Annotated in this window: 106 protein-coding genes, 2 pseudogenes and 1 riboswitch (2 of these 109 cut by a window edge); of the genes and pseudogenes, 48 read left to right on the top strand and 60 right to left on the bottom strand. The window is 62.6% G+C overall.

The features are described 5' to 3' along the window. A protein-coding gene (locus SFY93_RS04875) for a flavin monoamine oxidase family protein (RefSeq protein ID WP_320446232.1) crosses the window boundary here: on the bottom strand, positions 1–473 show its 5' end (the start). 781 nt of this gene lie to the left of the window's left edge; the window shows 473 of its 1254 coding nt (coding positions 1–473); it begins with the start codon at positions 471–473; its stop codon lies beyond the left edge, outside the window. 93 nt (positions 474–566) lie between these two features. On the opposite strand from SFY93_RS04875, the gene maiA reads away from it, so the two are divergent. Then, a complete protein-coding gene (gene maiA / locus SFY93_RS04870) occupies positions 567–1232 on the top strand; it encodes a maleylacetoacetate isomerase (protein WP_320446231.1) in 666 nt (221 codons plus the stop codon). Between the two features lie 195 nt (positions 1233–1427). Here maiA and typA read toward each other — a convergent pair whose 3' ends face one another. Together typA and SFY93_RS04860 are read right to left on the bottom strand one after the other, a co-directional pair. Further along, positions 1428–3251 carry a translational GTPase TypA gene (gene typA / locus SFY93_RS04865; protein ID WP_089266528.1) on the bottom strand — a complete coding sequence of 608 codons (1824 nt, stop codon included), beginning with the start codon at positions 3249–3251 and terminating at the stop codon, positions 1428–1430. 232 nt (positions 3252–3483) lie between these two features. Continuing rightward, positions 3484–5037 carry an alkaline phosphatase D family protein gene (locus SFY93_RS04860; RefSeq protein ID WP_320446230.1) on the bottom strand — a complete coding sequence of 518 codons (1554 nt, stop codon included), beginning with the start codon at positions 5035–5037 and terminating at the stop codon, positions 3484–3486. A gap of 143 nt (positions 5038–5180) precedes the next feature. After that, positions 5181–5370, top strand: a riboswitch (cobalamin riboswitch). A 106-nt stretch (positions 5371–5476) separates the two neighbouring features. Here SFY93_RS04860 and SFY93_RS04855 point away from each other — a divergent pair. Beyond that, a complete protein-coding gene (locus tag SFY93_RS04855; RefSeq protein WP_320446229.1) occupies positions 5477–7750 on the top strand; it encodes a TonB-dependent receptor in 2274 nt (757 codons plus the stop codon). A gap of 2 nt (positions 7751–7752) precedes the next feature. Next, positions 7753–9201 carry a PepSY-associated transmembrane domain-containing protein gene (locus tag SFY93_RS04850; RefSeq protein WP_320446228.1) on the top strand — a complete coding sequence of 483 codons (1449 nt, stop codon included), beginning with the start codon at positions 7753–7755 and terminating at the stop codon, positions 9199–9201. Positions 9202–9261: 60 nt separating this feature from the next. On the opposite strand, the gene SFY93_RS04845 is transcribed toward SFY93_RS04850, so the two are convergent. Then, positions 9262–10680: a TAXI family TRAP transporter solute-binding subunit gene (locus SFY93_RS04845; RefSeq protein WP_089266522.1), complete on the bottom strand. Its 1419-nt coding sequence runs from the start codon at positions 10678–10680 to the stop codon at positions 9262–9264. 200 nt (positions 10681–10880) lie between these two features. On the opposite strand from SFY93_RS04845, the gene SFY93_RS04840 reads away from it, so the two are divergent. Together SFY93_RS04840 and SFY93_RS04835 are read left to right on the top strand one after the other, a co-directional pair. After that, a complete protein-coding gene (locus SFY93_RS04840; RefSeq protein ID WP_320446227.1) occupies positions 10881–11204 on the top strand; it encodes a 4a-hydroxytetrahydrobiopterin dehydratase in 324 nt (107 codons plus the stop codon). Positions 11205–11285: 81 nt separating this feature from the next. Beyond that, complete coding sequence (locus SFY93_RS04835; RefSeq protein ID WP_120287796.1) at positions 11286–11669, top strand: YkvA family protein; 384 nt, start codon at positions 11286–11288, stop codon at positions 11667–11669. Between the two features lie 22 nt (positions 11670–11691). Here SFY93_RS04835 and SFY93_RS04830 read toward each other — a convergent pair whose 3' ends face one another. Then, positions 11692–12666: an NADPH:quinone oxidoreductase family protein gene (locus SFY93_RS04830; RefSeq protein WP_320446226.1), complete on the bottom strand. Its 975-nt coding sequence runs from the start codon at positions 12664–12666 to the stop codon at positions 11692–11694. A gap of 119 nt (positions 12667–12785) precedes the next feature. Here SFY93_RS04830 and SFY93_RS04825 point away from each other — a divergent pair, with 119 nt between their 5' ends. The 6 genes from SFY93_RS04825 to argG all read left to right on the top strand — a co-directional run bounded on the left by SFY93_RS04825 (position 12786) and on the right by argG (position 18489). Then, positions 12786–13625, top strand: a complete 840-nt coding sequence (locus SFY93_RS04825; protein ID WP_320446225.1) for an SDR family oxidoreductase — start codon at positions 12786–12788, stop codon at positions 13623–13625. A 202-nt stretch (positions 13626–13827) separates the two neighbouring features. Further along, on the top strand, positions 13828–14445 hold the full coding sequence (locus SFY93_RS04820) for an invasion associated locus B family protein (protein WP_170849636.1): 618 nt from the start codon (positions 13828–13830) through the stop codon (positions 14443–14445). Positions 14446–14648: 203 nt separating this feature from the next. After that, positions 14649–15827, top strand: a complete 1179-nt coding sequence (gene rlmN, locus SFY93_RS04815) for a dual-specificity RNA methyltransferase RlmN (protein WP_320447696.1) — start codon at positions 14649–14651, stop codon at positions 15825–15827. 2 nt (positions 15828–15829) lie between these two features. Continuing rightward, positions 15830–16306 (top strand): hypothetical protein, encoded by a 477-nt coding sequence (locus SFY93_RS04810; RefSeq protein WP_120287792.1) that lies wholly within the window; start codon positions 15830–15832, stop codon positions 16304–16306. Positions 16307–16351: 45 nt separating this feature from the next. Then, on the top strand, positions 16352–17155 hold the full coding sequence (locus SFY93_RS04805; RefSeq protein WP_320446224.1) for a phosphatase PAP2 family protein: 804 nt from the start codon (positions 16352–16354) through the stop codon (positions 17153–17155). Beyond that, a complete protein-coding gene (gene argG / locus SFY93_RS04800; protein WP_320446223.1) occupies positions 17152–18489 on the top strand; it encodes an argininosuccinate synthase in 1338 nt (445 codons plus the stop codon). The genes SFY93_RS04805 and argG overlap by 4 nt, the downstream gene beginning before the upstream one ends. Before the next feature lie 83 nt (positions 18490–18572). Here argG and SFY93_RS04795 read toward each other — a convergent pair whose 3' ends face one another. Then, entirely contained in the window at positions 18573–19235 is a 663-nt protein-coding gene (locus SFY93_RS04795) for an O-methyltransferase (RefSeq protein ID WP_320446222.1), read from the bottom strand. 90 nt (positions 19236–19325) lie between these two features. Here SFY93_RS04795 and SFY93_RS04790 point away from each other — a divergent pair, with 90 nt between their 5' ends. Together SFY93_RS04790 and SFY93_RS04785 are read left to right on the top strand one after the other, a co-directional pair. Next, positions 19326–19964, top strand: a complete 639-nt coding sequence (locus SFY93_RS04790) for a TetR/AcrR family transcriptional regulator (RefSeq protein ID WP_320447695.1) — start codon at positions 19326–19328, stop codon at positions 19962–19964. A gap of 109 nt (positions 19965–20073) precedes the next feature. Continuing rightward, positions 20074–21831, top strand: a complete 1758-nt coding sequence (locus SFY93_RS04785; protein ID WP_320446221.1) for an alkaline phosphatase — start codon at positions 20074–20076, stop codon at positions 21829–21831. Positions 21832–22099: 268 nt separating this feature from the next. Here the strand turns inward: SFY93_RS04785 and SFY93_RS04780 are convergent, their stop codons facing one another. Both SFY93_RS04780 and SFY93_RS04775 read right to left on the bottom strand, forming a co-directional pair. Then, positions 22100–24139 carry an OmpA family protein gene (locus SFY93_RS04780; protein WP_320446220.1) on the bottom strand — a complete coding sequence of 680 codons (2040 nt, stop codon included), beginning with the start codon at positions 24137–24139 and terminating at the stop codon, positions 22100–22102. A 198-nt stretch (positions 24140–24337) separates the two neighbouring features. Then, positions 24338–24583 carry a hypothetical protein gene (locus SFY93_RS04775; protein WP_320446219.1) on the bottom strand — a complete coding sequence of 82 codons (246 nt, stop codon included), beginning with the start codon at positions 24581–24583 and terminating at the stop codon, positions 24338–24340. Between the two features lie 227 nt (positions 24584–24810). Here SFY93_RS04775 and SFY93_RS04770 point away from each other — a divergent pair, with 227 nt between their 5' ends. Then, positions 24811–25197, top strand: a complete 387-nt coding sequence (locus SFY93_RS04770) for an MAPEG family protein (protein WP_320446218.1) — start codon at positions 24811–24813, stop codon at positions 25195–25197. A 37-nt stretch (positions 25198–25234) separates the two neighbouring features. Here SFY93_RS04770 and SFY93_RS04765 read toward each other — a convergent pair. From SFY93_RS04765 to sdhC, 9 genes and pseudogenes are all read right to left on the bottom strand, one after another. Beyond that, positions 25235–27207 (bottom strand): annotated as a pseudogene (locus tag SFY93_RS04765) (ABC transporter ATP-binding protein/permease). Positions 27208–27258: 51 nt separating this feature from the next. Continuing rightward, a complete protein-coding gene (locus tag SFY93_RS04760; RefSeq protein ID WP_320446217.1) occupies positions 27259–29388 on the bottom strand; it encodes an ATP-binding protein in 2130 nt (709 codons plus the stop codon). A gap of 98 nt (positions 29389–29486) precedes the next feature. Next, positions 29487–30260 carry an ABC transporter permease gene (locus SFY93_RS04755; RefSeq protein ID WP_093757930.1) on the bottom strand — a complete coding sequence of 258 codons (774 nt, stop codon included), beginning with the start codon at positions 30258–30260 and terminating at the stop codon, positions 29487–29489. Then, positions 30257–31045, bottom strand: coding sequence for an ABC transporter ATP-binding protein (locus SFY93_RS04750; RefSeq protein ID WP_320446216.1), 789 nt, complete (start codon positions 31043–31045; stop codon positions 30257–30259). The genes SFY93_RS04755 and SFY93_RS04750 overlap by 4 nt, the downstream gene beginning before the upstream one ends. 30 nt (positions 31046–31075) lie before the next feature. After that, on the bottom strand, positions 31076–32092 hold the full coding sequence (locus SFY93_RS04745) for an ABC transporter substrate-binding protein (protein ID WP_244558484.1): 1017 nt from the start codon (positions 32090–32092) through the stop codon (positions 31076–31078). A 205-nt stretch (positions 32093–32297) separates the two neighbouring features. Next, positions 32298–33080 (bottom strand): succinate dehydrogenase iron-sulfur subunit, encoded by a 783-nt coding sequence (locus SFY93_RS04740; protein ID WP_068737894.1) that lies wholly within the window; start codon positions 33078–33080, stop codon positions 32298–32300. 24 nt (positions 33081–33104) lie between these two features. Then, positions 33105–34943 carry a succinate dehydrogenase flavoprotein subunit gene (sdhA, locus tag SFY93_RS04735; RefSeq protein ID WP_089266499.1) on the bottom strand — a complete coding sequence of 613 codons (1839 nt, stop codon included), beginning with the start codon at positions 34941–34943 and terminating at the stop codon, positions 33105–33107. 3 nt (positions 34944–34946) lie between these two features. Further along, positions 34947–35348 (bottom strand): succinate dehydrogenase, hydrophobic membrane anchor protein, encoded by a 402-nt coding sequence (gene sdhD, locus SFY93_RS04730; RefSeq protein WP_089266497.1) that lies wholly within the window; start codon positions 35346–35348, stop codon positions 34947–34949. Further along, positions 35345–35743, bottom strand: coding sequence for a succinate dehydrogenase, cytochrome b556 subunit (sdhC, locus tag SFY93_RS04725; protein ID WP_068737900.1), 399 nt, complete (start codon positions 35741–35743; stop codon positions 35345–35347). Before sdhC ends, sdhD begins: the two co-directional genes overlap by 4 nt. 246 nt (positions 35744–35989) lie before the next feature. Here sdhC and SFY93_RS04720 point away from each other — a divergent pair, with 246 nt between their 5' ends. Then, entirely contained in the window at positions 35990–36838 is an 849-nt protein-coding gene (locus SFY93_RS04720) for a sulfite exporter TauE/SafE family protein (RefSeq protein WP_184512669.1), read from the top strand. Positions 36839–37070: 232 nt separating this feature from the next. Continuing rightward, a complete protein-coding gene (locus SFY93_RS04715; protein ID WP_414717062.1) occupies positions 37071–37931 on the top strand; it encodes a cation diffusion facilitator family transporter in 861 nt (286 codons plus the stop codon). Positions 37932–38005: 74 nt separating this feature from the next. On the opposite strand, the gene SFY93_RS04710 is transcribed toward SFY93_RS04715, so the two are convergent. Further along, a complete protein-coding gene (locus tag SFY93_RS04710; RefSeq protein ID WP_320446214.1) occupies positions 38006–39520 on the bottom strand; it encodes a malonate--CoA ligase in 1515 nt (504 codons plus the stop codon). Between the two features lie 409 nt (positions 39521–39929). Between SFY93_RS04710 and SFY93_RS04705 the strand changes: the two genes are divergently transcribed. The 3 genes from SFY93_RS04705 (at position 39930) to SFY93_RS04695 (ending at position 42202) form a co-directional block, all read left to right on the top strand. Next, positions 39930–40517, top strand: a complete 588-nt coding sequence (locus SFY93_RS04705) for a fasciclin domain-containing protein (protein WP_068737906.1) — start codon at positions 39930–39932, stop codon at positions 40515–40517. Positions 40518–40772: 255 nt separating this feature from the next. Then, entirely contained in the window at positions 40773–41408 is a 636-nt protein-coding gene (locus SFY93_RS04700; RefSeq protein ID WP_320446213.1) for a cytochrome b/b6 domain-containing protein, read from the top strand. 11 nt (positions 41409–41419) lie between these two features. Beyond that, positions 41420–42202, top strand: coding sequence for a molybdopterin-dependent oxidoreductase (locus SFY93_RS04695; protein ID WP_320446212.1), 783 nt, complete (start codon positions 41420–41422; stop codon positions 42200–42202). Here SFY93_RS04695 and SFY93_RS04690 read toward each other — a convergent pair. Beyond that, positions 42189–43376, bottom strand: coding sequence for a YbfB/YjiJ family MFS transporter (locus SFY93_RS04690; RefSeq protein WP_244628364.1), 1188 nt, complete (start codon positions 43374–43376; stop codon positions 42189–42191). The two genes, SFY93_RS04695 and SFY93_RS04690, sit on opposite strands and share 14 nt — an antisense overlap. 138 nt (positions 43377–43514) lie before the next feature. Here SFY93_RS04690 and leuB point away from each other — a divergent pair, with 138 nt between their 5' ends. After that, a complete protein-coding gene (gene leuB, locus SFY93_RS04685; RefSeq protein ID WP_320446211.1) occupies positions 43515–44627 on the top strand; it encodes a 3-isopropylmalate dehydrogenase in 1113 nt (370 codons plus the stop codon). A 75-nt stretch (positions 44628–44702) separates the two neighbouring features. On the opposite strand, the gene SFY93_RS04680 is transcribed toward leuB, so the two are convergent. Further along, positions 44703–45080, bottom strand: a complete 378-nt coding sequence (locus SFY93_RS04680) for a hypothetical protein (protein WP_089266485.1) — start codon at positions 45078–45080, stop codon at positions 44703–44705. A 186-nt stretch (positions 45081–45266) separates the two neighbouring features. Further along, positions 45267–46070, bottom strand: coding sequence for a hypothetical protein (locus tag SFY93_RS04675; RefSeq protein ID WP_320446210.1), 804 nt, complete (start codon positions 46068–46070; stop codon positions 45267–45269). Between the two features lie 115 nt (positions 46071–46185). Between SFY93_RS04675 and SFY93_RS04670 the strand changes: the two genes are divergently transcribed. Continuing rightward, positions 46186–47220 carry an aspartate-semialdehyde dehydrogenase gene (locus SFY93_RS04670; RefSeq protein WP_068737914.1) on the top strand — a complete coding sequence of 345 codons (1035 nt, stop codon included), beginning with the start codon at positions 46186–46188 and terminating at the stop codon, positions 47218–47220. 59 nt (positions 47221–47279) lie between these two features. On the opposite strand, the gene SFY93_RS04665 is transcribed toward SFY93_RS04670, so the two are convergent. Beyond that, the gene (locus SFY93_RS04665) at positions 47280–47915 is read right to left on the bottom strand and encodes a carbonic anhydrase (RefSeq protein WP_320446209.1); all 636 of its coding nucleotides are present in this window, start codon (positions 47913–47915) and stop codon (positions 47280–47282) included. 209 nt (positions 47916–48124) lie between these two features. Here SFY93_RS04665 and SFY93_RS04660 point away from each other — a divergent pair, with 209 nt between their 5' ends. Then, positions 48125–49003 (top strand): HpcH/HpaI aldolase/citrate lyase family protein, encoded by an 879-nt coding sequence (locus tag SFY93_RS04660; RefSeq protein WP_320446208.1) that lies wholly within the window; start codon positions 48125–48127, stop codon positions 49001–49003. A 239-nt stretch (positions 49004–49242) separates the two neighbouring features. On the opposite strand, the gene SFY93_RS04655 is transcribed toward SFY93_RS04660, so the two are convergent. The 3 genes from SFY93_RS04655 to SFY93_RS04645 form a co-directional block, all read right to left on the bottom strand. Then, positions 49243–50034, bottom strand: a complete 792-nt coding sequence (locus tag SFY93_RS04655; protein WP_320446207.1) for a glycosyltransferase family 32 protein — start codon at positions 50032–50034, stop codon at positions 49243–49245. A gap of 21 nt (positions 50035–50055) precedes the next feature. Beyond that, positions 50056–50661, bottom strand: a complete 606-nt coding sequence (leuD, locus tag SFY93_RS04650; protein WP_320446206.1) for a 3-isopropylmalate dehydratase small subunit — start codon at positions 50659–50661, stop codon at positions 50056–50058. A 71-nt stretch (positions 50662–50732) separates the two neighbouring features. Next, complete coding sequence (locus SFY93_RS04645) at positions 50733–51134, bottom strand: metallopeptidase family protein (RefSeq protein ID WP_089266478.1); 402 nt, start codon at positions 51132–51134, stop codon at positions 50733–50735. 183 nt (positions 51135–51317) lie between these two features. Between SFY93_RS04645 and SFY93_RS04640 the strand changes: the two genes are divergently transcribed. From SFY93_RS04640 to SFY93_RS04625, 4 genes are all read left to right on the top strand, one after another. Further along, positions 51318–51605, top strand: a complete 288-nt coding sequence (locus SFY93_RS04640; RefSeq protein ID WP_414717061.1) for a hypothetical protein — start codon at positions 51318–51320, stop codon at positions 51603–51605. 237 nt (positions 51606–51842) lie between these two features. After that, entirely contained in the window at positions 51843–52133 is a 291-nt protein-coding gene (locus SFY93_RS04635) for a hypothetical protein (protein ID WP_120287769.1), read from the top strand. Between the two features lie 163 nt (positions 52134–52296). Beyond that, positions 52297–52740, top strand: a complete 444-nt coding sequence (locus tag SFY93_RS04630; protein WP_320446205.1) for a hypothetical protein — start codon at positions 52297–52299, stop codon at positions 52738–52740. A 311-nt stretch (positions 52741–53051) separates the two neighbouring features. After that, positions 53052–53714 (top strand): hypothetical protein, encoded by a 663-nt coding sequence (locus SFY93_RS04625; RefSeq protein ID WP_320446204.1) that lies wholly within the window; start codon positions 53052–53054, stop codon positions 53712–53714. A gap of 152 nt (positions 53715–53866) precedes the next feature. Here SFY93_RS04625 and SFY93_RS04620 read toward each other — a convergent pair whose 3' ends face one another. The 6 genes from SFY93_RS04620 to SFY93_RS04595 form a co-directional block, all read right to left on the bottom strand. Then, a complete protein-coding gene (locus SFY93_RS04620; protein ID WP_320446203.1) occupies positions 53867–55036 on the bottom strand; it encodes a winged helix-turn-helix domain-containing protein in 1170 nt (389 codons plus the stop codon). Between the two features lie 88 nt (positions 55037–55124). Next, a complete protein-coding gene (leuC, locus tag SFY93_RS04615; protein ID WP_320446202.1) occupies positions 55125–56540 on the bottom strand; it encodes a 3-isopropylmalate dehydratase large subunit in 1416 nt (471 codons plus the stop codon). A 112-nt stretch (positions 56541–56652) separates the two neighbouring features. Beyond that, on the bottom strand, positions 56653–56781 hold the full coding sequence (locus SFY93_RS04610) for a hypothetical protein (protein WP_256438178.1): 129 nt from the start codon (positions 56779–56781) through the stop codon (positions 56653–56655). Positions 56782–56893: 112 nt separating this feature from the next. Continuing rightward, positions 56894–57292, bottom strand: a complete 399-nt coding sequence (gene rplS, locus SFY93_RS04605; protein WP_089266471.1) for a 50S ribosomal protein L19 — start codon at positions 57290–57292, stop codon at positions 56894–56896. Between the two features lie 123 nt (positions 57293–57415). Beyond that, positions 57416–58168, bottom strand: coding sequence for a tRNA (guanosine(37)-N1)-methyltransferase TrmD (gene trmD, locus SFY93_RS04600; protein WP_320446201.1), 753 nt, complete (start codon positions 58166–58168; stop codon positions 57416–57418). A gap of 173 nt (positions 58169–58341) precedes the next feature. Next, positions 58342–58776: a winged helix-turn-helix transcriptional regulator gene (locus SFY93_RS04595; RefSeq protein ID WP_320446200.1), complete on the bottom strand. Its 435-nt coding sequence runs from the start codon at positions 58774–58776 to the stop codon at positions 58342–58344. A gap of 131 nt (positions 58777–58907) precedes the next feature. Here SFY93_RS04595 and SFY93_RS04590 point away from each other — a divergent pair, with 131 nt between their 5' ends. Further along, positions 58908–59774 (top strand): SDR family oxidoreductase, encoded by an 867-nt coding sequence (locus SFY93_RS04590; RefSeq protein WP_320446199.1) that lies wholly within the window; start codon positions 58908–58910, stop codon positions 59772–59774. A 3-nt stretch (positions 59775–59777) separates the two neighbouring features. Here SFY93_RS04590 and rimM read toward each other — a convergent pair whose 3' ends face one another. From rimM to ffh, 3 genes are read right to left on the bottom strand one after another with little or no spacing between them, the layout of a single operon-like run. Then, positions 59778–60302 (bottom strand): ribosome maturation factor RimM, encoded by a 525-nt coding sequence (gene rimM / locus SFY93_RS04585; protein ID WP_320446198.1) that lies wholly within the window; start codon positions 60300–60302, stop codon positions 59778–59780. A gap of 6 nt (positions 60303–60308) precedes the next feature. Then, positions 60309–60641 (bottom strand): 30S ribosomal protein S16, encoded by a 333-nt coding sequence (gene rpsP, locus SFY93_RS04580; protein WP_089266465.1) that lies wholly within the window; start codon positions 60639–60641, stop codon positions 60309–60311. Positions 60642–60688: 47 nt separating this feature from the next. Beyond that, positions 60689–62206 carry a signal recognition particle protein gene (ffh, locus tag SFY93_RS04575; RefSeq protein WP_320446197.1) on the bottom strand — a complete coding sequence of 506 codons (1518 nt, stop codon included), beginning with the start codon at positions 62204–62206 and terminating at the stop codon, positions 60689–60691. Between the two features lie 344 nt (positions 62207–62550). Here ffh and SFY93_RS04570 point away from each other — a divergent pair, with 344 nt between their 5' ends. Beyond that, positions 62551–63615: an MBL fold metallo-hydrolase gene (locus SFY93_RS04570; RefSeq protein ID WP_320446196.1), complete on the top strand. Its 1065-nt coding sequence runs from the start codon at positions 62551–62553 to the stop codon at positions 63613–63615. 44 nt (positions 63616–63659) lie between these two features. Here the strand turns inward: SFY93_RS04570 and SFY93_RS04565 are convergent, their stop codons facing one another. Further along, positions 63660–64373 carry an SIMPL domain-containing protein gene (locus SFY93_RS04565; RefSeq protein WP_320446195.1) on the bottom strand — a complete coding sequence of 238 codons (714 nt, stop codon included), beginning with the start codon at positions 64371–64373 and terminating at the stop codon, positions 63660–63662. A gap of 66 nt (positions 64374–64439) precedes the next feature. Beyond that, positions 64440–65195 carry a GyrI-like domain-containing protein gene (locus tag SFY93_RS04560; protein ID WP_320446194.1) on the bottom strand — a complete coding sequence of 252 codons (756 nt, stop codon included), beginning with the start codon at positions 65193–65195 and terminating at the stop codon, positions 64440–64442. 194 nt (positions 65196–65389) lie between these two features. On the opposite strand from SFY93_RS04560, the gene dapF reads away from it, so the two are divergent. Then, the gene (gene dapF, locus SFY93_RS04555) at positions 65390–66262 is read left to right on the top strand and encodes a diaminopimelate epimerase (RefSeq protein WP_320446193.1); all 873 of its coding nucleotides are present in this window, start codon (positions 65390–65392) and stop codon (positions 66260–66262) included. A gap of 3 nt (positions 66263–66265) precedes the next feature. Here the strand turns inward: dapF and SFY93_RS04550 are convergent, their stop codons facing one another. Further along, positions 66266–66901, bottom strand: a complete 636-nt coding sequence (locus SFY93_RS04550) for an RluA family pseudouridine synthase (protein ID WP_320447693.1) — start codon at positions 66899–66901, stop codon at positions 66266–66268. Between the two features lie 163 nt (positions 66902–67064). On the opposite strand from SFY93_RS04550, the gene ftsY reads away from it, so the two are divergent. Together ftsY and SFY93_RS04540 are read left to right on the top strand one after the other, a co-directional pair. After that, complete coding sequence (gene ftsY / locus SFY93_RS04545; RefSeq protein ID WP_231078564.1) at positions 67065–68009, top strand: signal recognition particle-docking protein FtsY; 945 nt, start codon at positions 67065–67067, stop codon at positions 68007–68009. 13 nt (positions 68010–68022) lie between these two features. Beyond that, a complete protein-coding gene (locus SFY93_RS04540) occupies positions 68023–68622 on the top strand; it encodes a septation protein A (RefSeq protein ID WP_120288098.1) in 600 nt (199 codons plus the stop codon). Between the two features lie 166 nt (positions 68623–68788). Here the strand turns inward: SFY93_RS04540 and SFY93_RS04535 are convergent, their stop codons facing one another. The 9 genes from SFY93_RS04535 to rimP form a co-directional block, all read right to left on the bottom strand. After that, on the bottom strand, positions 68789–69544 hold the full coding sequence (locus tag SFY93_RS04535; RefSeq protein WP_231078565.1) for a superoxide dismutase: 756 nt from the start codon (positions 69542–69544) through the stop codon (positions 68789–68791). A 256-nt stretch (positions 69545–69800) separates the two neighbouring features. Then, positions 69801–71948 carry a polyribonucleotide nucleotidyltransferase gene (gene pnp, locus SFY93_RS04530; protein WP_089266441.1) on the bottom strand — a complete coding sequence of 716 codons (2148 nt, stop codon included), beginning with the start codon at positions 71946–71948 and terminating at the stop codon, positions 69801–69803. A gap of 324 nt (positions 71949–72272) precedes the next feature. Next, positions 72273–72542: a 30S ribosomal protein S15 gene (rpsO, locus tag SFY93_RS04525; RefSeq protein ID WP_068734145.1), complete on the bottom strand. Its 270-nt coding sequence runs from the start codon at positions 72540–72542 to the stop codon at positions 72273–72275. Positions 72543–72544: 2 nt separating this feature from the next. Next, complete coding sequence (gene truB, locus SFY93_RS04520; protein ID WP_320446192.1) at positions 72545–73705, bottom strand: tRNA pseudouridine(55) synthase TruB; 1161 nt, start codon at positions 73703–73705, stop codon at positions 72545–72547. Beyond that, complete coding sequence (gene rbfA, locus SFY93_RS04515; RefSeq protein WP_320446191.1) at positions 73702–74118, bottom strand: 30S ribosome-binding factor RbfA; 417 nt, start codon at positions 74116–74118, stop codon at positions 73702–73704. The genes truB and rbfA overlap by 4 nt, the downstream gene beginning before the upstream one ends. Before the next feature lie 147 nt (positions 74119–74265). Further along, entirely contained in the window at positions 74266–77049 is a 2784-nt protein-coding gene (infB, locus tag SFY93_RS04510) for a translation initiation factor IF-2 (protein WP_320446190.1), read from the bottom strand. Between the two features lie 9 nt (positions 77050–77058). Continuing rightward, positions 77059–77847 carry an RNA-binding protein gene (locus SFY93_RS04505; RefSeq protein WP_175369427.1) on the bottom strand — a complete coding sequence of 263 codons (789 nt, stop codon included), beginning with the start codon at positions 77845–77847 and terminating at the stop codon, positions 77059–77061. A 16-nt stretch (positions 77848–77863) separates the two neighbouring features. After that, the gene (gene nusA, locus SFY93_RS04500; RefSeq protein ID WP_068734140.1) at positions 77864–79468 is read right to left on the bottom strand and encodes a transcription termination factor NusA; all 1605 of its coding nucleotides are present in this window, start codon (positions 79466–79468) and stop codon (positions 77864–77866) included. Between the two features lie 3 nt (positions 79469–79471). Then, positions 79472–80251, bottom strand: coding sequence for a ribosome maturation factor RimP (gene rimP, locus SFY93_RS04495; protein WP_120287753.1), 780 nt, complete (start codon positions 80249–80251; stop codon positions 79472–79474). Positions 80252–80614: 363 nt separating this feature from the next. Here rimP and SFY93_RS04490 point away from each other — a divergent pair, with 363 nt between their 5' ends. Next, a complete protein-coding gene (locus tag SFY93_RS04490; protein ID WP_089266433.1) occupies positions 80615–81718 on the top strand; it encodes a DUF2336 domain-containing protein in 1104 nt (367 codons plus the stop codon). On the opposite strand, the gene SFY93_RS04485 is transcribed toward SFY93_RS04490, so the two are convergent. Continuing rightward, positions 81695–82648, bottom strand: a complete 954-nt coding sequence (locus SFY93_RS04485) for a LysR family transcriptional regulator (protein WP_320446189.1) — start codon at positions 82646–82648, stop codon at positions 81695–81697. The genes SFY93_RS04490 and SFY93_RS04485 overlap by 24 nt on opposite strands. A gap of 118 nt (positions 82649–82766) precedes the next feature. On the opposite strand from SFY93_RS04485, the gene SFY93_RS04480 reads away from it, so the two are divergent. After that, positions 82767–83768 (top strand): aldo/keto reductase, encoded by a 1002-nt coding sequence (locus SFY93_RS04480; protein ID WP_320446188.1) that lies wholly within the window; start codon positions 82767–82769, stop codon positions 83766–83768. 58 nt (positions 83769–83826) lie between these two features. Here SFY93_RS04480 and SFY93_RS04475 read toward each other — a convergent pair whose 3' ends face one another. Continuing rightward, positions 83827–84627 (bottom strand): HesA/MoeB/ThiF family protein, encoded by an 801-nt coding sequence (locus SFY93_RS04475; RefSeq protein WP_320446187.1) that lies wholly within the window; start codon positions 84625–84627, stop codon positions 83827–83829. A gap of 234 nt (positions 84628–84861) precedes the next feature. On the opposite strand from SFY93_RS04475, the gene SFY93_RS04470 reads away from it, so the two are divergent. The 3 genes from SFY93_RS04470 to SFY93_RS04460 are packed head-to-tail and all read left to right on the top strand — an operon-like array spanning position 84862 to position 86927. Then, a complete protein-coding gene (locus tag SFY93_RS04470) occupies positions 84862–86223 on the top strand; it encodes a serine protease (RefSeq protein WP_320446186.1) in 1362 nt (453 codons plus the stop codon). A gap of 60 nt (positions 86224–86283) precedes the next feature. Beyond that, positions 86284–86523 carry an antitoxin gene (locus tag SFY93_RS04465; protein WP_175369421.1) on the top strand — a complete coding sequence of 80 codons (240 nt, stop codon included), beginning with the start codon at positions 86284–86286 and terminating at the stop codon, positions 86521–86523. Positions 86524–86537: 14 nt separating this feature from the next. Next, positions 86538–86927 carry a type II toxin-antitoxin system VapC family toxin gene (locus SFY93_RS04460; protein ID WP_120287747.1) on the top strand — a complete coding sequence of 130 codons (390 nt, stop codon included), beginning with the start codon at positions 86538–86540 and terminating at the stop codon, positions 86925–86927. Positions 86928–86947: 20 nt separating this feature from the next. On the opposite strand, the gene SFY93_RS04455 is transcribed toward SFY93_RS04460, so the two are convergent. Further along, positions 86948–87625 (bottom strand): PilZ domain-containing protein, encoded by a 678-nt coding sequence (locus tag SFY93_RS04455; RefSeq protein WP_089266426.1) that lies wholly within the window; start codon positions 87623–87625, stop codon positions 86948–86950. 165 nt (positions 87626–87790) lie between these two features. After that, positions 87791–88588 (bottom strand): class I SAM-dependent methyltransferase, encoded by a 798-nt coding sequence (locus SFY93_RS04450; RefSeq protein WP_320446185.1) that lies wholly within the window; start codon positions 88586–88588, stop codon positions 87791–87793. 182 nt (positions 88589–88770) lie between these two features. Here SFY93_RS04450 and rutA point away from each other — a divergent pair, with 182 nt between their 5' ends. Then, positions 88771–89871: a pyrimidine utilization protein A gene (gene rutA, locus SFY93_RS04445; protein ID WP_320446184.1), complete on the top strand. Its 1101-nt coding sequence runs from the start codon at positions 88771–88773 to the stop codon at positions 89869–89871. A 48-nt stretch (positions 89872–89919) separates the two neighbouring features. On the opposite strand, the gene mutM is transcribed toward rutA, so the two are convergent. Further along, positions 89920–90801, bottom strand: a complete 882-nt coding sequence (mutM, locus tag SFY93_RS04440) for a bifunctional DNA-formamidopyrimidine glycosylase/DNA-(apurinic or apyrimidinic site) lyase (protein ID WP_320446183.1) — start codon at positions 90799–90801, stop codon at positions 89920–89922. Positions 90802–90895: 94 nt separating this feature from the next. Here mutM and ubiE point away from each other — a divergent pair, with 94 nt between their 5' ends. The 11 genes and pseudogenes from ubiE to trxA all read left to right on the top strand — a co-directional run bounded on the left by ubiE (position 90896) and on the right by trxA (position 107881). Then, positions 90896–91657 carry a bifunctional demethylmenaquinone methyltransferase/2-methoxy-6-polyprenyl-1,4-benzoquinol methylase UbiE gene (gene ubiE / locus SFY93_RS04435; protein WP_320447692.1) on the top strand — a complete coding sequence of 254 codons (762 nt, stop codon included), beginning with the start codon at positions 90896–90898 and terminating at the stop codon, positions 91655–91657. Then, entirely contained in the window at positions 91654–93222 is a 1569-nt protein-coding gene (gene ubiB / locus SFY93_RS04430) for a 2-polyprenylphenol 6-hydroxylase (protein ID WP_320446182.1), read from the top strand. Before ubiE ends, ubiB begins: the two co-directional genes overlap by 4 nt. Positions 93223–93282: 60 nt before the next feature. Next, entirely contained in the window at positions 93283–94743 is a 1461-nt protein-coding gene (gene coaBC, locus SFY93_RS04425) for a bifunctional phosphopantothenoylcysteine decarboxylase/phosphopantothenate--cysteine ligase CoaBC (protein ID WP_320446181.1), read from the top strand. Further along, positions 94740–95204 (top strand): dUTP diphosphatase, encoded by a 465-nt coding sequence (dut, locus tag SFY93_RS04420; protein WP_120287740.1) that lies wholly within the window; start codon positions 94740–94742, stop codon positions 95202–95204. Before coaBC ends, dut begins: the two co-directional genes overlap by 4 nt. A gap of 173 nt (positions 95205–95377) precedes the next feature. Further along, complete coding sequence (locus SFY93_RS04415) at positions 95378–97900, top strand: sensor histidine kinase (RefSeq protein ID WP_320446180.1); 2523 nt, start codon at positions 95378–95380, stop codon at positions 97898–97900. Beyond that, on the top strand, positions 97897–99420 hold the full coding sequence (gene tsaE / locus SFY93_RS04410; RefSeq protein WP_320446179.1) for a tRNA (adenosine(37)-N6)-threonylcarbamoyltransferase complex ATPase subunit type 1 TsaE: 1524 nt from the start codon (positions 97897–97899) through the stop codon (positions 99418–99420). The genes SFY93_RS04415 and tsaE overlap by 4 nt, the downstream gene beginning before the upstream one ends. Before the next feature lie 92 nt (positions 99421–99512). Then, a pseudogene (locus tag SFY93_RS04405) lies at positions 99513–99818 on the top strand (PilZ domain-containing protein); the annotation flags it as partial. A 170-nt stretch (positions 99819–99988) separates the two neighbouring features. Continuing rightward, positions 99989–100711 carry a nucleotidyltransferase family protein gene (locus SFY93_RS04400; protein WP_320447691.1) on the top strand — a complete coding sequence of 241 codons (723 nt, stop codon included), beginning with the start codon at positions 99989–99991 and terminating at the stop codon, positions 100709–100711. A gap of 68 nt (positions 100712–100779) precedes the next feature. Beyond that, entirely contained in the window at positions 100780–103971 is a 3192-nt protein-coding gene (gene addB, locus SFY93_RS04395) for a double-strand break repair protein AddB (RefSeq protein WP_320446178.1), read from the top strand. Then, positions 103968–107459, top strand: a complete 3492-nt coding sequence (gene addA / locus SFY93_RS04390; RefSeq protein WP_320446177.1) for a double-strand break repair helicase AddA — start codon at positions 103968–103970, stop codon at positions 107457–107459. The genes addB and addA overlap by 4 nt, the downstream gene beginning before the upstream one ends. 101 nt (positions 107460–107560) lie before the next feature. After that, complete coding sequence (trxA, locus tag SFY93_RS04385; RefSeq protein ID WP_068734104.1) at positions 107561–107881, top strand: thioredoxin; 321 nt, start codon at positions 107561–107563, stop codon at positions 107879–107881. Between the two features lie 229 nt (positions 107882–108110). Here the strand turns inward: trxA and SFY93_RS04380 are convergent, their stop codons facing one another. From SFY93_RS04380 to sppA, 9 genes are all read right to left on the bottom strand, one after another. Then, positions 108111–108851, bottom strand: coding sequence for a metallophosphoesterase family protein (locus tag SFY93_RS04380; protein WP_320446176.1), 741 nt, complete (start codon positions 108849–108851; stop codon positions 108111–108113). A 57-nt stretch (positions 108852–108908) separates the two neighbouring features. Continuing rightward, on the bottom strand, positions 108909–110240 hold the full coding sequence (locus tag SFY93_RS04375) for a bifunctional folylpolyglutamate synthase/dihydrofolate synthase (protein ID WP_320446175.1): 1332 nt from the start codon (positions 110238–110240) through the stop codon (positions 108909–108911). Beyond that, positions 110237–111166, bottom strand: coding sequence for an acetyl-CoA carboxylase, carboxyltransferase subunit beta (gene accD, locus SFY93_RS04370; protein WP_320446174.1), 930 nt, complete (start codon positions 111164–111166; stop codon positions 110237–110239). Before accD ends, SFY93_RS04375 begins: the two co-directional genes overlap by 4 nt. Before the next feature lie 105 nt (positions 111167–111271). Then, positions 111272–112108 (bottom strand): tryptophan synthase subunit alpha, encoded by an 837-nt coding sequence (gene trpA, locus SFY93_RS04365; RefSeq protein ID WP_320446173.1) that lies wholly within the window; start codon positions 112106–112108, stop codon positions 111272–111274. Further along, a complete protein-coding gene (gene trpB, locus SFY93_RS04360; RefSeq protein ID WP_320446172.1) occupies positions 112105–113322 on the bottom strand; it encodes a tryptophan synthase subunit beta in 1218 nt (405 codons plus the stop codon). Before trpB ends, trpA begins: the two co-directional genes overlap by 4 nt. Next, positions 113322–113978 carry a phosphoribosylanthranilate isomerase gene (locus tag SFY93_RS04355; RefSeq protein WP_320446171.1) on the bottom strand — a complete coding sequence of 219 codons (657 nt, stop codon included), beginning with the start codon at positions 113976–113978 and terminating at the stop codon, positions 113322–113324. Before SFY93_RS04355 ends, trpB begins: the two co-directional genes overlap by 1 nt. Positions 113979–114035: 57 nt before the next feature. Continuing rightward, positions 114036–114425, bottom strand: coding sequence for a LapA family protein (locus SFY93_RS04350; protein ID WP_199711988.1), 390 nt, complete (start codon positions 114423–114425; stop codon positions 114036–114038). 87 nt (positions 114426–114512) lie between these two features. Next, complete coding sequence (locus SFY93_RS04345) at positions 114513–114824, bottom strand: integration host factor subunit beta (RefSeq protein WP_089266402.1); 312 nt, start codon at positions 114822–114824, stop codon at positions 114513–114515. 161 nt (positions 114825–114985) lie between these two features. Beyond that, a protein-coding gene (gene sppA / locus SFY93_RS04340) for a signal peptide peptidase SppA (RefSeq protein ID WP_120287731.1) crosses the window boundary here: on the bottom strand, positions 114986–115105 show its 3' portion. Its footprint extends 861 nt past the window's final position; 120 of the gene's 981 nt are visible here — the last part of the coding sequence; its start codon lies beyond the right edge, outside the window; the stop codon is at positions 114986–114988.

Below are 115105 nucleotides of genomic sequence, written 5' to 3'. Positions count from 1 at the left end.
TGTTTGAGCTCGAAACCGTTGATATAGGTCGAGACCGCATCGATCATCGGATTCCATGGATTGCCGGGCTCAAGGCATGTCGCCGCCGGCGCATCGATCTCGTTTTCTGCGGCCTCCTCGGCGCGCTCATAGAACGCGTCGATCGCGGCGAAGAACTCATCGCGCTTCGCCTTCGAGAAGGCGGCGTCATAGGCCTGATCCCGCCATGGCGGACGCGACTTGTCGACGGCGAAGCCGAGCTCTTTCGCGATGCCGACGAAGTCATTCTTGTCGGCGGAGTGCAGCCATTCACAGCCCAGATCGAACGGAATGCCGGGGGCCGCCATGATCGTATGGGCACGGCCGCCGATCCGGTCGCGCGCTTCCAGCACAATCACGGAGAGCCCGGAACCTTCCAGCATACGCGCGGCGCCGAGGCCGGCAGCGCCGGCTCCGATGATGGCGACATCTACTTCGGAAGGCAGTCTGGTCATCGCGTCGGTATTCACAGCGGATGGGAAACGGGTGACAACGGGATAAAGGCTTGCTTGAATTATTCAAGCCACCGCTGCCCTCGGAGAAGATGCATGACAGCCCCACACGATTTCGAACTCTACGGCTTCTGGCGGACGTCCGCGACCTATCGTGTCCGCGTAGCGCTCAACCTGAAGGGATTGGAAGCGCATGAGCGCGTGATCGACCTCGACAAGGGCGAGCAGCGCGGCGACGCGTTCCTCAAGATCAATCCGCTCGGCGCGATTCCGGCCCTGATCGAGCCCGGCCACCTGCCGCTGACGCAGTCGCTGGCGATCCTGGAATTCCTCGACGAGATCCATCCGACCCCGCCGCTGCTGCCAGCCGATCCGCATGGCCGCGCCCGGGTGCGTTCGATCGCCGCGATGCTGGCCGCCGATACCCATCCGCTCATTACGCCGCGTGTGCGCAAATATCTCGCCATCACCGCCGGCTTTGACGATGCTGCAGTTCGCGCCTGGCTGGTGCACTGGTTCACCACGGGCCTCGCCGCCGTGGAAGAGCGCCTCGCCAGCGAACCCGCCACCGGCCGCTTCTGTCATGGCGACGAGGTGACCATTGCCGACATCTGCCTGCTCAGCATCACCGCAACCATGAAGGTGCTGAAGATCGAAATTGCAGGCATTCCGACCATCGACCGCATCGTCGCCACCTGCGAGGCGATGGAGGCGTTTGCGAAGGCCGATCCGTTGAAGCAACAGGGGGCGCCGACAAATTGACGCCGCCCTCATCCTGAGGAGCCGCGCAGCGGCGTCTCGAAGGATGGCCACAAGCGTCGGCGCGACACCAACTCATGGTTCGAGACGGCGCTGCGCGCCTCCTCACCATGAGGGGCGGAGTGAAGGCATCGCACCATACAAAAAAATGCCCGGCTTTCGCCGGGCATTTCATAACCAGTCAAAGAAAGCTCCCGCTTACGCGATCACTTCCTTGGTCTTTTCGGCGCGCTTGCGGTCGTTGGCATCGAGATGCTTCTTGCGCAGGCGGATCGACTTCGGGGTGATCTCGACCAGCTCGTCGCTCTCGATATAGGCCAGCGCCTTTTCGAGGGTCATGCGGATCGGCGGCGTCAGACGCACCGCTTCGTCCTTCGACGTGGTGCGGATGTTGGAGAGCTGCTTGCCCTTGAGAACGTTGAGTTCGAGATCGTTCTCGCGGGTGTGCTCGCCGATGATCATGCCCTTGTAGACCTTCCAGCCGGGCTCGATCATCATCGGGCCGCGATCTTCCAGCTTGAACATGGCGTAGGCAACCGCTTCGCCCTGGTCGTTGGAGATCAGCACGCCGTTACGGCGGCCGGCGATCTCGCCCTTGTAGGGCAGGTAGTCGTGGAACAGGCGGTTCATGATCGCGGTACCCTTGGTATCGGTCATGAGTTCGCCCTGATAGCCGATCAGGCCGCGGGTCGGCGCGTAGAACACCAGACGGAGTCGGTTGCCGCCCGACGGACGCATCTCGATCATCTCGGCCTTGCGTTCGCTCATCTTTTGAACGACCACGCCGGAGAATTCCTCATCGACGTCGATGACGACTTCCTCGACCGGCTCCAGCGTGTTGCCGTTTTCGTCCTTGGTGAGAACCACGCGCGGACGCGACACCGACAGTTCGAAGCCTTCGCGGCGCATGTTCTCGATCAGGATCGCGAGCTGCAATTCGCCGCGGCCCGACACTTCCATCGCGTCACGATCGGCGGATTCGACGACCTTGAGCGCGACATTGCCTTCGGCTTCGCGCAACAGGCGGTCGCGGATCAGGCGGCTGGTGACCTTGTCGCCTTCGGTGCCGGCGAGCGGCGAGTTGTTGACGATGAAGGACATCGACACGGTCGGCGGATCGATCGGCTGCGCCTGGATCGGAATTTCAACCGACGGATCGCAGAAGGTGTCGGCGACCGTGCCCTTCGGCAGGCCGGCGATGGCAACGATGTCGCCGGCTTCGGCGAGTTCCACCGGCTGGCGCTCAAGGCCGCGGAAGGCCAGGATCTTGGTGATACGGCCGGTTTCGACGACCTTGCCGTCACGCGACAGCACCTTGACGGCCTGGTTCGGCTTCACCGAGCCCGCCGAGATACGGCCGGTGATAATACGGCCGAGATAGGGATTGGCTTCGAGGATGGTGCCGAGCATGCGGAACGCACCTTCTTCAACCACCGGCGGCGCGACATGCTTGATGACGAGATCGAACAGCGGCTTCATGCCGACATCATGCGACGCGTCCGGGCTGTCGGCCATCCAGCCGTTGCGGCCCGATCCGTACAGAATCGGGAAATCGAGCTGGTCGTCGGTGGCGTCGAGCGCTGCGAACAGGTCGAACACTTCGTTGACGACTTCGGTGATGCGGGCGTCCTGACGGTCGACCTTGTTGATCGCGACGATCGGCTTGAGGCCGAGCTTCAGCGCCTTGCCGACCACGAACTTGGTCTGCGGCATCGGGCCTTCAGCAGCGTCGACGAGCACGATCACGCCATCGACCATCGACAGGATGCGTTCGACTTCGCCGCCGAAGTCAGCGTGGCCCGGGGTGTCGACGATGTTGATCTGGACCTCATCCCACAGCACCGAGGTGCACTTGGCGAGAATGGTGATGCCGCGCTCTTTTTCGATGTCGTTCGAATCCATCGCGCGTTCCTGGACGCGCTGATTGTCGCGATACGTGCCCGACTGCTGCAGCAGCTTGTCCACGAGAGTGGTTTTGCCGTGGTCAACGTGGGCGATGATAGCAATGTTGCGAAGGTTCATAGGTCTTCTTCTGGTTACGGTCTGGGTGCCCTTGAGCGGGTTCAACAAGACATGCTCGACAACAAAAGGCTTATGCCTTGCGCTCGAGCGCGTTCGATAACTGCCTCGTCTGAAAACGCGCTGGGGCAATCCCTCCAAAAGCAAACCCGGCCAGAAGGGGCCGGGTACTCGGACGCGTTGCGGCGCAATATAGGGGGAAATCGCCGAAAAACAATGCGAATCTGCCAAATGGTTAGCCCAATTTCGGGTCCAGAACCGTGGCCCAAAGGGCCATATCGGCCCGATCCCGCAAGGTAACGGTCATTTGGCCGCTTTGGCCGTCGATTTTGACGTGACCGAAGAACTGCATGCCGGCCGACGGGGGCAAATTCTGCTTATCGGGCCCCGGCGCTTTCACGAAACGGACCTCGGGGCCGAAGGTATTGTCGAGCGCCGCCGGGCCGAAGGTTCCGGCGTGGAACGGCCCGGAGACGAACTCCCAGAACGGCTCGAAATCCTGAAACTGGGCCTTCTCCGGATTGTAGTAATGCGCCGCCGTGTAATGCACGTCGGCGGTCAGCCAGACCGTGTTGCGGATACCGGCCGATTTGATGAAGCGCAGGATGTCGGCGATTTCCAGCTCGCGGCCTCGCACTGGCCCGTCGCCCTGCGCGATGGCCTCAGACCCGGTTTTGTCGACAGCGTTGTCATAGACGACGAGGCCGATCGGCATGTCGGAGGCGATGACCTTCCAGGTCGCCTTCGAGGCCATCAGGGCGCGCTTCAGCCAAGCCATCTGCTCCGGGCCGATGAAATACGCATCGGGACCATAGCTCTCCTGCAGATTCGGGCCGTTGGGCCCGCGATAGCTGCGCTCGTCCAGCAGGAAAACATCGAGATGCGGGCCGTAATTCAGAGTACGATAGACGCGGCCAGGCTCGTTCGGATTGACCGAGATCGGATACATCTCGTGAAAGGCACGGGCGCCGCGCGCAGCCAGCAGCGTGATGTCGCGCTCCTTGTAAGACGACGGCAACTGCTTCGAGAGCGACCAGTTGTTGGTGACCTCGTGATCGTCCCACTGGCCGAAGATCGACACCTGCGCATTGAAGGCGCGAACGTTGTCGTCCAGCAGATTGTATTTGTGCGCAGCGCGGAATTCGTCGAGCGTCTCGGCGACCTTCGCCTTTTCCGGCACCGTGATGGTGTTCTTCCAGATCGTGCCGTCCGGCAATTTTGCTTCGGGCAGGATCGGCCCGTCGGCGTAAATCGTGTCGCCGGAGTGGATCAGGAAATCCGGATTATGCTTGCGCATGGTGGCGAAGGTGACCATTCCGCCGTCATCGGCATTGATGCCCCAGCCCTGCCCGGCGACATCGCCGCCCCAAACAAAGGACACATCACGGCGATCCGCCGGCGCGGTGCGAAAGCGACCGATCACCGGCTCGCCGACGATTGCGGTATGCGACAAATCACGGAATTTGACGCGGTAGAAGATATCCTGCCCGGCCGGCAGATTATCGAGCAGCAGCTTCGCCGTGAAATCGCTCTCGGGCAGCGCTGCAATCGGCGGCAAGGCGCGCGCATTGCTGAAGGATTCGGTGGTGGCGACTTCCACCATCATCTGCGCCGGACGATCGGCGCGCGACCAGATCATGCCGCTGCTCGTCCCGACATCGCCGGACTGAATGCCATGTGACACCACCGGGCGATCGGCGGCGCGGCTGAGATAGGGCATCGCAAGGAAGCTTGCGCCTGCTGCGGCTGAGTGCGCGAGGAAGCGACGACGGGATAAACGTAGTGCCATGGCGAACTCCTGATCCTGGCTCTGGCACCAGTGGCTCTAGGCAGATCGCTTGACGCTGCGATGACAGGTGATGCGCAATATCAACACCCGCCAAAGCAAGCTGCGAATGACTGGCAGCTTGATTGACACATTTGGAAATTTCACCTTAACGTGAACGTGACGGTTCCCTTCGGGGATCAAAAGGGAATGCGGTGAGGGGATCCCCGATTCCGCGGCTGCCCCCGCAACTGTAAGCGGCGAGCCTGCGCCAAGAGCCACTGGGTGTTTACCTGGGAAGGCGGCGACAGGCACTGACCCGCGAGCCAGGAGACCTGCCGCCAGTCGTGGTCACACGCGAGCACATTGGGCGGGGTGTCCTGGTGGAAGTCACACTGCCTGTTTGAAAGCGGCGGGGCGACTTGGTTTGCGGTGACGTGCCACGTAACCGCGAGTCCTGTTCATGACCTCCGTCTCCCATGCATCGAAGCAATGCAAAGCTCTTCTTTCCTCTGTCGCACTGTCCTGCTTCCTTGTGCCCGCCGAGGGCTCGCTGCGACCTGCGCAATCGCACCACGTACTCGACCCAGTGGTGGTGCAGCCGACGGTGACGCCAACGCGCGCGCGCCGCGCCACATCAGGCAAGGCCACGCGCGCCGCGCGCTTGCGTCAGCAGCGCAATGTCACCGCCAATACGGGCGCGCCGGTTGCCACGCTGACAGGCCCTGTCTTCGCAACGCCGACGCTCAACCTCACAGGCACGACATCCACCGGCAGCCGCCTCGGCCTCACGCGCCTGCAGACGCCGGCCAGCGTCGAAGTGATCTCGGCAGAAACCATGGCCGAACGCGGCCAGCAGAACCTGATTGACGCCGTGACACAGAACGCCACCGGCTTCACCGCAAGCCCGGCGCCGGGCAATGGCAGCATCGCCTTCAACACCCGCGGCTTCACCGGCAACGGCACCGTGATGACTCTGTATGACGGCACACGGCTCTATGTCGGCTCGGGCACGCTGACCTTCCCCTATGATACCTGGTCAGCTGAGCGCGTTGAGGTGCTACGCGGCCCGGCATCGGTGATGTATGGCGAAGGTGCCGTCGGCGGCGCCATCAACGTCATCTCGAAACTGCCGCTTTGGGTGCCGCGCAATCAGGCCGAAATCTCGCTCGACAGCAACATGACCCGGCGCATTGCAGTGGATAGCGGTGGACCGATCAACAAGGATGTCGCCTATCGCATCACCGCGACCGGCAACATGTCGGACGGCTGGGTCGATCGTGACAACACCTCCAATGTCGAAGTGCATGCCGCCGTCCAGATCAAGCAGACCGAAGACATCACCTGGACGATCTCCACGGATTACGGCGATCGCAGCCCGTCGCGCTATTTCGGCACACCGCTGATCAACGGCAAGCTCGATGAATCCCTGCGCTTCAGGAACTACAATGTCGGCGACAGCAGCATCCGCTATCAGGACAGCTGGAACCAGGTAAAGACCGAGTGGCAGGTGACAGACAGCATTACGCTGCGCAACACCCTGTACTACCTGAACAGCCAGCGGCACTGGAAAGACGTCGAGACCTACAACTTCAGCGCCGCAACGGGCCGCATCAATCGCAGCGACTATATCGAGATCTTCCACGACCAGCAGCAGATCGGCGACCGCTTCGACGCGACGTTCCGCGGCCATATCTTTGGCATGACTAACGAATTCGTCGCCGGCTTCGACGTCAACCAGATCGACTTCAAACACACCAACAACTCGCCCTATGGCGGCACGTCGTCGGTGTCGCTCACTGATTTTTTCCCTGGCTCCTTCGCTGCGACAACGACCCAGACGGTTCCAGGCTTCAGCACCACGACCAACCAGTATGGCCTATTCGCCGAGAACCGTCTGTCGATCACGGAACAACTCTCTCTGATCGGTGGCATCCGGCAGGACGAGCCGACCATCAATCGCACCGACTACGTCACCCCCGGTAACAGTTTCGAGAAATCCTTCTCGGCGACGAGCTGGCGCGCCGGAGCGGTCTATACGCCCATCAAGGACCTGGCCTTCTACGGCCAATACTCTACAGCCGTAGATCCGGTTGGCGGCCTAGTCTCGCTGGCAGCAACAAACAAGAACTTCGAACTAGCGACAGGCAAGCAGGTCGAGATCGGCGTCAAACAATCGTTCTGGGGTGGCCGCGGCGAGTGGACCTTAGCCGGCTATCAGATCGTCAAAAACAACCTGTTGGCGCGCGATCCGAACTTGCCGTCAATGGTCGTTCAGGTCGGTCAGCAGTCGTCGCGCGGCGTCGAGGCTTCGGTGGGCCTCGCCCTCGACCACGGCTGGCGCATCGATGCCAATACCGCTTTCCTGCGTGCGAAATATGATGACTTCGTGCAATCAGTTGGCGGCGTTGCGGTGAACTACGCCGGCAACGTGCCGGCCAACGTGCCGCAGAACGTCTCCAACATCTGGGCGACCTGGGCCTTTGCACAGGATTGGTCGGCAAATGTGGGCGTGCAATTCGTCGGCCGCATCTATGCAGACAACGCCAACACGCTCGTGCGTCCTGCCTATCAGGTTGTCAATGCCGGCGTGCAGTGGAAGGCCGACCGCAATACAACGGTGTCGTTCCGAGTCTACAATCTGCTCGACGAGGTCTATGCAACATCGGGCGGCACCAATCAGTGGCTGCTCGGCCTACCGCGCACGGCTCAGCTCGCCGTCAATGTGAAGTTCTGAGCTTGTCGCGCAAGCTGACACGCACACTCCGGCGGTGGCTGTATATCGGCCACCGCTGGGTCGGTATCGTCACCTGTCTCTTCTTCGCGATGTGGTTCATCTCGGGCGTGGTGATGATGTATGTCGCGTTTCCCGGCCTCTCCGATAAAGAGCGGCTGGCGGCATTGCCCGATATCGTCTGGGAGAAAGTGGCGCTCTCTCCCGACGAGGCGATGAAGGCTGCCGGTGCCACGCGCTATCCGCGCGAATTGCGATTGAACATGGTTGCCGACGAGCCGGTGTATCGGTTGACTGGCTGGGACGGCAACCGGCAAACCATCTCCGCCGTCGATGGCCGCACCATCACCGAGATCAACGAACTGCAGGCACTTGCAGTCGCGCGACATCATCCCGCAAGCCGATCACCGCAGCTCGAAGAGATTGTCGATCGCGATCAATGGAGTGTCACCGCACGCTACGATCCGCTGCGGCCGTTGTATCTGATCACACTCGGCGACGAAGCCGACACCAAACTCTACGTCTCCTCGCACTCCGGCGAAATCGCGCTCGATACCAATCGCACCGAACGCGTCTGGAACTGGCTCGGCTCGATCCCGCACTGGATCTATCCGACCGTGTTGCGCAAGGACGGCCCGCTGTGGCGGCTCGTGGTGCTTTGGACATCCGGCATCTGTTTGATCGTCGGCGTTACCGGAATCTGGATCGGCATTCTGCGCGTTCGTCTGAAGCGACGTTATGCGAACGGCAACATCACGCCCTATCGCGGCTGGATGGCATGGCATCACGTCACCGGACTGATCGCCGGCCTGTTCGTGCTGACCTGGATGTTCTCGGGCTGGCTGTCGCTCGATCCCGGCCGTGTTTTTGCCGACCGCAATACGCCACGCGAGGTATTGCAACGCTATGCCGGCCACGATGCGCCAACCATCGCTGTGGCCCTTCGCGCACCGGCGGACAAGGCCGCGGTCGAAGCACGGTTCGTATGGATCGACGGCATGCCGCTGATGATCGTCGCGTCACGCGACGGCACAAGGACGGTGATTGATCCGGCAAGCGGCGAAATCGCAAGACTGCCGCAAGAACGTCTCTGGAAAGCCGCAACAAAGCTGCTGCCAGACTCGCGCCTCGAAAACCAGATAACCCTCTGGAAATACGACGCTTATTGGTACGCGCACCACAATGACCGCGAATTGCCAGTGTTACGCGCAACATTCGATGATGACGCGCAAACCTGGTTTCACATCAGCCCGGTCACCGGCGACATCCTCGGCCGTATAGACTCAAGCCGGCGCACCTATCGCTGGCTGTTCAACGCGCTGCATAGTTTCGATTTTCAGTTGCTGCTGATGTATCGCCCGGCCTGGGACATCGTGGTGTGGCTGCTGTCGATTCTCGGCACCATCGTCTCGGTGAGCGGCGTCGTGATCGGCTGGCGCTATCTCAAGCGCTAAAGCGTTTTCGAGCGAAGTGGTCCCGGTTCGCGTGAAGAAAACGCGTCAAAACGAAAGACTCTAGACCGCGAGCGGCCGCGGCGGCTGGCGCAATTGCTCCGGCGGATTCATCGGCTCCGGCGGGATCATACCGATCAGTGCCTTGCGATCGGCGACGGCGTTGTGAAATTGCTCAAGCGCAATGTTGAAGGCTGTCAGCGTGCCTTCCTCGATGGCGCCGTGCTCGTAGCAATTCAGCGTATGACGCAGAATATCGTCGGCCTCCGCCTGCATCGTATCGAGCTCTTCGAGGGACTCGCTCTTGCGCGCGGCGGCAATCATGTCGAGCAGACGATCGCGCTCCGACACATTCACGTTGCGCTCGTCCTTCTTGAGATAGCTCGCGAACCAGGCGCCGATCGAGCCCATCGCCGAGAGCCCCATCAGGCTCCACCAGATGTAGTCGCTGTAGCGATCGAGGAAGGTCTTTTCTTCGCCATCCACATAGGCGGCCGCGCCGGGATGCACGGGGATCACCGCATCCTTATCGGTATCCGGCGTCTCGATCTTCGCCGCCAGCGGGAAGTCGTTGATGATCTGCTGACGGATCGCAAACAGCTGCCGCGTGAAGGCGGCGATGGTCACATCGGACAGGCTCTGCCGTGCCACGATGTGATGCGAGAAGCTGATGGTCTTGACGTCATCGTCCGGCCGCGCCGGCGCGCCGCCGAAGGCCCCTGCAGGAATTTCCGATGATTCATACATCGGGAAATTCTGCGCGATGGCTTCTGCGGAATCGATCGCGAGGAAAGTCGGCGTGCCATCGCGGCTCGAAGCCTGGATCGCATCATTGGTGATCTTGCTGTTCACCGGACCTGCCGCAATGAACGCATCGACCTTCTGGTCCTTCACCGCCTCGGCCACTTCGGTGGTCGAGAACTGCACGATGGTGACCTTGGCGGGATCGACGCCGTATTGCCGCAGGATAATGTTGAGCAGGTTGACGTTGGCCTGCGTCTTGCCGATCACGCCGACGCGGCGGCCGGCAAGCTGCGAGAATTTGGTGATCTTCGGCCCGGACTTCTTGCCTTTGGCGGCCGGCGGCACCCAGATCACGGCGACGTTCTTGCGCAGCGTGGCGACCGCGCGCGCATTCTTTGGCACTTCCAGATCGCCGCGGATGATCGCGAGATCGGCCTTGCCATCAGCAAGCGCCTTGGCGCTGGCGGTGGCGCCTTCGGTGAGGATCGGCCGCAAACGAACCGTATAGTGATCGCGCGAGAACGACTGCACCAGCGCCTGCACAACTTTCACGTCGTCGCTGTTCGGCGGACCGACGGCGATCCGCAGCGGCACCGGCTTCATGGCGAAGTAGTAAGCGCCTGCCACGGCTGCGACGATCGCCAACGTCCCGGCCAGCGTGATCAGCGTCATCTTGCGCCGGATCGACCGCGGTGACGGCGGCCCTATCGGCCCGATAACATCGGGACCATCTGCCATGGATCTGGAAAACAATCGCTTCAAATTCATCTGCGCCAAATGGGTTCGAGCGACAATGTAGCAAAGTTTCGGGTCGACGCGCCGTTCCACCGGCAGCATGGTTACCGACGGGCTTGGTTACTTTCCTGCATGCGCGGCATTTGCTGCCTTATTGTGGCATGGATCCCACCTGTGTCACCGGGCGTTAGAGTAAAGTTCAAGTGAAGCAGGAGGTTGGCATGGTGGAACGACTCTCGGCCGAGGCCCGCAAGGCGGCGCTCAAGGTGCTCTCAGGCTGGAGCGAGGTTTCCGGGCGCGATGCCATCGCCCGGACCTTTACGTTCAAGGATTTCAACGAGGCCTTCGGTTTCATGGCGCGGGTCGCTCTGGTCGCCGAGAAGAGCGACCACCATCCGGAATGGCGCAATGTTTACAAGACAGTGGAGGTAGTACTGTCCACCCACGACGCGGATGGCGTCACCAAGCGCGACGTCGATCTGGCCAGGGCCATGAATACCATCGCCGGGCAACTCGGCCACTCCTGAGCATTGCTGAATGTTGCGACGCCGGAGCCGGATCACCATTTACCGGAAAGGCTGCAAACTGCAGCCGTGAGGACATTGCCGATGGCAACCGACCACAGCGTGGGCTTCGAGCCAGCCGATGAACTGGCCAAAGACCGCGAAAGCGTACGCAAGCAGTTCTGGCACAAGCTCAAGCGACTGGCGGTCAAGCTGCCTTTCGCCGAAGACTTGCTGGCGGCTTACTACTGCGCCTTCGACCGGCAGACACCGCGCCATGTCCAGGCGGCGCTGCTCGGCGCCATCGCGTATTTCGTGCTGCCATTCGATTTCGTGCCGGACATGCTGCCCGTTCTGGGATTCACTGATGATGCCGCGGTGCTGGCCACCGCCTTGCGCATGGTGGCGAGCCACATCAACGAGGACCATCGCGCGGCTGCTAGAGCGGCCATTGCTCGTGGATTGGCGAAGGGTGAAACGGACGCGTAATCCGCGTCCGCCTCATTCAGTTTTATGGATGAAGGATCACTTTGCCCATGGCCTGACGGCCTGCCAGTACCTTCAACGCATCGGCTGTCTTGGCCAACGGGAAAGTCCTGTCGACATGGGATGAGATCTTCCCTTCGGCGACCCACTTCACCAGCTTTTCCAGATTGGCGCGGTTCTTCTCGGGATTCTGCCGTACCCAGGCGCCCCAGAATACGCCGCGAATGTCGCAGCCCTTCAACAGCGCGAGATTGAGCGGCATCTTCGGAATGTCGCCGGCGGCGAAGCCGATCACCAGGAAGCGGCCTTCCCAGGCGATAGCCCGCAGCGAGGCTTCGGCATATTTGCCGCCCACCGGATCGAAGATGATGTCGACACCCTTGCCGTCCGTCAGCTTCTTCAGACCTTCCTTCAAATCTTCGGTCGCGTAGTTCAGGCCGATATCCGCGCCATGCTTCTTGGCGAATTCCAGCTTCTCGTCCGACGATGCGCAGGCGATGACCTTGAGTCCCAAGAGCTTGCCGAGTTCGCAGGCCGCGAGCCCAGTGCCGCCCGCGGCGCCGAGCACGGCCAGCGTCTCGCCGGGCTTCGGGCTGGCGCGGTCTTCCAGCGCATGCAGCGCCGTGCCGTAAGTGATGATCACGCCGGCAGCGCGATCGAAATCGAGGTTGTCGGGAATCTTCACGGCGGATGCCGCAGGCACCGCGATCTTTTCACGGGCGCCATTGTGGCCCACAGATGCGACCACACGGTCACCAACCTTGAGGCCGGTCACGCCGCTGCCGATGCTCTCGATCACACCAGCGACTTCCGCAGCCGGCGAGAACGGGAACGGCGGCCTGATCTGGTATTTGCCCTGGATCATCAGGATGTCGAAGAAATTCAGCGCCGCCGCCTTGATGGCGATAACGACCTGACCGTCACCGGCAACGGGATCATCGATATCGGCGAGAACGAGATCATCGGGTTCGCAGAATTGCGAGCAGAGAATGGCTTTCATCTGATCATCTGACCTTCGGCTTGAGACAGTTGAAGGGAGTCATGCCGGATTTGACGGCGCGCTACAATCTGATTCGAGAAAAGGTAATTCCGCCACGCGGCCAACCGAGGAACCGTCCCATGTTCGAGACAACGCTGCTCGCCAACAAGCGCATTCTGGTCACCGGCGGCGGTTCCGGCCTCGGTGCGTCCATGAGTCGCCGCTTTGCGGAGCTGGGTGCCGAGCTCATCCTCTGCGGTCGCCGGCTTGAATTGCTCGAACAGACTGCAGCACAACTGCGGACCGATTTCGGCGGCGAGGTCAGCGTCGCACGATACGATATTCGCGACGCCGACGCGGTCGAGACGATGATGGACACAATCTGGCGCGACGGGCCGCTCGACGTCCTTGTCAACAATGCCGCGGCCACCTTCATCGCACAGAGCGAGCACCTCTCTGCCCGCGCCGCCGATGCGATCCTCGCACCGACGCTGCACGGCGCCATGTATTGCACCCTTGAAGCCGGACGGCGCTGGATCGCGGGACACCACAAGGGCGTCGTGCTGAGCATCCTCTCGACATCGACCATTACCGGCCGTGCTTTCACGGTGCCATCGGCGATGGCCAAATCCGGACTCCTTGCAATGACGAAGTCGCTTGCGGTGGAGTGGGGACCTAGGGGCATCCGCACCGTCGCCATCGCGCCCGGACCGTTCCCCACCACTGGCGCGACCGGGCAGCTGCGGCCCGAGGGACGCGACAGCGGCCCTGCGGCGCAGAACCCGCTCGGCCGCGTCGGCGAACACAGCGAGCTCGCAAATCTCGCAAGCTTCCTGATTTCCGATCAGGCCGGCTATATCAATGGCGAGATGGTGGTGCAGGATGGGGGCGCACACCTGCGCGCATCCGGCGCAGAGGATCTGCTGCAGTGGAGCGATGCGCAGTGGGCAGCGCAGCGTGCGGCGCGTGCAAAAAACTGAGCAGAAAACTGAGGATGACTCCTGCGCCGTCAGCGCGCAGCAAGGCAAGGACTGCTATCCTTGCGGGAGTCGCGTCTGCCTTTTCAAGAAAGCGATTTGCGGATATGGCAGACATCGTGACGTCAGCGATTCCAGATCGTCTTGGTAAAGCCGTCTTGTTGCGAGCCATCTTCCAGTCACAATGATAGAGGATCGAGACTTGATGTCCGTGCGGCGATTCCTGACAGTTGTGTCGATGAGTGTAGCGATGGTCGGTATCTCCGATCTTGCGCAGGCGCAGAGCGCTGCATCGAAGGGCAAGGCTGCCGCACCGAAGGCAGCGCCCACACCGGCAAAGCCAGCAGCCGCGGCGCCTGCTGCAGCGGGTGGCGCCGAGCCCACGCTGGTCGGACAGTTCGGCTCGTGGGGCGCCTACACCGCGACACCGAACGGCAAGAAAGTCTGCTTTGCTCTGGCCAAGCCGGCGTCGTCAAAGACCAATCCGGCGAACCGCCCGCGCGATCCCGCTTACGCCTTCGTCTCGACCCGCCCGGCCGAGAAGGTGACCAACGAAGTCTCGATCATGATCGGCTATCAGTTGAAGCCGGGCTCCGAGTCCACGCTGGAAGTCGGCGGCGCGCGCTATGCGATGTATACGCAGGGCGACGGGCTCTGGATCAAGAATGCCGCCGAAGAAGAGCGCATGGTGGAAGCCCTGCGCAAGGCGGCCGACGTGACCGTGAAGGGCGTCTCCGCCAAGGGCACCGAGACCACCGACACGTTTTCGCTGAAGGGCCTGGCCCAGGCGCTGGACAGGCTGGCGCAGGATTGCCGGCGGTAATTGCCGCCAAACACCGGCTAAATCCTTGTCGCCGTTAATATTGCCGCATTTCGCGCCTTTTCATTCGGGCGCGAAAAGCTTATTTGAGGTCGGCCTGTTTAAGGCCTGATTTCCCGCGACATCATAGATCGAACGCCATGACCCCCGTTTCAGCCGAGGCCGGCTCCGCCATCGACGCTTCCCGCGCATTGCCCGCGGGCGAGATGCCGCTGGAGAAGATCGCCACCGAGACCTATGTGCCGCTGGCCAAGCCGTCCCTGATCGGCCTGTCGCGCACGGAAATCGCGGAAAAGCTCGGTTCCATCGGCGTGGCGCCGGCCCAGCGCAAGATGCGGACGCAGCAGATCTGGCACTGGATGTATGTCCGGGGCGTCCAGACCTTCGCCGAAATGTCCAGTATTTCCAAAGGCATGCGCGAAGACCTCGAGAAGCATTTCACGGTGGCACGGCCCGAGGTCGTGGTCGAGCAGATCTCCAATGACGGCACCCGGAAATGGCTGCTGCGGCTGCCCTCCGGCACCGCCGGCGAGAAGGCCCATGAGGTCGAGTGCGTCTATATCCCCGAAACCGATCGCGGCACGCTCTGCGTCTCCTCCCAGGTCGGCTGCACCCTGAACTGCTCGTTCTGCCACACCGGTACCCAGCGGCTGGTGCGCAACCTGACGGCCGGCGAGATCGTCGGCCAGATCATGGTGGCCCGCGACCGCCTGGGTGACTGGGCCGACCGCGAGACCCCGGACGGCAACCGCCGCGTCACCAATATCGTGATGATGGGCATGGGCGAGCCGCTCTACAATTTCGACGCGGTGCGCGACGCGCTGCTGATCGTCTCCGACAATGAAGGCATCGGCATCTCGCGCCGGCGCATCACACTGTCGACCTCCGGCGTGGTGCCGAACATCAAGCGCACCGGCGACGAGATCGGCGTAATGCTGGCGATCTCGCTGCACGCGGTGCGCGATGAACTCCGCAACGAGCTGGTGCCGCTCAACAAGAAATATCCGCTCGAAGAACTGATGCAGGCCTGCCGCGATTATCCCGGCGCCTCCAACGCACGGCGCATCACCTTCGAATATGTGATGCTGAAAGGCGTCAACGACTCGCTCGAGGACGCCAAGCTGCTGGTGAAGATGCTCAAGGGCATCCATGCCAAGATCAACCTGATCCCGTTCAATCCGTGGCCCGGCACGCGCTACGAATGTTCGGACTGGGACCAGATCGAGAAGTTCTCCGAATATATCTTCAATGCCGGCTATTCCTCGCCGGTGCGCACGCCGCGCGGCCGCGACATTCTCGCCGCTTGCGGCCAGTTGAAGTCGGAGACCGAGAAACTGTCGGCGCGCGAGCGTCAGGCTTTGCGCGCGATGGCGATGACGGACTGACGATGGCGCTGATCGGCCGCCTGTTCGTCATCTTCCTCGGCTTCTGCGCGGCCTGTCTCGTCGGCGGCGCGATCGTGGTGTTCTCGATCCTGTTTCCGGAGCTCAGCGCGCTCGATACCGGCGTCATCGATCCCAACACAATCAACATCCTGCTGGGCTTCGGCTTCATCTTCATCAGCGGCTTCGCACTGATCCCGGCAATGCTCGTCGTCCTCATGACCGAGGCCTTCTACATTCGCAGCGTTATCGTCTATGCGCTCGGCGGCGCGGCGGTCGGCCTCGCCTGTTATCTCGGCCTGATCCCCTATGACCCTGCGACGATGAGTTTCGACGGCATTGTACGGCGGCATCTCGAAGTGATGACCGGCGCGGGTATCGTTGCCGGACTGATCTACTGGGTGATCGCCGGCCGCAACGCCGGCGCCTGGCGGCAGCCACGGCGCGCGCCACCGCAGCCCGATGTCGCGGCCGGCCCCTAGTGCACTGCCTTTCCTTCAACTCCTGCCTCGGTTAAACCGCCCGCCATGAACCGGACCGGACTCCTCATCGCGCTTGGGCTGTTTGCCGCCATTGCCATTATCTTCGGAGTCTGGCCCAACCTCGACCTCAAGCTCGCGGCACTGTTCTACGATCCCGAGACCAGACGCTTCCCCACGACGTCGCTGCCCTATGCGCAGTTCGCCCGCGATGCGGCGATGTGGATCGCATGGGCTTTCGTCGCCCCCTCAATCCTCGCGCTGATCGTGAAGCTGATCTGGCCGAACCGGCCGCTACTAGTGAAGGGCCGCACCGTGGCCTTCCTGATCCTCACCATGCTGATGTCGGCCGGGGTCCTGACCAATCTGACCTTCAAGAGCTTCTGGAGCCGGCCGCGGCCGGTGATGGTCTCCGAATTCAACGGCCCCTGGCAGTTCAAGGCCTGGTGGAATCCAACCGGCCAGTGCGGCCGCAACTGCTCGTTCTTCTCCGGCGAAGGCGCCACGGCGTTCTGGACCTACGCCCCCGCTGCGCTCGCGCCGCCGTCAGTGCGGCCCTACGCCTATGCGGCAGCAACGGTGTTCGGCCTCGCCACCTCGGGCTGGCGGATGGCCTTCGGCGGCCATTTCTTTACCGACGTGACCATCGCCGGCCTCGTCTCATTCCTGGTCATCTGGTTGATTCACGGATGGATTTACCGCTGGCCCTCGACCCGGAAGACGGATGAGGAGATTGACGCTGCGTTGACGCGCTTTGCCTGGCCGGGCTATCGCTGGCGGCAGAAATTGCGCGGTCGCGAGGTCGGTCCCGCACCCAATTCAACCGAAATTGCCCGATTGGACGTTCGATGACTACGATCCTGAAGAGCCTGCCCAAGGGCAAAAATGTTGGCATCGCCTTCTCCGGCGGCCTCGACACGTCAGCGGCACTGCTGTGGATGAAGCAGAAGGGCGCCAAGGTCTTCGCCTACACCGCCAATCTCGGCCAGCCTGACGAAGCTGACTACGACGAGATTCCGCGCAAGGCGATGGAGTTCGGCGCCGAGAAGGCGCGCCTCGTCGATTGCCGCTCGCAACTCGTTCACGAAGGCATTGCCGCGATTCAATCCGGCGCCTTCCATGTCTCGACCGGCGGCATCGCTTACTTCAACACCACGCCGCTCGGGCGCGCGGTCACCGGCACGATGCTGGTCTCGGCCATGAAGGAAGACGGCGTCAATATCTGGGGCGACGGCTCGACCTATAAGGGCAACGATATCGAGCGGTTCTACCGCTACGGACTGCTGACCAATCCGGACCTGAAGATCTACAAGCCCTGGCTCGACGATCAATTCATCGACGACCTGGGCGGCCGCGCCGAAATGTCCGCCTTCATGACCGCCCACGGCTTCGCCTACAAGATGAGCGCCGAGAAGGCGTATTCTACCGACAGCAACCTGCTCGGCGCAACGCACGAAGCCAAGGATCTCGAACAGCTCGACAGCGGCATCAAGATCGTCAACCCGATCATGGGCGTGCCGTTCTGGCGCGACGACTGCGCCGTCAAGGCCGAGAAGGTCGTGGTGCGGTTTGTGGATGGCCAGCCCGTTGCGCTGAACGGCCAGACCTTCACCGATCCTGTCGCGCTGTTCCTTGAGGCCAATGTCATCGGCGGCCGCCATGGCCTCGGCATGAGTGACCAGATCGAGAACCGGATCATCGAGGCCAAGAGCCGCGGCATCTATGAGGCGCCAGGCATGGCGCTGCTGCACATCGCCTATGAGCGCCTCGTCACCGGTATCCACAACGAAGACACCATCGAGCAATATCGCATGAGCGGCATGAAGCTCGGCCGGCTGCTCTATCAGGGCCGCTGGTTCGACTCGCAGGCCTTGATGCTGCGCGAGACGGCGCAGCGCTGGGTCGCGCGTGCGATCACCGGCGAAGTGACGCTCGAACTGCGCCGTGGCAACGACTACTCGATCCTCAACACCGAGAGCCCCAACCTGACCTACGCGCCGGAGCGCCTGAGCATGGAGAAGGTCGAGGATGCACCGTTTACGCCGGCGGACCGGATCGGCCAGCTCACCATGCGCAACCTCGACATCACCGATACCCGCGCCAAGCTGGATCTGTATTCGAAGACGGGCCTGTTGAGCGCCGGTGAGGGATCGAACATTCCGAAGCTGGATAATGACAAGAGCTGAAGACGTGGCCTTGTGACGCGTAGGATGGGTTGAGCGTAAGCAAACCCATCCTATTCTCGCGTCTAGGTCTGGCACCTTCATCGCTACATCCGCATCGACAGCTCGACGTCATCACCGAACGGGACCGACAGGTAACCATTCGCGGGATTGCGGACATAAGCGAGATAGTCGGGGCTGTAATCCGCATTGTCAGCGATGACGAAAGCTCCGCGCTTGAGACGGCTTTCGACGATCGCAAGCACTTCCGGATAGAGCGCTTTGGCGCCATCGAGCAGCAGCAGATCGATCGTATCCGGCAGATCGGCACGCAGCGTCTGCAAAGCATCGCCTTCCCGAAATTCGACGAGATCGATCAAGCCGCCTTCGGCGAGATTCTGCCGCGCGATGACGATCTTCGAGGGTTCGAATTCGCTCGTGATCAATCGGCCTCCGCCGTTGTCGTTCAGCGCAGCCGCCATATGCAGCGTCGAGATCCCGAACGACGTGCCGAATTCGACGATCATCCGGGCGCCGGTCGATCGCGCCAGCATATAGAGCAGCGCACCGGTCGCAGGCGACACGGCAAGCGGGACGTCCCTGAACCGGCCGTAGAGATCGACATAGTCGGTCTTGCTCTGCATCATCCGCAGCCGATCGTCCTCAGACAGATCGGCGACGGCCTGGCTGGTGCGGGACCGTGCGGCATCTGCTTCCTCAAAAAGACGCTTGAGAAGGGGAGCGACGGGATCCGTCGTGAGTGTGGTCATGATATTTCCTGCGAAAGCAGCGCTTGATTGCGCCACTCTGCAAATACGAATATTTATTCGCATTCGCTAATCGCATTGCGGAGGCGGCAAATGGCACGTCGCACAAGCCATTCAATTCATTCGAGAAAACAGCCGCAACAGGTGCGCTCCGAAGAGCTGGTCAGCGCCATTCTCGAAGCTGCTATTCAGGTTTTGGCGAAAGAAGGATTTCACCGCTTCACCACCGCACGCGTGGCGGAGAAGGCCGGTGTCAGCGTCGGATCGCTGTATCAATACTTCCCGAACAAGGCGTCGATCCTGTTTCGTTTGCAGAGCGACGAATGGCGAGACACCAACGACATGCTCCGCCAGATTCTGGAGGATGAAAGTGCATCGCCATCTGCGCGTCTTCGCAAACTGGTCCATGCCTTTATCAAATCGGAATGCGACGAAGCCGACATTCGCCATGCGCTCGATGGCGCGGCGCCGCTCTATCGGGATGCTCCGGAATCCCGCAAGGCCAAAGCGGCAGGACGACGCACATTCGCGTCCTTCATCGCGCATGCACTGCCAGCGGCGACCGAGGAGAGGAGATCGCTCGTCGTCGATGTCATCACCTCGACCTTGAGCGGAGTAGGAAAGGACTTTTCCATCCGCCCGCGATCAGCGGCCGAGATCGAATTTTTTGCGGAAGGCCTGGCAGATATGCTTTGCAGCTATCTGGAGAGCTCCGGGAGCTGTGAGACCTAGCATTTTGGCCTCCGTTCCGTTGGCACGACCGCACGTCACCTGCCAGTCATCCAACTGTCGTAATGCAGGCCCGCGCCCTAAGCCGGGCGCCTCAGGGGGAATATCCATCATGACGAGAACCTTTATTGCGGCCGCTGCGACGCTGCTACTGACGAGCACCTCGCTGCCAGCACAGGCGATCTACCCGCTCGACCGCGCTGATATCCTCGCGGGCGCGAAATTCGACTTCAAGGTCGAGTTTCCTGAACTCGTTCAGGCCGCCGACATCAAGGTGACGATCAACGGCGCCGACCAGACCGCAGCGTTCGGCAAGACCGCGGATTACATCGTGAAGGAAGACGACAAGGATCAGTCCGCGCTGCTGCTGCGCGACGTGACGCTCGATAAAGCCGGGACTTACAAGATCGAAGTCAGCGACGGCGTGCGCAGCCGCGCGGTGACGTGGAACGTCTACGATACCGGCCCGCGCAAGGCGAAGAACGTGATCCTGTTCATCGGCGACGGCATGTCGCTGGCGCACCGCGTCGGCGCCAGAATTCTTTCGAAGGGCATTGCCGAAGGCAAGAGCCGCGGAAAGCTCGCGATGGACGACATGCCGCATATGGCGATGGTGGCAACGGCGGGCTCCGACTCCATCATCACCGACTCCGCAAATTCGGCCAGCGCCTATGCCACCGGCCACAAGACCGCAACCAATGCGATGGGCGTCTATGCGGATCGCACCGCGAATGTGTTCGACGACCCGCAGGTCGAAACCATCACCAGCCTCGCGAAACGCAAGCTCGATCTGGCGATCGGCATCGTCACCAATACCGAGGTCGAGGACGCGACACCCGCTGCGATGATCGCGCATATCCGCCGCCGCGCGGCCTATGACGAGATCGTCGCGCAGTTCCTTGCGGCCAAGCCGGACGTGCTGATGGGCGGCGGCGCTGCGAATTTCCTGCCGCAGGCGGCCGCCACCTCGAAGCGCAAGGATGACGTCGACTATGTCGCGCGCTTCCGCGATGCGGGTTATTCGGTGGCGACCACGGCGCCCGAACTGAACGGCCTCGCCAAGAAGCCGGAGACGCGCAAGCTGCTTGGACTTTTTACGCCTGGCAATATGGACGGCGTGCTGGACCGCAAGTTTCTCGGCGGCGGCGGCGTGAAGAAATTTCCGCAGCAGCCTGATTTGACCGAGCAGGTGCATGGCGCGCTCAAGGTGCTGTCGCGCAACGACAACGGCTTCTTCCTGATGGTCGAGTCCGGCCTGATCGACAAATACGCCCATCTGCTCGACATGGACCGCGCCGTCTATGACGTCATCATGCTCGACAATGCCGTGAAGCTCGCCCGCGACTGGGCAGCCAAGCGCGGCGACGACACGCTCATCCTCGTCGTCTCCGACCACAGCCATCCCAACAGCCTGGTCGGCACCGTCAATGACGACATGAGCAAGGAGTCAAACCTGCCGCTGCGCGAACGGCTTGGCGTCTATGAGAAGGCCGGCTTCCCGAACTATCCCGCGACGGATGCCGAAGGCTATCCATCGCGCATCGATGTCAGCCGGCGGCTTGCGATCATGTCGGCGAGCCTTCCCGATCACTACGAGACGCTGCGGCCGAAGCTCGACAACCCGAACGATCCGACCGAGAAGGGCGACGAGCCCGGCACCTTCAAGGCCAACGAGAAATACAAGAATGCGCCGGGCAGCATGCTGCGGCTCGGCAACCTGCCGGCAATGATGGGCGCCAGCGTGCATTCCGGCGAGGACGTGATCCTCACCGCCACCGGTCCCGGCAGCGACCGTGTGAAGGGCGCGATGGATAATACGGAAGTGTTTCGCGTGATGGCGGATGCGTTGGGATTGGGTGTGAAGAAGTAACGGAGCTCCGCTTATCCCTCCCCCTAGCGTGGCGTAGCCACGCGACGCGGGGAGGGTGGCACGACTGCGAGCGTTCAGCGAGCATCGTGACGGGTGGGGTGTTGCCACGTCCTTCCGTGGGAGAGACCCCACCCCGGCCTATCGGCCGACCCTCCCCGCTGCGCGGCTTCGCCGCTTGGGGAGGGAGACCGCAACGACAGCGCTTCAACAATCAACGAAAACAAAAATGGCCGGGATTGCTCCCGGCCACTTTCATTTTCTACTCGCCTCAGCGACGCGGCGGCGCGGTACCTGGAGGCGGTGGCGGCAGCGAAGCCTGACCGCCGTTCAACAGCGGCGTGATGTTGCGGATCGTGACACGGCGGTTCTGGCGCTCCGGACCGTCGGTCTGGATCTTCAGATACTGCTCGCCATAACCCTGCGACGTCAGGTTTTCCGCCGGCACCTGGAATTGCTGGGTGAGCAATTCAGCAGCCGACTGCGCGCGGCGATCCGACAGCGACAGATTGTCGACGTCCGATCCGACCGCATCGGTGTGCCCCTCGATGAGGAACACCGCACGCGGGTTGCGCGAGATCGCCCGGTTGAGACCATCTGCAATCACCTGCAGCTTCGAGGCTTGGTCCGGCGGGATATCCCACGAGCCTAGCTCGAAGTTGATCGAGTCCAGATCGATCGACGGCATGCGCTGGCGCACCATCGGGCTGTAGCGGATTTCATCGAGCGTATAGCGGCGCTCGATGCGATCCACCGGAGGCGCGATCAGCGTGTCGTAGACCAGATCGGGCGAGGCCTGATCGTAATCGACGATGTAACGGTTCTGCGGAATCCGGATCATCGGCGGCGGCAGATCGACATAGAAGCCGAGACCACCCGGACCGCCGGGGCCACGCGGACCGCGGAACGAGTTATCGATGATGATGATCTCGCGTCCCTCACGATCCCTGCGGATACGCCGCAGCAGCTGGCCGTCGCGGCCCACCACCGTGATGATCTGCGAACCGTCGGGACGGATCACGATGGTCCGATCCTCACCGCCGACCCGATCCGTACGGATGTCACGCGCGCCGTAGCGGAAGCGATCGACTTCGTTGTGGCGGATGAACGATTGACCGCTCGGATCCTGCACGATGATGCGTCCAGGCTCGGTGATGATCGTGCGACCGCCTTCCTGGCGCTCGCTGCGCTGGCCGCGGAAATCGCCCATGTTGCGCGGCCCCTGGGGGGCAGCGCCCGGTGCGATCGGCGTCAGCGCTGCTGCCGGCGGCGGCGCCTGAGGGATCGGTGCCGTTACGGTCGGTGCGGGCGGCTGCACGACCTTGATGTTGCCGCCACCGGGGGCGACCACGAGAGGTGCAGCAGTGCTGGCGGCCGGCGCTGCGGCGGGTGCCGTAGCGTTCGGCGCGACGCCGGGCGCAGCAGCGTTGGGCGGCGTGCCGGGTGCACCGGGCGCGCCTGCGCCCGGACCACCAGGAGGACCACGGCGGCCATCCGAACCTCGTCCGTCAGGACCACGCCCATCAGGGCCACCGGGGCGACCAGACGGAGGCGCACCCGCAGCAGGCGGTGTGCCCGGCGCAGCCGGAGCTGCCGACGGCGCCGGTGCTGCTGCAGGAGGCGTTGCCGCAGGGGGAGTCGCAGCCGCTGGCGGCGTCGCCGGTGTTGGAGCCGGTGTCGGCGCAGCAGCGGGTGCCGGACGCGCGGCAGGCGGAGTTGCTGCAGGCGGTGTCGCCGGCGCCGCGGCTGGTGGCGTTGCAGGCGCGGGACGTGCGCCGGCCGGCGGCGTTGCACCGGGTTCACGGCGCTCAGGACGTCCTTCGCCGGGCTCGCGACGTTCGGGACGCGCAGCGGGCGGCGTTGGCGCTGACGGAGCTACAGGCGCAGCGGTGGGCGCTGGAGGTGCGGCGCGCGGGGCCGGAGGCGCGACGGGAGCCGGCGGCGGAGCTGGGCGCGGCGGCGGAGCGGCCGCAGGTGGTGGGGGTGGCGGCGGTGTCGGGCGCGGAGGTGCGGCCGCAGGCGGCGGCGCAGCAGGGGGTGCCGGAGGCGCGGGACGCGCAGCAGGGGGAGCCGGCGGTGGTGGCGGCGGCGCAGGGCGTGCGGCTGGCGGCGCAGCGGCGGGAGGCGCAGCAGCTGGCGGAGCCTTGGGTGGTGCCTTCGGGGGAGCCTTGGGCTCACCTTCAGGCGCAGCAGGTGCGGCCTGCGCGAGCACGATCGGCGCATCGACACTCGACGCATAAGCAGCGGTCGCTGCGATATGCGCAACGCCGAGCGTCGTCGTGGCCAGCAATACGAGACGAAGTTTTGTCATGATAGACCTTGGGCCCCCGGATAAGGATCTTCAACAAACTGATTTTTGTCGGCCGAACAAATCGGCACATTGATCAACTGATATGCATTGGGCCGGAATGTGGCGACAGGCAAATGCAAATTCCTTTTTATTTTCGACACGACAATGGCCCAAACGCGCTTTGTTCATTGCGCGTTCAGGCCATCGATCTGTAGTTCGCTACATCACTGCAGGCGGCTGTTGACCCGGATTGATATCAGGATTTGGCACCGGCATCTCATCAGGCACATCTCCAGGTAACTCTTCGGGTCGTGACGGCTCACCGGGATCGCGCACCGGCGGCGGTACCTCGGGCCGCGGATTGCCCGGCGGGCTCTCCTGCGGCGGTTCGGAGGGTTGACCGGGCTTGATCGGCGGATCCTCGACGGGATCGATGCCGGGTGAACTCATCATCGACATTGACATCATAGCTCTCTTCGCAATGCAGGACGCTTAGCCTCACCGCATCGGCAGGACTCGCATCAGACCGTGCCATTGCCTTTCACGGCTTTGGTTCAAGACCAAGGACAACGGCACGACGTGCGCGATGTTCCGGGAGAGCAGAACGCCGCTTGGCAGTTGAGTTTGACAGCGGAACAGGAACCGCCCATCAAGACGCAGTTTGGCCATACTATTTGACCTGGGGGATTTCGATGCCGTTCGCCTATTGGAGCATTCTGATTGCTGCACTGCTGCCGCTGATCATTATTGGTTATGCCAAAGCGGGATCGCGCGATAACAGCGCACCGCGCGACAGCGCCGAGAACCTTTCAGGCGCCAAGCGTCGCGCCTATGCCGCGCATCAGAATGCCTTCGAGAGCTTCCCATTCTACGCTATTTCGGTCGTCGCAGCGCTGAACTTTGGCGCATCGGCGACGACCGTGAGCGTGCTGGCCGCGCTCTATCTCGCGTTTCGGATTGCGCACGCGCTGCTGTACGTCGCGGATAAATCGTCGCTGCGCTCAGCCGCCTATGCCGGCGGGCTCTTCGCCAATATCGCGATCTTCCTGTCGCCGGCGCTGAAGATCAACTTCTTCTAAGTCGAAACACGCAGCAAGCGCCTCGTAGCGCATGGTGTCACGCCGCGCTCCTGGCCGGCTTGCGATGGCGCAGGAAGCGGCCGAGCAGACGGCGCTTACCCTTACGCGGGATGAGATCGATGTCGCTGACCAGCTTGGCGCCGCCTTTGCGGCGCTCCAGCACGATCTTGCGGCTGTGGAAGGCTTCAAGCTCGACTCGATGCGCGACAGATAGCACCGTGGCGTTGGGCAGCTCCTTGGTGAGCAGCTCCATCATCTTGTCCTGGCTCTTCGCGTCCAGCGCCGAGGTCGCTTCGTCCAGCACAATGATATCAGGGCGGTGCAAAAACAGCCGCGCGAAAGCGAGACGCTGCTTTTCGCCGCCGGACAGCGTCTGGTCCCACGGCGCATCCTCCTCGATCTTCTCCTTGAGATGGCCGAGCCCGACCTTGTCGAGGGCGTCGCCGATCTGCTCGATGGTCCAGTCCTCCGACGCCGCGGGATAGGCGGCTGCGCGGCGCAAGGTGCCTGACGGCACATAGGGCTTCTGCGGCAGCATAAAGAGCCGCCGGTCCGGATGGAAATTGACGCTGCCGCCGCCCCATGGCCACAGGCCCGCAATGGCGCGCACCAGCGTGCTTTTGCCGGTGCCGGACTCGCCCGCGACAAGCAGACGTTCGCCAGGCTCGATCTTCACTTCGGCATCGCCGACAACGGCAGTGCCGTCATCGAGCGTCACGGAGAGATCATGCAGGCTCAGCATCGTCTCATCCGTCGTTTCGCCGCGCTTGATACGGCCGATACCGTCACCAAGCTCGGCGCGTTCGAGGCCATCCAGCGACATCATCAGTGAGGCGATGCGGCGCGCGCAGGCGTTCCAATCGGCAAGGCGCGGATAGTTGTCGACCAGCCAGCCGAATGCGCGATGGTGAAGGCCGACGCCGCCTGCATCACCTGACCGAGCGACATGCTGCCGTCGAGAAACTTCGGCGCGCACAGCAACAGCGGTACGACGGGCGCGATCAGGCTCGAGCCCTGCGACACCAACGTGGTACGCATATGCTGTCCGGCAAGACGCGCCCATTGTCTGAGGACGTTGCCGAAGGTCTTGTCGATCCCGTCGCGCTCTTCTTCCTCGCCGCCGAGCAGCGCGATGCTCTCGCCGTTCTCGCGCACGCGGGTGAGCGCATAACGATACTCGGCCTCGGCCTGGTTTTTGTCCTCGGAAATCTGCACGAAGCGGCGGCCGATCACCATGATCGAGCCGGATGCAATGGCCGCATAGATGATCGCGGCAATCACGAGGAAGCCCGGAATGGTGATGAGACTGCCGCCTACAGTCAGCGTCAGCGCGCCGCCGATGGTCCACAGCACGACGATGAAGGTGGTGGCGGAGAGAAATGCCGCAATGACACCGGAGACGAAGTCGACGGGCGAGTCGGTCGCGATGCGCAGATCCTCGGCGATCCGATATTCGGGATTCTGGTGATCGCCGCCGACGAGATTGAGCTGATAATAGCGGCCGCTGGTGAGCCAGCGCGACACCACAGAATTGGTCAGCCATGCGCGCCAGCGACGCTGGATGCCCATGCGGCCATAGACCTGCGCGACGCCAAGGAGCACGCTGCCGATGGCGAGCGGAAAGAACACGCCGGTGAGATGAAACACGCTGGCCGCATCGCGTTTCTCGATGGCGTCGAAGATCGCGCGGTTCCAGACATTGATGCCGTATTGAAACGCCACATTGGCGACGATCATCAACAAGAGTCCGATCGAGAACATCCAAGCGAGTCTGTCGCCCGACTTGCCCCAGAAGCCACGCGCGCTGATCCAGAACCGCGTCAGCAGATAGTCCTTGCGTGCCTGCTCGGCTTCTTCCGGCGTCAGGTCCGGATCGGGCTCGACGACTTCAGGCGGCGGCGGCTCGATATGCTTGCCGTCCTCGCCAACGACCCCAACAATCGGCCCCTTCACATCGGACGCGTCGGATGCGGGTGCAGGCTTGGCTTCGTTAACGGAATGTTTGCTCATGGCGCGATAACGCCAAGGAAATCAAAAGGTTCCTTGGAATTCCCAGGCGGCTCAGACAGCCTCGCGCTGAGCCTTGCGCCAGGTGCCGGCCTTGGTGAGCACCCGCGACAATTGCTCGATCGAATAGGGCTTATGCAGCAGCTCGAACCCGAAGGTACCGTTCTGCGCAAGCACGTGACTGTAGCCGGAGGTCAGCACCACCGGCAGATCCGGATAGAGTTTTCGAATCTCCTGCGCCAGTTCGATGCCGGTCATTCCAGGCATCACGACATCGGAGAACACGACGTCATAGTGCGTGGCGTGACGGGCGAGTTCGACGAGCGCTTCCTGAGCGTTCGGCCGCAACACCGTGGTGTAGCCAAGCTCGCTCAGCGCATCGGTCGCAAAAGTCCCGACGTCGCGATTGTCCTCCACCACCAGCACCGACATGCCGTGGCCATCGACGACGGGCGCTTCGCTCGCCGACAGCGCCGGCGCGATGCTGTCACCGGAGACGCGCGGCAGATAAAGCGTGAAAGTGCTGCCCTTGCCGACTTCGCTGGCGACCACGACCTCACCGCCGGATTGTTTGGCAAAGCCGAACACCTGCGAAAGTCCGAGGCCTGTGCCCTGCCCGACTTCCTTGGTCGTATAGAATGGCTCGAAGATGTGCTCGAACTGATCGGCAGGAATACCGCTGCCGGTGTCGGATACTGAGATCGCCACATAGCCGTCAGACCTCAGGGCAAGCGCAACGGGGACTTGCTCTGCCGCGCTGACGGCGATCGTCAGCCGCCCCTCGCCCGCCATGGCATCGCGCGCGTTAACCGCAATGTTGATCAACGCGGTTTCGAACTGGCCGATATCGGCATCCACAAACAACGCCTCATCGGGCACATGGGTCATAATTTCGATGGGCGCCCCCGTCAGCGTGCCGATAATCTCGCTCACCGAATGCACGCATTGGCCGACGTCGAATACTTCAGGCTTCAGCGTCTGGCGCCGCGCAAAGGCCAGCAATTGCGCTGTCAGCTTGGCGGCGCGATTCACTGTTTCGGAGATCGCTGCAATGTAGCGGGCACGACGATCCGGCGAGAGATCGGGCCGTTGCAGCAAGTCGACTGACGAGCGGATCACGGTCAGCAAATTGTTGAAGTCATGCGCTACGCCGCCAGTCAACTGGCCGAGTGCTTCGAGCCGCTGGCCATGTTTCAGCGCTTCTTCGGCCTCACGCCGTTTCATCGCTTCGAAATTGAGCCGGCGGGTGCGACGGATCGCGAATGCCAGCAACAGGAACAGCAATGCCGTCGCAGGAACGCCGAAGATCAGATGATAGCTGATGGTGCGCAGCCAGCGCGCACGGATCGCTGACGTCTCAAGACCTGCCGCGACATAGACCGGATAGCCGGCGAGCTGCTGATAGCCGATACGGCGCTCGACATTGTCGCCGGGCGAGACAAGCGTGACCAGCCCTCCAGCAGAATGGGCCGACAGGGTGCGGCCCACGGGGCCCTTGGGATCGAGACGCACCTCACGATCGAGCTGCGGATAACGTGCCAGGATCGAACCATCGGTGAGACCAAGCGCAAAGAAGCTCCCGGCATCGTGGCCGATGCGCGCATAGAAACGATCGAAATATTCCGGAAAGACAGAGGCCTGCACCACACCGGTGAAACTGCCATCGGCCGAGACCCGCCTGCGGCTCACACCAAAGAACGGTGCACCCTGATAGGGCGGGCGCGGCAACAATGATTGACCGATGAACGTGCCGGCATCACCTGCGATATGGACCCTGTAGTAATCGCGATCAGAGAAATCGAGATCCGGCAGCGTCAGATCCAGACTGTTGACCAGCGCCCGGCCTTTATTGTCGAACACCCAGACCGACTTCAGTTGCGGCAGCGCATCGGTGAGCTGCTTCAACCGGCCCGCCATCTGGTCCGATTGCGCACGCAGCTCGTCGTCGGATTTGCCGCGTACGATCTCGTTCATTTCGGACAGGCTGCGGTCGATGGTCTCGAACACCTTTAAAGCGTGTTCATGCGCCACATCGAGCGCGCGCTCGATCTCGCGGTCGGCGATCTCGCGCGTCGACACCCACGACGTCGCCGCCGCGAACAGAAACAGTGCAAGCGGAAGGGCCAGCGATGCAGCCATCATCCATTGCAGCGTTCTCAACGAATTTTGGTGTTCGGTCTTCACAGCACCTGCCCGACTCCCTGCAGTCTAGCGCAAGGGCGGTGTCTCACCAACCGCTCCGCGGGCGGGAACCCGCCGTGGGTGGAGGAGGTCCTGTGGCGTTAGCCGGCCGCGCTCATTTGCGACCGGAAGGCCCATTTGGTGAAATGCTGCTCGATCCCCGCGAAGACCGCGTACATGAGCACGCCTTCAAAGGCGAGCAGCAGCAAGGCGGCGTAGACATTCGCCATACGGAAGCTGGCGCCCTCCAGCGCGATCAGGTAGCCGAGCCCGGCATTGGCGCCGAGCGTCTCCGACACAACGGTGCCGACGAATGCCAGGGTGATAGCAATCTTCAGCGAGCCAAAGAAATATGGCAGCGCACGCGGAATGCCGACCTTGAGCATAATGTCGAGCTTGCCAGCGCCGAGGGCCCGCAACACGTCCTCGAGTTCCGGCTCGGTTGTCGCCAGACCCGTGGCGATATTGACCACGATCGGAAAGAACGAAATCAGGAAGGCGGTGACGATTGCCGGCACTTCGCCGATGCCGAACCACAGGATCAGCAGCGGGACAATGGCGACCTTCGGGATCGTGTTGAAGCCGATCATCACGGGATAGAGCCCGCGATAGATCGCCCGCGACCACCCCACGACGAGACCGAGAATGATGCCGAAGCCGACGGCCAGGGCAAATCCGACCATGGTCACCCAGAGCGTGACCCAGGAATGATAGAGAAACACACGCCAGAGTTTGAACATCGCCGCAAAGGCGGCCGATGGCGGCTGCAGCACCGACGTGTTGACCTTGAAGACGATGCAGGCCAGCTCCCAGACCAGGAAGATGGCAATGGTGAAGAGCCAGGGCGAAAGCTTTTCGAGAGTCCGCGGGTTCATGACTGGCGCACCTGTGCGATCTTCATACGCAGCTCCATCACGATGTCGCCGAACTCCTTCTCATAGGTCACCTGCAGATCGCGCGGGCGCGGGAAATCTACCGACTTGATTTGAACGATGTGGCCGGGGCGGGCGCTCATGACGTAGATATTGTCGGCGAGGAATGCCGCTTCGCGCAGATCGTGCGTCACCAGGATCACCGTGAAGCCGAGCCGCTGCCAGAGATCGCGCAGCACGCACCACAGTTCCTCGCGCGTAAACGCGTCGAGGGCGGCGAAGGGCTCATCCAGCATCAGCAGCGCCGGCTCGTGGATCAGCGAGCGGCACAGCGACACGCGCTGCTGCATGCCGCCGGACAATTCCCAGGGATAGCGGTCGCCGAAGCCGGCGAGACCGACGGTAGCCAGAAGCTGCTCGGCCTTGGCGCGGAACTCCACTTTCTTGGAACGAAACTGCGAGCGATGCGGCTCAACGATTTCGAGCGGCAGCAGGACGTTGTCGATGACCTTACGCCACGGCAGCATATTGGCGTTTTGAAACGCCATGCCGGCCATCTTGACCGGTCCCGTCACCTGTTTGCCGTCGATGGCGATAGTGCCGGCCGTTGGCTTGTGCAGGCCCGTGACGAGCCGCATCAAGGTGGACTTGCCGCAGCCGGAGGGGCCGACCACCGCGGCGAATTCGCCGCGCTGGACTTTGAGCGTCGCATCCTGAAGCGCGACAATGTCACCCGAGGCGCCACGGTATTTGAGCGTGACGCCGTCGATATCTACGAACGCTTCCATGCGCGGCGACCTGACCTTCTGTCGTGACGCTTAGAACTTGCGTGCGTCGGCCGGGGGCAGATATTCCGACGTGAACAGATCCCCCGCCTTCGGCTTCGGATTCTTGAACTCGTAGGTCACAGCGATCTGCTCGATGGCATCCGTCATGCGCTTCTCATCGATGCCACCGACGCCATTGGCCTTCACCCACGGGGTCACGAAGTTGTCCTTCAGCGACATCTTGAGACGGGCGAGTTCGATCTTCTCGTCGGCGGTCTCGTTACGCTTCATCACCGACTTGATGGCAGTGTCGGGGTCCTTGATGGTGTCGATGATGCCCTTGACGGTTGCGCGCACGAAGCCGGCAACGAGTTTCGGATTGGCCTTGGCGAATTCGGGGTTCACCATGATGGCATTGCCATAGAGCACGATGCCGTAGTCGGACATCAGCATTACCTTGATGTCCTTTTCGGCGATGCCCTTGGACATCAGGTTGAAGTAGGACGAGAACGAGAAGCCGGTGATCGCATCGACCTTGCCGTCGGCGAGCATCGGCTCGCGTACCGGGAAGCCAACATTCTCGATCTTCACCTTGCTGTCGTCGATCTTGTTCTCTTTGACGAAGGCCTTCCACTGCGCGAAGGCACCATCCGGCGCCGGTGCGCCGAGGATCTTGCCTTCGAGGTCCTTCGGCGAATTGATGCCGGACTTCGCGATGCTGACAATCGAGAAGGGCGGCTTGTCATAGACCATGAGGACGCCCTTGACGTCCTTGTCCGGATTCTGGTCGCGGAAGCGCGCCAGCGAATTGATGTCGAAGAAGCCGATCGGATAGGTGCCCGCCGCGACCCGCGCGATGCCGGCGACCGAGCCCGGACCGGAGTCGATGGTCACGTTGAGGCCTTCGGCCTTGTAGTAGCCCTTGTCGAGCGCAACGAAATAGGGCGCGGACGGACCTTCGAATTTCCAGTCAAGCGCGAATTTGACATCGGTATCGGCGCTCGCGGATAGCGCAGACGCCAGCAGCGCTGCACCCGCCATGACGCTCAAACCCAGCTGACGAAACATGAAAAACTCCCCCTGATCAATTATCAGGCACAGGCTAGCACAGCCCGTGCCAACCTTGGCGAGTCCCCTTTTCAACGAGAAATAGCGCCGCGGCTCCGAGGGATCGGGCTCGAGGAGGCAATCTGCTTAAATCATGGGCAAAAAAGAACACCGGCCTGCTTGAGCAGACCGGTGTCCTGATCGGCAAACCCGGATCCTTAAAACGTCAGACCTGACGCTCGACCATCTTCATCTTCAGCTCGGCGATGGCTTCAGAGGGGTTGAGACCCTTCGGGCACGCCTTGGCGCAGTTCATGATGGTGTGGCAGCGATAGAGCCGGAACGGATCTTCGAGATTGTCGAGGCGCTCGCCGGTGGCTTCGTCGCGCGAATCCTTGACCCAGCGGGTGGCCTGAAGGAGGGCAGCCGGACCGAGGAAGCGGTCGCTGTTCCACCAATAGCTTGGGCACGAGGTCGAGCAGCAGGCGCACAGGATGCATTCGTAGAGGCCGTCGAGCTTCTCGCGGTCCGAATGGCTCTGCTTCCATTCCTTCTGCGGGGTCGGCGTGGTGGTCTTCAGCCACGGCTCGATCGACGCATACTGGGCGTAGAAGTTGGTGAGATCCGGCACCAGGTCCTTCACGACGGGCTGATGCGGCAGCGGATTGACCTTGATGGCGCCGTCGTCGACTTCGTCCATCGCACGGGTGCAGGCCAAGGTGTTCTGGCCATCGATATTCATGGCGCAGGAGCCGCAGACGCCTTCGCGGCAAGAGCGGCGGAAGGTCAGCGTCGGATCGATGTTGTTCTTGATCCAGATCAGACCATCGAGAACCATCGGACCGCAGTCGTTGGTGTCGATGTGATAGGTGTCGACCGACGGGTTCTTGCCGTCATCCGGATTCCAGCGGTAGACGCGGAATTCGCGCGTCTGCGTGGCACCGGCCGGCTTCGGCCATTCCTTGCCGCCGGTGATCTTGGAATTCTTCGGAAGTGCGAACTCAGCCATTCTCTCAAGCCTTCGCTGTCATCATTAGTACACGCGCGCTTTGGGCACGATGTACTGAACGTCGTTGGTCATCGTATAGTCGTGCACCGGGCGATAATCGATGGTGGTCTTGCCGCCCCCATCGATCCACGCCAGCGTGTGCTTCATCCAGTTCTTGTCGTCGCGATCCGAGAAGTCCTCGCGCGCATGCGCGCCGCGGCTCTCGGTGCGGTTCGCAGCCGAGTCCATGGTGACGATGGCCTGAGTGATCAGGTTGTCGAATTCGAGGGTCTCGATGAGATCCGAATTCCACACCAGCGACCGGTCAGACACGGCGATATCGCCGATACCGCCATACACCTTGTGGATCAACTCCTTGCCTTCGTTCAGCACTTCACCAGTGCGGAACACGGCGCAGTTGGTCTGCATCACATGCTGCATGTTCTCGCGGATCTTCGCGGTCGAAGTGCCACCCTTCGCATAGCGGTAGTGATCGAGACGACCAAGCGCGCGGTCGGCCGAGTCCTTCGGCAGGTCGGGCTGCTTGGCATTCGGCGTCAGCTTCTCGGCGCAGCGCAGCGCGGCCGCACGGCCGAACACCACGAGATCGATCAGCGAGTTGGAGCCGAGACGGTTGGCGCCGTGCACCGACACGCAGGCAGCTTCGCCCACGGCCATCAGGCCCTGCACCACCGCATTGTCGTCGCCGTCCTTCTTGGTGACGACTTCGCCGTGATAGTTGGTCGGGATGCCGCCCATGTTGTAGTGCACCGTCGGAACGATCGGAATCGGCTCCTTGGTGACATCGACGCCGGCGAAAATGCGCGCCGAGTCGGAGATGCCCGGCAGACGTTCGGCCAGCACCTTCGGATCGAGATGGTCGAGATGAAGGAAGATGTGATCCTTCTTCTTGCCGACGCCGCGGCCTTCGCGGATTTCGATGGTCATGGCGCGCGAAACCACGTCGCGCGAGGCGAGATCCTTGGCCGACGGTGCGTAACGCTCCATGAAGCGCTCGCCTTCGGCATTGACGAGATAACCGCCTTCGCCGCGCGCGCCTTCGGTGACGAGACAGCCCGAACCGTAAATGCCGGTCGGATGGAATTGAACGAATTCCATGTCCTGCAGCGGCAAACCAGCCCGCAGCGCCATACCGCCGCCGTCACCGGTGCAGGTATGCGCCGAAGTGCAGGAGGCGTAAGCGCGGCCATAGCCGCCGGTGGCGAGAATGACGGTCTGCGCCTTGAAGCGATGCAGCGTGCCATCGTCGAGCTTGAGCGCAATGACGCCACGGCAGACGTTCTGATCGTCCATGATCAGATCGATGGCGAAGTATTCGATGAAGAACTCGGCCGAGTGGCGCAGGGCCTGGCCGTACATCGTGTGCAGCATGGCGTGACCGGTACGGTCGGCGGCCGCGCAGGTGCGCTGGGCCTGGCCCTTGCCGTAATCCATGGTCATGCCGCCGAACGGGCGCTGATAGATCTTGCCATCTTCGGTGCGCGAGAACGGCACGCCCCAGTGTTCGAGCTCGTAAACGGCGTCGGGCGCGTTGCGCACCATATATTCGATCGAGTCCTGATCGCCGAGCCAGTCCGACCCCTTCACGGTGTCGTACATGTGCCAGCGCCAGTTATCCTCGTGCATGTTGCCGAGCGAGGCGGAGATGCCGCCCTGTGCTGCAACCGTATGCGAGCGGGTCGGGAACACCTTGGTGATACAGGCGGTGCGCAGGCCAGCTTCGCCGCAGCCGACGGTCGCGCGCAGGCCGGCGCCGCCGGCGCCAACGACAACGACGTCATAGGTGTGATCTTCGATGGGATAGGCGTGGCCGTTGGTGGCGGGGCCGCCAACGCCGTTCGCGCCAGTGCCGTTGACGGCCATGCGCTACACTCCGGATGAAAGTTTAAGGATGGCGTAGATCGATGCCAGCGCCACGGCGGCAGAGAAGAAATTGTTGCCGATGATCGAGATCAGCTTGATCTTCTCGTCATGGACATAGTCTTCGATCACGACCTGCATGCCAATCTTCATGTGCCAGATGCTGGCAACGATGAAGAGCAACATGACGATGGCGACAATAGGCGAACCAAGGACCTGCGCGACGCCGGCCTGATTGCTTCTGAAAACCGACATCACGATGAAGATCACAGGGATCAGCAGAAGTAGCATGGCCACTGCGGTCAGGCGCTGACGCCAGAAGTCTGATGTGCCCGAATGCGAGGAGCCGAGACCACGAACGCGGCCGAGCGGCGTGCGCACCGATTTCGGAGAGTTGGAACCGCTCATCGTCCGCCTCCGATCGCATAGGCAATGATCCAGAGCAGGATGGTGATGCCGATGCCGCCGATCAATGCGGCCCAGGTGAGCCATTCACGCTCGGATGGCTTGAAGCCGTAGCCGAGATCCCAGACCAGATGGCGGATGCCGCTCATGGCATGATGGATCAGCGCCCACGTGTAGCCGAATGCGATCAGGCGACCGATGATGCTGCCGGTGAAGGCCTGCACATGGGCATAGGCGGCTGGGCCGGACGCAGCGGCGATCAGCCACCAGACAAGAAGCAAAGTGCCGAAATACAAGGCGACGCCGGTAGCGCGATGCACGATGGACAACGCCATCGTCAGGGTCCAGCGGTACACTTGGAGATGCGGCGAAAGGGGTCGTTCGATCCGAGCGGTCATTTAGCAACTTTGACAGGTTAATGGGCAGACGGCGCCCGATTGGGGATCGCGTAGAGCAATTCTATTTACGAACTCAAAACAACCAGTGCAATCGCGAAATGACATACTCCGAACAATCGTTCAGAGCTTCAAATGAGCCTTGCATTTGCGGGTATTGACAGTTGCCGGGCTTGTTGCTGACAGCCTTGGTGAAGCGCGATTCATGAGAACTTCATGATGCGATAGCAAATGGCAATCGGGGCGGGAATGGCTGGGCTCAATGTAACCGAGATTGTCGAACTGGCGGCGCTTCTTATTGCCGTCGGCGCACTGGCCGGTTTCCTGGCGGGTGTCTTCGGGATAGGCGGGGGCGCCATCCTGGTCCCCGTATTTTACGAGTGTTTCCGCATCGCCGGAGTGCCTCTGGAAGTACGGATGCCGCTCTGTATCGGCACCTCGCTGGCCATCATCATCCCAACCTCGATCCGGTCCTTCCGTGCCCATCTGGCCCGCGGCGCCGTAGATATGGAGATCCTGCGGAAGTGGTGGTGGCCGATCCTGATCGGCGTCATCATCGGCAGTGTCACCGCCCGCTATGCGCCGGAGCGGCTGTTCAAGATCGTTTTCGTTGCCGTTGCCTGGTCCGCGGCGGCACGGCTGCTGCTCGCGCGCGACGGCTGGAAGCTCGGCGACGACTTGCCCGACGGCCCACTGATGAAGATTTACGGCTTCTTCGTCGGTCTGCTCTCCACGCTGATGGGCATTGGCGGCGGATTGTTCTCGAACCTGCTGATGACCTTTTATGGCCGGCCTATCCATCAGGCGGTGGCGACATCCTCAGCACTCGCCGTGCTGATTTCGATCCCCGGCGCCATCGGCTACATCTATGCCGGCTGGCCGGCCGCCGCGCGCTTTCCCGATGTCGCAGCGCTGCAGCTTCCCTTCGCTGTCGGTTATGTCTCGCTGATCGGCGCGCTGCTGGTGATGCCGACCAGCCTGCTGGTGGCGCCGCTCGGCGTGAAGGCGGCACATGCGATGTCGAAGCGCGCGCTGGAAATGGCGTTTGGAATTTATCTATTCATCGTCGGCAGCCGGTTTGTCATCGCTCTAATATGACCCCGTAAATCAGAGCGGCCGACGCACAACAGCTACCGTAATAGTATCCGGATCATAACTTGCTATGGATGCCGTCAGACCACGCGACGGAACACCGATGGCGCACTCACATCACGATCATGACGACCACGGTCACACACACGACCATGCCGGCCACGACCACGCGCAAGGCGATCACGCCGGTCATTCCCACGGTCCCGGCGGACATGTGCATGCGCCCGCTAATTTCGGCATGGCTTTTGCCGTCGGCATCAGCCTCAATACCGTCTTCGTCGTCATCGAGGCGATCTATGGCTATGCCAGCGGCTCGATGGCGCTGGTGGCCGATGCCGGGCACAATCTCTCGGATGTGCTCGGGCTGATCGCGGCATGGACCGCAGCTGTGCTGTCGAAGCGCGCGCCGACGCCGCGCTTCACCTATGGCTTACGCGGTTCTTCAATTCTCGCGGCACTCTTCAACGCCGTGTTCCTGCTGGTTGCCGTCGGTGCCATCGCCTGGGAAGCCGTGCTAAGACTGTTCAATCCCGAACCCGTGGCCGAGATCACCGTGATGATCGTCGCCACCATCGGCATCGGCATCAACGGCGTGACCGCTTGGCTGTTTGCCTCGGGCCGCAACAGCGACCTCAACATCCGTGGCGCCTATCTGCATATGGTCGCCGACGCTGCGGTCTCGGTTGGCGTGGTCATTGCCGCGATCGTCATCATGTTCACCGGCTGGCTGTGGATCGACGCCCTGACCAGCCTCGTCATCTGTGTGCTGATCGTCTGGGGCACCTGGAGCCTCTTGCGCGACTCCGCTGCGATGTCGCTCGCCGCCGTTCCGCGCGGCATCGACCCCGTTGCCGTGCGCGGCTACCTCGAACAATGCCCCGGCGTCGCGCAGGTGCACGACCTGCATATCTGGCCGATGAGCACAACCGAAGTGGCGCTGACCTGTCACATGGTGATCCCGTCAGGCGCACCCGGCGACGCCTATCTGATGGAAGTCGCCGCGCGCCTGAAGCGTGACTTCGGCATTGAGCACGCGACGATCCAGATCGAGATGGATCCGAATTCGGCCTGCGCACTCGCGCCGGAGCATGTGATCTAGGGTATGGCCACACAGCATCTCATGGTTCGAGACGGCGCTGCGCGCCTCCTCACCATAAGGGACTGTGAGGGGGCTTACTTCGCGTAGATATCCTTGTAGCTATCGCGCAGTACGTTCTTCTGCACCTTGCCCATGGTGTTGCGCGGCAGATCGTCGACGAAGATCACGCGCTTCGGCATCTTGAACTTGGCGATCTGGCCATCCAGCGCCTTGAGCACGGAGGCCTCGTCGATCGCGGTCTTCTTGTCGCTCACGACCACGGCGGTGACGCCCTCACCGAAATCTGCATGCGGCACGCCGATCACGGCGCTTTCGATCACGCCGGGCATGGCGTCGATCTCGCTTTCGATTTCCTTCGGATAGACATTGAAGCCGCCGGAGATCACCAGATCCTTGCCACGGCCGAGAATGTGCACATAGCCCTTGGCGTCGATTTTGCCGAGGTCGCCGGTGATGAAGAACCCGTCGTCGCGGAACTCCGCCTTGGTCTTCTCGGGCATCCGCCAGTAGCCCTGGAACACGTTCGGGCCCTTCACCTCGATCATGCCGATGGTGTCGCGCGCGAGTTCCTTGGCCGTTTCGGGATCGGTGACGCGCACTGAGACGCCGGGAAGCGGGAAGCCCACCGCGCCGGGTACCCGCTCGCCGTCATAAGGGTTCGACGTGTTCATGTTGGTTTCGGTCATGCCGTAGCGCTCGAGCACAGCGTGGCCGGTGCGCGCAAACCATTCGCGATGCGTATCGGCCAGCAGCGGTGCGGAGCCCGAGATGAACAGCCGCATGTGGCTGCAGGACTCTTTCGTCAGGTTCGGCGACTGCAGGATACGCGTGTAGAAGGTCGGCACGCCCATCAGCACGGTGGCGCGGGCCATCAGCTTGATGATGAGTTCCGGATCGAGCTTGGGCAGGAAGATCATCGATGCGCGCGCAAACAGCGTCACATTACTCGCCACGAACAGACCATGCGTGTGATAGATCGGCAGTGCGTGGATCAGCACGTCGTCCCTGGTGAAGCGCCAGTATTCAACAAGGCTCAGCGAGTTCGAGGCCAGATTGTCGTGGCTCAGCATCGCGCCCTTGGAGCGGCCGGTGGTGCCCGACGTATAGAGGATCGCGGCAAGATCCTCGTTCTTGCGCGCGACGGTCTGGAAATCCGGCTTCTCTTTCTCTGCGGCATCGGTCAGCGAACCCTTGCCATCTGCCCCCAGTGTTTCGACCTTGGCGCCGACCTTGGCCGCAATAGCGGCAAAGCCCTCGGCCTTGGAGGGATCGCACACCACCAACGACGGCTCTGCGTCGGTAATGAAGTAATCGAGTTCGTTGAGCGTATAGGCGGTGTTGAGCGGCAGATAGACTGCGCCGGCCCGCACCGTCGCCAGATACAGCACTAGGCCCGGCACCGACTTCTCGGTCTGCGCCGCGACGCGGTCACCCGGCTTGACGCCGCGAGCCACCAGCACGTTGGCCATCTGGCCCGCCAGCGCGATCAGGTCGCCATAGCTGATGTGCTTGCCCTCGGGCGTCTCGATGGCGAGACGCGAGGCATCGTCGAGTTTGTCGAACAGGCGAGAAAACAGGTTGGCGTTCATGGCAAGGTCACGCGGTGCAGGAGTGCGGGAGCGACCGGTGCAGCTAGCCTGACGATCGCGTCAATTAATCCCGTTCCTTAGCAAGAATGGCCATATCTAGGCAACGCATGCCCCATGGGGATCGCCCCCATATCTGGTGGATCGGCCCCCTGGGGCGCGTCATCCCGGCACGGTTTCCGCACGTGATTGTATTAAACGCGGTGCATCGAACTCGTTACTGCCTCGCGCGAACGGGATGCGCCGGCAAAAGTTTCAACGGCGCCAAAAAATATAGCCTGAAACTGGTCCTGAGACCTCGCGTAACTCGGGCATCGACGGCGCAATCTGGCCTCCAGGGGATTGCCGCGGTTGATGCCATTCATCGCACCAGCGAGATCGCTGGTCACCCATATCACTCGGGAGACGATCCATGTCCAAGCGCATTGCACTTCTGTCGGCCGTCGCATTCAGCACCCTCGCCATCACTGGCGCCGTGCTTGCCCCCGCGCAGGCCGAAGACAAGAAGATGATGAAGAGCGAAATGTCGGGCGAGAAGACCGTGATGGTCGGCGGCGCGCCGATGTATCCGTCGAAGAACATCGTCGAGAACGCCGTCAACTCGAAGGATCACACTACGCTGGTCGCCGCCGTGAAGGCCGCCGGCCTGGTCGATACCCTCTCCAGCAAGGGCCCGTTCACGGTGTTCGCACCGACCAACGCCGCCTTCGGCAAGCTGCCGGCTGGTACCGTCGACACGCTGGTGAAGCCTGAGAGCAAGGCGACCCTGACCAAGATCCTGACCTACCACGTGGTGCCCGGCAAGCTGAACGCCGCCGACCTCAAAGACGGCCAGAAGCTGAAGACCGTGGAAGGCGAAGAGCTGACCGTGAAGGCTTCGGGCGGCAAGGTGATGATCGTCGATGCCAAGGGCGGTTCCTCGACTGTAACCATCGCCGACGTCAACCAGTCGAACGGCGTGATTCACGTCATCGATACTGTCCTGATGCCGAAAGCCTGATCTCCGGCTTCTGCGCAACAAGTTCGCGCATCCTGACTTGTCCCCACTGGATGCGCGCGCGTCCCCGAAGGATACCGAGGGGCGCAAAAGGAGCGAGCCGGGGCAGCCCGGCTCGCTTTTTTGTGATCGATATGAGCCGGCCCGACCGGGGTTGTTACAGGAGCCGCCGTAACGAACGACCGGTTATGCCGTATAGCTGGTAATAACTCGCGTCACCGAGCACCAATCGAACCACTGCTCAGCCAGGATATGCCTATGTCGAGCATCACAGCCGCCGGCGACCGCGCCGCAACCAAGGTTACGAATACCAAAGTCATCCAGCCCGCCTGGGTGCGCGTCGTGCACTGGATCAACGCCGTCGCGATCGTGCTGATGATCATGTCGGGCTGGCAGATCTACAACGCCTCGCCGCTGTTCAATTTCACATTCTCATCATCCATTACGCTGGGTGGTTGGCTCGGCGGCGGCATCATGTGGCATCTCGCAGCGATGTGGCTGCTGGTGATCAACGGCCTCGTCTATCTCACTCTTGGCATGGTCACCGGACGCTTCCGCCAGAAGCTGCTGCCGATCTCGGCGAAGGGTGTACTCGACGACACCAAGGCTGCGCTGACCGGCAAGCTCTCGCACGCTGACCTCTCAACCTACAATCAGGTGCAGAGGCTGCTCTATACCGGGATCATTGTGGTCGGCATTCTGATCGTGCTGTCGGGTCTCGCGATCTGGAAGCCCGTCCAGCTGCAATATCTTACTGCGCTGTTCGGCGGCTATGACACTGCCCGCTATGTGCATTTCTTCATGATGGCGGCCATCGTCGGCTTCCTCGTCATCCATATCGCTCTGGCCCTGATCGTGCCGAAGAGTTTGCGTGCAATGATTATCGGACGCTGAGGGACACGACCATGATCAGAAAAATTCGCTCCCTCATCATTCCCGGCGTCGACAAGGATCTCCTCGTCAAGGACGCCACGAAGCTAATGCCCGACCTGTCGCGCCGCCGTTTCATCGCGTCGGGCGCAAGCTTCGGTGCGTTAACGCTGCTCACCGGCTGCGATGTGAGCGACAGTCTCTCGGCTGAAAACCTGCTGACGCATATGTCCAAGTTCAACGACATGGTTCAGGCCCGAATCTTCAATCCGAACACGCTGGCGCCGACCTATTCCGAGAAAGACATCAAGCGTCCGTTCCCGTTCAACGCCTTCTACGCCGAGGACGACGCACCGAATGTGGACGGCAAGGAGTGGAAGCTCGAAGTCTCCGGTCTGGTGCAGGACAAGAGGTCCTGGACGCTGGATGAACTGCACAAGCTGCCGGAAGTATCGCAGATCACCCGCCATATCTGCGTGGAAGGCTGGAGCGCCATCGGCTCCTGGCAGGGCACGCCGCTGCGCGACTTCCTGAAACTGGTCGGCGCGGACACCAATGCGAAGTGGGTTCATTTTCGCTGCGCTGAGGACTATGCGAGCTCGCTCGATATACCCACGGCGATGCATGCGCAGACGCAGATGACCTTCAAGTTCGACAATCAGCTTCTGCCGCGGGCCTATGGTTTCCCAATGAAGATCCGCGTACCGACCAAACTCGGATTCAAGAATCCGAAATACGTCGTCGCGATGGAAGTCACCAACGACTACAAGGGCGGCTATTGGGAAGATCAGGGCTATAACGATTTCAGCGGGAGCTGATCGGCTTCTGGAACATCGCCAGCACCGCACCGAACACCAGCGTCGCTGCTGAGACCACAAGAGCGGATGTGAGACTGCCGGTCGCGTCCGAAATGGCACCCACCGCGATCGGACCAAGAGTCTGGCCGATGCCGAACACGATCGTCACCGCCGCGATGGCCTTCGACCATGCCGCGCGAGGATAGTTGAAGCGCACGAAGGCCGTGGTTGCCGCAACCACCGCGAAGAATGCAACGCCGAAAATGGCGGCGGAGATGCCGAGCACCACAGGCGAATGCCCGAGCAGCGGCATCGCTGCGCCTACCGCATTGGTGCCAAGAATGATTGCCATGGCGCGGCCGCTCTGGCCACGCGCCAGCACATTACGCCACAGCCAGGGCGACGCGAACGAGCTGACGCCGATCAGGCACCAGAACGCGCTTTGTGCCAAAGCGCTGCCGCCGCCATCGCGCACATAGGCAATCATGAAGGTCATGTAGGCAATATAGCCGGCGCCAAACATGAAATAGGCAATGAGGTAAATCCACATCGGGCGGATCGCGAGCGGCGCCTTGTCGTCCGTTGACGTGTCATCAGCCGCATCGACGCGCGGGCGCAACAGCGGCAGGCCGATCACGACCGATACGAGACCGAGGACCAACCACACGATCCACCAGGAGCCCGGACCAAAGCCCTGCAGCACGAACGGCGCGATCAGACCGGACAGGAGGATACCCATACCTGGCCCGGCATAAAACAGACTGAGCAGATAGGACGACCGTTCGGGATAAGCGAGGCCGATGGTGGCGGCGAGCGCGCCGCCGGCCACGAACGAAACCGCCGCGCCAAAACCGGTGACCAGCCGCGCGATGCTGAGCAGCGTAAAATCCACGGTGACGCCGCAAACGATGAGCGACAGGATGCAAGCAAGCGTACCGCCCTGAATCACCGCGATCAGACCGAAGCGCCTGCCGAGCCCGGCCGCAACCAGTGCGCCGGCGAGATAGCCCGCGGCGTTGACGGTATTCATGAAGCCGGCCGCCGAATAGGACCATTGCAGGCTGTCGCGCATATCGGGCAACACCAGCGAATAGGCAAAGCGGCCGATGCCGAGCCCGATGGCCGGCGCGAGCGACAGGACGAGTATCAGCCACGCCGGGTTAGGGCGCGCCGGGGAAGGCACAGATGACGTCACGGAGATCTCCGCTGCGTCAGCAATGTCGCAGGTTTCACGACACCCGCAATCATCCCTTCGGCAACACTGTCTTGCCATTCCCGCAATGACGTCTTAGCACTCGCGGCAATCAGTAACGGATTGCAAGGGCACTTGAATATGGCAACGCACAAATTGCTGCTTCTCCCCGGCGACGGCATCGGCCCTGAAGTGATGGCCGAGGTGAAGCGCCTGATCGACTGGATCGATGCCCAGGGCATCGCCAAATTCACGATCGAGAACGGCTTGGTTGGCGGCGCCGCCTATGATGCCGACAAGCTCCCTATCACCGATGCCACAATGGCCAAGGCGGATGCCGCCGATGCCATCATCTTCGGCGCCGTCGGCGGCCCGAAGTGGGACAGCGTGCCTTATGAGCATCGCCCCGAGGCCGGCTTGCTGCGCCTGCGCAAGGATCTCGGCCTGTTCGCCAATCTGCGCCCAGCCGTGTGCTATCCCGCGCTGGCGGAATCATCGAGCCTGAAGCGTGAGGTCGTCGAGGGCCTCGACATCATGATCGTGCGCGAGCTCACAGGCGGCGTCTATTTCGGCGAACCGAAGACCATCACCGATCTCGGCAACGGCCAGAAGCGTGCCGTCGATACGCAGGTTTACGACACCTATGAAATCGAGCGCATCGCCCGCGTCGCTTTCGATCTGGCCCGCAAGCGTCAGAACAAGGTGACGTCGATGGAGAAGCGTAACGTCATGAAGTCGGGCGTGCTCTGGAACGAGGTTGTCACCCAGGTGCATGGCCGCGAATACAAGGACGTCACGCTCGAGCATCAGCTCGCCGATTCCGGCGGCATGAACCTCGTGAAGTGGCCGAAGCAGTTCGACGTCATCGTTACCGACAACTTGTTCGGTGACATGCTCTCGGATATCGCGGCGATGCTGACCGGTTCGCTCGGCATGCTGCCCTCGGCCTCGCTCGGCGAAGTCGATGCCAAGACCAAAAAGCGCAAGGCAATGTATGAGCCGGTGCATGGTTCGGCGCCGGACATTGCCGGCAAGGGCATGGCCAATCCGCTGGCGATGATCGCCTCGTTCGGCATGGCGCTGCGTTATTCGCTGGAGATGGGCGAGTTGGCCGACAAGGTCGACCAGGCCATCGCCGCGGTTCTGGCAAAGGGTCTGCGGACGGCGGACATCAAGTCGGAAGGCGCAACAGTGGTGAGCACATCCGGCATGGGCGAAGCACTGCTGAAGGAATTGCAGACGCTGCACGCTTAAGCGCGCTCGAACCTCTCCCACAAACAAAAAATGCCCGGCTGAGCCGGGCATTTTCGTATTTGGATGTCGCCGCGCTCAGTAGAGCGGGAAGCGCTCGGGATAACCGCCGAGATCCCACTGCGAGTTGAGCGGCTGGCGGTCCAGCGGACGGTTGTTGTTGTCGCGGGCGAAGGAGTAACCGGGCGGATAGGCATAATCAGTGAACTTGCGGTCACCCGGGAGCACTTCGACGCCGGCATCGAGCCAAGAACGACGCGTCACGTAAACGCGGGTGCGGCCCTGCTGATAGGACACGTTCGGGCCGCGCGCGCCATAAACAGCGTCACGGTCAGAAACACGAACCTTCTTCTTGGTGGCGGCATCGGCCGGCGAGACGGCAACGGCGGTCGCGATGACGGCAACCGTCGCGAACAACATGGCGAGAGTTTTCGCGGCGGGGAATTTCAAGGTCATCAGGTCCTCATTGCAGTCAGAAGATCGGCGTTCAAAAGCCGAGTCGGCAAATCCGATTTGCGGTCAATTTAGCTGGCCGGGGTATCCGGCCACAAGGTCTATCCGGCCACAGTCGTCGATATAATGCGCGGTGTGGCCGAATGTTGCATGTAATCCAAGGTCTTGGTCCAACCCATCACGAAGAGGTCACAAGCTGCCGCGCAGCAGCGGGTTCTGGGCGCCCGTGACCCAATCGGCTGAAGTGGCCGACAGCGCCGCGCCGCTGATGCAGCCGGCCCGCTTCAAATCTGCCTGGGCAAAGGCCTCCTGCAGCCGGGGTTCATTGCCGGCGGTGAGCAGCACCAGCCGGTTCAGGGTGCAGGCGATCGCCGCCCGCCGCGCCGGCAGGCCGTCTCCCTGGCACGACCAGCCGGAAATCCTGAGATTGGCCATCTCCAGCGTCTTCATGAAGCCGAGGCAGCGCTTGCTGTCCTTCAGCCGGTCGGAAAAGCCCATCAGGGCGACCGGCCCGAATTTGCTGTCGATAATGCCCTCGCCCACCACGTCGCGGACGCCGCCGGGGTCCATGCGGCCCGCGATGTCCGCTGCCGGCGGACCTGCCCGCTCAGCCTCGGCACCAGGACGATACAATTCCAGCTCGGCCACCGGGGGCTCCCCGGGCGACGCCCAGCGCAAAACATCCTTGCGACCGCCTTCGGGGTGCCTCAAAATCTCGTAAGAGGTTGTTTTACCTAATGAATCAAACTGGCTGACGGCAAAAGCGGGATTGGAACGGCTGGCGACGCTCCAGCCGGCTTTGGCGACCGGTTCGCTGCTGAGGTCGAATTCCAGTCCGTCGAAAACGGTAACCGCGGCCATGACAACCAGTGCCAGCGCCCCCATATAGGCGAGCAGACGCACGGCGATGGCACCGCACTCGTCGGCAAAGCTCTGCAGGGCCGGATGGACACCTGCCGACTTTGGGTGGTGCGAAACCAAAATTGAACGCATCAACACACGCAAACACGCTTAGGACGTTGTCTTTGCGACGTTTCTCGCATAGAAGCGCGGCTCTTCCCTTTCCGCGATAGGCGGGGGTGAAGCATTTTTCTTCGGAGAGTGAACGATGGGTTACAAAGTCGCGCTGGTCGGAGCGACCGGCAATGTCGGGCGTGAAATGCTCAGCATTCTGGACGAACGTAAATTCCCCGCTGACGAGGTCGTGGCGCTTGCGTCCCGCCGCAGCATGGGCGTTGAGGTTTCTTTCGGCGACAGAACCCTGAAATGCAAAGACCTCGCGACCTATGACTTCAGCGACGTTGACATCTGCCTGATGTCGGCCGGCGGAGCCGTGTCCAAGGAATGGTCGCCGAAGATCGGCGCAGCCGGCGCCGTCGTGATCGACAACTCGTCGACCTGGCGCATGGACCCCGACGTGCCGCTGATCGTACCGGAAGTGAACGCCTCGGCCGTCGATGGCTTCACCAAGAAGAATATCATCGCAAACCCGAACTGCTCGACTGCGCAGCTCGTGGTGGCGCTGAAGCCGCTGCATGACAAGGCGACGATCAAGCGCGTTGTCGTCTCGACCTATCAGTCGGTGTCGGGTGCAGGCAAGGATGCGATGGACGAGTTGTTCTCGCAGACCAAGGCCGTCTACACCAACTCTGAGCTGGTCAATAACAAATTCCCGAAGCGTATCGCCTTCAACGTGATCCCGCAGATCGACGTGTTCATGGAGGACGGCTACACCAAGGAAGAGTGGAAGATGATGATGGAGACCAAGAAGATTCTTGATCCCAAAATCAAAATGTCCGCGACCTGCGTGCGCGTGCCGGTGTTTGTCGGCCACTCGGAAGCGGTCAACATCGAATTCGAGAACCCGATCTCGGAAGATGAAGCCCGTGACATCCTGCGTAATGCGCCAGGCTGCCTCGTGATCGACAAGCGCGAGCCGGGTGGCTACGTCACGCCCTATGAGGCCGCCGGCGAAGACGCCACCTATATCAGCCGCATCCGCACGGATTCGACGGTCGATAACGGTCTGGTTCTTTGGTGCGTGTCGGACAACCTGCGCAAGGGCGCGGCGCTCAACGCCGTACAGATCGCGGAATGCCTGATCAACCGCAAGCTGATCACGGCGAAGAAGAAGGCCGCGTAAGCGGACCTTCGATCTCCAACAATCAAAAGCCGGATGCTCAGCATCCGGCTTTTTTTGTTTTACGCCACTGGCTTAAACTCTTTCGCGACCTGATCGAGCACGGACAGCGAGCCGACGGCGACACCGAAGTAGGCGCCGTGCAATTCCAGCTCGCCGCTCTCGACCTTGCTGCTCACGAACGGGAACGTCATCAGGTTTTCGAGGCTGCGGAACACCGCGGCCTTCTCGATGCGGGTGGCGAAATCTACGATCGTTTCGTGATTGCGAATCTCGACCTTCTCGTCGGGCTTGATGAACATCGACATCCAGCGGCCGATGAAGTCACCCGGCGACAGCGGCGCCGCGTTGTCGACGAAAGCGCGGATGCCGCCGCATTGCGCGTGACCGAGGATCACGATGTGTTTCACCTTCAGCACCTGCACCGCATACTCCAGCGCCGCCGAGACGCCATGGGCGCCGCCATCGGGCTGATAGACCGGCACCAGGTTGGCGATGTTGCGCACCACAAACAATTCGCCAGGGGAGGCATCGAAGATGACCTCCGGTGAAACGCGCGAGTCGCAGCAGCCGATCACCATGACTTCCGGCGATTGGCCCTTTTCCGATAATTCGCGGAAGCGCGACTGCTCGGTCGGCAATCGCTCCGACGTAAAGGTCTGGTAGCCGGCAATGAGCTGCTTCGGAAATGATGTCATGGTCTGCCTCGTTCGGAGCATGATCCCGAAAAGTCGATACCGGTTTTCGCCGACAAACGGGTTCGTTTGTCGAGAGATCATGCTCAAACATACGGTCCCCACGGATAACCATAGGACGCCAGCGCGAACAAGCCTTCCGGGCGGCGGGCTGAAATGTTATCGCGAATGCCTGAATAACGAACAGGCCACAATCACAGGGAAATGACGCCATGATCCGTCCGCGCCGCAGCCATTTGTTCATGCCCGGCTCGAACCCGCGCGCGCTGGAGAAGGCCCGCACCGTACCGGCTGACGGCATCATCCTGGACCTCGAAGACGCCGTGGCCCCGGACGCCAAGGGAACCGCGCGCAACGCCATCGCGCAGACGTTGGCCGCCGGCGGCTTCGGCAAGCGCGAGGTCATCATCCGCATCAATGCACTGGATTCGCCGTGGTGGATCGACGACGTGACCATGGCCGGCAAGGCCAAGCCCGATGGCATCCTGGTGCCGAAGATTTCCAGCATCGAGGATCTCTCAGCCGTTGCTGATCGCCTGAGTGACATTGGCGCCGACATGTCGATCAAGGTCTGGGCCATGATCGAGACCTCGCGCGCCATCCTGCATGCGGAAGAACTCGCGGCCGCCTCGCGCGATTCCGAAAATCGCCTGGCCGGCTTCGTGTTCGGCCCCAACGACATCGCCCGCGAGACCCGCATCCGCATGATGCCCGGTCGCGCGGCAATGCTGCCGATGATCACACATTGCGTGCTGGCGACACGGTTGCATGGTCTCGAAATTCTCGATGGTCCCTACAGCAATTTCAGCGATACCGAGGGTTTCATCGCCGAAGCCGAACAGGGCCGCGACATCGGCTTCGACGGCAAGACGCTGATCCATCCGAGCCAGATCGAGGCCTGCAACAAGGTCTTCACGCCGCCGGACGACGAAGTCGCCCAGGCCCGCCGCATCATCGCCGCCTTCGAACAGCCGGAAAACGCCAAGCGCGGCGCGATCCAGCTCGACGGCAAGATGGTCGAGCGGCTGCATGCGGACATGGCCAAGCGCACGATCGCGATCTCGGACGCGATTGCGGCGATGGGAAACTAGTACCAGTCAGCAACGACGCGCTTTCTTCACCCTCCCCCTTGCGGGGAGGGTGGCGCGTTGCGGGCGCAGCAAGCAGCGCGACGGGTGGGGGTGCCACAGGCGATGCTCTCACGTGTGGCACCCCCACCCCGGCCTCCACCTGAACGATGCTTCGCATCGTCAGGTTCGGCCGCCCCTCCCCGCAAGGGGGAGGGATACCGCGGGCCGTTGCGCGAAATTTGTAGATTCAAAGGCTGATACTAACGTGCGCCGACCCGCTCCGTCGCCCACGCATAAAAACTCCCCGGCATCGGCGCGTCTTTGCCGCGCCCCTTAGGCGAGATGTGGAAGCCTAGAATCCCGGGATCATCGAGCAGCGCTTTGAAATTCGATGGCTCGAAGAACAGCGTCGGCTCGGCATGAATCGCATAATACGACTTCCGCGGCAGCGCGTGATGCTGCGAGCCGTGGCGCTTCGCCAGCGCCGTCAGCGATGCCGGGCCGAAGATCGCGACGCGGACGTCGCTCGCGCGCTTCGACCTGTCGCGCCATTTGCGCCATGCGAAAGCGAGGCGATGGCGCAATGACATCCAGTCTGGCGTCAACTCGTCCTGCCTGATCAGCGCCTCGAACGCCGCGACGATCGGATCGTCAGGCGGCAGATACAGCACCGAATTGCCGAGCTGACGTCGCTTCTCCCAGGCGAAATAGGGTTTTGCGGAATCGATCTCGACGGGCTTCAACAGCAGCACATCCGCATCGAGCCAGAGGCCGAGACCTTCGGCCATCAGTCGGATGCGAAAGAAATCGCTGAACTGCAGCGGGGTCCAGCCAACCCACGCGCCATTGGGAGCTGATGGGCGCAGCCGCTCGGCAAAGGCGCGCGGCAACACGGCTTCCGCATCGGCATTGCTCACGCCATCCGGCAGATCGGTGATCGGTGCAAAACTGTAGAGCGTGACGCGGTGGCCGGCCTCGACCTGCGATCTCAGGCACAGCCTGCGCAGCGCATCGAGCGGGCCCTCCCAAAAGGTGACGACGTCAGGAATCACGCGTCACCTTCCGAAGTGAGATCAGGCCCAGGCGCGCGCGGTCTTGAGCTTGGCCTCGTAGCTGTCGATGGAGGCCTTCTTCTCCATCGTCAGGCCGATATCGTCGAGACCGTTGAGCAGGCAATGCTTGCGGAACGGATCGATCTCGAACTTCACCGTGCCGCCATCAGGGCCGCGGATTTCCTGGTTCGGCAGGTCGATGGTGATCGTCGCATTGGCGCCGCGCTCGGCATCATCAAACAACGCGTCGAGATCCTTCTGCGAGACACGGATCGGCAGCACGCCGTTCTTGAAGCAGTTGTTGTAGAAGATGTCGCCGAACGAGGTCGAGATCACGCAACGAATGCCGAAATCCAGCAGCGCCCAGGGCGCGTGTTCGCGCGACGAGCCGCAGCCGAAATTATCGCCGGCCACCATGATTTTGGCGTTGCGATAGGCCGGCTTGTTGAGCACGAAATCCGGGTTCTCGCTGCCGTCATCGAGGTAGCGCGCTTCCGAGAACAGGCCCTTGCCGAGACCGGTACGCTTGATGGTCTTCAGATACTGCTTCGGGATGATCATGTCGGTATCGACATTGATGATCTTCAGCGGCGCCGCGACGCCTTCCAGCGTGGTGAACTTGTCCATGAACGTATCCTCGGATTGAGCGGGCGTTTTAGCCCGATCGGGCGGTCCGTCCAAGGGTGATTTATGCAGGGCTAATCGGCGACGCCAGCCTCGATGGCCTCCATATCGGCGTCCGAGAGCCCGAAATGGTGGCCGATCTCGTGGATCAGCACGTGGCGGACGATATGGCCGAGGGTTTCGTCGTGTTCGGCCCAGTAATCCAGGATCGGCCGGCGATACAGCCAGATCATGTTGGGCAACTGCCCGGTATTGTCCTGGCTCTGGAATGGCAGGCCGACACCCTGGAACAGGCCCAGCAGGTCGAATTCGGTCTCGGCCTGCATCTCCTCCAGCACCTCGTCGGTGGGGAAATCATCGACCCGGATGATCACGCCCGCGCAGAGCTTGCGGAAATCCTCCGGCAGGAGGGCGAGCATGGCATGGGCCATGTCCTCCATTTCCGCGAGATCGGGAGCTTTTGCCTGGTGCCACATGTTTCCCTGTCTAGCCAATTCCCATGACATGGCAATGCGCCGGCACAGGGCTGTCCCGGCGGTTGACGGGCGGGCGTCAATCGGAGACTTTGCGGCGGCGTTTGAGGCATGATCCTGTCCGAAAACCGGCATTTACTTTTCGGGATCATACGTATGGCGGTTTGGGGCGTTAAGATGCGGATCATGATGGCGGCACTGGGATTGGCGGTTGCGCTCGGCGCGTTGCCGACGGCGAACACCGCACAGGCGCAGACGGCCACGCAGGTCGCCCAATCCGGCGACAACGTTCAGCCCCGCCGTGCCCGGCCGCGCGTCCGCATCTATCGCACGCCCGATGAGCGCGGCGTTTATCCGAGCTACAATCCCGGCCCGAATGCCGTGCGCGATTGCACCGCCAATCTGGTGCAGGAATATCGCCCGAGCGGCACGGTGATCGTGCCGCGCATGAACTGCTACTGGCGCCGCGGCTGAGCCGACACTTCATACTTTAATTTTGAATGACGTCAGGCCGAAACTTTGCAACTGCGGAGATGGCGGTCGCATGCGCTGACTTTCGTTCCAGCGATGCGTAACAAAACCCTGCGACATATCGCACCGAGCATATTCACATCGCATTCACCTCCTGCGTCCTAGCGTCATGCACATGGGCGATGATCCATTCGTGAAGCTGCATCTCGACATGAACGCAGCAGACTCAGGAGAGAACACGTGAACGTGAAGAAATTTTTCGGCCTCGCCGCCATCGCAGGATTGCTGTTCGTCGCAGCGCCGACGCAGCAGGCAAATGCAGTCTCGCTGAACAGCCCGGGCATCGCATCGTCCGTGCAAGGCGGTGAGAAGCTGACGACTGAGGTGCAGTATCGTCATCACCACAATCGCGGCTATCGCGGGCATCACGGCATGCGGCGTCACCACGGCTGGCATCGTCCGCATCACATCCGCCGCCATCATGGCTGGCACCGGCCGCACCATGTGCGTCGTCACGGCTGGCGCTACTGAGACTCTTTCTAAAGTCCAAACAGGCGTGCGCAAGCGCGCCTGTTTTCTTTGACGAGATGTTGACCGCGTCGGTCTGTCGCGGGAAATCATTGCAGCTATATGCGTTATGGGATGAAGGCGACGAAAGACGATCGATGGAAAGCGATCGAGGCAAGGAAAAATCATGAAGAACTGGGTAGGCGCAGCCATGCTGGCTGCAACACTTTCACTCGGTGGCGCATTGACCAGCGCCCCCGCAATGGCTGACGCACAGACGCCTCAAAAGGCTGCGGCAGACAACAAGGCCAAGGCGACGGACTTCAGCGCGCAGCGGCGCCATCGTCACTTTCACCACCGCCATCATCACTTCGGCCACCGGCACTACGGATATCGCGGCTATTACGGCCCGCGCTATGGCTATGGATACGGCTATCGCCCGTACCGCTCGTATTACGGCCCCGCATATTACGGACGTCCCTATGCCTATCGCCCTGCCTACTACGGCGGATATGGCTACCGGCCCTACGGCTATTACGGCGGCTATCGTCCCTATGGCGCCTATGGTTATGGCCCGGGCGTCGGTTTCGGCGGACCGCTCAGCATCGGCTTCAGCTTCGGCCGCTGGTAAATTCTGACATCACCGATCGACATGGACAGGCGCCCTTTGCGGCGCCTGTTTTTTTGCGCGCACCGCGCGGATTCCGCCTGCGTCATTCATGACGCGTTCAGATCAGCATCCTTAATTTTCGGTCAAGGCGCGACAACTCACATGACACGACCAGGCGCAAACGTATCGTTGGCGCAAGTGGGGACCTGTGCCGTCAGGTTTGCGCGGTCGATGTCCCATGCGCTGATCGAGGGAGGATGTTTCCAATGAGACATGTTCAAGATCGACAACCTGTCCTGAATGCCGATCGAGGTTTTGCGATCAGACAATTCATGACGCGCTCACTCGGCGTGGCTGCCGCCGCAGCGATGATGATGTCGCTGACACCACCGGCACGGGCAGTCTCGCTGATCGGTCCCGGTGCGGCACCCGCAGCCAAGCAGGCGAGCGACGCGCTGCTCACGCAGGTCCAGCATCGCGGTGGACGCGGCGGTGGTGGTGGCGGAGGAGGTTTCCGCGGCGGTGGCGGCGGTCACGCCTTTCATGGTGGAGGTGGCGGTGGATTTCGCGGCGGCGGCATGCCGGCATTTCGGGGCGGCGGTGGCGGCGGAGGCTTCCGTGCCGTAGCGCCTGCGTTCCGTGGCGGTGGCGGTTTCCGCCCGGGCCCGGCCTTTGTCGGCGGCGGCTTCCGGCGTGGCCCCGCATTTCATGGCGGCGGCTATCGCTACGCCGCGCCATTGATCGCCCGGCGCCCCTATTATGCGCCGGCACGTTACTACGGCGCGCGCCATTACGGCTATCGCCGCCATTTCCGCCCGCACTTCTACGGCTATGCGCCGAGCTATTATTACGGCCCACGCTACTACCAACCGCGCCGTTTCTGCCGGATCGTCTGGACCTATTACGGCCCACGCAAGATCTGCCGCTATCGCCCCTGGCATCACCGCCACTGGCACCACCGGCGCCATTACCATCGCTTCAACGTGTATTGGTAAGCGTGCGTAACGACATCGAACTCACCACCGACTCCGTCATGGCCGGGCTTGACCCGGCCATCCATCTTTCTTCTTAAACTTAGTTGCGCAGCAAGATGGATCCGCGGGTCAAGCCCGCGGATGACGACGGAGTGTAGTGCACGCGCCGGAGCTCACTCCCCGAGCTGAAACGCCTCGAACCGCCCGAGCTCTTCCTCGATGCGGCGCTTCCATTCCTTGCGCGGCGTTTTCGACTTCGCACCATCACCGACCCAGCTCCATTGCTGCATCAGCAATTTGCGCTTCTGCCGATCGGTCTTGAGATCAACCGCTGCAACGATCTGATCATCCACCAGCACCGGCAGTGCGAAGTAGCCGAGCTGGCGTTTTTCCTTCGGCACATAGGCCTCGAAGCGATGGTCATGCCCGAAGAACAAATTCGTGCGCTTGCGCTGGATCACGAGAGGATCGAACGGTGACAGCACATGGACCAGCCCGGCCTCGCCCGGGCTAGGGTCCTCGATCGCCGCGGGCGTCGTCCAGTGTTCCTGCTTGCCGGCGCCATCAAGCGCGACGGCCACCAACTCACCCTTGCGTACCCGCGCTTCAATCAGCTTGCGTATGCCGGCCTTGCTCGGTGCATCCAGGTGGCAGATCGAGTCCAGACTGACGATGCCCTGCGACCGCAGCGCGCGGTTCAGCAGATAGGCGAATTTCTCCGTGGCGCTCGCCGCTTTCGGCAGCGTCTCCCAACCGAAATGCCGCAGCAGAAGATCATAGGTCTTCAGCATGCCCTGCCGTTCGGAGATCGTGAGATGCCCCTCATAAAACGCGAGCTGCAGCGCCCGCTTTGACGGCTTGCGGCTGGCCCATTCGTGATCCTTCTCGCGCAGCACATCGTCATCGATATCGCGGATCGACAACGGACCGGCCTTGGCCAGCCGCATGACCTTGCGCTTGTCCGCCGGCGTCACCGAGGCGAACCAGCCATGGCCCTCACGGCGATAATATTTCATGTCCGGCACGAAGAAGCCGATGTCGTCGGTCGGCACATAGGCCAGCGCATGGGTCCAGTATTCGAATACGCTCTTGTCGTGCGTCTGCGCCTGCCTGAGATCCGCGCGTTTGTAGTTCGGGATCCGCGAAAACAGGATGTGATGATGACTGCGCTCGATCACATTGATGGTGTCGATCTGCACATAGCCAAGATGCTGGACGGCAGCCTTCACCGCCTCCGCGCCATCGCCGAATGGCGCACGCGCATCGAGCCGTTGCGCGCGCAGCCAGATGCGGCGGGCGGCGGTGTTGGTGAGTGCGATGGGTTTGGCAGGTGTGCGGGGCATCGACAGCGTTCAACATGGCTCATAAAAAGACGGCCTGCATCAGCAGGCCGTCGATCTTATCGAGGATGTACCGCCGTGTGCAGCTAGATTAGTGCCACTCTCTTATATCGACGAAGTGTCCCGCGATCGCAGCCGCGGCCGCCATCGCCGGCGACACCAGATGGGTGCGGCCCTTATGGCCCTGACGACCCTCGAAGTTGCGGTTCGAGGTGGCGGCGCAGCGTTCTTCCGGCGCCAGCTTGTCGGGATTCATCGCCAGGCACATGGAGCAACCCGGCTCACGCCATTCGAAACCGGCCTTCAGGAAGATCTTGTCGAGGCCTTCAGCTTCCGCCTGCTCCTTCACCAGACCCGAGCCCGGCACGATCATCGCCGAGACATGGCCGTTGACGGTCTTGCCGTCGACGACCTTGGCCGCGGCGCGCAGATCCTCGATACGACCATTGGTGCAGGAACCGATGAAGACGCGGTCGAGCTTGATGTCGGTGATTTTCGTACCTGCGGTCAGACCCATATAGGCCAGCGCACGCTCCTTGGAGAGACGCTTTGCTTCATCCGCGATGTCGGCGGGGTTCGGCACCTTGCCGGAGATCGAGATGACGTCCTCGGGCGAGGTGCCCCAGGTGACGATCGGCGGCAGCTTCGCCGCATCGAGACGGATCTCGTGATCGAAATGCGCGCCTTCGTCGGAGCGCAGTGTTTCCCAGTAGCGCACGGCCTGTTCCCACATCTCGCCTTTCGGCGACATCGGGCGACCTTTCAGGAATTCATAGGCCTTCTCGTCAGGTGCGATCAGGCCGGCACGGGCGCCGCCTTCGATCGACATGTTGCAGACCGTCATGCGGCCTTCCATCGACAGCGCACGGATCGCCTCGCCGGCATATTCCAGCACATAGCCGGTGCCGCCGGCGGTGCCGATCTCGCCGATGATGGCCAGGATGATGTCCTTGCCGGTGACGCCGTCCGGCAGTTTGCCATCGACGGTGGCGCGCATGTTCTTGGCTTTCTTCTGGATCAGCGTCTGCGTCGCCAGCACGTGCTCGACTTCCGACGTGCCAATGCCATGCGCCAGCGCGCCGAATGCGCCGTGCGTCGAGGTGTGGCTGTCGCCGCAAACGATCGTCGTGCCCGGCAGCGTAAAACCCTGCTCGGGACCGATGACGTGGACGATGCCCTGGCGCTTGTCGAACTCGTTGTAATATTCGATGCCGAATTCGCGCACGTTCTCGGCCAAAGTCGCGATCTGCTCGGTGCTTTCCGGATCGGGATTGGGCTGTGTGCGATCGGTGGTCGGCACGTTGTGATCGACGACGGCAAGCGTCTTCTCCGGCGCATGCACACGGCGGCCGGCAGCGCGCAGGCCTTCGAACGCCTGCGGGCTCGTCACTTCGTGCACCAGATGGCGATCGATATAGAGCAGGCAGGTGCCGTCAGCGGCTTCCTCGACCAGATGGTCGTTCCAGATCTTGTCGTACAGGGTGGTCGGCTTTGCAGAGTCAGTCATGAGATCAGCCTCAAAAGAAAACGTGGGCCAGTTGCGTCCTGCTAAATGATCTGCCGCATCGGCGGCGCAAAGCGCACAACTGAGAAACGGGAAAAGAAACGCGTGAGATTGCTCACGCGCTTCTAAGCGCGCCCACGATCGACGTGGTGAAGCGACCGAAGAAGCGACCGGGCAGCCGACTATGATCGTCGATGACGATGCGCAAAGCGTGCTGGTGCAGGTCTAGAAACATTCCAGTCATATAGCACTCGGCGATCACGACGCCAATGCGACGGAGGTATGCAGTCTTCACGTAACAAAAAAGCGCGGCTTGCGCCGCGCTTTTCGTCTCGCACATTCGATGATGCGGAAAATTACTTTGCTGCAGCCACAGCCGCGACCTTGGCCGGACGCTCGGTCTTCTTCTCGACGATGCGGGCCGACTTGCCGCGCAGATCGCGCAGGTAATACAGCTTGGCGCGACGCACCTTGCCGCGACGCACAACCTTGATCGAGTCGATCATCGGGGAGAGCAGCGGGAACACGCGCTCGACACCCTCGCCGTAGGAGATCTTGCGAACGGTGAAGCTCTCATTGATGCCACCGCCGTTGCGGCCGATGCAGACGCCTTCATAGGCCTGCACGCGGGAGCGCTCGCCTTCGACAACCTTCACGTTGACGATGAGGGTGTCGCCGGGACCGAATTCCGGGATCGACTTGGTGGCGGAAAGGCGGTCGAACTGCTCTTTTTCAAGCGTCTGAATCAGGTTCATCGAAAATCTCCATCGGCGGCGCGCCCAGACGTTGGCGCGGGCTGCGCTCGAAACTCTTACCCTGCCAGTGCACGGATTTGGCGCTGCTATACGGGAAAGCGAAGCCGTTGTCACCCGTCTCTGTCACTCGCCCGTCGTGATTTTTGGCGGTTTTCGCTTTCTGCCCGATTCCAGGGCTTTCGGGCGAGCCGCCCATAAATCGGGCCGGCGCTCCTGAGTAAGCGCCTCTGCCTCGGCCAGCCGCCATTTGGCAACCTTCGCATGGTCGCCCGAAATCAGGATATCCGGGATCTGGCGGCCCTCGAAGGTCTGCGGGCGGGTGTATTGCGGGTACTCCAGTAGCCCGTCGGAGAAGCTCTCGTCGGTTCCAGACGCCAACTTGCCCATGACCCCCGGCAGGAGCCGCACGCAGGCGTCAATCAGCGTCATGGCGGCGATTTCGCCGCCGGACAGCACATAGTCGCCGATCGAGACTTCCTCGAGCCCCCGCGCGTCGATGACGCGCTGATCGATCCCCTCGAAGCGGCCACAGACGATCAGCGGCCCCGGCCCGGCCGCCAGCTCCGCCACCCGCGCCTGGGTCAATGGCCGACCGCGCGGGCTCATGACGAGCCTGGGGCGATCCTGCGCATCCGCCGCATCGATCGCCGCCGCCAGCACGTCAGCCCGCAGCACCATGCCCGGTCCGCCGCCGGCAGGCGTATCATCGACACTGCGATGCTTGTCTGTGGCCGAGGCGCGGATATCCCGTGCCTCCAGCGCCCACAGGCCGGAAGCCAGCGCTTTGCCGGCAAGGCTGATGCCGAGCGGGCCCGGAAACATCTCGGGAAACAGCGTCAGCACCGTCGCGCGCCATGGTGTCGGATTGGAGTTCATCGCTCTCCATCGCGCGTTGTGCGCAAGGCGTCAAACCAGGCTCCGTCATCCGCGGGCTTGTCCCGCGTATCCACGCCTTGCCGCGAGTACCGAAGACGTGGATGGCCGGGACATCCAGCGAAGCCGCGCTTCGCGCTTTGCCCGGCCATGACGGAGAGTTTAGCAGCAGTCGTTCACGCTGCCGACATCTGCTCGCTGGTGTCGCCGGCATCGAAGGCGGCGCGGGCGGCCTTGATCTCCGCGAAGCTGCGTTCGGCCCAGTCGATCAGGCTCGCCAGCGGTGCCATGGCGGATTGCCCGAGCGGCGACAGCCGATACTCGACCGACGGCGGCTTGGTCGGAAAGACGTGGCGGGTGACCAGCCCGTCCCGCTGCAGGTCGCGCAGGCTCTGAGTGAGCATGCGCTTGGAGATATCAGGCACGGCGCGGTGCAGCTCGCTGAACCGGCGCGGCTTGGCGGCCAGCGCCACCAGCAGCAGCGACGTCCATTTGTCGCCGATGCGGTCCAGCACATTGCGCACCGGACAGGCGCCGGCGTCGAAGCCCCTCGCCTGCCATTCCTCGAATTGGGTGGCCAAGGGGGCATCGAAAGAAGCGTTACGGGGCATTACGAGGTTCCTTCCGGCCAAGGCAGGTCACTTGCAGGTAACCTGGCGATAAAAAACTGCCTCCTTACGGGATGATCAGGCAGTCTCTATTCAAGACCTATCGTCAATTAGAGACCATAGGAGATCTTGCCATGTCAGACCACCGTATTCTCGTCACCGCCGCCAATGGCCAGCTTGGCCGCCTCACCATCGACGCCCTGCTCAAAATCGTCCCGGCGGGCCAAATCGTCGCCGGAATGCGCGACCCGGTCAAAGGCCGCGATCTCGCAGCCAAGGGCGTCACCGTCGTGGCCGCCGACTACACCAAACCGGAGACGCTCGACGCCGCCGTCAAAGGCATCGATCGCCTGCTGCTGATTTCGTCGAATGAACTGGGGCAGCGCATCGCGCAGCACCGTAACGTGATCGACGCCGCAAAGAAGGCCGGCGTGAAGCTGATTGCCTATACGAGCGTGCTGCGTGCGGACACCTCGAAGCTTTCAGTCGCGAAAGAGCATCTGCCGACGGAAGCGTTGATCCGCGCTTCCGGCATTCCCTTCGCGCTGCTGCGCAACGGCTGGTACACCGAGAATTACACGGCCTCGATCCCGGCGGCGCTGGCGCATAATGCGCTGGTCAGCAGTGCGAAGGATGGGCGCATCGCATCGGCGTCACGCGAGGATTATGCCGCGGCGGCAGCGACCGTGCTGGCTGGAGGCGATCACGCCGGCAAAGTCTATGAACTGGCAGGCGACGAGGCTTTCACGCTGGATGATTTTGCAGCGGAGATCAGCAAACAATCCGGCAAGGCTATTCCTTACGTCCGCCTGCCGGAAGCCGAGTTCAAGGCCATCATGCTCAATGCCGGGCTTCCAGAAGAACTCGCGGAGCTGATCGCGACTTCCAATACGGCCGCAGCGGATGGCGCATTGTTCGATGACGGCCATACGCTGAGCAAGCTGATCGGGCGGAAGACGACGCCGTTCGCAACAACGATCGCGGAAGCGTTGAAGGCGTAAGCCTTACGCCGCGGTGGGATCATCGCCGATGATCTCACCCGGCAATTCTATCACGACACGGCCGGCCGCGAGATCGACGGTCGGCACCACCGCATTGGTGAAGGGCAACAGCATGGTCGCGCCCTCGACCGGCGCAATCTCGATGATATCGCCCGCGCCGAAATTATGGATGCCCACAACACGGCCGATCGCGTCGCCCGCGGCATTGACCGCAGCGAGGCCGATCAGGTCGGCGTGGTAATATTCATCATCTTCAGTGTCAGGCAGCGCATCGCGCGCCACATAGAGCTCGACGCCATTGAGACGCTCGGCGTCTTCGCGGGACGCAACGCCTTTCAGCGTCGCGACCAGATGGCCCTTGGCCTCGCGGACATCATCGACCTCAAAACTCCGCTTGCCGTCCTTGGTGGCAAGCGGGCCGTAATCGAGCACGGCGAAGGGATCTTCGGTGAAGGTCCACAGCCGGACCTGGCCGCGCACACCATGCGGCGCGCCGATGCGCGCGACGCAGATTTGCGCGGAGGTCATTCCGCCTTACTTCTTGGCGGCGGCTTCAGCGTTGGCCTTGCGCTCCTTGCGCGGCACAGCCTTTTCGGGATTGTTGCGGGCTTCACGCTTCTGGACGCCAGCGGCATCGAGGAAACGAGCCACGCGGTCCGACGGCTGTGCGCCCTTGGCGATCCAGGCTTTGGTCTTGTCGAGGTCGAGCTTCAGGCGCAGCTCGTTATCCTTGGCGAGCAGCGGATTGAAGTAGCCGAGACGCTCGATGAAGCGGCCATCGCGCGGGAAGCGCGAGTCGGCGACGACGACGTGATAGACGGGGCGCTTCTTGGTGCCTGCGCGAGCGAGGCGGATAACGACGGACATGGGATTCTCCTAAAGTGTTCGATTCGAATGTGAGTTGAATGGGTCGGTTATTTCTTTTTCCCGAGACCGGGAAAGCCGCCGAGTCCCGGCAGCGTCGGTTTGCCCAGGCCCGACAGGCCCGGGAAATCTTTCGGCAATGACGGCATGCCCTGCGGCAGCCCGCCCGGCATCTTCTCGGCCATCGCCTTCATCTGTTCTGGCGACGGCATGCCGCCGCCACCGAAGCCCATGGCCTGCGCGATGCCGGCCATCGGGCCGCGCTTGCCGGAGCCCATGGCCTTCATCATGTCGGCCATGTTCCGGTGCATCTTCAGCACCTTGTTGACTTCCTCGACCTTGAGGCCGGCGCCGGCAGCGATACGCTTTTTACGGCTGGCCTTGAGGATATCGGGATTCTTGCGCTCCTGACGCGTCATCGAATCGATGACGGCGATCTGACGCTTCACCACGCGGTCATCGAGACCGGCGGAGGCGATCTGGTTCTTCATCTTGGCGATGCCGGGCATCATGCCCATCAGGCCGGAGAGACCGCCCATATTGGTCATCTGGATCAGTTGCTCACGCATGTCGGTGAGATCGAACTGGCCCTTGCGCATGCGCTCGGCGGTGCGCGCAGCTTTTTCCGCGTCGATATTCGCAGCGGCGCGCTCGACCAGCGAGACGACGTCGCCCATGCCGAGAATGCGGCCGGCGATGCGGCTCGGATGAAAGTCTTCCAGTGCATCGGTCTTTTCACCGGTACCGATCAGCTTGATCGGCTTGCCGGTGACGGCGCGCATCGACAGCGCAGCACCGCCGCGGCCATCGCCGTCGACACGCGTCAGCGCGATGCCGGTGAGGCCGACGCGCTCGTTGAAAGAACGCGCGAGATTGACGGCGTCCTGACCGGTCAGCGAATCCGCGACCAGCAGCACTTCATGCGGATTGGCGATCGCTTTGATCTCGATCGCTTCCGACATCATCTCTTCGTCGAGCGTCGTGCGGCCGGCGGTGTCGAGCAGCACGACATCGTAACCGCCGAGCTTGGCAGCGGAGAGCGCGCGCTTGGCGATCTCAGCGGGCTTCTGGCCTTCGACGATCGGTAGCGTCTGAATGTCGAGATCGCGACCGAGCACCGCGAGCTGCTCCATGGCGGCCGGACGATAGACGTCGAGCGAGGCCATCAGCACCTTGCGTTTGTCGCGCTGGGTGAGACGACGCGCGAGTTTCGCAGTGGTGGTGGTCTTACCCGAGCCCTGCAGACCGACCATCATGATGGCGACAGGCGGAACGGCCTGAAGATCGATACCGCCTTCGCCATCGGCGCCAAGCGTGGCGACAAGCTCGTCATGGACGATCTTGACGACCATTTGACCGGGCGTGACCGACTTGACGACGGTGGCGCCAATGGCCTGCTCACGAACGCGATCGATGAAGGAGCGGACCACGTCAAGCGAAACGTCGGCCTCGAGCAGCGCCCGGCGGACTTCGCGCATGGCGGCATCGACATCAGCCTCCGACAGCGCACCGCGCCCGGTGAGCCGATCGAGAATTCCGCCAAGCCGTTCCGACAGACTGTCGAACATCGATTGTCGCTTCCGCTCGTGCCATCCCCATGATGGCAAATAACCAAACACTTTTGCGCCCGAGGGCGCATCGCGCTGTCGGGCGTTGACCTCCGGTCTCCAGGACCGGTCGGCGGGTCGAAAAGAGAACTTTTCGAGAATTGGCGGGGATTTACAGCGCCGAGGCCCGGCGAGTCAAGGAAATATGGCCGTCGCGCCGCCGTTCAAAACCGCAACCCATTCAGGATAAAGGATATTTTTCTGGGACGGGCGATTAAATTGACAATAGGCAATTGGATTTCCACGTAAGCTGCCCTAGATGTGAGTGATCGCTCACCTCAGGTTCCCTTTCTGGCCACGCATTCATGAGCATCACCCGCCGCAAGCTTCTCGCATCCGTCGGTGGCCTCGCTGCCACGGCGGGGCTGTCGGCCTTCTGGGCTTCCCGCATGACCAACTATGACGGCCCCATCTCCGATCACTTCGACGGCAAGGTCTTCTTCGATCCCGATGGGGTGCCGCCGAGGTCGCTCGGTGAAGTGCTGCGGTGGCAGTTCGGTGGCGGCCGTACCCGCGAGGTCTGGCCGGACTGGGTCGAGAACGAATTTGCCGATACGCCGCCGGCCAAGATCGAGGGCACGGGCGTTCGTTTTAGTTACGTGGGTCACGCGAGCTGGCTGATCCAGACAGCCGGGATCAACATCCTGTTCGACCCGGTGTGGTCGGATCGTGTATCGCCATTCCCGTTTGCCGGACCGAAGCGCCACAACGCGCCGGGCATCGCCTTCGACAGGCTGCCGAAGATCGATGTCGTGCTGGTGTCGCACGGTCACTACGATCACCTCGATCTTCCGACGCTATCGAATCTATCAGCCAAATTTGCACCGCGGGTGATCACACCACTCGGCAACGATGCCACCATGACCAGTGCCGACGGCACCATCAAGGCCGAGGCCTACGACTGGACAGATCGCGTCGAGCTCGGCGGCGGCCTCGCCGTGACGCTGGTGCCGACGCGGCACTGGACGGCGCGCGGCCTGTTCGACCGCAATAAGTCGCTCTGGGCGAGCTTCGTACTGGAGACGCCGGCCGGCAAGATCTACATCGTCGGCGACAGCGGCTACGGCGACGGCGGGCACTTCCGCCGCGTGCGCGACGCCCATGGCGCTATCAGGCTCGCAATCCTGCCGATCGGCGCCTATGAGCCGCGCTGGTTCATGAAAGACCAGCACATGAATCCGGAAGACGCTGTGAAAGCGTTTGCAGATTGCGGCGCGCAGCAGGCGCTGGCCAGCCATCACAGCACATTCCAGCTCACCGATGAGGCGATCGACGGGCCGGTGAAGGGATTGGCCGCCGCATGCAGCGCGGCGGAATTGCCCAGCGAGAAGTTTATGGCGCTGAAGCCGGGACAGGTCGTGGAGATCTAGTTGTCGTCCCCGCGAAGGCGGGGACGACAACTGAGCTTTGCCTACTACTGCGCCGGCTTGATTTCCCAGCTCACGCTGACATTCACGCGCAGCACTTCCTCGCCTTGCGCCACCGGAGCCGATGCCGCATCGGCGCCCATCTTGCGCAGCATCATCGGTGCCGGCGCGCTGCCGGAGTCCTCGGAAATGCTGATCGGCGCGCCGAGCTTGACGCCGGCAGCCTTGGCGTAAATCTCCGCCTTGCGCCGCGCATCCGCGATCGCGTCGCTGCGCGCATCGTCGAGAAGTTGCGACGCCTTGGTCACCATGAAATTGATGCCGCCAACCTCATTGGCACCCGACGACACCAGCGCGTCGATCGTGCCGGCCACCTTGGTCACGTCGCGTACGCGGATGGTGACGCGGTTGCTGGCGCGATAGCCCGAGATGACGTTGGGGCCAGGATTGGGATTGGGACGGGTCTGCTGCGCATATTGCGGAAACAGCGACAGCCGCGACGTTTGCATGTCCTTCTCGGCGATGCCCGCGCTCTTCAGGGCCGCCAACACCTTGGCCATCGCGGTATTGTTGGCCTCGGCGGCCTCGCGTGCCGTCTTGGCATCAGTCGTGACACCGCCATCGACGACAGCAAGATCCGGCGGCACCGAGACGGTGCCTTCGCCGGAGACGGAAATCACCGGCGGTGGATTGACCTGCGCGAGCGCAGGAGTGGCGATGAGCGCAATGGCCAGCGAAGCGAGAGCGAAATGATTTGTCATGCCCATTCTCTCGCGACCGTCCAAGGCTTCTTTATGACCAGAGGCTATGACAGAGCTACGGCTCGACTACTTCAGCGGCACATAAACATTGATGACCAGCTTGTCTTCCGCCGTCTTCAAGGGATCGGTCATGTATTCCTCGATGAACGTGTCTTTCGCCTCTAACTTCTTGTCATCGAGGTGATTGGTGATCGCCTCATAGGTGTTGTCCATATTGTCGTAGGAGCCGCGATGGACGAACTTCAGCGCCTTGCCATCCGGTGACAGGCCCATCTTCATCGCCTTCGGCAGATTTTTCACCTCCTGATCGACCGGGATTTCCGCGAGGAAGGTGAAGCCGGTGTCGTCGGTGGTCGTATAGACGATCATCGGATTGCCGGATGATTTGACGCCCTGTTTGTCGAGCACTGTGGTGATCTGCTTGAACGCATCCATCAGCGTATCGAAGGCTGAATCCCAATTCGCCTTGCCGACGAACGTCACCATCTGCTTCGGCGACAGCGTGATTTCCTCGCCGAACGGATCAGCAACCTGGACCTGAGGCGCGGGTGGCGTTGCAGGGGCCTGCGCTGCGGCGGGCGGCGTTGCCGGCGCGGTGGGGGCCGGCGCCTCCGGTGTGGCGGGAGCGGGAGTGGTGGGAGCCGCTGCCGCCGGAGCCGCTGCCGCCGGAGCCGATGTCGCCGGCGCGGGCGGGGTGGCCGGAGTGCTTACCGCTGGCGGCGTGGCAGGCGGAGATTGCGCCCAGGCCGCGGCGTTCAGCGTCAGCGCGGCTGCCGGGATCAGCGCCGCAGTGGCGAGGCGGGACAGGCGAGAACGGGTCATTCGAAGGGTCTCCAGTGACATCCTGCAGCGCAAAGTCCGGCAACATGCGCGATACGGCACCATGGTAACACGCAGCTGCGGCTTTCGTCCCCTCCCCAAATTGCGCAGGGCCATTCAAAACAACCGACACAGAATAGCCGCACTGGTCAATCGGAGCGGCCTCGCCATATAAGGCAGGGATAACGGGACACGACATGAGCGCACTGGCCAACCATTCCTTCGCCAAGATGAACGGCATCGGCAACGAGATCGTCGTGATCGACCTGCGCGATACGGCATCCGGTATCACGCCTGCCGACGCCCGCGCTGTGGCCACCCCCGAAGGGGTGCCCTACGACCAGTTGATGGTACTGCAGAAGCCCCGGCTGGCCGGCACCGACGCCTTCGTCTCGATCTACAACAATGATGGCTCCGAAGCCGGCGCCTGCGGCAACGGCATGCGCTGCGTGGCGCGGCAGACCTTTGCCGGCGGCAACAAGACGGCACTCACATTCGAGACCAGGGCCGGCCTGATCAATTGCTGGCAAGGCCCGACGCCGGATCTCTACACGGTGGACATGGGCACGCCGAAGTTCGGCTGGCAGGACATTCCGCTGGCCGAGGAATTCCGTGATACCCGCGGCATCGAGTTGCAGATCGGCCCGATCGACGCGCCAATCCTGCACACCCCGTCAGTGGTCTCGATGGGCAACCCTCATGCGATCTTCTGGGTCGACGACATCCAGGCCTATGATCTCGAAAAGTTCGGCCCGCTCTTAGAAAACCACCCGATTTTCCCGGACCGCGCCAATATCACGCTGGCCCATATCGTCGATCGCGATCACATCGTGATGCGCACCTGGGAGCGCGGCGCCGGCCTCACCAAGGCTTGTGGCTCCGCGGCTTGCGCAACCGCTGTTGCCGCCGCTCGCCTGCGCCGAACCAATCGCACCGTGCATATGACACTGCCCGGTGGTGAACTCACCATCGAATGGCGCGAGAGCGACGACCACGTGCTGATGACGGGGCCGGCCGCGTTTGAATATGAAGGTACGTTCGATCCGAAGCTGTTCGCTTCGGTCGCGTAAGCCCTACTCCCCGTTCCAGCCACACGCCCTGAGCCGCTCATGGAGATGCGGCGGGGCGGGCGCGGCGACACGGATCGGGTCCTTGTTGCGCGAGATTGGAATCACGATCTCGCGGGCATGCAGATGCAGCGTCGGCTCACCGAAGCGTGGCCCGTTGCCGTAGATATTGTCGCCGACAATCGGAAATCCGGATGACGCAGAGTGCACGCGCAGTTGATGCGTGCGACCCGTCACCGGCTCCAGCGCCAGCCAGCTCATGCCGCCGCCGCGGCCGAGCACGGTGAAATTAGAGACAGCCTTCAGCCCCTCGGGATCCGGCTTCATCCACCAGCCCCGGTCGGCATTCAGCCGCCCGAGCGGCATGTCGATGACGCCCGACTCCTCGGCAGGGCCACCCTCGACAACGGCCCAATAGGTCTTGCGGATGCGGCTATGCTTGAACAACAGGCCCAGCGACGCCGTCGCCTTGCGATGACGCCCCAGCACCAGGCAGCCGGAGGTGTCACGGTCGAGCCGGTGCGCCAGAACGGGTGCGCGCGGTAGACCATAACGCAGGAACTCGAACGAGGTTTCCAGATTGGCACCGCCCTTGGGGCCGCGATGCACCGGCAGGCCGGCCGGCTTGTCGATCACCAGCATCAAGCCGTCACGGTGCAGCACCCGCGCCAGGATCTCGGCTTCGGTCAGCTCCACCGCATCGGTGCGGGGTTCCAGCCGGGGCTCGACCTCCAAGCTTACGTCTTCGTCACTTTCACTGGTCATACTTTGAATCATGGCGCGAAACGGCTAACACACCCCCGACATGAGCGACACTCCCGAAACGCCAAAACTGAGCTGGTGGCGACGGCTCTCCGGCGGGTTGAAGCGCACCTCGAGCGCCCTTGGCACCGCGGTCGCCGACCTCGTGACCAAGCGCAAGCTCGACCGCGCCATGCTCGAGGACATCGAGGACGTGCTGCTGCGCGCCGATCTGGGTACCGAAGTGGCGGCGCGGATTTCCGCCGCCGTCGGCCATGGCCGCTATGACAAGGCGATCTCCGCCGACGAGGTCAAAACCGTTGTGGCCACCGAAGTCGAGAAAGTGCTCTCGGCGGTCGCCAAGCCGTTGGTGATCGATACTTCGCACAAGCCGTTCGTGATCCTCGTGGTCGGCGTCAACGGTTCCGGCAAGACCACCACCATCGGCAAACTGGCGTCCACCTTCTCCGCCGAAGGCCGCAAGGTGATGCTCGCCGCCGGCGATACGTTTCGCGCGGCAGCCATCGAGCAGCTCAAGGTCTGGGGCGAACGCAACAAGGTGCCGGTCATCGCCGGCGCGCAGGGTTCGGATTCCGCGAGCCTCGCCTTCACCGCCGTCACCGCGGCCCGCGACGACAAACGCGACGTGCTGCTGATCGACACCGCCGGCCGCCTGCAGAACAAGACCGAACTCATGGTCGAGCTCGAGAAGGTCGTGCGCGTGATCAAGAAGGTCGATGCCACAGCGCCGCATGCGGTGCTGCTGGTCCTCGATGCCACAGTGGGACAAAACGCGCTGTCGCAAGTCGAAGCGTTTCATCGTACGGCTGGCGTCACCGGCCTTGTGATGACCAAGCTCGATGGCACCGCGCGCGGCGGCATCCTCGTGGCCCTGTCAGAGAAATACAAATTGCCGGTGCATTTCATCGGCGTCGGCGAAGGCATCGATGATCTCGCGCCTTTCACCGCCAGGGATTTCGCGCAGGCGATTGCAGGAATTGAAAGCTGACATGACTGACGTGATCGACAAGAAGCAGCCGCATCCATTGTTCAAGCTCGCCACCGAGCTCGGCCCGCTGATCGTGTTTTTCGTCGCCAATGCCAAGTTCAACCTGTTCGTCGCCACCGGCGCCTTCATGGTGGCCATCGTTGCGGCGATGATCGCGTCCTATGTCGTGGTCAGGCATGTGCCTATCATGGCGCTTGTCACCGCCGTCATCGTGCTGGTGTTCGGCACGCTGACGCTGGTGCTGCATGACGAGACCTTCATCAAGGTCAAGCCGACCATCATCTATGGCCTGTTCGCAGCGATCCTCGGCGGCGGCCTGTTGTTCGGCCGATCCTTCATCGCCATCATGTTCGACCAGATGTTCAATCTCACACACGAAGGCTGGCGCGCGCTAACGAAGCGCTGGGCGCTGTTCTTCTTCGCCATGGCGCTTCTGAACGAAGCGATCTGGCGCACCCAGAGCACGGATTTCTGGGTAGCCTTCAAGGCGTTCGGCGTCATCCCGCTGACCATGGTCTTCGCGGTGGCGCAGATGCCGCTGATCAAGCGCTACGGCATCGAGCCGGCTACGCTCGCGGAGAGCGCGGCCGACGAAGGCGATCTGCGGAAGTAGAAACGGCTCTTACTTAACCTCGCCCCGCTTGCGGGGAGAGGTCGGGTTGCGAGCGCAGCGAGTAATCCGGGTGAGGGGGAGCCAGTGTTTCACTCGCTAGCTCCCCCTCACCCGTCGCGGACTTCGTCCGCGCCACCCTCTCCCCGCAAGCGGGGAGAGGGAAACACTACACCGCCAGCGTGCCGGCCTTTGCCGCCGCATAGCGCTCGCCGACCTTGGTCCAGTTGACCGTATTCCACCACGCCTTGAGATAATCAGCGCGACGGTTCTGGTAGGTCAGATAATAAGCGTGCTCCCAGACGTCGTTGCCCATCAGCGCGCGCTTGCCGTCCATGATCGGATTGTCCTGATTCGGACGCGTCTCGATCGACAGCTTGCCGTCCTTGTCGACGATCACGAACACCCAGCCAGAACCGAACTGACGGCCGCCGGCGGCGTTGAAATCGGTCTGGAATTTCTCGAGGCCGCCGAGGTCGCGATCGATCGCCGCGAGCACATCGCCTTCCGGCTTGCCGCCATTCGGGCCCATGATCTGCCAGAACATGGTGTGGTTGGCATGGCCGCCGAGATTGTTGCGCACGCCGGTGCGGATCGCGTCAGGCACGCTGTTGAGATTGCCGAGCACCTCGACCAGCGGCTTCTCGCCGATCACCGGGGTATCCTTGGCAAAATTGTTCATGTTGGCAACGTAGGCGGCGTGATGCCTGTCGTGATGGATCTCCATCGTCTTGGCATCGATATGCGGTTCAAACGCCGTGACCGGATAGGTCAGCGGCGGCAGGATGAATGGCGCATTGCCGGCAGTAGGGGTGGCCGGCGCAGCCGCCTGGGCGAAAGCAAGACGGGGCGCGACGGCCGCGGCAGCGATGCCGGTCGCAGCGAGCATGAGATGGCGTCGGGACATCGATGCAGAGGTCGTCATGGGGCTTCTCCCTGAGAAATTTGCGGGGTCGTCGGACAGATACGCAACGCATCACTGCCAGTTTCATATGCGGGCATTGTGACGCAGCGGGACATAGCACATCACGTGTCGGAGAGACGTGTTCCTCTTTTCCCTCCCCCAAGCGTAACAAAGCCATGCGCCGTGGGGAGGATATTTCGGGGTCCTCGCGAAACATCGCCACAAACAAAAAGGGCGGCCTCTCGGCCGCCCTTTCGCATTCACTATGTCGCGAAAATTACTCCGCTGCAGTCGCGCCTTCGGCGGCCTTCTGCTTGGCTTCGAGATCTTCGCCGGTCTCCTGATCGACCGCCTTCATCGACAAACGCGTTTTGCCGCGATCGTCGAAGCCGAGCAGCTTGACCTTGACCTTGTCGCCTTCCTTGACGACGTCGGAGGTCTTCTGCACGCGGCCGCCGGCCAGCTGGCTGATGTGAACCAGGCCGTCCTTGGCGCCGAAGAAGTTCACGAATGCACCGAACTCCATGACCTTGACCACGGTGCCTTCATAGATCGCGTTGAGCTCCGGATCCGAAGCGATCGACTTGATCCACTTGATCGCAGCCTTGATCGACTCACCATCGGATGAGGCCACCTTCACGGTGCCGTCGTCTTCGATATTGACCTTGGCGCCGGTCTTTTCGACGATCTCGCGGATCACCTTGCCGCCGGTGCCGATCACTTCACGGATCTTGTCGGTGGCGATCTTGAAGGTCTCGATGCGCGGCGCGTATTCGCCGAGCTCGGCACGGGCGTTGTTGAGCGCCTTCGACATCTCACCGAGAATGTGAATGCGGCCTTCCTTGGCCTGGCCCAGAGCGACCTTCATGATCTCTTCGGTGATACCGGCGATCTTGATGTCCATCTGCAGCGAGGTAATGCCGGTATCAGTACCAGCCACCTTGAAGTCCATGTCGCCGAGGTGATCTTCATCACCCAGGATGTCCGACAGAACCGCGTATCGAGCGCCTTCGAGGATCAGGCCCATGGCGATACCCGCCGTCGGACGCTTCATCGGAACGCCCGCATCCATCAGCGCCAGCGAAGCACCGCAGACCGACGCCATCGACGACGAACCGTTGGACTCGGTGATTTCCGACACCACGCGCACGGTGTACGGGAATTCGTGGTGACCCGGCAGAACCGGATGGATTGCGCGCCAGGCGAGCTTGCCGTGGCCGATTTCGCGACGCTTGGTGCCGCCCATACGACCGGTCTCGCCGACCGAGTAGGGAGGGAAGTTGTAGTGCAGCAGGAACGTCTCTTTGTACGTTCCCGACAGCGAGTCGATATACTGCTCGTCTTCACCGGTGCCGAGCGTGGTCACGACCAGCGCCTGGGTTTCACCGCGGGTGAACAGCGCCGAACCGTGGGCGCGCGGCAGCACGCCAACTTCGGCGACGATCGGACGAACCGTGGTCAGGTCGCGGCCGTCGATGCGCTTCTTGGTGTCGAGGATGTTCCAGCGAACGATCTTCGATTCCAGTTCCTTGAACACGCCGGCGATGCGGAGCTTGTCGTATTTCGGCTCCTGACCTTCCGGGAAGTAGTGCGCCATCGCCTTCGCCTTGACGGCGCCGACGGCGGCGTAGCGGTCCTGCTTCACAGGGATCGCGTAAGCAGCGCGCAGCTCGGTTTCGACGAGACCGAGCATTTCCTTCTCGATTTCGCTGTCATCGATGGTCTTGACCTCGCGCGGCTCCTTTGCGGCCTTCTCGGCGAGCTCGATGATCGCCTTGATGACCGGCTGGAAGTGGCGGTGACCGAACATCACGGCGCCGAGCATCACGTCTTCGTTGAGCTCCTTGGCTTCCGATTCCACCATCAGCACGGCATCGCCGGTGCCAGCGACGACGAGGTCGAGATTGGTGTCGGCCATTTCGTCGAGGGTCGGGTTGAGCACGTATTCATCATTGATGAAGCCGACGCGGGCTGCACCGATCGGGCCCTGGAACGGGGCGCCGGAAATCGTCAGCGCAGCCGAAGTGGCGACCAGCGCGAGAATGTCCGGATCGTTTTCCATGTCGTGCGACAGCACGGTGACGACGATCTGGGTTTCGTTGCGCCAGCCATCGACAAACAGAGGGCGGATCGGGCGATCGATCAGGCGGGAGACCAGCGTCTCCTTCTCGGTCGGGCGACCTTCGCGCTTGAAGTAGCCGCCGGGAATGCGGCCGGCTGCATAGGTCTTCTCGATGTAGTCGACGGTCAGCGGCAGGAAGTCGATGCCATCCTTGGCAGTCTTCGCGGCGACGACGGTGGCGATAACGACGGTCTCGCCATAGGTGGCGATGACGGCGCCGTCAGCCTGACGGGCAACCTTGCCGGTTTCCAGCTTGAGCGGACGACCGCCCCAATCGATCTCGACGGAGTGAACATTAAACATCTTAGGTTTCTTTCATGGGTTCACGGAGGACGTGACGGCCAAAAACACTGAAGTCCAAAACACAAAAGCCATGCGCAAGACGGCAAGAAGCTGTTCGCGATGTCGCGAAATCAGCGTCCGGCGATCCTGCCATGGCTCTGGTATTCTGAATGGCGTCCATCCTTCCGATGGTCGCGGGGATCTTTGGAGGATCGCGCCGCGCGACGGGCACCTTGCCCGTCATCGTCCAGTTGCCGGATTGCTTCTGAACGTTATCGCGAAAGCCGCACATGGCTTCCGCTACAAAAAACGCGCGCAAAGGTTTTTTTGCGCGCGTGATTTCGCTTAGCGGCGAATGTTGTGCTTCTCGAGCAGCGCCTTGTAGCGCGCCTCGTCCTTGCGCTTGATGTAGTCAAGCAGCGAACGACGCGTGGAGACGAGCTTCAAAAGACCACGGCGGGAATGATTGTCCTTGGTGTGGGTCTTGAAGTGTCCGGTCAGGTTGGCAATGCGCTCGGAGAGGATCGCAACCTGGACTTCCGGCGAACCAGTGTCGCCGGTCTTGTTGGCATTGGTCTTGATGACTTCCGCTTTGCGTTCTGCGGTAATCGACATCGTCAGTTACTTTCTTTGCGGGCCGAACTGGCGGTCAGTCCGGTCAGGTTAAACACGCGCTTGGGGATGAGTTCGCCATTGCCAACTTCAGCGAGGGCCAATAATCGCCCTGCCACCGTGACATAAACTGTGCCGCTACAATCGGGCGCATCCCGTCCGCGCAACAAAACGGCTTGGCCCCGATGGAGCCTTGCCGCATCCGCCCGTGTGACGGCCAGTGCCGGGATGTCGTCCAGCGCGGTCTCAACGGGCAGTAGCGCGTCGGCGAGGCTACCCTCGCCAGACGCGGCTCTATCGCACAAAGCCTCCAACTGTTCCAGCGGAATCATGTCGGCTTCGGCGAAAGGTCCGACCAGGGTACGCCGGAGCGCACTGATATGGCCGTAGCAGCCGAGCAAACGGCCGATATCGCGGGCCAGCGCACGCACGTAAGTGCCCTTGCCGCACTCGGCCTCGAACACGGCATGGTCGCTATCTGGCTGTTCTGTCAGGACTAATTCGTGAATCACAACCGGTCGGGGAACCAGCGGCACCACCTCGCCGTCGCGGGCGAGATCATAGGCGCGCTCGCCCTGGATCTTGATCGCCGAGTATTGCGGCGGGGTCTGTTCGATATTGCCGGTAAATTGCGGCAGCAACGCCCGGATCTGGTCCGCCGTTGGCCTATTCGGGCTGGTGAGGGTCGCGCGGCCCTCGGTATCGTCGGTATCGCGCTCCTCGCCCCAAGCGACCGTAAAGCGATAGCGCTTGCGGCCGTCCATCACGAACGGAACCGTCTTGGTGGCTTCGCCGAGCGCGATCGGCAGACCGCCGGACGCCAACGGATCGAGAGTACCGGCATGGCCGGCGCGCTTGGCCTGGAACAGGCGCTTGGCGATCGCGACCGCCTGGGTCGAGGTCATGCCGATCGGCTTGTCGAGGATCACCCAGCCATGGACGTCGCGCTTGTCGCGCCGGACCTGGCCCTGCTGACGCTGCTTGCCGCCCTGATGGCGGGGATCGTTATTGCCGCGATGGCCCTGATGCTGACGCTGGTCATTGCCGCCGCGGTCGCCTTGCTGACCGTGGTCGCCGTGCTGCACGGCCGGAGACAGGGTGGGCTCGACATTGCCCGCTTCATCGAGGCGTGAATCGAGGGCGGCGGCTGGGGTCGTCACAGTCATTCGTTTTCGTCCGAGTCTGGTTTGAGGTCGCGCGCAACGGCAGGCGTGCGCAAAAGTTTGTCGATGCGTTCGGCTTCGTCGAAGCGCTCATCGATGCGGAAGCGGAGATCGGGGGCGTATTTGAGGTTCACGCGATACGCGACCTCGGTTCGCAGGAAGCTCTTGTTCGCCGCAAGCGCCTTCAGCACCGGTTCGGTGTTCTGGCCGCCGAGCGGCATCACATAGACGGTGGCGAGCTTGAGATCGGGCGACATCTTCACCTCGGGCACGGTGATGATGGTGGTCTGCAGAACGGGATCGTGGACCCCACCCTGGGACAGGATATCGGCAATCGCGTGGCGCATCAGCTCGCCAACGCGCAATTGACGCTGCGAGCCGCCCGGCGTCGCGGACTTCTGGTGATGCTTGGGCATCGGTTTCCCTACGAAAACAACATACGTCATGGCCGGAATTGTTCCGGCCATTCACGTTTTCAACGACTGAAATTCAAAGATGTGGATGCCCGGCAATACGCCGGGCATGACATCTCGTTAAATCCGGTCTCTCTGCAAGATTTGGACTTACAGGGAGCGCTGGATGGTCTCTACGCGGTAACACTCGATCACGTCGCCGGCGCGCATGTCGCCGTAGTTCTCGAACGCCATGCCGCATTCCTGGCCTGACGCCACTTCCTTCACTTCGTCCTTGAAGCGCTTCAGTGTCGACAGCTTGCCTTCGTGCACCACGACGTTGTCGCGGATCAGGCGCACATTCGCGCCGCGTTCCACGGTTCCGTCGGTGACGCGGCAACCCGCAACCTTGCCGACCTTCGAGATGTTGAACACTTCGAGGATCTGCGCATTGCCCAGCATGGTTTCGCGCAGTGTGGGCGCGAGCAGACCGGACATGGCTTTCTTCACGTCATCCACGAGGTCGTAGATGATGTTGTAGTAGCGGATTTCGATGCCGTTGCGCTTGGCAGCAGCAGCGGCTTCCTTGTTGGCACGAACCGAGAAGCCGATGATGGCGGCGTTGAAGCCTTCCGCCAGCGTGACGTCCGATTCTGAAATGCCGCCGACGCCCGCATGCAGGATGCGCGCAGCGACTTCATCGGTGCCGAGCTTCTCGAGCGAGCCGAGAATCGCTTCAAGCGAACCCTGCACGTCGGCCTTGATGATCAGCGGGAAGTCCTTGCGACCCGAGGTCTTCAGCTGGCTCATCATCTGCTCGAGCGAGCCGCGCATGCCGTTGGTGGAGGCTGCGGACTTCTCACGCTTCTGATGCGCACGGTAGCCGGTGATTTCACGGGCTCGGGCTTCGTTCTCGACCACGGCCATACGATCGCCAGCTTCCGGCGGACCGTTGAAACCGAGCACTTCGACCGGCACGGACGGACCTGCCGCGGTCAGCGTCTCGCCCTGATCGGAGATCAGCGCGCGGACACGGCCCATTTCGGCACCGGCCACGATGATGTCGCCAACCTTCAGGGTGCCGCGCTGAACCAGCACGGTCGCCACCGGACCACGACCGCGATCGAGCTTGGCTTCGATCACGGTACCTTCCGCCGGACGCTCCGAATTGGTCTTCAGGTCGAGAATATCGGCCTGCAGTGCGATCATTTCCAGGAGCTTGTCGAGGTTGGTCTTGTTCTTCGCCGACACTTCGACGTCGACCACGTCGCCGCCGAAGGATTCGACCTGCACGTCATGCTGCAGCAGTTCGGTGCGCACGCGCTCCGCCTTGGCATCGGGCTTGTCGATCTTATTGATCGCCACGATCATCGGCACGCCGGCTGCCTTGGCATGGTTGATGGCTTCGATGGTCTGCGGCATGACGCCGTCATCGGCCGCCACCACAAGGATGACGATATCCGTGACCTTGGCGCCGCGGGCACGCATCGCGGTGAACGCAGCGTGGCCTGGCGTATCGATGAAGGTGATCTTCTTGCCGCTCTCGGGCGACGTGACCTGATAAGCGCCGATATGCTGCGTGATGCCGCCGGCTTCGCCGGACACCACATTGGCATGACGCAACGCATCGAGCAGCGAGGTCTTGCCGTGGTCGACGTGACCCATGACGGTCACGACCGGCGAACGCGGCTCGGTATCGGTGGAATCGTCGACCTTGTCGAACAGACCTTCTTCAACGTCCGATTCGGCAACGCGCTTGACGGTGTGGCCCATTTCTTCGGCCACCAGCTGCGCGGTGTCGGCGTCGATGACGTCGTTGATCTTGTGGATCGCGCCCTGCTTCATCAGCAGGCGGATCACGTCCACGGCACGCTCAGCCATACGGTTGGCGAGTTCCTGAATCGTGATCGCTTCCGGGATCGTGACTTCGCGAACCAGCTTTTCCTTCGGCTCGTTCGACTGATGACCCTTCAGACGCTGGGTGCGGCGACGGAACGAGGCGATCGAACGCTCGCGGACGTCGCCGGCCGACAGCGCGGTGACGACGGTGAGACGGCCGCGCTCCTTCTGCGGACCGGGCTTGGCAGTAGGCTTCGGCGCGATCACGGGGCGCGCGGCGCCGCCGGGACCACGGCGAATGACGCGTGGACCTTCATCCTCGTCGGTGCCGTCGGCAGCGACGCCGGGCGCACGCGCAGGCGTAGTTGAGGTGGCGCCGGGGCGGGCCGTCGTCGTGGCCGGCTTGGCGGCCTTCGCATCGGCTTCAGCCTGACGGCGCTTGGCCTCGACTTCGGCGCGGCGCTTGGTTTCTTCTTCCTGGCGGTGACGCTCTTCCTCGGCCTTGCGACGGGCTTCGGCAGCTTCACGCTCTTCCTGTTCCTTGAATTCCTTGGTGTTGCGGCGGGCAGCCTCGATCTCGGCGAGGCGACGCTCTTCCTGCTCGCGCACGCGGGCATCGGCCAGCGCGCTGGCGCGGGCATTGCGCTCTTCTTCGGTCAGGGTGCGGAGCACGACGCCCGAACCTGAACGGGCCGGAGGCTGCGGGCGCTGCGGCGCGCGCGACGGCGGCGCTGCGGGAGGCGGAGCGGAGCTGCGTCCTGCGGGAGAAGGTGCAGCGGTGCGGGAAGCCGGTGCGGCCGGTGCAGGCGCAGCAGCGCGCGCAACCGGCGCCGCGGGCGCAGCAGTTGCAGCGGGAGCAGCCGGCGCAGCAGCAACGGGAGCCGGTGCAGCAGTCTCGACAGGTGCGGGAGCAGCAGTTGCTGGCGCGGCGACAGGCGCAGCCACGGGCGCATCGCCGGGCATACGGCGCTTGCCGCGCTTCTCGACCACCACCTGCTTGGTGCGGCCATGGCTGAAGCTCTGGCGCACAGTGCCCTGCTCGACGCGCGGCTTGAGCGTCAAGGTCTTGCTGGGAACGCTCAGAGTCTTGTCACCAGGCGTTTTCGTATCAACCATTCAGCAGTCCTAATCTTGTTGCGTTGTGCGCGGTCGCACAGTCGTCGAAGTTTCGATCAGCGAGATCGTTGGCGTCAGCGGCTCCGTCTCCGGCGCAGCAGTTGTCAGCGAAGCTTTGGCGCTTGCGTTGATGTCGTCGTCAGCCAGCCGGTATTGGACCAGAGTCTGGCTGCGCGACAGGAACGTTTTGCCCGCCGGGCCCGTAAGCACGGCAGCATGTATCACATTTGACCGCCCCAATGCCAAATCCAATTCATCGGAGCTTAAAACCGTAATGATCGGCAGTTTCGGCGCGTCGTCGCCGGATTCCGCGTCAAATTCCACGCGTTGCCGGGCAACGCTGTCCAGTTTACGGATTCCGTCGGGGGCGCCGTTGGAGGCGTGGAGAAGAACACCGACCGTTCCGCGGCGCAGGGCGTCTTCGACCTTGGTGAAGCCGGAAACCACCTGACCGGCCTTGGCAGTTATGGCCAGCGCCTCGATGACGCCGCGCACCATGAGCTTGTCGGTGTCGTCGGCCAGGGTCGGCGACGCCTTGACCGCTTTCTTGAAACCCTTGGCAAAAAGATTGCGCTTCGCCGCCTCGGTCACCGCCTTGCGGGAGGCCGTGACCCAGAGGCCGCGGCCGGGAAGCTTGCGCTTCAGATCCGGGATCGCCTCGCCCGTGGGCGCGACGACGAACCGGATCAGATCATCGATCGGGCGCACGCTCCGCGTAACCACGCACATCCGCATCGTCCCGGGCTTGGTGCTCCGGGGGCCGTTGTCCAGATCTGCTTGGTCAGCAATGGCGAGCATGCGCGTGGCATTGTCCTTACGCTTCTTCGGTGGCGTCGAGCGGCGCACCCTTGTCGAGATCGGCCTGGGTGATCCAGCCGGCCACGACGCGGGCCTGCATAATCAGATGCTCGGCGTCTTCACGCGAAATTTCGCTGGCATCGAGAATGCCCGGGTGCTTGGTCGGCTCGGAGCCTTCCTTGCGTTCGGTCCAGCCCACCAGATCGTCAGTGGCGCAGCCGGCAAGATCCTCGACGGTCTTGATGTCGTTTTCGCCGAACTTGACCATCATCTTGAGGGTCACGCCCGGAACGTCCTTCAAAGCGTCTTCCACACCCAGTTCCTTACGTTTGCCTTCGAGTTCAGCTTCGAGCTGCTCGAGGTATTCACGTGCACGGCTCTGCAATTCGGCCGCTGTTTCGTCGTCGAAGCCCTCGATGCCCGACAATTCCTTGGCATCGACCATCGAAAGTTCTTCCACCGAGGTGAAACCTTCCGACGCGAGCAGCTGACCGACGACTTCGTCGACGTTCAGCGCTTCCATGAAGACGCGCGTGGAATTTTCGAAATCGGCCTGGCGACGTTCGGATTCTTCCTGCTCGGTCAGGATGTCGATATCCCAGCCGGTCAGCTGCGAAGCCAGGCGCACATTCTGGCCGCGACGACCGATCGCAAGGGATAGCTGGTTATTGGTGTCCGGAACGACAACCTCGATGCGCTCACGATCTTCATCGATCACGACTTTCGAGACTTCTGCCGGTGCCAGCGCGTTCACCACGAAAGTGGCGATATCCGGCGACCACGGAATGATGTCGATCTTTTCGCCCTGCAGCTCGTTGACCACGGCCTGCACGCGGGAACCACGCATACCGACGCAGGCGCCGACCGGGTCTACCGACGAGTCGCGCGAGATCACACCGATCTTGGCACGCGAACCGGGATCGCGGGCCACGGCCTTGATCTCGACGATACCGTCATAGATTTCAGGCACTTCCTGCGCGAACAACTTGGCCATGAACTGCGGATGGGTGCGCGACAGGAAGATCTGCGGACCGCGGGTTTCGCGGCGCACGTCGAACACATAGGCGCGAACGCGGTCGCCGTTGCGGAACACTTCGCGCGGCAGCATCTCGTCGCGGCGCACGATGGCTTCGCTGCGGCCGAGATCGACGATCACCGAACCGTATTCGACGCGCTTGACGATGCCGTTGACGATCTCGCCGATGCGATCCTTGAATTCCTGGTACTGCCGGTCACGCTCGGCTTCGCGCACCTTCTGCACGATGACCTGCTTGGCGGACTGCGCGGCGATACGGCCGTATTCCAGCGGCGGAAGCGTGTCGGCGATGGTGTCGCCGATCTGCGCTCCCGGATTGGCGCGCTGCGCGTCAAACAGCGAGGTCTGGAAAGACGAATTCTCGACGTCCTCGACCACCAGCATGTGGCGGGTCAACGAGAGCTGGCCGGTCTTGGGATGAATCTCGGCATGCACGTCGGTTTCGGAGCCGTAACGAGCACGGGCCGCTTTCGCGATCGCCTCTTCCATCGCCTGGATGACGATGTTGCGGTCGATCGATTTTTCGCGCGCGACGGCGTCGGCGATCTGCAGCAGTTCGAGTTTATTGGCGCTGACAGCGGCCATAGCTCATTCTCCTTCGATGGGATCGATTTCGCCTCGGCGCGCACGGTCGGCGGCCAGACGATGTTCTTTGGTATTCTTCGGCAAAGGCTTCTTGGCAGCTTTCGCGACCTTGAGTTTCGGCTTCGGCGCAAAGCTCTTTTTCGGATCGCTGCGCTTGGCATGCGGTGCCGGCGGCGGCGCGAGACCGAGCTCCCGCTTGAGATCAAGCTCGGCGTGCTTGCCACGGCGCATGGACTCGGCGATCAGTTCGTCGGTCAGCACCAGGCTGGCATTGGAGATGTCTTCCAGCGGCAACCGCGTGATGGGGTCCTCGCCGTCGCGGGCACCTTCCCGATCGATCAATACGACGTCGCCTTCGATAGCGCCGAGCAGGCCGCGGAAGCGTTTACGGCCGCCGACGGCGACAGCCATCTCGATCTTAACCAGATAGCCATGATAGCGCTCGAAATCGGAGCGTCGGACCAGCGGACGATCGATGCCGGGCGAGGAAATTTCGAGGCGATAGGCGCGCTGGATCGGATCGGCGACGTCCATCACCGGCGACAGCGCGTGTGAGATCGCCTCGCAGTCCTCGACCAGCATGGTGCCATCCGGCCGCTCCGCCATGATCTGCACGGTGCAGCCGAGCTCGCCGGAAATTTTGATCCGCACCAGCCGGTAACCGAGGTTTTCGAGCACGGGCGTAGCGACTGCCGATACCCGCGCCGCAGCACCCGGCTCGATCACCAGGCGCGGCTCGGAAAGCAGCTCGGTATCAACGGTTTCTGGGTTTTGGTCGGTCATGTCCAGGATCGAAGTATTCCGGTTGGAGGATGTCTGAATGCGCGTGCAGCCTGCAGAAGTGTATCGCGTCGGGCTTTCGGCCCTTTTGGACCCGGGCGAGCCCCGCCGGATTATCGGCCAAGGTCCGTTCAGGTAATAAAAAAGAGCGGGTCCCGAGGGGCCCACTCTCAAACGCGATCGTATGAGAACCTAGTAAGTTGTGGGCGATATAGCCCTTTTCCGGCGCCCCGGCAAGGCCGCAATGGCTGCCCCGCAATAATTCTGCAACCCGCGGTAGCCCAATCCTGCGGACTAACCGTTCCTTCATCAACCCCATCTACGGTGCCCCACAGCCTTTCCGTATGGTGGTGTTGAGTATTTTTGATGGCTGAGGCGAAATCGCTCATTCCCGGGCTGGAGAACATCGTCAGAGATGGCGATCCCAAGCGGCGCGGCGAGGCGGTGCGTAAGATTTCCGAGCTTTTCCTAAGGGGCGCATCCCGTTTTCAACCGGCCCATGTCGATCTGTTCGACGGCGTTCTGACGAGTCTGGTTCCACAAACCGAGGTCGAAGCACGCACCGAGCTGGCCGAACGGCTGTCCGATCTCGTCAACGCACCGCCGCAACTGGTGGCCTTGCTCGTCCGCGATGACGAAATCCTGATCGCCGGGCCGCTGTTGCGCCGCTCACCTTTGATCGACGAACCGACACTGGTCGACATCGCCAAGGCCCAAGGCCAGTCGCATCTGCTGGCGATCTCCGATCGCTCGACGCTGACCCCGCGCATTACCGACGTGATCGTCCGCCGCGGCGACCGCGACGTGATCCGCCGCGTGGCCGGCAACGCCGGTGCGGCTTTCTCGCAGCTCGGCTATACCGGCCTCATTCGCCGCGCCAGCGACGATGGCGCCCTCGCCGTCACGGTCGGGCAGCGCGACGATCTCGCGCCGGAACAACTCAAACACCTGTTGGCACAGTCGGTCGAGGTGGTTCGCCGTCGGCTGTTCGACGCCGCCGCCCCCCAACTGCGCAACGCGATCAACCGCGCGATGCAAGACATCACCGGTACGCCGACGCATCTGGCCGTCACCCGCGACTTCGCCACCGCGCAGCGTGCCATTCGCAAGCTCCACCAGGCCGACGAGCTGGACGAAGGCGCTTTGTTGCGCTTTGCCCGCGCCCATCAATATGAGGAAACCGCCGCCGCCCTCGCCGCTCTGTCGGGCGTGCGGATCGGGACCATCGACCAGCTCCTCAAGGGCGACCGCGACGATCCGATGCTGATCCTCGGCAAATCGATCGGGATTTCCTGGGCCACCGTCCGCGCCCTGATGACGCTGCGTCTCGGCCCCGGCCGTTCGCCTGCCGCCGCCGATGTCGAGGAAGCCCGACAGAATTTCGAGCGCCTGGTGCCTGCCACGGCACAGCGCGTGCTGACCTTCTGGCAGACCCGCGAGACCGCCTCAGCGATCCCCCTGCCGCTCTGATCCGCTGGGGTTCTCCGGGGCGGCTGCCCGTCGCTCCCGTTTGCGCCACTCCGCCACAAAACTCACGAACGCCGCCAAAGCCGGCGGTGGCTGCCGACGGCTTGGATAATACAGGAACGGCCCCGGGAATGGCGGCAGCCAGTCCTCCAGAACGCTGACCAACCTCCCGGTCGCGAGGTCGTCCCGCACATAGCCCTCAAACACCGCGTAAAAGCCAAGCCCGTCCCGGGCCGCTTCCAGCCCGAGCCGGGAATAACTCGCCAGCAGCGGCCCCCGCGGCGGGATCCTGACCACTTGGCCGTCCTTTTCGAACTCCCATTCCGGGATAGAACCGTTGTCGAAACGCGTTCTGATGCAGCAATGCTGCAGCAATTGCTGCGGTGCAATAGGTCGCCCATGCTGCGCAATATATTGCGAAGAAGTCACCATCACGAAGCGTTGCGGCGGCCCCAGCGAGACTGCGATCATGTCCTGCGCCAGATCCTCGCCATAGCGAATGCCGGCGTCGAAACCCTTGGCGACGATGTCGATCAATGACGTCTCGGCAACGATCTCCAACTCAACCTGCGGGTATTGCTGCAGAAATGGCGTGACCATCGGCGCCACGACGATATCGATGGCTGGTGCCGGACCGTTGATCCTGAGGCGGCCAGACGGCACATCACCGAAATCGCGAACTTGCTGCAGCGCAGCACGGACATCGCCCATAGCCGGAGCGATTTTGCGCTGCAGCAATTCTCCGGCTTCGGTAAGCGCAACACTGCGCGTTGTGCGATGCAGCAAACGAACGCCAAGCCGCTCTTCCATATCGCGCAGCCGCTGGCTCAGGCTGGACACCGAGACATGGGTCTCTACCGCAGCCCGCCGGAAATTCCGGGTCCTGGCCACGGCCAGAAAGGCCGCCAGATCGCGCAGATCGAGATCGCTCATTGTTCGACAGAGTGAACAAGCCTTTCGGGATTGTCCAGCTTATCGGATCAATGGAGCGGGCTCATATCGGGGCGGCAGCGGCAAAGGATCGGTCCGGTCGCCTTCTGGGAGAACCACAGTGAACCACCTTCAACTCGGAAAGACTGGCCCCACAGTGGGCGCGCTCGGCCTCGGCTGCATGGGCATGTCGGATGTCTACGGCCCGGCCGACCGAGGCGAAAGCATTGCCACCATCCACGCCGCGCTGGAGGCCGGCGTCACCCTGATCGACACCGGCGACTTCTACGCCATGGGCCACAACGAACTCCTGATCGCCGAAGCCCTGCGCGGCCGCGACCACGATAACCTGCAGCTTTCGGTCAAATTCGGCGGTATGCGCGATCCCGCCGGTGCCTTCATGGGCTTCGACAACCGCCCGATAGCGATCAAGAATTTCGTGGCCTATTCGCTGGTGCGGCTCGGCGTCGAGGTCATCGACATCTACCGCCCCGCGCGGCTCGACCCCAATGTACCCATCGAGGACACCGTCGGCGCCATCGCCGACCTGATCAAGGCCGGCTATGTCAAACATATCGGCCTGTCCGAAGTCGGCTCCGAGACCATCCGCCGTGCCCACAAGGTGCATCCGATCACCGACCTGCAGATCGAATATTCGCTGATCTCGCGCGGTATCGAGGATGACATCCTGCCGACCTGCCGCGAGCTCGGCATCGGCATCACGGCTTACGGTGTGCTGTCGCGCGGCCTGATCGGCGGCCACTTCACCAAGAACGGCATGAACGCGAGGGACTATCGCAGCCACAGCCCACGCTTCAGCGCTGCTAATATCGATCGGAATCTGGCGCTGGTCGACAAAATCCGCGCTGTCGCCGACGACATCGGCGCTTCGGTCGCACAGGTCGCCATCGCCTGGGTCGCCGCACAGGGCCAGGATATCCTGCCCGTGGTCGGTGCCCGCCGACGGGATCGGCTCACTGAAGCGCTGGGATCGCTGGAGGTGAAACTCACGCCCGCGCATCTCAGGGCGCTGGCGGAGGCGATCCCGGCCGATGCGGCAGCCGGCGGCCGTTATCCTGACGAGCATCTCGCGCATATGGACAGTGAAAAGAAACGGGCGTGAGACGACACAGGCTAATGGCATCCCTCCCCCCCTTGCGGGGAGGGATTAAGAAAGCGCCTCACAAATATGCACTCAAATCCCTGATGCTCGGCGCATCCCCGTTCAGCGGATTCGCCGGATCGCGCCCGTAACGCAGCGTCTCGAAGCGCATGTTGCGGGCGTCGATCATCAGGAGACGCCCGACCAGCCCTTCACCAAAGCCCACGATCTCGCGGATCGCTTCCAGCGCCATCATCGAGCCAACCATACCGGCCAGCGCGCCCATGACGCCGGCTTCCTGGCAGCTCGGCACCGTGCCCGGCGGCGGCGCTTCGGGAAACAGACAGCGATAGGTCGGATTCAATGCGCCCGACGCGTTCGCCTCATGGGCACGAATCGTGGTCAGCGACGCATCGAAAGTGCCGAGCGCAGCGGAGATCAGAGGTTTCTTCGCGAGATAGCAGGCATCCGACAGCAGATAGCGCGTGGTGAAATTGTCGGAACCATCGAGCACGATGTCGTAGCCCGACAACAGCGCCATCGCATTGGCCGCATTGAGCCTGACGGCATGGCCGATAAATCTGACATGCGGATTGAGCGCATGGATTTTTGCTGCGGCGCTTTCGGTCTTCAATGCGCCGATATCCGGCGTTGCGTGAATGACCTGCCGCTGCAAATTCGACAGTGATACCGTGTCGTCGTCGACCACACCGAGCGTGCCGATGCCCGCGGCCGCCAGATACATCAGCGCCGGTGCGCCAAGCCCGCCGGCGCCGATCACAAGCACTTTCGCGCCCTGCAGCGCGGTCTGGCCGGGACCGCCGACCTCGCGCAACACGATATGGCGCGCATAGCGCTCGAGTTCATCGGCATTCAGCATCGCAATAGTCGCTCCAAACTCCGACCCTCATGGTGAGGAGCGCGCTTCTTGCGCGCGTCTCGAACCATGAGATGAACAGCTCATCCTTCGAGACGGCGCTGAAGAAGCGCCTCCTCAGGATGAAGCCACAGATCAGGTCCCGCATTGTCGTGAACCCTTCCCGCGCTGTCACCGACCCACGAGATGTGCTTAATTCCACCGAAATCAATCACCAGCTTCAAGACCGGACATGTCATGAGATCGATGCTTTCAGCAACATTGATGATCGTGACGGCCTCTGCGGCTCACGCACAGGTGCAGGCGACGCCTCCCGCGGTGCAGGGCGTCAAACCCAAACCCGTCACCACCACACCGATCCGCCCGGCGCTGCAGACACCTGCCGACACCGCCAATGCCATGGCGCAGGCCGAGCGGCTCGGCATTCAATCGGATCTGGCGTGGACCGGGCAGTATAACGGCGCCATCACCGGCGAGGTCTCGGATCGCATGGTCAATGCGATCAAGACGTTCCAGAAGGACAACGGCGCCAAGCAAACGGGCGTCCTGAACCCGCAGGAGCGCGATCTGCTGCGCGCCGCAGCGAAGAAACTTCAGGACAATGTCGGCTGGAAAATGGTGACCGACATGGTGACCGGCGCACGGCTTGGCATTCCCGGCAAGCTGGTGCCGCAGCAGGCCTCCGACGCGAACGGCAGCAAATGGTCGTCCTCCACCGGCACGGTCCAGATCACGCTGGCGCGCCGCAAGGAGGACGCGCCCTCCACCGCGAAACTCGCCGAGGCCGAGCGCAAGGAGCCCGGCCGCAAAATCGACTATCAGGTGGTGAAGCCAGATTTCTTCGTGCTGTCCGGCCTGCAGAACCAGAAGAAGTTCTACATCCGCGGCCAGTTCAAGGACTCCGAGGTCCGCATCCTCTCGATCTTCTACGATCAGGCCACCGAAGGCACCATGGAGCCGGTGGTGATCGCGATGTCGTCTGCCTTCAACGCATTCCCCCCAGGGGCGCAGGCGATGGGTCCGCCGCCGCGCAAGAAGGTCGAATATGCCAGCGGCATCGTGGTGAGCGATGACGGCGCCATCGTCACCGATCGCCAGGCCGTCGATGGCTGCATATCCATTGTCGTCGCTGGTTACGGCAATGCCGACAAAGTCGCCGAAGATAAAGTGCGCGATCTCGCATTGCTGCGCATCTATGGCGCGCGCGAGCTGAAGCCGCTGTCGCTTGGCGCTGGCGCAGCGAAGCCCAATCTCGATCTCGTAGGGATCGCCGATCCGCAAAACCAGGGCGGCGGCGCAGCCGTCACCAGCGTGAAGGCGTCCACCACGCCGGTCGGCACCGGCAGCGAACTGGCCCTCTCACCCGCACCGGGGTTCGGTTTTTCCGGCGCAGCCGCCATCGACAGCGACGGCAAATTTGCGGGCCTCGCGCAGTTGAAGCCACTGCTCGTTGCCGGCCCGCCGAATGCAGCGCCACAGGCGGCTCTGGTGCCCGCGGAACTCGTGCTGAATTTCGTGAAAGCGAATGGCGTGAGCGCGAACAGCAGCTCGACCGATGCCAAGGCCGCGATGGTGCGCGTGATCTGCGTGCGGAAGTAGTTTTCGCTGGAAATTAGCTCTCTTTTGGCCTATGCTTAAGCATATGCCACGGAGGTGCCGATGACCGACTCCCGTCACGTCAGGCTGTTTCGTAACGGTCGCAATCAGGCGGTCCGCATTCCCGTTGAATTCGAGTTACCGGGCGACGAAGCTGTCATGCACCGCGACGGCGACAGGCTCGTAATCGAGCCCGTACGCAAGCGCGGCCTGCTGGCATTGCTTGATACGATGGAGCCATTCACAGAAGAATTTCCGGACGTCGATGCAGGCCTGCGCCCGCTACGGGACATCAAGCTGTGAGCACACCACGCTACATGCTTGATACAAACGTCGTCTCGGATCTGATCCGAAATCCAGCGGGTCGTGTAGCCAAGAGAATTCGTAAACTCGGCGCCGAGGGATTTTGCGTCAGCATCATTACGTCCGCCGAATTGCGGTTCGGATGCGCCAAACGTAATTCACCGCGGCTCACGCAGCTCGTAGAGCAGGTGCTGAATGAGCTCGATATCCTGCCGCTGGAAAGTCCGGCCGACACCGAATACGCCCGCATTCGCCACGACCTTGAAAAGAAGGGCGTCCCCATCGGCCCGAATGACCTGCTGATCGCGGCTCACGCTTGCGCCGTCGATGCCACGCTGGTGACTGCGAATGCGAAAGAATTCAAACGGGTGAGCGGTCTGAAAGTCGAGAACTGGCTGTCATAGGCAACCGCCTGTCCGATGCTCTAGTCCACTTCCTCGTACATCGAATCCATCTGCGCCGCGAACGGCGTCGCGCGCGGCGGCGGCGCTGCGGGCGCGCGGATGATCCGGCGTTCGAGCTGTTCGCGGTTCTGCTGCTCGACGAATTTCACTGCGAAACCGCCCTGGAGATGGCGCACCACGCGGCCGACGCAGGCGCCGACGGCGAGCGGCGTGCCGACCTCCGGCTGCACGTCGGCCGAGATCGCGGCGCCGGACACGGACATGTCGATGACGAAGCAGTTCTTCATACTGCCGTCGGCGAAGGTCAGCATGGAATGCGGGCTCGCGGGAATGAGGCGGGCCTGCTTGCGCTCCTCGCGTACCGTAGGGTCCTTCTGGAATTTCTCCAGCCAGGTCAACTTGTCTGACAGCTTCTGCCGCATCGGCGGCGTCATGTTGAGTTCGAGCAGGAAGCTGCCGGAGATGGTGTCACTGATGCGGCCTTCGAGCTGACCGAAGTCGCCGAAATAAGGCGTGATGCGATCGCCGATACGACCCACCACCGGCACATCGACAATCATCCGGAACGGCGAGACGCGGCTGGTCCGGCAGGCAAAGCTGCGCGGATTGCCTGCGGAATCCAGCCAATTCGACAGCGTATATTGCCCGCTGACAACGACGTTGACGGCCCGCTGCTTGAGGAATTTTTCGACGGACACAGGTTCATCCTCTACGGTACATTTCCACCACCATAGAAAACCCAACCACGCCAGCATTTGCGCCCGCCTTGGTTATTGCGTTACTTATATACCCCTTCAAGTTGAGGAAATATTACCGGCAAAATCCCGGCGATTGGCGTTATGGAGGCCAGAGGCTTCTCTGCCTCAGCCGGGCACCCGCCCCTTGATGGCATTGGCGCGGGCACTGCAGGTGATACGGCCGGTTGCATCCTCCGAAAGTCCCGTCCGGACGCGCGATTTGAGCTGCACAATCTCCTCCGGCGTCATTACCGTCAGAGCTGCCTTCACCGATGGCCCTGCGGACGAGGCCGACCAGAAGTCGTCGAAATCGGTGAAGGCACGGGTGACATCGATCACGCGGGTTTCGACGTCCACCAGGCCGGCGGAGGTCCACAGCGACTGCATCACGTCGAGGCGCGATGCATCCACGCTCGGCGGAAGCGACGGCATCTGGCCCATTTTCAGCAATTCACCAAGGATCGGCTGCAGCGGGAAGCCGCCGCCATCCATATCCCACGCATAGGCGGCCACCGTGCCGCCGGGTGACACGACACGCACCATCTCCGCAACGCCCTTCGACGGCTCCGGCACGAAGAAGATCACCAGCGCCATCACGGCGACATCGAAGGACTTGTCGGAAAACGGCAGCGCCATCGCGTCGCCCAGATGAAACGCCGCCATCGCGGCGCCCGGCCGTGTCCGCGCATAGGCAAGCTGCGGCTCCGAGGGATCGATGCCGTCGATCACCGACGGCGCATGACGCTCGGCGATCAGCTGCGTGAAGGCGCCGTTGCCGCAGCCGACATCGACCCAGGCAAGACCCGGCTTTGGCGCCACCCAATCCAGAAAGACCTCGCCGGCGCTGCGACTCCAGACGCCCATCATCCGCTCATAGGACGCGCCGTCATTGAAGCGGATGGAGGGAGACGATGCGTCGGTCATGGGGAGTCCTCAATACGGTGTTGGCGGCAGATCATGGCCGGAAATGCCGGGCGCGCAACCACGTTGCCTTCACGGTGGGATCGGCGCGATGCGCACGCATCGGCACAGTTGTTGCTTGGTTTATCGCAAGCAGAACAGTTCGCGACGTCCCGAGGCGTCACCCTGTTACAGAGGAGAGCGCGATGAAGGTCGGCGTATTCATTCCAATCGGGAACAATGGCTGGTTGCTCTCTGAAAATGCCCCGCAATACATGCCGACTTTCGACCTCAACAAGGAGGTGACGCTAAAGGCCGAACATTACGGCCTCGATTTTGTGCTCTCGATGATAAAATTGCGTGGCTTCGGCGGGAAAACCGAATTCTGGGATCACAATCTGGAATCCTTCACCTTGATGGCCGGGTTGGCCGCAGTGACCAAGCGAATAAAACTGTTCGCGACGGCGGCGACGCTCGTGATGCCTCCCGCGATTGCCGCGCGCATGGCTGTGACCATCGATTCGATTTCACATGGCCGCTTCGGCCTCAATCTCATCACCGGCTGGCAACGTCCCGAATATTCGCAGATGGGGCTTTGGCCGGGCGATGAATATTTCGCACGCCGTTACGAATATCTGTCGGAATATGTCGAGATCCTCCGCGAGCTTTGGCAGACCGGCGCCTCGGATCGTAAAGGCGAATTCTTCCAGATGGAGGACTGCCGCGTCAGCCCGCGACCGCAAGCCGATATGAAGATCATTTGCGCCGGCCAGAGCGGCGCCGGAATGGCCTTCTCCGCAAAATACGCCGACTACAATTTCTGCTTCGGCAAGGGCATCAACACCCCGACCGATTTTGCGCCCGCCGCCGAACGGCTGATCGAGGCCACGCATGACACCGGCCGGCACGTGACGACCTATGTGCTGTTCATGGTGATCGCGGCCGAGACCGATGAAGCCGCGTTCGCAAAGTGGGAGCATTACAAAGCCGGCGTGGATCACGAAGCGGTCTCCTGGCTGGGCGTACAGGGTGCCGTCGACACCAAGTCCGGCAAGGACACCAACATCCGCCAGATGGCGGACCCCACATCAGCGGTCAACATCAACATGGGAACATTCGTCGGCTCTTTCGCAAATGTCGCCCGCATGCTCGACGACGTCGCCACGGTGCCGGGCACCGAAGGCGTGTTGCTCACCTTCGACGATTTCGTCCAGGGCGTCGAAGACTTCGGACAGCGCATTCAGCCGCTGATGATGTCGCGTGCGGGGGTGGCAGAGGCCGCTGCTGCCGCATTGAAAGACATGTGAGGATCGATATTCAACGACGACGTGCCGGCAAGGCCGCCCGACGCGGCGTCACCTCTGACACTTCGGGCACCAGAAGGTCGACCGCCCGTTCTGCACGAAGCGTTTCACGATGCCCGAACACCCATCGGTCTGGCACGGCTCGCCTTCGCGGTCATAGACCTGAAACGAGTGCTGGAAGTAACCGAGCTCGCCATCGGTCTGGCGGTGATCGCGCAGCGACGAGCCGCCGGCCTTGATGGCTTGGTTCAGCACCTCGTGGATTGCCGTGACCAGCCGTCTGGAATGATCGGTCGGCTCGCCCTTCTTGGTCGCCAGTGTCGCGGCCAGCCGCCGTGGCGACAAATGCGAGCGAAACAGCGCTTCGCAGACATAGATGTTGCCGAGGCCCGCGACGACGCGCTGATCGAGCAGCGCGGCCTTGAGGCTGGTCTTCTTGCCTGCGGTGGCGCCGGCCAGCATCGCCGCATCGAAGGCGTTGCCCAGCGGCTCGGGGCCGATGTCCTTCAGGAACGGCTCGTTCTCGATCTCGCTGCGCGCAAAGATCTTCATGAAGCCGAAACGGCGGGGATCGTTGTAGATCACTGACAGGCCCGACGACATATGGAAGACGACGTGATCGTGTGCCCGCTCGTCGCTGCGCGGATGATGGAAGGCACCGGGCATCACGTTATTTTCATCGGAGACCACCCGGAAAGAGCCTGACATGCCCAAATGCATCAGTAGTACGTCGCCGGAATCCAGATCCGCCAGCAGATATTTGGCGCGGCGGCCAAGGCTAGTGATTACCCGGCCCTGCAACCTGCCGGCAAAATCCGGCTGAAACGGAAAACGCAGGTCTTTTCGCCTGAGATCCAGACGGGTGATCTTCGACCCCTCCATGGCCGGCTGCAGGCCCCGGCGGACGGTCTCGACTTCGGGTAATTCAGGCATGATTCACGTCATTCACCTTGAGAGGCTGACGTGATAGCCCCATTGCCGCAGGCGCGCTATGGTCCGCCGCGATGAGGCTTTTGAGATGAAAACGATGGATCAGCCGGGCGAAACCACCCATTTCGGCTTCAGGGACGTCCCCGTAGGCGACAAGCAGACGCTGGTGAACGATGTGTTCCACAGCGTGGCACGGCGCTACGACCTGATGAACGATCTGATGTCCGGCGGCATGCATCGCGTCTGGAAGGACGTGATGATCAACGCGCTCAACCCGCCGCGCTCGGACGCGCCTTTCGCCCTGCTGGACGTTGCCGGCGGCACCGGCGACATTTCCTTCCGCGCTGCCAAGGCGTCGGGCCTCGGCTTCTCGGCGACGGTCTGCGACATCAACACCGGCATGCTCGATGTCGGCCGCGAGCGCGCCATTATCCACCATCTCGAACATCAGGTCTCCTTCGTCGAGGGCAATGCAGAAGAGTTACCATTCGCCGACAAGAGCTATGACGCCTATACGATCGCCTTCGGCATCCGCAACGTGCCGCGCATCGACCGCGCGCTCGCTGAAGCCTATCGCGTGCTGAAGCCGGGCAGCCGTTTTCTCTGTCTCGAATTCTCGACCGTCGATGTGCCGGGCCTCGACAAGATCTATGACCTGTTTTCGTTCAAGGTCATCCCGCCGCTCGGCAAGGCCGTCACCGGCGATTCCGAATCCTATCAGTATCTCGTCGAATCGATCCGCAAGTTTCCGAAGCCGCCAATTTTCGCCGACATGATCCGCGAGGCCGGCTTCTCCCGCGTGAAGTACGAACTCCTCTCGGGCGGCATCGTCGCGCTGCATTCGGGCTGGCGTTTGTGATCTCGGCACTCAATCATATGGCGCGGCTGGCCCGCGCCGGCTTCGTGTTTGCGCGCGAAGGCGTGTTCGGCGTCGTCGATCCCTCGCTGGTGCCGCCGCCGGGACAGCTCGCGCTACGCATGGCGCGGCTCATTGAGCGGCCCGGCGCGAAATCGGGCGCGCGGCTGTCGCGCGCGCTGACCCGGCTGGGACCTGCCTATCTCAAGCTCGGCCAGTTTCTCGCGACACGACCCGACGTGGTCGGCGTCGCCATGGCGCGCGATCTCGAAAGCCTGCAGGACCGGCTTCCGCCGTTCTCCCTGACCGAAGCCGAAGGTGTCGTCGCCGCTTCGCTGGAACGCCCTGTGGCGCAGCTCTATGCGAGCTTCAGTCCGCCGGTCGCCGCGGCCTCGATCGCACAGGTGCATCGCGCCGAGATCGACAAGGATGGTGTCCGCAAGGTCTACGCCGTGAAAGTGCTGCGCCCGAATGTCGCCGCGCAATTCCGCCGCGACCTCGGCGATTTCGCTTACGTCGCCCACAAGGCCGAAGAGCATTTTTCCGAAGCGCGGCGCCTTCGCCTGATCGAGATCATCACCACCATGTCGCGCTCGGTGGCGATGGAGATGGATCTTCGGCTCGAAGCCGCAGCACTCTCCGAGATGGCGGAGAACACCCGCAACGATTCGGATTTCCGCGTGCCGGAGGTGGACTGGGATCGTACCTCGCACAATGTGCTGACGATGGAGTGGATCGACGGTATCGCACTGAACGATCACAAGGGCCTGGAAGAATCCAACGTCGATCTGCCGGACCTTGGCCGCAAGGTGATCCAGAGCTTCCTGCGCCACGCGCTGCGTGACGGCTTCTTCCATGCCGATATGCATCCGGGCAATCTGTTCCTCGATCCTGACGGCCGCCTCGTCGCCGTCGACTTCGGCATCATGGGCCGGCTCGGTCTGAAGGAGCGCCGCTTCCTCGCGGAGATTCTGCTGGGCTTCATCACCCGCAACTATCGCCGCGTCGCCGAAGTCCACTTCGAGGCCGGCTATGTGCCCGGTCACCATTCAGTCGAAAATTTCGCGCAGGCGATCCGTGCCATCGGCGAGCCGATTCACAATCGCACGGCCGAAGAAATCTCGATGGCCAAGCTGCTGACGCTGCTGCTTGAGGTCACCGGCCTCTTTGATATGCGCACGCGGCCAGAATTGATCCTGCTGCAGAAGACCATGGTCGTGGTCGAAGGTGTCGCACGAAGCTTCGATCCCAAGCTCGACATCTGGAAGGTCGCCGATCCCGTTGTCCGCGAATGGATCGAGCGCAATCTCGGCCCATTGGGCAAAATCCAGGGTGCGCTCGCCGGCGCCGGCGAACTCGGCAAGGTCGCCAGCAGTCTGCCGGCCTTGGCAACACGGGCGCTGACGGTGCTCGAGCAGTTGGAGACCATGACCCGCGACGGCGTCAGGCTCGACGACGCGACCATCGCCGCCATCGCGCGGGCGCGGGCCAAGCAGCTCCGCTGGCGCACCGTGGGCGTCTGGGTGATCGCGCTGTCGTTCCTCGGGCTGCTGCTGTCGATCCGCTAGAATGATTGCAATGCTGGCACTTTGTGCTAGCATTGCTGTCAAAATAGCGCGAGACGCCTCATGGCCAGCCTGACGATCCGCAAGCTCGACGACGCCATTCGCGACGAATTGCGACTGCGTGCTGCCCGCAACGGACGGTCGGTCGAGGACGAGGTGCGGGTCATTTTGCGTGAGGCGTCGCAAGACGGCCTCAAGGCTGACGCAAGATTTCCGCAAGACGCGCCAAACCCGGAAAACCTATCCAAGCCATTGAAATACATCGGCGATCAGCTTCGCGTCACGCTGATCATCGGCGGCGGAATCGCGGCCTATAAAGCGCTCGATCTGATCCGCCGGCTGAAGGAGCGGCAGATCCATGTCCGCGTGGTACTGACCCGCGCCGCGCAGCAATTCGTCACGCCGCTGGCCGCTAGCGCGCTGTCCAACGAGCGCGCCTATACTGACCTGTTCGATCCGCAGAGCGAATTCGATGCCGGGCATATCCGTCTTGCGCGCGAATGCGATCTGATCGTCGTCGCGCCGGCGACCGCGGACCTGATGGCGAAGATGGCCAATGGCCTTGCCGATGATCTGGCCTCTGCGATTCTACTCGCGGCCGACAAACCGATCCTGATCGCGCCGGCGATGAATCCGCTGATGTGGAATAACGCCGCGACGCGCCGCAATGTCGCGCAGTTGCAGCGCGACGGCATCAGGATGATCGGGCCGAATCACGGCGAGATGGCCGAACGCAACGAAGCCGGTGTCGGTCGCATGGCCGAGCCGACCGAGATAGCGATTGCGGCTCACGCCTTCCTGTGGCCGCCGCGCGCGCAACCGCTGGCGGGCAAGCGCTTGCTGATCACCGCAGGCCCGACCTATGAGCCGATCGATCCCGTGCGCTACATCGCCAATCGCTCGTCCGGCAAACAGGGCTATGCGATTGCCGCCGCGGCACGGGCAGCAGGCGCCGAGGTCATGCTCGTCTCGGGCCCGGTCGATCTCGACGAGGTGCCGGGCGTGTCGATGACGCATGTCGAATCCGCGCGCGACATGCTCGCCGCGGTTCAAGCCGCACTGCCAGTGGACATCGCGATCTTCGCGGCGGCCGTTGCCGACTGGCGCGTCGTCAATGAAGGCGCCCAGAAGCTGAAGAAGACCGCCGGTGCTGCGATGGCGCCGCTGCAGCTCACGGAAAATCCGGACATCCTCGCGACGATCTCAAAACTCCCCAAACATCGTCCACCCCTCGTGATCGGTTTCGCCGCCGAGACCGAACACCTGATCGACAACGCCAAAGCCAAGATCGCGCGCAAGGGCTGCGACTGGATCGTCGCCAATGACGTATCGCCCGCGACCGGCATCATGGGCGGCGACAACAATACCGTGCATCTGCTGACGCGCAGCACGGACAGCGCGGATATCGCCGTTGATTCGTGGGCGCCGATGAGCAAGGAACAGGTCGCGACGACCCTGGTCGCGCGAATCGCCGACGCGGCGACATCAAATAAATGGACGCAATCCACGAAAGACCAATCATGAGCGCTGCCATCCCCGTTCAGGTCGACGTCCAGCAGCTCCCGCATGGCGCTGGCCTCGCGCTACCGGCCTATCAGACCGCGCATGCTGCCGGCCTCGATCTGCTCGCCGCGGTTCCCGAAGACCAACCGATGATTCTCGCCCGCGGCAAATATGCGCTGGTGCCGACCGCGCTGACCATCGCGCTGCCGCCGGGCTATGAGGCGCAGGTGCGCCCACGCTCCGGCCTTGCCGCCAAGCACGGCATCACCGTGCTGAACTCACCAGGCACCATCGACGCCGATTACCGGGGCGAGATTGGCGTGCTGCTGATCAATCACGGCCCCGCGGATTTCACGATCAAGCGCGGCGAGCGAATCGCCCAGATGGTGATCGCGCCGGTCACGCATGCGGAACTTGTGGTAGTCGCGGCGCTCAGCGAGACCGAACGCGGCAGCGGTGGCTTCGGATCCACGGGCCGCTAGCGCGTATTTCGTCACATCGCGCAGCATTTGAATCAAACGCGCCTGCATTTTTTAACCGGGGACTCTGCGTTCACGGTCTGGACTCTTACCCGGCGACTCCCGAAGCGGATATTGTCAAACGATTCGCGATCGGTGAGGGGCTGGTCGGGAAGACGTGCGGTTTGGGGCGAATGATGTCAGGCGTGATCGCGGCGATGCGTCGGACCTTGCTGTCGTGCACTTCCATAGTGCGCGACGGGCTTGTCGGCATCAGTGCGTCTGCACTTCTGGCCACCTCCTCGGCGTCGGCCGCTGACGCACCCTTCATTACCCAGACGCTCGCCAATCTGCTCGATCTCGATCGCCAGGAAATCGCCGCGCTGACGACCGCCACAGCGGTGCTCGGCTTCTCCGTCGTTTCCGCCATCCTGTTGATGCACAATCGTATTCGTTCGGCCAAGACCGAGGCGAAGCTGCGCGCCGAGCTGCATACGCTGCAGGTTGAGTCCGACCGCTTTCGCGCCTTGCTGTTCACCGAGCCGCAGGTGCTGATCGCCTGGGCTGCGGGCGAAACCCGTCCCGATATCTCCGGCGACACCGCATTGATGATGTCGCAGGACTCGCAGCAGCATCAGCCGCAGCGCATTCTTGCGTTCGGAACATGGCTGCCGCCGGAACCCGCGCTGCGGATGGATCACGCCGTCGACGCACTGCTCGATGCCGGCGAAGGCTTTGTGCTGAATCTGACGACCTCAAGCGGCCGCGCCATCGAGGCGATGGGCCGCGCCATCGGTGGCCAGGCCATTGTCCGGATTCGCGAATTGAGCGGTTTGCGCCGCGAGCTCGCCGAAGTCTCGCTGCGTCACAAGGAACTCGCGGAAGAAGCCGAGATTCTCCGCGGCTTCGCCAATGCCGCGCCATGGCCGATCTGGGCCAAGCAGGCCGATGGCCGATTGAGCTTCGTCAATGCGGCCTATGCGCGTGCGACTGAAGCGACTGATGCGGGCGATGCGGTCGGTCGCAATCTGGAACTGCTGGACAGCGACGACCGCAGCAGTCTGGCGCGTGCGCTGAACGACAACCAGCCATTTGCCGCGCGCGTGCCGATCGTGATCTCGGGTGAACGCCGCATCTTCGACGTCCACTCCGCCAGAGTCGCCAGCGGCAGCGCCGGCATGGCGATCGACGCCAGCGAAGCTGCCGCGCTATCAGCCGCCTTGGTGCGGATGGCCGAGGCGCATCGCCGCACGCTCGATCAGCTGTCGTCGGGCGTCGCCGTATTCGACGGCCAGCGCCGCCTCGCCTTCTACAACGACTCCTATCGCCGGCTGTGGGATCTCGACCGCACCTTCCTCGACAGCAATCCCGACGACTCAAGCGTGCTGGATCGTCTCAGGGCCGCGCGAAAACTGCCGGAGCAGTCCGACTACCGCACCTGGAAGTCCAAGCTGCACGAGGCCTATCGTGCTGTCGAGGCAGCCAAGGACGTCTGGTATCTGCCGGATGGCCGTGCGCTCTCGATCGTCACCACGCCCAATCCCGAAGGCGGCGTTACCTATCTGTTCGACGATGTGACCGAAAGCCTCGAACTGGCACGGCGCTTCGACGGGTTGATCCGCGTTCAGCGCGAGACGCTCGACAATCTCGCCGAAGCCGTAGCCGTGTTCGGCAGCAACGGCCGCGCGCAACTGTTCAATCCGGCTTTCGCCAAGATGTGGAAACTGTCGGACGAAGCGCTGGAGCAGCGTCCACATATCGAAATGGTCGAGACCTGGTGCCGGCCGCTGTTCGACGATACTCCGACATGGCAGACAATCCGCAGCGCCATTACCGGTATCGACAATCGCAAGTCGGTTCCGCTCAAGCTTGAGCGCAAGGACGGTAGCGTCCTCGCCTGCATGACCATGCCGCTGCCCGACGGCGCGACCATGCTGACGTTCCAGGACATTTCCGATGCCGAGAATGTCGAGCGCGCGTTGCGCGAGCGCAACGAGGCGCTGGAGACCGCCGACCAGATGAAGGTCGACTTCGTCCACCACGTCTCCTACGAGCTGCGTTCGCCGCTGACCACGATCATCGGCTTCGCGCATCTGCTCAGCGATCCCGTCACCGGCCCGCTAATGCCGAAGCAGGCCGAGTATCTCGATTACATCACCACCTCGACCGGCGCGCTGCTGGCGATCATCAATAATATTCTGGATCTCGCCACCATCGACGCCGGCGCGATGACACTGAATCTCGGCCCGATCGATATCCGCAAGACCATCTCCGCGGCAGCCGAAGGCATCCAGGATCGTCTGGCAAAGGATCACATCGCACTGCAGATCGAAGTCGATCCCGCGATTGGCAGCTTCACCGGCGACGAGAGCCGCGTGGTGCAGGTGTTGTACAATCTGCTCGCCAATGCCGTCGGCTTCGCCCCGCAAAATTCGGCGGTTACGCTGACCGCGCGGCGGTCTGAACACACCATCACCTTCACCGTCACCGATCGCGGCCCCGGCATTCCGCCCGAAGTGAAGGACAAGGTATTCGACTGGTTCGAGAGCCATGCCAATGGCTCGCGCCACCGCGGCGCCGGCCTCGGCCTGTCGCTGGTGCGCTCCTTCGTCGAATTGCATGGCGGCAAGGTCCGCGTCGATTCCGCGGTCGGCAAGGGCACCACCGTCACCTGCGACTTCCCCATCGACCAGACCGCGCATCGCAACGCCGCCGAATGACCGAACCGACCACATTTTCGCTGGCGCTCGCAAATGAGAACGCCACTGCGCAATTGATGGCCGATCTCGCTCTGCTGATCGGCCCCGGCGATGTCATCACGCTCTCGGGCGATCTCGGCGCCGGCAAGACGGCGGCGGCGCGCGCGATGATCCGCTACCTCGCCGGGGATCCCGAACTCGAAGTGCCGAGCCCGACCTTCACGCTGGCGCAGAGCTACGAGCTTCCGCCGTTTCCGCTCATTCATGCCGATCTCTATCGCATCAACGACGCCAGCGAACTCGAGGAGATCGGCCTATCGCCGTTGCCGGACGACGTGGTCGCGCTGATCGAATGGCCGGAGCGCGCCGATGGTACGCTGCCGCCGGATCGTATCGATATTGCGCTCAGCCATCGTCCGGCACTGGGCTCCGTGGCGCGTGCCGCGGAGATCACCGGTCACGGCAAGGCCGCATCGACCGTTCTGCGCCTGAAAGCAATGCGTGAATTTCTCGAAGAGGCGCGCTATCTCGATGCTATCAGACAGCGCATGGCCGGCGATGCCTCGACGCGCTCCTATGCGCGGCTGATCCGCGGTGATGACGTCTTCATCCTGATGAATGCGCCGAAGCGGCCGGACGGTGCGCCGGTCTATGACGGCAAATCCTATAGCGCGGCGGTGCATCTGGCGGAGGACGTCAAGCCGTTCGTCGCCATTGCGAACGGACTACGCGCGCAGGGTATCTCCGCGCCGGCGATCCATCACGCCGATCTCGACGCGGGTTTCCTCATCACCGAGGATTTCGGCACAGCGTCCGTGATCGAAGGCGATCCGCCGGCACCTATCGCCGAACGCTATCAGGTCGCGACCGACATGCTGGCCGTGCTGCACAGCAAGACGCTGCCGGAGACGCTGCCGCTATTGCCGCATGTCGACTACGCCATTCCCGTTTTCGATACGGACGCATTGCTGGTCGAGATCGGTCTGATGCCGGAATGGTATCTGCCAGACCGCGACGCACCGCTTGCCGATGACGCTCGCACTGAATTTGTCACGATGTGGCGTGAACTCCTGGCGAAGCCCGCGGCCGCGCCGAAGACCTGGGTGCTGCGCGATTTCCATTCGCCGAATATCATCTGGCTCGACGATCGCGAGGGCATCAAGAAGGTCGGCGTGATCGACTTTCAGGACACGGTGCTCGGCCCCGCCGCCTATGATCTCGTCTCGCTGCTGCAGGACGCGCGTATCGACGTGCCCGAACAACTCGAGCTGACCATGCTGACGCGCTACATCAAGGCGCGTCGCGCAGCAGATCCCACCTTCGATGCTGCGGCTTTCGCCGAACTCTATGCGATCATGTCGGCTCAGCGGAATACGCGATTGCTTGGGACGTTTGCGCGACTCAATCGCCGCGACGGCAAGCCGCATTATCTCAAGCACCAGCCGCGGATCTGGACCTATCTCAACCGCTCGCTGGCGCATCCGACGCTGGCGCCGTTCCAGCAGTGGTATGCGGCGCATGTACCAGCGCCGCGAGTCTAACACTTACTTAACCACTTATTAGTCGCGCACGTTTTATCCTGTGCACGAGCCCTGCAATCGCGGGGCTTGGCGTACTGGACAAGGGACGTGTCATGACGGAACGGCGTGCGGGAGATCGGGTCGTTTTCGAGCGCGGCTTTCCTGCGCACATGATGGGTATCGATGGCACCTGGCGTCGCTCCTGCATCATGGAAGACATTTCCGAAACCGGCGCCAAACTCACCGTCGATGGTTCTGTCGAAGGACTGAACCTGAAAGAATTCTTCCTTCTGCTCTCATCCACAGGTCTCGCCTATCGCCGCTGCGAACTCGGCTGAGTCAATGGCGACCAGATTGGTGTGAATTTTCTCAAACCCAACGACAAAAAGAAAAAGACGAAACGTTCCGAGACGCAGGAGCAGAAACGTGACTGTGCAGGCGGGTGTAATTGTCGCATCCGCGTCATCTCGGCCCATTATGGCTCGATAGGTTCATGCATGCGACACGCCGCCGTGCTACCATCATTTCAGCTCAAAAATTCAAGAACGATTCCATCGAGGCCCATCATTCTACCAAGGCCAATGTCGCTATGTCCGTAAAACCCACCAAAGCAATGGTTCTCGCCGCCGGCCTTGGCCTGCGCATGCGACCGCTCACCAACAATCTGCCGAAGCCGCTGGTCCCTGTCGCAGGACAGCCGCTGCTGGATCACGTGCTCGACAAGCTCGCCGCTGCAGGCGTGACCGAAGCCGTGGTCAATGTGCATTACCTGCCCGACCAGATCATCGATCATGTCGCGACGCGCACCGAACCGAAGATCATCATTTCCGACGAGCGGGATCAGGTGCTCGGCACCGGCGGCGCCGTGGTGAAGGCGTTGCCGCTGCTCGGCAACGAGCCGTTCTATCATCTCAATGCCGACACGATGTGGATCGACGGTGTGCAGCCGAATCTCGCGCGTCTTGCGGAGGCCTTCGATCCCGCACGCATGGACATTCTGCTGCTGATGGCGCCGACCGCCAACAGCATCGGCTATGCCGGCTGCGGCGACTACGCGATGCTCACCGATGGCGCGCTGCGACGCCGCAAGGAGAATCAGGTCGTGCCGTTCGTCTATGCCGGTGTAGCGATCCTATCACCGGCGCTGTTCAAGGATGCGCCATCCGGTGAATTTTCGCTGACCAAATTGTTCGACAAGGCCAATGAACAGGAGCGCCTGTTCGGACTGCGCATGGAAGGCGTCTGGATGCATGTCGGCACGCCCGACGCCGTGCGCGCCGCGGAAGATGCGTTCCTCGCCAGCGTAGCCTGAGCTTCCTGCGACTCCCGTCGCCTTCTCAGCCATGCCATGATGCACCCTGATCACGAATCAGGGTGTTCATGCGCGTCTTCAATATTCCGTCCTCGGCGCCATTCCTGCGCACGCTGATCACCGCGCTTGTCGACGGTGATCTCGTCGAGGGATTCTCTGCACGCGGCGCGCCGGAGAAACTGGCTGAAGTCACTTTGTATCTGCCGACACGCCGCGCCGGACGCATGGCGCAGGAGATCTTCCTCGACGTGCTCGGGACCGACGCCGTGCTGCTGCCGCGTATCGTTCCGCTCGGCGATGTCGACGAGGAAGAACTGACCTTCGCGCAGGCGGCCTCGCCCGAGAGGCTCGAAAGGCTGGACGCTCCTGCGGCACTCGACGGTTTGCAGCGTCGTCTGCTGCTGGCGCAACTAATCGCCGCCTGGGCCAAACAACTTACACCCAGCGCCCCCACGCAGACGCCGCTGGTGGTCGGCGGCCCGGCCTCGACGCTCGCGCTCGCCGACGATCTCGCGCGGTTGATGGACGACATGGCGACGCGCAAGGTCGACTGGAGCGCGCTGGACGGGCTGGTGCCCGATGCGCTCGATCAATATTGGCAATTGACGCTAGGCTTCCTCAAGGTTGCCCACGAATGGTGGCCAGCCGAACTAAAGGAACGGCAGCGCATCGAGCCTGCGGTGCGCCGTGACCTGCTGATCGACGCTGAAGCTTCGCGCCTGAAGGCCCACAAAGGCGGCCCCATCATCGCCGCCGGCTCGACCGGCTCGATGCCGACCACCGCGAAGTTCCTGCGCGAGGTCGCGCAACTGCCTGATGGCGCTGTCGTCTTGCCGGGACTCGATACCGACCTCGACGACATCGCATGGAATCTGATCGGCGGCACCAAGGATGCATTGGGCCGCACCGAGTCATCCGCATCGAACCACCCGCAATTCGCGCTGCATGCGCTGCTGGAACGGTTCGGCATCACGCGCCGCGATGTTCTGACGCTCGGCACGCCGTCGCCGCAAGGCCGCGAATTGCTGGCCTCTGAGGCGATGCGGCCATCCAATGCCACGGCGCAGTGGCATACGCGTCTCGCTCAGCCGGCCGTCGAACAGAAAATCGCGGCCGGCATGCGGAACCTTGCTGTGATCGCCGCCGCGAATCCGGAAATGGAAGCGCTGGCCATCGCGATTGCGATGCGCGAGGCCCATGAACTCAAGAAATCCGCCGCGCTGGTAACGCCCGACCGCGCGCTGGCGCGCCGGGTGATGGCCGCGCTCGGGCGCTGGAATCTGATCTTCGACGATTCCGGCGGCGATGCGCTGACCGAGACCTCGGCCGGCATCTTCGCGCGCCTCGTCGCCGAGGCCGCAGCGGAGCAGCTCGAACCGGCGACATTGCTGGCGCTGCTGAAACATCCGCTGTTTCGTCTGGGCGCGGCGCCGAACGCCTGGAAAGACGCGATCGAGACGCTCGAACTCGCGCTGCTGCGCGGCACGCGGCCGACGCCCGGCACCGCCGGACTGGCGCAGGACTTCACGCGCTTCCGCGACGAGCTCGGAAAGCTCCGACGCCGCGAAGCGTCGATGCTGCATGGCGCGGAGCCGCGCGCAAAACTCGACGACGACCGTCTTGACCGCGCGGAAGAACTGATCGCCGGATTGCGCACCGCGCTGGCTCCGCTGGAAGGCATCCACCCCATCAGGCCGATCGATTTCGCTGAAGTTGCCTTGCGGCATCGTGAGGCGATCAAGCTCTTGTCGCGCGATGACAGGGGCAACGATGTCGCGCTTGTGGGGCGCGAAGGAACAGCGCTCACCAAGGCGTTCGACGATCTCGTCGTCATGGAGACTGTCGCGACCGAGAGCGGCGACGAGGAGCGGCTGCGCCCCAGCGGGCTGATGATGCAGCTCCGCGATTATCCCGATGTGTTTCAGACCGCCTTCGCTGACCGCATCGTGCGCCGGCCCGAAGTCGCCAATGCCAGCTTGCGCATCTATGGCCAGCTCGAAGCGCGGCTGACGCAATCGGACCGCGTGATCCTCGGCGGCCTCGTCGAAGGCATCTGGCCGCCGTCGCCGCGCATCGATCCCTGGCTGAGCCGCCCGATGCGACATCAGCTCGGGCTCGATCTTCCGGAACGCCGTATCGGCCTCACCGCGCATGACTTCGTGCAATTGCTCGGCACCGAGGACGTCATCCTGAGCCACGCCGCGAAAGTTGGCGGCGCGCCGGCCGTCGCGTCGCGCTTTCTGCACCGGCTCGAAGCTGTTGCCGGTGAGACCCGCTGGGACGCGGCGCTGGCCGCGGGCGAGCACTACGTTCGCTATGCCGAAGAGCTCGATAAACCCGAGACCGTCACGCCGATTGCCCAGCCGGAGCCACGGCCGCCGCGGGACGCGCGACCGCTCAGACTCTCGGTCACCGCCATCGAGGACTGGCTGCGCGATCCCTATACGATCTATGCCAAATATATTCTGGGCCTGGCGCCCCTCGATCCCGTCGACATGCCGCTGTCTGCGGCCGACCGGGGATCGGCGATCCATGCGTCGCTCGGCGACTTCACGATGGAATACAGCAAGGCGCTGCCCGATGATCCCGCGCGTGAGCTGCGCAGGATCGGCGATCGACATTTTGCGCCCCTGATGGCGCGACCTGAGGCGCGCGCATTGTGGTGGCCGCGTTTCCTGCGCATCGCGTCCTGGTTTGGCGCCTGGGAGATCGACCGCCGCATCAATGTCGCCAGCATCGACGCGGAAGTGCGCGGCGAGATCAAGATCCCGCTCGATCACGGCCGCGTCTTCCATCTCTCGGCGCGTGCCGACCGTATCGAACATCGCAGCGACCGCACTTTCGCCCTGCTCGACTACAAGACCGGCCAGCCGCCGACCGGCAAGCAGGTCCGCATGGGCCTGTCACCGCAGCTCACGCTGGAAGCCGCGATCCTGCGCGAGGGTGGATTTGCCGGCATTGCCGCAGGATCGTCCGTCAGCGAACTGGTCTATGTCCGCCTCAGCGGCAACAACCCACCAGGTGAAGAGCGGATGCTGGAACTGAAGATCGAGCGCAAGGACGAGCCGCAACTGCCTGATGACGCTGCGATCGAAGCGCGCGCCAAGCTGGAAGCGCTGATCCGCTCCTTCGAGGACGAAGCCACCGCCTATACGTCGCTCAGCCTGTCCATGTGGTCGAACCGCTATGGCAGCTATGACGATCTGGCGCGGATCAAGGAATGGTCGGCCAATGGCGGCACCGGCGGAGGCGAGTCATGAGCGGCCCGCGCAATATTCCGCCCGCGGCGAGCGCCAAGCAGCAGCAGGCATCCGATCCCGCCTCGTCGGTATTCGTCTCGGCGAATGCCGGTTCCGGCAAGACCTATGTGCTGGTCAACCGCGTGATCCGGCTGCTGCTCGACGGTGTGCCGCCCGAAAAGATCCTCTGCGTCACCTTCACCAAGGCCGCGGCGGCCAATATGGCAGAGCGCGTGTTTACGCGGCTCGGTCACTGGGTCACGCTGGATGACACCGCGCTCGACGCGGAAATCAAAAATGCCGGCGTTCCCGCGTCGAACAGCAGATTGCGGTCGCGGGCGCGCGAATTGTTCGCCAGTGCACTGGAGACGCCGGGTGGTCTGAAAGTCCAGACCATCCACGCGCTGTGTACGCGACTGCTGCAGCAGTTTCCGTTCGAGGCCAATGTGCCGGCGCGGTTCAGCGTGCTCGACGACCGCGACCAGAACGAAATGATGGAGCGCGCCAGCCTGCAGGTGTTGTTGCAAGCAGCCGCCGCACCCGATAGCGCCGAAGGCCGCGCGCTGACGACCGCGATGACCTCGGCCGCCGACGTGACCTTCCGCGACGTGGTGCGCGAGGCGAGCCTGTCACGCGATCAATTCCTGGCCTGGATCGAGCGCGCCGGCTCGACCGACGCCGCGATGGCGCAACTCTCGGCGACGCTGGGCGTGACAGCCGGCGATACCAGAGAGAGCGTCGAGCTGGAGATTATCGACGGGCCGCATCTGCCCCGCGAACGCTGGATTCCCGCCGCCGAAATCTTCGAGACCGGCAGCAAGACCGACAACGATCAGGCAGCGCGGCTGCGTGAGGCTTTGGCGTTGTCCGGTACCGAACAGGTCGAGAAATATCTCGAACTGTTCCTGACCAAGGACCAGTCACTCCGCAAATCGCTTGCGACCAAGAAGATCGCCGACAGCCGGCCGGATCTGCTGGCGGCCCTGCAGCGCGAGGGCGATCGTGTGATCCCGCTGCTGGAGCGCCGCCGCGCCGTCGCGATGCGCGAACGCACCCAGTCGCTGCTGGTGATCGCCAGTCAGGTCGCGGAGAATTATCGTCGCGAGAAGAACGAGCGCGGCCTCCTGGACTACGACGACCTGATCGCGCGCACGCTGGAGATGCTGGATCGGGTGTCGTCGAGCTGGGTGCATTTCAAGCTCGACCGCGGCGTCGATCATGTGCTGATCGACGAGGCGCAGGATACGAGCCCGCGGCAATGGGACATCATCACCCACCTGATCTCGGAATTCACCTCCGGCGAAGGCGCGCGCGACGGCCTCAAGCGCACGATCTTCGCGGTGGGCGACGAGAAGCAATCGATCTTTTCGTTCCAGGGGGCCGCACCGCGCGAATTCGACCTGCGGCGCAAGGCGCTGCAGAGCCGGTTCAAAGATGCCGGGATGAAGTTCGATCCCATCGCGTTCAGCCATTCGTTCCGGTCGGGCTCGGCCATTCTGCAATCGGTCGATCATGTGTTTCGTGAGGAAGCGATCTTTCGCAGCATCCATGCTGTCGAGAACGGCTATCCGATCCATGAGACGCTGGAGGATGCCGGCCCGAGCCTGATCGACCTCTGGGAGCTGGAGCAGCCGGACGACCGGCCGAGTATCGAAGGCTGGCAGGCGCCATTCGACAAGCGCTCGGAGACCAGCCCAGAAGTGAAGCTCGCACGCCGAGTCCAGACCGAAATCAAGGACCTGATTGCGGCGAAAACCGAGACAGGACCGATCGGCAAGCGTCGTGCACTGCGCTATGGCGACATGCTGGTGCTGGTGCGCCGCCGCGGCAAAGCCTTCGACGCCATCATCCAGGCGCTGAAACATGCCGGCATTCCCGTCGCCGGCGCCGACCGGCTCAAGCTCACCGAACATATCGCCATCATCGACCTGATGAATCTGGCCGACGCGCTGCTGCTGCCGCAGGACGATCTGGCATTGGCGACCGCGTTGAAGAGCCCACTATTCGGCCTCGATGACGATGATCTGTTCAAGTTGGCCTACGAGCGCACGGGATCGCTGCGCGACGCACTCGGCGAAAAGGCGGCGAGCGATCCCAAGCTCAGCGGCGCTTTCAAGCGGCTCATCGCTTGCGAGAAGCGCTTTGCCAGCGAGACGCCTTTTGCGTTCTATGCCTGGCTGCTCGGCGGTGATCACGGCCGCGCGCGCATCCTGCGTCGGCTCGGCCATGAGGCCAATGACGCGCTCGACGAATTTCTCGAACTTGCGCTCGGCTATGAGCGCAAGGCGCCGGCCTCGCTGCAGGGCTTCGTCGCCTGGCTGCGCGCGGCCGACACGGAAGTGAAGCGCGACATGGAGATCACCCGCGACGAAGTTCGCGTGATGACCGTGCATGGCGCCAAAGGCCTGGAAGCGCCGGTCGTATTCCTGGTTGATACCACATCGTCGCCGGCGGATTCGCAGCGGCTCAATTTGATCCACCTCCCGCAGGGCAACGCCGCACCGAACAGCCCGGGCGTCGTGGTCTGGGCCGGCAAGAAGGCGGACGATCCGCCAGCAGTCGCGGCGGCGCGCGCCGACATGATCCGCGATACTGAAGACGAGTATCGCCGGCTGCTTTACGTCGCGATGACGCGCGCAGCCGATCGCCTGATCGTCGGCGGCTGCATGCCCGGCAACCGCAACGAGGTGCGGCCGCTGTCCTGGTACGATCTGATTCAGAAAGGTCTCGAGAATTCGGGCCTTCATATGCAGCAGGTACCGCCGCCGGACGGCGTGGTGAAACGCTATACGCGGGTGGAAGACGTCGTACCCGCGCCGGGCACTGCAACGCCTGTCGCTGCGGCAGCGCCGATCGTGCTGCCGGCATGGCTCCGCGACAAGGTGGGCGACCAGCCGCGCCGCGAAAGCCTGTTGCGCCCATCAGATGCCGACGATGACGACGGCCGCGGACAGCGCTCGGGCGAATCCGAACGGCTGCGCCAACTGGCTTTGCAGCGCGGCAACCTCGTGCATCGCCTGCTGCAATCGCTGCCCGACATCGCCGCCGAAAAGCGTCGCGAGACCGCGCTGAATTTCCTCGCTCGCAACGCCAATGACTGGACCGATCTCGACCGCGTGGCGCTGGCCACGCAGGTGCTGTCGCTGATTGGCGATCCGCGCCTCGCGGAACTGTTTGCCCCCGGCAGTCGCGCCGAGGTGGCGGTGGCCGGACGACTGACGCGGAAGGACGGGTCGCCCGTGCTGGTGTCGGGCCAGATCGACCGGCTGGTCCTGACCAAAACGGAGATCCGGATCGTCGATTACAAGACCAACCACAACCCGCCGCGCAGACTGATCGAGGCGCCCAAGGCCTATATCCGGCAGCTGGCGCTGTATCGCGGCGTGCTCGCCAAGTTATACCCAGACCGGCCGATCCGGGCCGCCCTGCTCTGGACGGAAACGCTTGAAATGATGGAGATTTCCGGTGCTGCGCTGGACGCGGAGCTGGCCGCCATCATCTCACTGTGACCAACCTTGACCCGGCAAGGGGGCGTTCATAGGTTGGATGCATCATTCCGGCGCGCGAATCTTCCAGCGCGCCTTTCATTGAACAGGACGAGGATACGACCATGGCCGTTGGCAAGGTGACAGACGCCGATTTCGAAGCGGAAGTGCTCAAGGCGACCGGGCCGGTCGTGATCGACTTCTGGGCCGAATGGTGCGGTCCGTGCCGCATGATCGCGCCGGCGCTCGATGAGATCTCCGCCGCAATGGGCGAGAAGGTCACCATCCTGAAACTCAATGTCGACGAGAATCCAAAGACCGCATCGAAGTATGGCGTGATGTCGATCCCGACGCTGATGATCTTCAAGGGCGGCGAAATGGCCTCACGTCAGGTCGGTGCGGCGCCGAAGGCGAAGCTGCAGCAGTGGATCAGCGCCGCGGTCTGATCGCGCGCTTTACTCGAGAATTTACGGCCGGTGATCACCTCACTGGCCGTTTTTGTTTTGTGTACCTAACCTCGCCCCGCTTGCGGGGAGAGGTCGACTTTCACATGCGGAGCATGTGGAAGGCGGGTGAGGGGGAGCCAGTGTTTCACTCGCTGGCTCCCCCTCACCCGCCGCGGACTTCGTCCGCGCCACCCTCTCCCCGCAAGCGGGGCGAGGGAAGCGACGCCCATCAGCGAATCCATCCCGTCGCTAGTGCGCTGGCCCATTCGGGTCGCTGGTTCTGCAATGCCAACTCCGCCATCGCCTGATGATCGTAAGGCACCTGACGGAACGTCACCTGCCAGCGGCCTAAGCTGGACTCCAGAATCGCGTAGCAGGCGTCGGGCGTGCCGACTTCCAGCGTGTGCGGATAGGGCGTGACGTCGCGATAGCCGGGGCCGCCGACGCTGCCGGGATTGACGATCATGCGGCCGTCGCGAAGCCTGACGGCACGCGCGATGTGGGTGTGGGCGCAGAGAATCAGCGATTGCGTGATACCCTTCGCCTTCTCCTCGATGGCTTCGATCGCAGCCATATGCACGATGCCTTCGGGGGTCACCGCTTCCATCCAGTAGGTGTTGTCGTCATCGGGCGTCGCGTGAACGAGATAGACCTCGCCCTGATAAATCGTGCTGAAGGGCAGCGCGCGCAGCCAGTCCATCTGCTCTGGTTCTAGCTGACTGTGTGCCAGCCGATCGGACGGCCACATGTCGTCAAGCTTGTAGTCGGTGATGTAACGATCATGATTGCCGCGGACATTGGTGGCATTGAGGCCCATCATGATGTCCACCGCACGGCGCGCATCGAGCGCACCGCTGGCCATATCACCAAGATTGACGATGTCGGTGATGCCTTGGGTACGGATATCGGCGACAACCGCCTCAAGGGCAAAGTGGTTGCCGTGAACATCGGCAATGGCAGCGAAGCGCATCGAACCTCCCTAAAATCAAGCAAAGATCAATCAGAGATCACTTGTATCGATGCCGTTCTATGCAGGGAGCGTGCCGTTCTCCGCAAGTACATGACCGGCCAGATAGAGCGAGCCTGCAATCAGGATCCGCGGAGGCACTTCATAGGCGAGCCGGGTGAGGGATTGCAGCGCATCGGCGACGCTCGGCGCTGTCTCGACGCGCATGCCGAGACTCCGCGCGGCGTCGGCCAACGCATCCGGCGCCATGACGCCGTCGCGGCCGGGGATTTTCACGGCGATGATATGGCGGGTCTGGCCGGCGAAATTCGCCAGAAAGCCCGTCGCATCCTTGTTGGCCATCATGCCGGCGATCACCACGAGCGGCCGCGGCACGCGCTCTTCGAGATCGCCGAGCGCCGCCGCAATGACGCGCCCGCCATCGGCATTGTGGCCGCCGTCGAGCCAGACTTCGGAATCGGTGGGCGCCGCCGCGACGAGCTTGCCCGATGTCAGCCGCTGCATCCGCGCCGGCCATTCGGCGCGCGCGACGCCGGTCTCATAAGCGGCCGGATCGATCCTGAATTGATCCAGTGCGCGCAGCGCCGCAATCGCCAGACCCGCATTGCCGAACTGATGGCGCCCGAACAGCCGCGGCGCGGCAATATCCATCAGCCCCCGATCATCCTGATACACCAGACGGCCGCGCTCGATATTGACGTGCCATTCCTGCCCGGCGCTGATGAGTCGCGCATGCATCTTGCGCACATGCTGCTCGATCACGTCAGTGGCCTCCGGCGATTGCTCGGCCGTGATGACCGGCACGCGGCGCTTGATGATGCCGGCTTTCTCCGCGGCGATCTTCGCGAGCGTATCGCCCAGAAAATCCGTGTGGTCGATGGCGATCGGCGTCAGCACGCAGGCGATGGGCGCTTCGATCACATTGGTCGCGTCGAGCCGCCCGCCGAGACCGACTTCGAGCAGCACGACGTCGGCGGGAGACCTTGCGAACAGACCAAACGCGACGGCGGTCTCGGCCTCGAACAGCGTGATGGGTGCGCCGGCATTGACCGTCTCGACATGGGCGAAAGCCGCGCGCAATGCGTCGTCACTCACCAGGGTGCCGGCGAGGCGGATGCTCTCATTCATGCGGACGAGATGCGGCGAGGTGTAGACGTGGACGCGCAGACCTGCGGCCTCGCAGATCGCACGCAGATAGGCGATGGTCGAGCCTTTGCCGTTGGTGCCGGCGACATGGATCACCGGCGGCAGCTTGCGCTCGGGATTGCCGAGCTGCGCCATCAGCCGCTGCATGCGGTCCAGCGACAGATCGATGGCGTTCGGATGCAGCTTGGAGAGCCGCGCCAGAATCTCGCCGAGTTCAGGCGACGATGGCGGCGCGGAGGTGCTCACGCGTGCGCGGCCGGCACCGCGTCCGAAGCCACGACGATCTCGGCCGGAATGCTCTCCGCGCGCGGCGGGCTCGCAATGGCTGGAGATTTCGTCAGCAGACGGCAGAGGCGCGCGAGCGTCGGCTTCAGATCGTGGCGATGCACCACCATATCGATCATGCCGTGGTCACGCAGATATTCGGCGCGCTGGAAACCTTCCGGCAGCTTTTCGCGAATGGTCTGTTCGATCACGCGCGCACCGGCAAAGCCGATCAGCGCGCCGGGCTCGGCGATCTGCACGTCGCCCAGCATCGCATAGGACGCAGTGACGCCGCCGGTGGTCGGGTTGGTGAGCACGACAATGTAAGGCAGCTTGGCCTCGCGCAACATCTGCACGCCGACGGTGGTGCGCGGCAGCTGCATCAGCGACAGGATGCCCTCCTGCATCCGCGCGCCGCCGGAGGCGGCGAACACGATGAAGGGCGACTTCTTCTCGACGGCGAGCTCGAGCCCGCGCACCAGCGCCTCACCTGCAGCCATGCCGAGCGAGCCGCCCATGAAATCGAAATCCTGTACGGCGACGACGACGCCGGAGCCTTCCATCTTGCCGTAACCGACCTTGACCGAGTCGTTCATGCCGGTCTTGGTGCGCGCATCCTTGATGCGGTCGACATATTTGCGCTCGTCGCGAAACTTCAGCGGATCGGCAATCACTTCGGGCAGCGCGACGTCGTACCAGGTCTCGTTGTCGAAGATCGACTTCATGCGGGCGGTGGCGCCCATGCGCATGTGATAGTTCGAGCCGGGAATGACGAACTGGTTGCTCTCGACGTCCTTGTAGAACACGAGCTGTCCGGTATCCGGGCACTTGATCCAGAGGTTCTCGGGCGTATCGCGCTTGAGGATGCTGCGGATCTTCGGCCGGACGACGTTGGTGAGCCAATTCATATGTGTCTCCGCGTCGCTGAGATGGTGCGTCGCTCTGATATCTATATGGCGGCCAGGACGGAGCCCGGCAACCGTTGTTCCCGGTTGATGGAGGCCAATTGTGGCTTATTCCGCAGCCTGTTTGGCCCCATGAACGCCCTGGGCGAGGGCTGCGGCCAGATCGGCGACCGCACTGACGGTCCTGGCCGTGGCCTTGCCATCGGAATCCAGCGAGCCTTTCAGCGCATCGATCAGCGCCGTTCCGACCACCGCGCCGTTGGCATGCCGGGCGATGTCATGCGCCGCTTCCGGCGTCCGGATGCCGAAACCGACACAGACCGGCAGCTTGGTGTGACGCTTGATCCGCGCCACGGCCGTGCTCACGACGGATGAATCCGCGCTGGCCGAGCCGGTGATGCCCGTGACCGAGACGTAATAGACGAAGCCCGAGGTGTTCGCGAGCACCGCCGGGAGGCGCTTGTCATCAGTGGTCGGCGTGGCCAGACGGATGAAGTTCAATCCCGCTTTGATCGCCGGCAGGCAGAGCTCTGCGTCTTCTTCCGGCGGCAAATCGACGATGATCAGACCATCGACGCCGGCGGCCTTGGCGTCGAGCAGGAATTTATCGACGCCGTAGATATAGATCGGATTGTAGTAGCCCATCAGCACGATCGGCGTCTTGTTGTCGGAGCTGCGGAAGTCGCGCACGAGCTGCAAGGTCTTCTTCAGCGTCATGCCGGCCTGCAGTGCGCGGAGGCCCGCGGCCTGGATCGACGGGCCATCAGCCATCGGATCGGTGAAGGGCATGCCGATCTCGATGATATCGGCACCGGCTTTCGGCAGCGCCTTGACGATCTCGAGCGCGGTGGCGGGATCGGGATCGCCGGCCATCACGAAGGTGACGAATGCCGCGCGGCCTTCGGCCTTGAGTTCGGCGAAACGGGTATCGATGCGGGTGGTCACGACTGCCTGCCCTTCAGGATATCGCCGACCTGCGGGACGTCCTTGTCGCCGCGGCCGGAGAGGTTGACGACCATCAGGTGATCCTTCGGCAGCGTTGGCGCGAGTTCGCTTACCTTGGCGAGGGCATGGGCCGGCTCCAGCGCCGGGATGATGCCTTCGAGTTTCGACAGCAGCTGAAATGCGGTGAGCGCTTCCTCGTCCGTCGCCGACAGATATTTCACGCGGCCGATCGTATGCAGCCACGAATGTTCGGGGCCAATGCCGGGATAATCGAGGCCGGCAGAGATCGAATGGCCTTCCTGGATCTGGCCATCTTCATCCATCAAGAGATAGGTACGGTTGCCATGCAGCACGCCGGGACGGCCGCCAGCAATCGATGCGGCGTGCAGGTTGGTGAGCCCGTGGCCCGCCGCTTCGACGCCGTAGATATCAACCGATGGATCGTCGAGAAACGGATGGAAGAGCCCCATCGCATTGGAGCCGCCGCCGATGCAGGCGATCAGCGAATCCGGCAAACGACCTTCGATCTCCTGCATCTGCACACGGGTTTCCTCGCCGATGATCGACTGGAAGTCGCGCACCATCATCGGATACGGATGCGGGCCGGCGACGGTGCCGATGCAATAGAACGTGTTGTGCACATTGGTGACCCAGTCGCGCAGCGCCTCGTTCATCGCATCTTTCAGCGTGCGTGCGCCGACCTGCACCGGCACCACCTTGGCGCCGAGCATTTCCATGCGGATCACATTGGGCTGCTGACGGGCGACGTCCACCGCACCCATATAGACGATGCATTCGAGGCCGAAGCGCGCACAGAGCGTCGCCGTCGCCACGCCATGCTGGCCGGCGCCGGTCTCGGCGATGATGCGCTTCTTGCCCATGCGGCGCGCGACTATGATCTGGCCGAGCACGTTGTTGACCTTGTGCGAGCCGGTGTGATTCAGCTCCTCGCGCTTCAGATAGATTTTTGCGCCACCGAGATGCTCGGTGAGACGTTCCGCGAAATAGAGCGGCGACGGGCGACCGACATAGGCCTTGAGATAGCCGTCCATCTCCTTGCGGAAGGCGGGATCGGCCTTGGCGTCCTCATAGGCCTTCTGCAGGTCGAGGATCAGCGGCATCAGCGTCTCGGCGACGAAGCGGCCGCCGAAAATGCCGAAGTGACCGGTGTCGTCGGGACCGGACCGATAGGAATTGGGAATGGCTTGAGTCATCAGGTCGTCAACTCTTGCGTTGCGCGCGCGGCGCGGATGAAAGCGCGGATCATGTCGGGATCCTTGATGCCCGGCGCGCTTTCCACGCCGGACGAAATATCGACACCGCCGGCCCGCGTGATGCGCAGGGCCTCGGCGACATTGGCGGCAGTGAGGCCGCCCGACACCATGAAGGGCAGCTTCAGATCGAGGTCTTCGAGCAGATGCCAGTCGAAGACCTCACCGAGACCACCGGGACGCGTTGCATCCTTCGGCGCCTTGGCATCGAACAGGATGCGATCGCAGACCGCGGCATAGCCGGGCAATGCGGCGAGATCGGCCCTGGTCTCGACGGCGAGCGCCTTCATCACCGGAAGGCCGAACCTCTGTTTGATATCACGCACCCGCGCCACGCTTTCGTTGCCGTGGAGCTGCAGGATATCGGGCCTCAAGGCATCGATTCTGTTTTCGAGATCCGCGTCGTCGGCATCCACCGACAGCGCGACCTTCACGGCGCGACCCTTCGCCTGCTTGCCCAAAGCCCGCGCAACATCGAGCGTGACGTGACGCGGCGACGGCGGAAAGAACACGAAGCCGACCATATCCGCGCCGCCGACCAGAGCCGCGTCGAGCGTCTCCGGAGTGGATAGGCCGCAGATTTTGACGATCAGAGACATGCTTCAAATGGCCGCTGGCAATACCGGGAATGGCGGGAAAAGCCTATGCGCGGGGTTCTACAACGTCGCGCCGGACTTGTCTCGCTCACCGGCCATATAGGAGGAACCCGGCGCCGGAAGCCGCTGCACACCGTTCCGTGACGTGGTCGCGGTATGGGCGCGCAGATCGGCCAGTTCTGCACGGGCCCGCCTGATATCGGCCTCATGCTGACGTGCTGCGCGGCGCCAGTGCCCTTGCCTGAACCAGGTCGCCATGCCCCCTGCAATGACACCCAGGATGGCCGACAGGATGATCACAACAAATAGCGGCATCGTGGCACCGACCGCGGGATCGCTGCTGTTGAACGGATCGAAGGAGACCGTGACCATATGACGGTTGGCGACTGCGAACACGACGAAGACGATCGCGAGGGGGATGATGACCAGGGCTGAGAAGAATTTGCGCATCAACGTCTCTCGCGAAGGCGATGCGGGCGCGCATTCCGCTAATTGGCTCAGACCTGTCGGCCCGAATGCGCGCTACCTCAAAGTTCTTTATGACGCCGCGCTGGCTTCCGGCGCGCCATTCTCACGGTTGAGCCGCTCGCGCATTTCCTTGCCGGTCTTGAAGAACGGAACGCTCTTCTGGTCTACCGGAACATGCTCGCCAGTCCGCGGATTGCGGCCTGCGCGGGCGGGGCGATGCTTCACCGAGAATGCACCGAAGCCGCGAAGTTCGACACGGTCACCGCGTGCCAGCGCAGCCACGATCTCATCGAGAATCGCATTCACGATGTTCTCAACATCCCGCTGGTAGAGGTGCGGGTTATGCTCAGCGATGCGTTGAACGAGTTCGGATTTGATCATCGAGACGTTGGACTCTGAACGGGAGAATGCATTTCCGTGAAAATGCCTTGAACTGTCAAGACGCTAAATGAATTCGGGCACCTTCGAAAATGCGTGACAAATGCCCGAAACCGTTGTTGCAGCCTTCCTTGCAGTGCGGAAAGAACAGGACGAGCAGTTCCCTAGTTGGTGGTGGCCGGCCGCCACAGCGCCAGCATGCCATCGAGACCGAAGCCGTCCATGGCCTGCGCGAGGCCCGCCTGCTCGACCTGCCGCGCGATCGCGTTGAGACCCACTGCATC

This window comes from Tardiphaga sp. 42S5, from assembly GCF_034044155.1.
GTDB lineage: Bacteria > Pseudomonadota > Alphaproteobacteria > Rhizobiales > Xanthobacteraceae > Tardiphaga > Tardiphaga robiniae.
The sequence above is the reverse complement of the archived record's forward strand: the minus strand, read 5'-3'. Positions and strand labels throughout refer to the sequence as shown.

What these genes read in the sequence shown, in the direction of transcription:
- maiA (WP_320446231.1), top strand. Translation starts at nt 567, where the DNA reads ATGACAGCCCCACACGATTTCGAACTCTACGGCTTCTGGCGGACGTCC.
- typA (WP_089266528.1), bottom strand. Translation starts at nt 3,251, where the DNA reads ATGAACCTTCGCAACATTGCTATCATCGCCCACGTTGACCACGGCAAA.
- SFY93_RS04860 (WP_320446230.1), bottom strand. Translation starts at nt 5,037, where the DNA reads ATGGCACTACGTTTATCCCGTCGTCGCTTCCTCGCGCACTCAGCCGCA.
- SFY93_RS04855 (WP_320446229.1), top strand. Translation starts at nt 5,477, where the DNA reads ATGACCTCCGTCTCCCATGCATCGAAGCAATGCAAAGCTCTTCTTTCC.
- SFY93_RS04845 (WP_089266522.1), bottom strand. Translation starts at nt 10,680, where the DNA reads ATGGCAGATGGTCCCGATGTTATCGGGCCGATAGGGCCGCCGTCACCG.
- SFY93_RS04835 (WP_120287796.1), top strand. Translation starts at nt 11,286, where the DNA reads ATGGCAACCGACCACAGCGTGGGCTTCGAGCCAGCCGATGAACTGGCC.
- SFY93_RS04830 (WP_320446226.1), bottom strand. Translation starts at nt 12,666, where the DNA reads ATGAAAGCCATTCTCTGCTCGCAATTCTGCGAACCCGATGATCTCGTT.
- SFY93_RS04825 (WP_320446225.1), top strand. Translation starts at nt 12,786, where the DNA reads ATGTTCGAGACAACGCTGCTCGCCAACAAGCGCATTCTGGTCACCGGC.
- SFY93_RS04820 (WP_170849636.1), top strand. Translation starts at nt 13,828, where the DNA reads ATGTCCGTGCGGCGATTCCTGACAGTTGTGTCGATGAGTGTAGCGATG.
- rlmN (WP_320447696.1), top strand. Translation starts at nt 14,649, where the DNA reads ATGCCGCTGGAGAAGATCGCCACCGAGACCTATGTGCCGCTGGCCAAG.
- SFY93_RS04810 (WP_120287792.1), top strand. Translation starts at nt 15,830, where the DNA reads ATGGCGCTGATCGGCCGCCTGTTCGTCATCTTCCTCGGCTTCTGCGCG.
- SFY93_RS04805 (WP_320446224.1), top strand. Translation starts at nt 16,352, where the DNA reads ATGAACCGGACCGGACTCCTCATCGCGCTTGGGCTGTTTGCCGCCATT.
- argG (WP_320446223.1), top strand. Translation starts at nt 17,152, where the DNA reads ATGACTACGATCCTGAAGAGCCTGCCCAAGGGCAAAAATGTTGGCATC.
- SFY93_RS04795 (WP_320446222.1), bottom strand. Translation starts at nt 19,235, where the DNA reads ATGACCACACTCACGACGGATCCCGTCGCTCCCCTTCTCAAGCGTCTT.
- SFY93_RS04790 (WP_320447695.1), top strand. Translation starts at nt 19,326, where the DNA reads ATGGCACGTCGCACAAGCCATTCAATTCATTCGAGAAAACAGCCGCAA.
- SFY93_RS04785 (WP_320446221.1), top strand. Translation starts at nt 20,074, where the DNA reads ATGACGAGAACCTTTATTGCGGCCGCTGCGACGCTGCTACTGACGAGC.
- SFY93_RS04780 (WP_320446220.1), bottom strand. Translation starts at nt 24,139, where the DNA reads ATGACAAAACTTCGTCTCGTATTGCTGGCCACGACGACGCTCGGCGTT.
- SFY93_RS04775 (WP_320446219.1), bottom strand. Translation starts at nt 24,583, where the DNA reads ATGTCAATGTCGATGATGAGTTCACCCGGCATCGATCCCGTCGAGGAT.
- SFY93_RS04770 (WP_320446218.1), top strand. Translation starts at nt 24,811, where the DNA reads ATGCCGTTCGCCTATTGGAGCATTCTGATTGCTGCACTGCTGCCGCTG.
- SFY93_RS04755 (WP_093757930.1), bottom strand. Translation starts at nt 30,260, where the DNA reads ATGAACCCGCGGACTCTCGAAAAGCTTTCGCCCTGGCTCTTCACCATT.
- SFY93_RS04750 (WP_320446216.1), bottom strand. Translation starts at nt 31,045, where the DNA reads ATGGAAGCGTTCGTAGATATCGACGGCGTCACGCTCAAATACCGTGGC.
- SFY93_RS04745 (WP_244558484.1), bottom strand. Translation starts at nt 32,092, where the DNA reads ATGTTTCGTCAGCTGGGTTTGAGCGTCATGGCGGGTGCAGCGCTGCTG.
- SFY93_RS04740 (WP_068737894.1), bottom strand. Translation starts at nt 33,080, where the DNA reads ATGGCTGAGTTCGCACTTCCGAAGAATTCCAAGATCACCGGCGGCAAG.
- sdhA (WP_089266499.1), bottom strand. Translation starts at nt 34,943, where the DNA reads ATGGCCGTCAACGGCACTGGCGCGAACGGCGTTGGCGGCCCCGCCACC.
- sdhD (WP_089266497.1), bottom strand. Translation starts at nt 35,348, where the DNA reads ATGAGCGGTTCCAACTCTCCGAAATCGGTGCGCACGCCGCTCGGCCGC.
- sdhC (WP_068737900.1), bottom strand. Translation starts at nt 35,743, where the DNA reads ATGACCGCTCGGATCGAACGACCCCTTTCGCCGCATCTCCAAGTGTAC.
- SFY93_RS04720 (WP_184512669.1), top strand. Translation starts at nt 35,990, where the DNA reads ATGGCTGGGCTCAATGTAACCGAGATTGTCGAACTGGCGGCGCTTCTT.
- SFY93_RS04715 (WP_414717062.1), top strand. Translation starts at nt 37,071, where the DNA reads ATGGCTTTTGCCGTCGGCATCAGCCTCAATACCGTCTTCGTCGTCATC.
- SFY93_RS04710 (WP_320446214.1), bottom strand. Translation starts at nt 39,520, where the DNA reads ATGAACGCCAACCTGTTTTCTCGCCTGTTCGACAAACTCGACGATGCC.
- SFY93_RS04705 (WP_068737906.1), top strand. Translation starts at nt 39,930, where the DNA reads ATGTCCAAGCGCATTGCACTTCTGTCGGCCGTCGCATTCAGCACCCTC.
- SFY93_RS04700 (WP_320446213.1), top strand. Translation starts at nt 40,773, where the DNA reads ATGTCGAGCATCACAGCCGCCGGCGACCGCGCCGCAACCAAGGTTACG.
- SFY93_RS04695 (WP_320446212.1), top strand. Translation starts at nt 41,420, where the DNA reads ATGATCAGAAAAATTCGCTCCCTCATCATTCCCGGCGTCGACAAGGAT.
- leuB (WP_320446211.1), top strand. Translation starts at nt 43,515, where the DNA reads ATGGCAACGCACAAATTGCTGCTTCTCCCCGGCGACGGCATCGGCCCT.
- SFY93_RS04680 (WP_089266485.1), bottom strand. Translation starts at nt 45,080, where the DNA reads ATGACCTTGAAATTCCCCGCCGCGAAAACTCTCGCCATGTTGTTCGCG.
- SFY93_RS04675 (WP_320446210.1), bottom strand. Translation starts at nt 46,070, where the DNA reads ATGCGTTCAATTTTGGTTTCGCACCACCCAAAGTCGGCAGGTGTCCAT.
- SFY93_RS04670 (WP_068737914.1), top strand. Translation starts at nt 46,186, where the DNA reads ATGGGTTACAAAGTCGCGCTGGTCGGAGCGACCGGCAATGTCGGGCGT.
- SFY93_RS04665 (WP_320446209.1), bottom strand. Translation starts at nt 47,915, where the DNA reads ATGACATCATTTCCGAAGCAGCTCATTGCCGGCTACCAGACCTTTACG.
- SFY93_RS04660 (WP_320446208.1), top strand. Translation starts at nt 48,125, where the DNA reads ATGATCCGTCCGCGCCGCAGCCATTTGTTCATGCCCGGCTCGAACCCG.
- leuD (WP_320446206.1), bottom strand. Translation starts at nt 50,661, where the DNA reads ATGGACAAGTTCACCACGCTGGAAGGCGTCGCGGCGCCGCTGAAGATC.
- SFY93_RS04645 (WP_089266478.1), bottom strand. Translation starts at nt 51,134, where the DNA reads ATGTGGCACCAGGCAAAAGCTCCCGATCTCGCGGAAATGGAGGACATG.
- SFY93_RS04640 (WP_414717061.1), top strand. Translation starts at nt 51,318, where the DNA reads ATGATGGCGGCACTGGGATTGGCGGTTGCGCTCGGCGCGTTGCCGACG.
- SFY93_RS04630 (WP_320446205.1), top strand. Translation starts at nt 52,297, where the DNA reads ATGAAGAACTGGGTAGGCGCAGCCATGCTGGCTGCAACACTTTCACTC.
- SFY93_RS04625 (WP_320446204.1), top strand. Translation starts at nt 53,052, where the DNA reads ATGACGCGCTCACTCGGCGTGGCTGCCGCCGCAGCGATGATGATGTCG.
- SFY93_RS04620 (WP_320446203.1), bottom strand. Translation starts at nt 55,036, where the DNA reads ATGCCCCGCACACCTGCCAAACCCATCGCACTCACCAACACCGCCGCC.
- leuC (WP_320446202.1), bottom strand. Translation starts at nt 56,540, where the DNA reads ATGACTGACTCTGCAAAGCCGACCACCCTGTACGACAAGATCTGGAAC.
- SFY93_RS04610 (WP_256438178.1), bottom strand. Translation starts at nt 56,781, where the DNA reads ATGACTGGAATGTTTCTAGACCTGCACCAGCACGCTTTGCGCATCGTC.
- rplS (WP_089266471.1), bottom strand. Translation starts at nt 57,292, where the DNA reads ATGAACCTGATTCAGACGCTTGAAAAAGAGCAGTTCGACCGCCTTTCC.
- trmD (WP_320446201.1), bottom strand. Translation starts at nt 58,168, where the DNA reads ATGAACTCCAATCCGACACCATGGCGCGCGACGGTGCTGACGCTGTTT.
- SFY93_RS04595 (WP_320446200.1), bottom strand. Translation starts at nt 58,776, where the DNA reads ATGCCCCGTAACGCTTCTTTCGATGCCCCCTTGGCCACCCAATTCGAG.
- SFY93_RS04590 (WP_320446199.1), top strand. Translation starts at nt 58,908, where the DNA reads ATGTCAGACCACCGTATTCTCGTCACCGCCGCCAATGGCCAGCTTGGC.
- rimM (WP_320446198.1), bottom strand. Translation starts at nt 60,302, where the DNA reads ATGACCTCCGCGCAAATCTGCGTCGCGCGCATCGGCGCGCCGCATGGT.
- rpsP (WP_089266465.1), bottom strand. Translation starts at nt 60,641, where the DNA reads ATGTCCGTCGTTATCCGCCTCGCTCGCGCAGGCACCAAGAAGCGCCCC.
- ffh (WP_320446197.1), bottom strand. Translation starts at nt 62,206, where the DNA reads ATGTTCGACAGTCTGTCGGAACGGCTTGGCGGAATTCTCGATCGGCTC.
- SFY93_RS04570 (WP_320446196.1), top strand. Translation starts at nt 62,551, where the DNA reads ATGAGCATCACCCGCCGCAAGCTTCTCGCATCCGTCGGTGGCCTCGCT.
- SFY93_RS04565 (WP_320446195.1), bottom strand. Translation starts at nt 64,373, where the DNA reads ATGACAAATCATTTCGCTCTCGCTTCGCTGGCCATTGCGCTCATCGCC.
- SFY93_RS04560 (WP_320446194.1), bottom strand. Translation starts at nt 65,195, where the DNA reads ATGACCCGTTCTCGCCTGTCCCGCCTCGCCACTGCGGCGCTGATCCCG.
- dapF (WP_320446193.1), top strand. Translation starts at nt 65,390, where the DNA reads ATGAGCGCACTGGCCAACCATTCCTTCGCCAAGATGAACGGCATCGGC.
- SFY93_RS04550 (WP_320447693.1), bottom strand. Translation starts at nt 66,901, where the DNA reads ATGCTGGTGATCGACAAGCCGGCCGGCCTGCCGGTGCATCGCGGCCCC.
- ftsY (WP_231078564.1), top strand. Translation starts at nt 67,065, where the DNA reads ATGAGCGACACTCCCGAAACGCCAAAACTGAGCTGGTGGCGACGGCTC.
- SFY93_RS04535 (WP_231078565.1), bottom strand. Translation starts at nt 69,544, where the DNA reads ATGACGACCTCTGCATCGATGTCCCGACGCCATCTCATGCTCGCTGCG.
- pnp (WP_089266441.1), bottom strand. Translation starts at nt 71,948, where the DNA reads ATGTTTAATGTTCACTCCGTCGAGATCGATTGGGGCGGTCGTCCGCTC.
- rpsO (WP_068734145.1), bottom strand. Translation starts at nt 72,542, where the DNA reads ATGTCGATTACCGCAGAACGCAAAGCGGAAGTCATCAAGACCAATGCC.
- truB (WP_320446192.1), bottom strand. Translation starts at nt 73,705, where the DNA reads ATGACTGTGACGACCCCAGCCGCCGCCCTCGATTCACGCCTCGATGAA.
- rbfA (WP_320446191.1), bottom strand. Translation starts at nt 74,118, where the DNA reads ATGCCCAAGCATCACCAGAAGTCCGCGACGCCGGGCGGCTCGCAGCGT.
- infB (WP_320446190.1), bottom strand. Translation starts at nt 77,049, where the DNA reads ATGGTTGATACGAAAACGCCTGGTGACAAGACTCTGAGCGTTCCCAGC.
- SFY93_RS04505 (WP_175369427.1), bottom strand. Translation starts at nt 77,847, where the DNA reads ATGCTCGCCATTGCTGACCAAGCAGATCTGGACAACGGCCCCCGGAGC.
- nusA (WP_068734140.1), bottom strand. Translation starts at nt 79,468, where the DNA reads ATGGCCGCTGTCAGCGCCAATAAACTCGAACTGCTGCAGATCGCCGAC.
- rimP (WP_120287753.1), bottom strand. Translation starts at nt 80,251, where the DNA reads ATGACCGACCAAAACCCAGAAACCGTTGATACCGAGCTGCTTTCCGAG.
- SFY93_RS04490 (WP_089266433.1), top strand. Translation starts at nt 80,615, where the DNA reads ATGGCTGAGGCGAAATCGCTCATTCCCGGGCTGGAGAACATCGTCAGA.
- SFY93_RS04485 (WP_320446189.1), bottom strand. Translation starts at nt 82,648, where the DNA reads ATGAGCGATCTCGATCTGCGCGATCTGGCGGCCTTTCTGGCCGTGGCC.
- SFY93_RS04475 (WP_320446187.1), bottom strand. Translation starts at nt 84,627, where the DNA reads ATGCTGAATGCCGATGAACTCGAGCGCTATGCGCGCCATATCGTGTTG.
- SFY93_RS04470 (WP_320446186.1), top strand. Translation starts at nt 84,862, where the DNA reads ATGAGATCGATGCTTTCAGCAACATTGATGATCGTGACGGCCTCTGCG.
- SFY93_RS04465 (WP_175369421.1), top strand. Translation starts at nt 86,284, where the DNA reads ATGACCGACTCCCGTCACGTCAGGCTGTTTCGTAACGGTCGCAATCAG.
- SFY93_RS04460 (WP_120287747.1), top strand. Translation starts at nt 86,538, where the DNA reads ATGCTTGATACAAACGTCGTCTCGGATCTGATCCGAAATCCAGCGGGT.
- SFY93_RS04450 (WP_320446185.1), bottom strand. Translation starts at nt 88,588, where the DNA reads ATGACCGACGCATCGTCTCCCTCCATCCGCTTCAATGACGGCGCGTCC.
- rutA (WP_320446184.1), top strand. Translation starts at nt 88,771, where the DNA reads ATGAAGGTCGGCGTATTCATTCCAATCGGGAACAATGGCTGGTTGCTC.
- mutM (WP_320446183.1), bottom strand. Translation starts at nt 90,801, where the DNA reads ATGCCTGAATTACCCGAAGTCGAGACCGTCCGCCGGGGCCTGCAGCCG.
- ubiE (WP_320447692.1), top strand. Translation starts at nt 90,896, where the DNA reads ATGGATCAGCCGGGCGAAACCACCCATTTCGGCTTCAGGGACGTCCCC.
- coaBC (WP_320446181.1), top strand. Translation starts at nt 93,283, where the DNA reads ATGGCCAGCCTGACGATCCGCAAGCTCGACGACGCCATTCGCGACGAA.
- dut (WP_120287740.1), top strand. Translation starts at nt 94,740, where the DNA reads ATGAGCGCTGCCATCCCCGTTCAGGTCGACGTCCAGCAGCTCCCGCAT.
- SFY93_RS04415 (WP_320446180.1), top strand. Translation starts at nt 95,378, where the DNA reads ATGTCAGGCGTGATCGCGGCGATGCGTCGGACCTTGCTGTCGTGCACT.
- tsaE (WP_320446179.1), top strand. Translation starts at nt 97,897, where the DNA reads ATGACCGAACCGACCACATTTTCGCTGGCGCTCGCAAATGAGAACGCC.
- SFY93_RS04400 (WP_320447691.1), top strand. Translation starts at nt 99,989, where the DNA reads ATGTCCGTAAAACCCACCAAAGCAATGGTTCTCGCCGCCGGCCTTGGC.
- addB (WP_320446178.1), top strand. Translation starts at nt 100,780, where the DNA reads ATGCGCGTCTTCAATATTCCGTCCTCGGCGCCATTCCTGCGCACGCTG.
- addA (WP_320446177.1), top strand. Translation starts at nt 103,968, where the DNA reads ATGAGCGGCCCGCGCAATATTCCGCCCGCGGCGAGCGCCAAGCAGCAG.
- trxA (WP_068734104.1), top strand. Translation starts at nt 107,561, where the DNA reads ATGGCCGTTGGCAAGGTGACAGACGCCGATTTCGAAGCGGAAGTGCTC.
- SFY93_RS04380 (WP_320446176.1), bottom strand. Translation starts at nt 108,851, where the DNA reads ATGCGCTTCGCTGCCATTGCCGATGTTCACGGCAACCACTTTGCCCTT.
- accD (WP_320446174.1), bottom strand. Translation starts at nt 111,166, where the DNA reads ATGAATTGGCTCACCAACGTCGTCCGGCCGAAGATCCGCAGCATCCTC.
- trpB (WP_320446172.1), bottom strand. Translation starts at nt 113,322, where the DNA reads ATGACTCAAGCCATTCCCAATTCCTATCGGTCCGGTCCCGACGACACC.
- SFY93_RS04355 (WP_320446171.1), bottom strand. Translation starts at nt 113,978, where the DNA reads ATGTCTCTGATCGTCAAAATCTGCGGCCTATCCACTCCGGAGACGCTC.
- SFY93_RS04350 (WP_199711988.1), bottom strand. Translation starts at nt 114,425, where the DNA reads ATGCGCAAATTCTTCTCAGCCCTGGTCATCATCCCCCTCGCGATCGTC.
- SFY93_RS04345 (WP_089266402.1), bottom strand. Translation starts at nt 114,824, where the DNA reads ATGATCAAATCCGAACTCGTTCAACGCATCGCTGAGCATAACCCGCAC.